Here is a 115343-nt window from a genome sequence, read left to right as displayed (position 1 = left end):
GACATACCCGGCTGTCACATCCAAAAATGCGGCAGCATCTGCAACCGTGTGCGCTAAAGCTCCATTCACCGCAAATCCACCGAGCGCCTCACCGATCGGAGCCATCGAAATTCGACCCCGTGAAGGCTTGAGTCCTACCAATCCACAACATGCCGCCGGGCCTCGCACTGAGCCACCCCCATCGCTGCCCTGAGCGATCGCACAAAGCCCCGCCGCAACTGCCGCAGACGACCCACCGCTTGAGCCACCCGGCGTATACTCCAAATTCCAAGGATTGCGAGCGGGGGGAAATCCGGGTGCTTCAGTGTAAGGAAAGGAAGCAAGCTGAGAAGTCGCAGTCTTACCTAGAATGATGAATCCTGCTTGTTTGAGCCTGGTGACGACCAGATCGTCCTGCATTGCAATCTGGTTCCGCGCAACTTTCAAGCCATACGAACACGGAACTCCCTCGACTGGATTGAGATCCTTAATGCCGATCGGCACTCCGAAAAAAGGCGGTAACTCTGGCTCTGACAGGCGCTCAGCTTTGGATCGAGCATCGGCGATCGCGCCTTCTGCGGTCACGGTGTAGAAACTGCCCAACTGGGGATCAAGCTGTGCGATGCGATCGAGGTAAAGCTGCGTGAGTTCAACTGGAGAGATCTCTTTTGTCCGAATCAGACGCGCTTGTTCGAGCGCTGATGTAAAAGCTAAATCTACAGGATTCATAAATGTGTCCCTAGAGGCAGAGTATTTTTTAGATGATGTAACAAATACTTATACGAAAGTTATGTTCTGACACGATCGCCCCCAATTTTTCTCGAACGATCAATCAGACATTAGGTGACATCATAGTCGAGATAGGTTTTGTATGCCCCGACGCAGGTTATGGATTGTACGAGGTCAGCAGTGGATTTAGCGCCAATTACACCTTCTCCTACCCACATTATCGAATCCCCTGAGCCAATTACAGGCAGTGAGCCTGTGTTTTCGCTTGCGGCTCAGCCCGAATCGAAGTTCTCCAAAGCCGAAATCCGAACGAGCCTCCGCGCTTCGACGATCGATGGCGTGTTTGCGACCATTTTTTCCAACATTGCAGGCGGCGTTCTGTTAAGTAACTTTCTGGTGGAACTTCACGCCAGTCCGGTTGAAATTGGACTCTCAGCCTCGATTCCAATGATGGCGAACTTGATTCAGCCGATCGGGGCAATTCTAGGCGATCGCGCTCGCAGCCGCCACCATTACTGTCTCGCCATCTATACACCATCGCGCCTGATTTGGCTGCTGTTGCTTGTCGCGATCGCCGCCTTCCACTGGGGCAAAATTACTGAGGATGCAATGGTGCTGTGGACGCTGGCAATTCTCACGGTTACGCACTTTCTGGGAGCGCTGGGCGGTGCTGCTTGGGTGTCTTGGCTGGCGGCGTTAGTGCCAAAGAAGCTGCGCGGACGGTATTTCAGTATTCGGAATAGCGCTGCGAATTTAACCTGCTTGCTCTGTGTACCGCTAGCAGGGTTTGTGGTGTCACGGTTTGGCGGAGGTTCGATCGTTGGTTATGGCATCGTTCTGCTAATTGGGATCGTGGCGGGATTAATCAGTCTCGGATTTCAGTGGTTTATGAAAGACGTGAATCCACAAGAGCAGCAGAAAGCCTTACCTACATCCACAGAAACGCCGATCGCGTCTGTGCTGCAAGACTCCAACTTCGTGCGATTTCTGATTTACTTCAGCGCCTGGATGTTTGCGGTCAATCTGAGTGCGCCGTTTTTCAACCTGTACCTGCTTGATAACTTGGGGCTAGATGTCAGTTGGGTGACGATCTATAGCAGTCTTTCTTCAGCAGCAAACTTATTAATGCTGATCGTCTGGGGTAAACTTGCCGATCGTGTGGGAAATCGATTTTTGCTGCTGACCGTTGGTGTTTTGGTAGCGTTGACCCCGATCTTCTGGCTGGGGACGGGAACCGATGCGTTATCGCTCTGGGTGTGGCTGCCGCTGCTGCACATCCTCGGCGGGGGCACTTGGGCAGCGATCGACCTCTGCAACAACAATATTCAACTGGGCATTGCCCCGGTTCGGAATCAATCGACTTATTTTGCACTCGCAGCCGCGATCGCTGGAGTGAGTGGTGCTTTGGGAACGACCGCAGGCGGATTTCTGGCTCAGTTGGTGCAGTATGGGGGGCTGCCTGGACTGTTTGCGTTATCTGCGGTTGTCAGGTTTGCGGCACTGATTCCGCTGATTTGGGTGCATGAAGCGGGGAGCCAATCGGTACGCCAAGTGCTGAAATCGCTGTTTACGACCAAAGGAGAAATCGACCTTCAACTGCCTCAAGAACAATGAGCGACTAAAGGGGCATGATTTGTCGCTCTGTTAGTCCTGAGACACTACCACATCAAGGATTCAAGCCGTTTATGGTATGGGATAACCTGATCTGCCGATGTCAATAAAGACCGTCTGAAAGCGTCTGAAAACGTCCCTCTAAATCTAGAATTGGTACGAAATTGGTACGAGGGTTTACGGAATGCCTAATAAGTCCCCTAAAGGCAGCGTTGCGATCGGTGAGGTAGACGGTAGGTTTCGCCTCAGATGGCAGTCTTTTGACGAAATGAAGCGACCTAAGCGCTTCACCCTTCCGTGTGGAGCCGTGAACGGAGTAAACCGATCCGCAGCCGAGAGACTTGCTAGACAGATCGAGCTTGATATCGCCAGCGGGAACTTTGACCCATCACTAAGGAAGTACAAGCACGGCTACGGGAGCGATTCGTCGTTAAGCGTTGATGCGCTAATGGAGAGATACATCAAGACTATTTCCCCAGAGAAGACAAGTTCTGTGGATCGGTACAAAACTCTACGGAATCATCTTCTGAAGTTCCAAGGAAAATTAAGCGTTGATGGCTGCACCGAGAAAAAAGCGGTCGCGTTCATGGGATACCTGCAAGACTGCGGACAGGGCGGTGAAACAGTAAATATGAATCTCACCTGTATCCGCGCCGTCTGGAACTGGGCGATCAAGAAAGGGCTTGCGAAGTCTAATCCTTGGCTCGATCTTAGGGTTGACGTAGACCCTAGAGAATCTGCTAAGCCCTTTACCCTTGAGGAAATCCACCGGATTTTAGAGGCGTTTGAGGATAGCCATTACCGAGACTTCGTGACCTTTCTAATGGGTGTGGGTTGCCGCATCGGTGAAGCTGTAGCACTTGATTGGGCATCGGTGAGTGAAGATTGCTCCGAAGTCTGGATCGCTAAGTCCTTCGATTTACGGTCTCACAAGATAAAAACTACTAAGACAAACGAAGCGCGTAGCGTCCCCCTCAGTCCTAAGATTCAGTCACTGCTACTCAGATTAAAGGAAACAGCGTCGTCTAGTTTTGTGTTCCCTTCTCCAAAAGGAAAGCGCATAGATCGGAATAACTTTAGGCGATCCTATTGGAAACCTACCCTAGAGCGTCTAGAGATTGAGTACAGATCTCCCTATCACACGCGACACACAAGATGGAGTCATGAGATCTCTACGGGTAATCTCGACATCGCAACCGCAGCCAAATATGCAGGCAACCGACCCCGGACGATGCTCGATCGATATCTGGGTTCTACAAAGCGCCCCCGATTATCAGACCTGTGAAAAGGTAGGCGTATGTTTTCGTCGTAACTTGTGGTTACTATGGTAACTTGGGGTCAAAACGCCCGCTGTTTAAGGATTTCAGAAGTTACCATGTTTCGTAACTGATTGGAACCGAGATAGTAGCTGGTAACTTCTTTTGCCGTATTCAAAAAACCTAAATCCTTGCTACGACTGACGGTCACCCCCAACAAAAGAAGTTACCGAGATCGGTAACTCGGTAACTTCTTGAATAGTGGCTTGGTAACTAGACTGCCTTTCGACCGAATAGAAGTTTTCTCTTCAGCGCGATCACCTGCTCATGTGCCTGTGGATCGTCTTGAAACCGGATTGCAGCATCCATCATCTCAGCGTCAAATCTTCGTAACCGACCGGAGCCACCGTAATGAATCCCTGACCTCAGATGCCCGTTTTTGATCCATCTCTCGATTGTGGACTCCGAAACATTGGCGCGATCGCAAGTCTCGGCTAGAGTTAACCACGTATGAGTCATGCGAACGCCTCCATCGGTCGGAGCGCTTCAAGGTTGTAGATCGTGAGAAGCTTGCTCGGTTTCTCGTCTGTTTCCTCGCGCTCGACTTTCCAAAAGCTCTGCTCTCCTGGAATCGACCTCACGATTGCGATGTCCCACTGCTGACCATCCATTACTAGGACGGCATCGTTTACACTTGGGCTCCATTCTTCTGGTAACGGAGGTCTAAAAGCCTTATCAGGTGTCGATTCCTGCGCTTCCTGAGTTGTTTGCTGCTCTTCCTGAACCTGCTGATCCTCTCCTGGTTTCGGTTCAATCTCGGTTTTTTCGTCCAACTGCGCTAAAACTAGCTCCATTGGAATCATTACGCAGTTCCGAGGAGTGGTTTTCCTTGGTTCCCTTGGGGGCGTACCAGCGGCTTGTTCTTCGGTCGGTCTTCGGTTGAATTCCGCGATCGCTCGAAGATACTCTCTACATTCGAGTTCTGTCGGTACAAACTTTTGCTTTTCGTTTGTACGTCCGCCAGCCGCTAGGATCAGCGCGTTTAGAGACTGCCGTGAATAGTTGGGCGTGTACCGTTGCTCAAACTTTCGCCACACCGAAGCGAGGTCGATCGCTAGGTAGTGCCCCCCTCCCCGTGGTGAAACGTCAACGCAGTTCCAGCGCCCCGCATCTCCCTCAGAAATCATTAGAGACATTTTCTCGATAAAGTCTTCCAGGGAGTCTTTTGTCGATTCGTACCCTGCCATTTGAGTGGCGATATTATCCACGCAGAAGCCTTTGTAATCAAACTCGTAACGGGCTTTCTCTAGAAATTTCTCCGTGAAAAAGATGTTGAGCGCTAGGGCTTCGATCAACCTAGAGTCTACCGACTCCATAAGCGGTCTAAGTTCCTCGCAGATCTCGCGAAATGCTGCGTGATCGTACCGAATTGACGCTAATTGAGAGAATCCGCCTGAAGCATTCTCGTAAGCGTCTTTCAACTCTCTCTCTACCGACTTATTCAGGGTTCCTTTTGGGAATTCAGTCATAAGCAGCCGAGAAATCAGCGCTTTCGCTCCGTCTCCGATTGCCACGTTTGAGGTATACAGAGCGCAGGTGTGGGGCGTTTGGTCATTCCCCCGCACAAATCGACCGAAACCGTTGTAAGCGTCCCAGAGGAGTTTCTCTAGCTGTTCTCTTGCGTCCTGTTGTTTGCGACCTGGTTTAATCGGATCGTCTACGAGAAAAGGCAGGCATCCGAGAGACTTAAAGCGCTCGTACAACATTGAAACTGTAAAGTTACTGACGGTGAAATGGTGCATCCCAGCCAGTGAAACCGCGATCGTGGCAGAGAATGTTTTACCCGCTCCCTTCTCACCAAAAACCCACGATTGCGGAAAATGGTTTAGGTGTCTCATTATGTCGTCTCTGTGGAGAATCGCTGTAACCTGTCCGAGATCTTTCAGGACGCGACCGACCCCTTCCTTACCAAAGAACCCCTCTACCGCTAAAACAAGCCGATTTAGGGCATCAGGATCTTGCTCCTTGATTTCAGGTGATGGGATCTGCTCCTCCTGACCAAGCCGATCGTTAAAAACAATTAGCGTTTCTTTCTCTTCTGTAAGGGTTCCATCTGCCTTAAATTGACAGTTCTTGAACACCCAAGTACCGCAATCCTGTTTACCTACCCGATCAGCTAATCTATAGGTTTTGCCCCCGTCTCGACGGTAGATCGCCTCACGGTTTTGGAGAAGTTCTTGAACCTCTTCGTTTTTCAGTGTGGATGTTAAGTTTTGCCCGTAGCCACGCTTTAGCGCAAGTATGAAGTCTTTCGCTGTAGTCGTGTCTGCGGACTGAACGTAGACATCTTTCGAGTTCAGCTTAGTGCCCTCGATCCGTTGAACTCTTAGGATCATTCCGCCGCCGTCCGTCCCTTGGAGTACCCGATTCACCTCGAAATCAAAGTCAGCCTTTGCCACAAAGACCTCGAACACTTGCCACTCAATATTCTTCTCGTTTACCCGCAACCCTACGTGATTGACGCTTTTGGACTCCTTAGCGCGAGTCATCATCCGATCTACTTCAAACTCGGCTGACGGGTCGATCTGGTAGGTCTTCCAGTAACCGATCTGAAAATCAACAGTGTCGAGACACTTCCAAAGATCTTGCTCGTAGCTCTTTCCTCCCTCGCCTGCCTTCTCTGCCGATCTTGCTTCAGCGACTCGCTTTTGAGCCTTGCGGGTTGTTTGAGAGGGGAACTTAAAGCCGTTCATCTTGGCAACGTGGAACACAGTCCCTAGAGTAGCCTCACGTCCTGAGTGCCCCCGTTGAACGCTCTCGATCAACTTTGGAACATCCCATCCAGACTTAGGAACGGTCGGACTCCACTCGTTAACCAAGATCTCCGCATCCACAGCACCAAGCCCATGCACCAAACCAGCGAGGATCGAAAAGCACTCAGGATATCTCCCGTCACCAGGGGAAGTCTTCGCACGGATAGACTTCAGCGCCTCGCGTAGCAGTTCAAAGTTGTCTGATGCGTTCTCTGGGTGACTCTGACGGCTAGATTGAGCGCTCTCGTACTCTCGCTTAGCCTGTGACTCTTGATCCGCTCTCCACTCCTTAGCCTGCTGAAGAAAGTCTTCGGGGAGTCGAGCCGATTCGTTGATGTGGAAGGGTTCGCGATCCTTTGCTCCGAAGAAGAAGCGACTCGCATCTTTGCAGGCTTTATCAGCCGCCTTCACCATCTCGCTTAGAAATTCGTTAGCGAGTCTAATGTCTTCCCATCCGATCAGCGCTTGGTCTAACCTGAACACTAACCGGAACTTGTGAAGCTCTGGCGTTGAACTACTGCTCTCAATTGCGAGTCCGCAGAACTGCCCGATAAAAGGATGATCAAGCGCTTCGTCGATATTCATCCCGCCGTCAATGTCGAGTCCGAGTACCTCAGCAAACTTTGCGTTGAACTGCTGCCTTCTTGACCCGTCGTTCAGTAGCGCAGGCATCCAGGGATGACCCTTACTGATGTGTGCTGCGAGGTCTTGCATTGATCCGGTGACTTCTCGGAACGCGCCCGGATAACTTAAGTTCTGCGGCTCGCACTTACCGATAACATCGAAGTTTGCACCATAAGTAAAAGTGCTTACGGACTCCTGAAACGGCGTAGTAGTAGCGGTTTCGGTTTCCTGTTTGACAGATCGATCTTGAGAAAGTACCATAGTTTTATACGGACTTAGCCGCGTAGAAGGTGGACTTTGGACGTGAAAAAGAAATTAAAAGGCGGGAGTCGCAAGCTCTCGTCTTTTTGCTATCTAGACATCAAAACAACGCTTCAGAAAGTCGATGCTAGAGTCTTGCTGTACGAACTGTTGAGATCGAGGATCGGACTTAGGGAGCCATTTGACGTGCCTATCGCAGTTCAAACAGCGTAACTCTGCTGCGTGTTGCGCCCTTCCCTTGAGTACCCGTAGATTAGCGCTACCGCAATGAGAGCAATGGTTTACCGGGGGTTTAGAAGGGGATTGATCTCTGTACTTGCGGGGTTGCCCATCTAGCCGCCAGTAGATCTTAAACGGGGGCGTACTGCCTGTTGCATCCGCCTTGCTGATGGTTAAACCCAGATTGTCATCTCCGATGTCGATCACGCCGTGTCGGTTGATGAGCTTCGCCAGATCTGGTAGCCATTGCGGGTGTACGTCCCACAACTGAAGACAGACATCAAGGCTTCCTGAGATACCCGAACCTTCGCCATGTCGCCAGTAGGTGGCTTGATATTCCTGATTGATCGTGTCGTGTTGTGTCATAATTACCTCTACAAATGTTTGATGCGCCCCGATTTTCTCTAGTTAGAGGTCGGGGTTTTCGCTTGGGAGTTGAGCCAGAACTCAACCGCTTCAATGACGATCGCGTTGCGGGTAGTCCCAAGCTCATCCTTGGCTCGGTTCAGTTGATCGAGCAACGGTCTCGAAAATCTAACGGTTGCTCCTGGTAGTAGGTGTCGATCCATTTGATTGCCTCGCTTGTGGATTCCACTTCTAAAACGTTCTCTGCCTGAAATCGGTCTATCCCTTGGTCTTTCTGTATCAAGGGATACCCTTTATAGCTTATCTATCGGATTATCTTATGAATCACTAGACTCTGTGCGGAAAAGTTTAATGATTGCTTAGGATTTTGTTACAATTAACCGCTTATTTGCGATCGCTCGGATTAACGCAGAAAGACTCTCATACTCAAACTGATCCGCAATCTGCCTAAGATTATTCTTCTGTCCCAGGGACAGCTTTAGGTCAAGCCGTGAGTCGTATCTAAGCATTTCCGTACTTCCTCCGTGCCAACATCAAGGATTCTGCCACCCTTAGAAAAAACAATCCACCTTTTCTTTTAGAAAGTTTCCGACATGCAAGCAATCCCTAGAGATTGTTCTCTAGGGATTGCTTGGATTAGTCCGCTTCTTCGTCGAGCAGGCTTACAGCTTGCTCCGATTCCCCTTTCGCATCTATTGGTGGATCTGCTTCGATCTGCTCCGGTACTGAATGCTGGAGTGATTGCCCTCCAAAGCTAAGAACTCCAGCATTCACCGAAGATAGAATCCACTCGATAAAGTCAGCATCGGAACCCTCAAAGCTTGGAAACTTACGCCGCGCAGCTTCTACGATCGACTGTCTAATGTATGGTCTGATTTTTGCCTCAGCAGGCTTACGAGAAACAGAGGGAGCCATCCTATGCAGCCTCCTGATTTAGCTTGCTGTACTGCTTCATGCCATACGAATGCAGCCCTTTAGCATTTGCCATTAGCGGATCGTCCAAGATGGTGTAACCCTTGTTTGTTAAGTAGTCAGCAACTAGCTTAATCCGGCAGGCTCCCCCAGTCGCAAACTTGCCATCAACTTTAGCGAGGTGATGACCCATCATTTGATCTACTTGAGCCATCCGCCCATTGAGCCAGCGATAAACCTCATTCCGTAGTGCAACGGTTAGATCTACTTGACCGCAAGCGCCCTTAAGGATGTGTACCGGGGAAGCTTCGATGATTGCTTTCGACTTGTCATAAGTTAGTACTGCACCAGTGCCGATCGCCTTCGAGACTGCCTCGCACTTTGCAAACTCACTGATCAGCATCCTTGTGCCCTCTCGCTTAATCAAGTAGGGAGGGCAGTCTTTTGGAGCCTTAAGTCCATCAAAGACTGAAGCGATCACAGTGTCGCAACCGATATCCAAAAGGTGATTGCTGCGAGAGTTTACCTTAGCTTGCAGGATTGCCCCTACTCCCTCATTCACGACCGACAACACAACAATATCAATCTCTTTTGTAGTTTTACCTTGAGTGAAGCTATGGCAACCCGTAAGAGCATTTCCGATCATTCCACCTAGAGCCGCTTTGTTGTGAACGGATGCCACTACATAAAGCTGATCTCCATCCTTCAACACATCCCACATGGCAGAGATCAGCAAGGGGAGAATTAACTTAGGCTTTCCCAGATCATCATTCATCGTCCGCAGTTCATTACAGCCGCCCGATGAAGCAACCCACGATCTACCCTTCCACTCGTTGCTACCGGCTACGCAACTGATCGCGTCGTCGTCGTCAGCATCAACCTCAGATAGTACAGATCGATGCTGTACTTCAAATGTTTTCGCCTTACCATCAACCGAGTAAACGATCTTTTCGTTCTCGTTGCCGCAGTCCAACCCGACGATCAGCTTGCGTCGTTGCGTTGTCCCTAGATCAGCCATCTTTCTGCTCCTTTGTTTAGTTAGCCCGTTATTAGCCCGATAATAGCCTCTTATAAGACCGTTCTTAGTCCGTTTTCAGCCTAAAACTATATTAACCCGTTTCCAGCCCGTTTTCAACCTATCTTTATCCTATTTATCAGCACGTGCTTAAGGACATTAGACCATCCTTAAGCCCACTTACCCTAGATTCACCTAATACTAACTAGGGGTATTCTTGGGGTATTTCCTAGCAGGAATTAGAGAGATTTGTAGAGAGGTAAAATTCTAGGGGTAGTTAGGGTAAATCTTAGGGTAAATCTTGGGGTAACGCTAGGGTAAGCCTTACCCCGTTTACCCTAAGCACCCCACCCCGCTTACCCTAGCTACCCTAAATACTCTTAACCATCCATTTGTTATTAGAAGAAAGCTCTATCAGACGCTTCGACTTTGCCACTTGGATGAGCGTATTTAGGGTAGCTTTGTCTCGATTCACCCCGTTATTTTTGGCGAATGAATCTTTAACTTGGTCGTAGGTTAGCTCTGTACCTTGCCGATTCTTCAGCCACACGACAAATTTCTTTAGGTCTCCCTGCGATTCGTGACTCAGCGAGTTGATGAAAGTATCGAATGGGTTTGGCTCATCCTCAGTAGAAGCTTGCCAACTTTTCTCAAGTCGCTCCCTGATTTCTGTCGTACCTTTCTTTAGGTCTGGTAGCTCTCCAACGGGTAGCCAGTCAGAACCAATGAAGCAAATACGATCACCACTTGGCACAACAGATGGATCAGCAATCTCGAAGTTTGCTTTAATCTGCCGGAACAGTTCCCAATCAAAACCGATCGATTGCCCGTTCCATGTAACCGTTTTCTCTGGATGCGCTGACACATAGCAGAGCTTTAGTTTCTTGACGGCTTTAGCGTCTTGAGTCAATGAGCCTGCTACAAACTCAGGTGCGATAGTCCAGATGGCTTGCTGTCGTTTCTTGCCGCTACTGGAGAGCGTTGTAATCTTGTCAGCAATCAGCGTTAGAAGTGGCTTAAGCAGTTCCCCATGCTGATTAGATGTACTGCCGAGATAAGCAATCTCATCAACAATTAGAATCGCGTTCTGGGTGCTATAGAAGCGCTTGACTAAAGCGATCGCGTCTTTGATTACGTCCTTAGCCTCGAAAGTATCCAGGCTCGATAAGTCCCCCCGAATCGACTCAGCAGCGTGGCTCCAGTAGTAAGAATCCTCATCGCCAAAGCTTGCCAGATTGAAATGGAAGATTTTGCAGGATAGATGATCGTGAATTTCTTTAGAAGCAACCGCAGCCAGATAGCTTTTACCCGTCCGTTGCGCTCCAAAGAATGCTCTCGATTGATAGGGATCAGCCACGATACAGGAGAGCGCGGTAGGTCGCGCCGATGGCTGTACTGCTTGTTCTGGAACATCCACCGGCGTTGGTCGATCCTCAACTAGTGAGATCGCTTTAGTAGGTTGATCGATAGATTGAGGCATTGGCACCCATCCATCTGGAACAGTTTCGGCTTCAGTCCCGTTCACGTCTTTGTAGATCTCTCTAGCCATATCCGCCGCATCTGTCCCGGCAAAGTGGAAAGACTCAAACACCTTCATTGCTGCGTATCCTGCTAAAGCGATCGCAATCACGGGACTAATCGGAGCAGTTGTAATCGCAGCTATTCCGAGTGCAGCCGCCTTGATCGTCGGGGTAATGCCTTGATCCGGTTCTGAGTCTACAATCCGGGTGTTGCCGATTGTCCAGATGACGTGGTGTTCTGAGTGCTTCGAGAGTTGGGACATGGGTAGGGACTCCGTGAGAAGGACAATAGAAAAGCCGATCGATGGCAGTCGATCGGCAAAGTAACTTAACCCCGTACAGCGCGGAAGATTCTCCACACGGCAAGGACGAACCGGATTAGAATCTCGACAGCGCAGATACTCGCAACCATTAAGCCGAACTGGACATAGAGAATTTTGTCCAAGTCCCACAAAGGCATATCCTTCATAAAAACCGACCATCCGCCCTCGTAGGGAGCGAAGTACGCAAGGTTTACGACAAGTTCGATCAGGTATGCGATGGCGCTAAACTTGCCGATTTCCTTAAATACATTCAGCAGCCATTCCGAGATTTTCTTCTGGTACTTCGCAATCTGGGGGTTGTCGCTGTCTGGTTCTTTTTGAGCCTTCAACCAATCCACGATCGCCGCATAGATTGGGGGAACTGCCAGAAGTGTCGGAGCAATTTGTACTGCATTCACGATCGCCCAGAGTCCAGCACCTAACGCATTGATCAGAATCCACCGCAGGAACGCAAAGACAAGACCCAAGAAGGGAACAGCAATCAAGGCGTTATAAAGTCTCGTTGCTGCAATCTCAGAACCAATCGCGTGACCTACCTCGATCCAAGGGGAAGCGCTGAAGAAGGCTAAAACACCAGCAATGGCATAGAAGCTGTATTCTGCAAGTTTGAGTAACGCTCGATTGCTACGCTTGGGAGCCGCAGATTTGTAAGTCTGATGACCCTGGGAACTTCCGTTCGATTGTTGGCTTGCGCCTTGAGTCTTCATCTTAAGTAGCTCCTAAATTCTTGTAGTTTGCTTGGTTCGATTCTGCGGATTTCGTTAAGCCAGCCGCCCTCAGAGACGATCGCTGTATCGCCAAACTGGTTACAAACAATCACCCCGGCTGGCATCGGCTGAACTCCATTGATCGGATTCTTGTTCTTGTCAAAGCGAGGAATTTTAGGATTGCTTGGGAACGTCTGTGCATCCCAAACCCTTGCTCCTTCTTGGAATCTGGCGGGTCGATTGTTTCGTGTCAGCACAACCAGAATGCAGCCTGACTTAGCGCGATCTAAAGCGGTCTTAGAGTCGGCTTGTGCTTTAGTGAGTCGCGTTTCCTCGCTCGTCTGCGCTGCTTGCGCTTCCGCCTTAGCGGTTGATCTCTCGTTCATCTCCGCCTGAAACTTCAGGATTCTGCTGTTATCGACAATGCAACCGAGAGCGATCGCAAGTCCCAATAGAGAGCGGGTAACGACTTTCTTGGTGACGATGTTCATTATGCGTAAACCTTCCCTTTGAGTTGAGCCGTTAGCGCTGCAATCATGCTCAAAGCATCGTCCGGGCTGATGTGATTCTCTGGATCAGCCAAAATCGCAACATAGAGATAGAAATGCTCGGTAACGGTCATTTGTATCTCACACATCGCTTCCGGGAGTCCATAATCCTCGTCGTCGTTAGCCAGCCAAGCCGCGAGAATTGCAATCAGTCCCAACTTGTCGCCGCTCGCCATCTTTTCCAGACGATCGCCGCAAGACTCAGTAAGCTTCATTGCGGGGGAGTTGAAGCCAATTCCGTGGTATCCAAGTGCTGTACTTGCCATAATTAAAAAATCCTCAAATGATTTTGACGTTGTTGGGGGATAGAGCCACCCAGGGGTCAGAGCTTGGGCGGCTTCAGCTTCTATCGCTTAGCGCTGAAGTCTTTGATTGTTGGGCGATCATCTGGGAGTGTCTCTTGAACCGACTTAGCGATACTGATCACGCCTGGCAACGCATAACCAATAATCGTTACGGTTAGCGCGAGAATCACGGCTTGGACTGTTGCGGGGGTCTTCATACGATTTCTCCTGTTATGGGTGAGTTGTAAGCGTTGCATCGGTTCCGCTCGATCTGTGTGGGTTGGACTGCCTCAAGTTGGTCAAGACTGATCCAATTGCTGAACCCTCCGAGTCGCATCCACCCGTCCTGAATCTCTAGAACTTGAGTGCGGCTGAATTTCTCTAGGTGACTGGGGCACTCGCGCCAGTGAACAAACGATCCGGGCTTAAGCATTGATTAATTCCTTTAGTTTGGATTTGAGAACTATCTGTGCTTGTCTCGCGTAACCGTCACAGGCTGCATTAACTAGCAGTTTTCGAGCATCAGCATTGCCCGCGATCGCAAGATCTAGCAGTTGCTTAGGACGTGAGCCGCCGTAGCTTGCGAACATCAGTAAAGAGCGCTTTAGGAGATCTCGCGTAAGTCCCTGTCGCCGCATTTTGAAGGGGATTTCTTTCTCCCCGATGATGATCGCGACATAGTTCTCAAAAATCGATTTCATGGCATTTGCTCCGTTGGTTGCTTGGGTGTTCATTTGTTGGCTTTCCTGTAGGGGTGGGTTAACCAAGTCGATCTGAGTAATTCTTGAGGGAGCCTAGAACGGCAGAAGATCAGCAAAGTGACAGGGCTTACGCTCCGGTGAAACGTAGCAGTTATCCCACTCAGCACGCGCCCGAAGTTTGCAGAGTCCGCGATCGTATTCCCGACATTGCGAGCAAGTAGGCTGAGGTGCTTTTGTTTGGAGATCCGGTTGTACTATCATTGGGGAACATCCTTTATACGTATGTCTTTTGAGCCGTCCCGATGTTTATCAGGCAGTAGGGGCGGTTTTTGTATTTCTGGAGAGAATCCAGAGGATCGCCATCGGTAAGTGATGGTCAATCTCTGAAATCTTTTGTAGTGCCCTTCTGGAGTCCCCTAGTCGGTCTCCTTCCCAGATAGCGGCGTATGCGGTTTTGTTGGTTCTGTGTTCCCTTATGGGTTCCGGTGTCTCTGGCAGGCTCATCGCCGCCCCCTGTTTCCGGGGTGTCTTAGGGTTGTCTCTCCCCTCGCTTGTTACTACTATAACCCAAACATACAGATATCATGTACATGATATGTATGAAATTTACCTATGGTTTTGCTGATATCCATAGATTTATCATATACATATCATGTACATGATAAACAGAAAAACAGTGTAGGATTTTAGAAATAGCGTTTAATGTTTATTGGAGACTGGTTTTATGGTTGCGAGTGTGGGACGTAAGAAGAAAGACGCGGATCGTGTTAACTACAATATTTCTCGATCTATCCGTACGGCAGTCCTAAAGGAAGCCGACAAACTCGGATGGAACGAGATTGATACGATCGAGGATCTACTGCGGTACGGGTTAGCAGCAAAAGCAATGCTGAAAAGCGGGGACATCAATTACGCGGAATTTGTTAGGCGTATGGACACGATTATGAGTGAAGCTCAAGAGGACACTGAAGCATGAACAGTGAAGACACCGCATACCTGCTTGAATTATCGGAACATATCGGAAGTAACGCTTTGGATCTTGCGAGGAACGCTCTTGATTACAACGGAGACGACCGGGAAAGAGCTATCAAGGCGTTAAGAGCTTTGCTGAAAAAATACGTGGATGCATCCCTGGCAAGATCTGATCTGATCAAATTCCTCAATTGCAGTTCAAAAGGCGAAATCCCTGCTTTTACAGACGACACACCAGATATGGCAGCACACCTATCAACCATGCTTGAAGAACACAATGGTAATGTTTCTGCCGTTCGAGAGGAGATTGAGCGCCAAATGAAGATGCTTGATACTGGAGCCAAAGATCTCATGGGGGCTATCTCATGGATCAGGACACAAATGCCAGATATAGACGAGGAAGACCCGTCGGACTGGGAAGCAATGCAAAACCAAGAGGAAAACGAAGCATGAAAACCTTGAGCACCGCACAAAGTTTCATCGTTGACCTTGCGATCGCTTCCCAAACTTTTCTCAAGGAATGCGCGCAAGCCCACCGATGCACAATTGATGAACTAGACGAGCAAATGATCCGAGACTTCGCAACATCACTGAAGCGAAAAAAGTAAACTTTTTACCCGTAGAGGTAAATAACAAAATCCCTAGAGTGAGTGCTTATGCTCATCCTAGGGATTTTGCTATATGGAGATAGATGTCCGGATCGTTTTGATCTGATGAAGCAAGCGATCATTTCCCTGAGATACCAGCCACAAAGCAGATAGGCTGTGTAAGCATTGAGAGTTTAGATATGGCAAAAGAGTATAAAAACTTACAGTTTCCCAATAACGCGAAAGGGCAAGCCGATAAGTTGCAAGCACTACAAACTCATGGTGCTGAAGGATGGAGGGTTGCAAGCGAAACGATTACACAAGGAAAGTTTAATGGAGGGAACGCTTGTTGCCTTGCTTGCTTGTGCTTACCGCTTGCATTCCTTGCAGGTTCTACAGAGGGTACTATCAACGTAACCTTAGAACGAGGTGACTGATAGAAACCCACAGAAAAGCTAAGGCGGTTGCTCCAGTTGTAAAGCCAGTAAACAATCTGAGCATATTGTTTGACTCTCGCCATCCTATAAGTTGTGTTGCCCCATCTAAAACTAGAGCCGTACAAGAAACGATGAAGATTTTCGACGCATAATCATTCACTAGCAATAGCAAAGGAGATACTACATATCCAGAGACAAGCCCGGTACACCTAGCACAAACATGGAACTGCCGATTTCTTACAAAGAAAGATCGGGAACTCAGTCTATGACAATGAACAAACTTGTACAAGAATGTATTATCAACAAATAGCTTGATTAGGATCTCTTCATAAAGGCGTTTTAGACGAGGCTTCAATTTGCGATTCATGAAAATAGAAACATCACTTAGTCAGGATGTTCGTGATGCTAGCATACTCAGTTTAGAAGGGTTATTTTTAGATTGTCTCACGGTCTTAATCTGAGTCTTAGATCCCGTACTACATCGCTGGACTAAATTTGGATTAATCAGCGTTTGTAGCACGAGTAGTATGACGGCTACAGCCCTAGTAAATCCGTGAGACTGAGATTCTAATTTAATCCAATAGAAAAACGCCTAGAACAACTGTGTAGAGCAAGTTTTAGACGTTTTTGATCTGTTTGAACTTCTGTGGAATCGGCAGAAGTTCCGGATAAAGTCTAAGCGTAGCGATGAAGATCTTGTGAATCCGTAGCTTTTCTCCAGATGTACTCAACAGCACATGATTAATATTCGTGTGTTTTGAGTAGCGGAAAGGCAGCATGAGACGGACGATAGCAGCATCTTTAGGTTTAGCGATCGCGCTTTGGGGAAGTTCTACGAGGGCAGAGGAGACACGAGTAATTGATAATACGCCATCGGCTCCAAGTATTTGCCAGATTACTCCCAACGAAAACCTCTCTTATGGAAAACCCGTCCGCATTGTTAATGATCGTGGTGGTCTAGAGAATGTCGTTTTCGATCGAGACTACACAGACGAGTTTTCCGGTATGTTCTCAGGAAAGGCTACAGATAAGCTTTATTTTTCGAGTTGGTTTTCGGAAGGTCTTCTCTTCTCTGTTTATTGGAAGCCTCAAGGGTCTGATCGATGGACTTTGACAGGACAGCCAGTTGCGAAATTTTTCATCAAGATCAATGGACAGTCTTATGAACTCACTGAGATAGACGTGAATCGCTTCTGTGTATATGGACGAGAGAATCTTAGTTGGGGGGCTGGCGCTGGTGCTTCACCGACTCCCATAGCGCTAAAACTGTCGGATGAGGCGAAGACGGAACTCAAGAGCCTTCAACAGGCTGGCAAGGTTTCGATCGTTTACCAACAGGAGCAGGGGAATAAGACCCGTGAAACTGAAGTCCCCATCGGGAACGGGACGATCAACGCTTGGAAGCAATTAGAGATTGTCTCTCCTAAAAGCACTTCAGAAAAATCGAAAGGGAACCCAATGGAAGCCAAAATCAGACGATATCAGGAGGGGTGGAAGCTATACGGATCAGACACCCAAGGATGGGTCGAGCGGGTCAACACCAGTAAGGATAAGTACGATGGCTTCTATTCTGCGCATCCTAATGTCAACTGTCGGACTCATCCATCGTTACGCGCTCCGATTGCCTATGTCGTCCCTAAAACCTATACCTTGCTGCCTTGGTACGCTGGAAGAGTCAACCCTAGAAATCCTAATGATTTTTGGCTTGCAGTTTCACCGGGAGTTAATCAAATCTGCTGGATGCACCGGTCTGTTATTGGCGGGGGAGATTAACGTTACTGTTATTGTGGTTCAAGCGTTTGATCGGTCGGTCGCACTTTTCTCGCGCTATTCTAAATTCGATGACGATCAGGCAACTCATAATGGCAACCAAGATTGGATCGTTTTTGGCAAGAATCGTGAATAAGCAAACGGTTGAGGTCACAAAAACGGGTGCTGAGTCAGCGAAAGCAGTTTTGGAGTTGGCGAAGACGATGAAGGAGAAGTCGGCAGATGTCGCACTGCTGAGGCCTTATGTGGGACAGATGTCTTCGCTGTTGGATCTGTTGAATTCACCTTTAGCGCGGATTGTGAAAGATGCGATTCCGTTTGCTCCGATCGCGGTGACGTTGCTGAATCTAGTCTGCGAAGCGACCAAGAAAGACCCGACGCTGGAGGAGTGCGTTGTGTTGTTAGTGCAAGCAGCGTATTTAGAGAGCTTAAAAGTACAGCTTGCGGGTGATCAAACTCTGTTATCCAGAATTGGGGAAAAGCAGGTTTCAGCATTGGTGAGTCAACGGGTTCGGGGATTAGCTGAAAGAGAGATTAGCGATCGAGATGCACGACGAGCGATCGTGAGTTTTCAGGAGTCGGACTTGGCAGGTGCATTGAATCAAGTTCTGCAAGTGCGGCTTGAAGATGCGGGTCTTGCAATTAATGAAGCGGCATTATTGTGCGATCGTGTGTCTCGGACAGTCCCTCGGATTTTGGGTGAAGAACTTGCGAAAGCAGCCGATCAACTCAAGCCTTTGGCAGAACTCTATCGATTGGGTGGACAAGCGGTTTTAGAGCGAATTCAGAGCTTAGAAGATTACTTAGCCAGAGAAATCGCATCGAAGCCGGAAGAGAAGGTGTTTGATGAGGAGCGTCTGACGTTTCAGGATCTGTATGTTCGATTAAAAGTGCAATTGCTGGATCAAGATGGAAAAGAGATCAAGAATTTTCCACCTATCGATTTAGAAACTTGGGCGCAACAGCAATTGCTTGATCCGAGAGAGCAGGGGCGAGTGTTGTTTATTCAAGGGGAAGCGGGACGGGGCAAAAGTGTGTTTTGCCGGATGTTTAGCGATCGAGTGCGACGAAAGTTGTATCCGAGTTATATGCCGATCGTGATTCGGCTGCGACATTTGAGGGCTTTAGAGAACAATCTGACGCAGACCTTAGAGAATTATCTGGAAACTTGGGATTTTGTTACGAGTGATTCGAGCTGGTTGACCGATCGCAATACTCGGTTTTTGTTTTTGTTGGATGGGTTTGATGAATTGTTGCTCGAAGGACGTGCTGGCGGAGGACTGAAAGAGTTTTTGCAGCAGGTTGAGGACTTTCAGCGCAATTCACACCATCGGTTTGTGATTACTGGGCGACCGCTTTCTTTGCAAGGGATCGATCGCTTGATTACACAGACGAAGAGTTTGGCGCGGGTTGCGATTCAACCGATGGATGATTCGATTCGGCAGCGATGGATCAGTCAGTGGGCGCAACAGTTTGGTAGCGAGGAAGCGCATCAATTTTCTCAGTTTCTTGAAGGCTGTCCGGAAGAAGTGAACGATGATTTGGCGCGGGAACCGTTGTTGCTGTACTTGCTGGCGAGGTTGCATCGAGAACAGCGCTTAGATGCTGGAATGTTGCAGACCGAGAAAAAGATTGATGCTAAGGTGCTGATTTATGATGAAGCGGTGAAATGGGTGCTGGATAAACAGCGCGAGAATGAGAATTTTAGGCTGACGGGATTGGAACCTGAAGAGTTGCGACGATTTCTGACTGAGGCGGCTTTGTGTGTGGTGCAGGCGGGAAATGAGTATGCACCGCTGAGAATGCTAGAGGAGCGCTGTATCAAAGATGCGAATAACCCGATCGCAAAATTGATGCAAAAAGCGAGACAAGAAACCGCAACCGATGAAGCAAAAGCGCTCAATAGTCTTTTAACTGCGTTTTACATTAAGCCTGCATCAGGGGATAAGGGTGGATCGATTGAGTTTACACATAAGAGTTTTGGTGAGTTTTTGTGTGCAGAACGGTTGAGAGATGCGATCGTGCGGTGGACAGCACCCGGCATTAAACCTGATCCGTTTTATGTTGGAAATGATCCACTATATCAAGAGATTTATGATTTGCTCGGTTCGCCTGTTCTGAGTGTAGAGATTGTGGAATTTTTGATGGCTTTACTGAGCGGAAGTGGTGATGAGTTTAAGCCCGAAGAACTATTCGAGCGGTTAAATACATTCTATGAGCTTTGGTGTGAGGGAACATTTATTGATGCACTTCCAGGTAAGAACTTACCGCAGGAAAAGATGCGCCTGCTTCGAGAACAGCTACCGGATCAAGAGAAACCGCTGGGAATTCGGCAGGTTGATGTTTATGCAGGACTGAATGTAATGATTCTGCTATTGGAGTTGCACCGCTATGCTCAGGTGAGAGATGACCTGAAAGAGAAGATTGTGTTTTATCCGAGTGGGCAGATTGCGGAGGGAGAGGACTATATGCACCGCTTGCTGAAGATTATCAGCTATGGCGATTGTGTAGCATTGAGAGAATTTCGCTCGATCGTGGGTGCTTTTCTCTCCAGCGCCAACCTCGACAGCGCCAACCTCTCCAGCGCCAACCTCGACAGCGCCAACCTCTCCAGCGCCAACCTCGACAGCGCCAACCTCGACAGCGCCAACCTCTCCAGCGCCAACCTCTCCAGCGCCAACCTCTCCAGCGCCAACCTCTCCAGCGCCGACCTCTTCAGCGCCAATCTCTCCAGCGCCAATCTCTCCAGCGCCAACCTCTCCAGCGCCGACCTCTTCAGCGCCTACCTCTCCAGCGCCTACCTCTCCAGCGCCTACCTCTCCAGAGCCAACCTCGACAGCGCCTACCTCTCCAGCGCCGACCTCGACAGCGCCAACCTCGACAGCGCCGACCTCTCCAGCGCCGACCTCTTCAGCGCCAACCTCTCCAGAGCCAACCTCTCCAGCGCCAACCTCTCCAGCGCCAACCTCGACAGCGCCGACCTCTTCAGCGCCAACCTCTCCAGAGCCAATCTCTCCAGCGCCAACCTCTCCAGAGCCAACCTCTCCGGTATCACTTGGAATGAAGGGACAAACTGGGAAGGAGTGCAAGGTTTAGACACAGCGAGAAACGTGCCGATCGCACTAAAACAGCAGCTAGGTCTAAAGTGATGGTGAATAACGGGAGAAATACGATCTTGATTCTTAAGGATGAAATGAGTAGAACGGATACGGACTGAATTGATGGCAGACAGATTTGATACCAAATTGAAAAACGAAGTGGCAGATGCAACGCTGAACCGTTGTCTTTGGCGCAATCGCAATCCAGCCTCGATCAAACCACATTGCATCGCGCAGAAGTTCAAAATCTGCTTGTTATTCAAACTCGTAAGTATATAAACACTTGAGCATGAGACAGACCTTATGAATAGTCTCAAGACAAATCCCAAGTAGATCTTACGGTCTTACTTGGGATTGTTCTGGTGCAAAATATGAGGACGGGAGAGGGTTATTACAGTCGCAGAAGTTCAAGTAATTCTTCAGTCTGTCGCGCTAGGGCTTCACCTGGGAATTCTGGGTGATTCTTCCAAGTCTCAACGATTAGCAGGACGCGCTTGTGGTTTTTCTAGTGGGATTACTGGGTGAGGGCAAGAACGATCGCCGCATCTTGTCGCTTTTGTTTTGCGGCTTGGGAGCGCTCTAACTTCTGCGCGACTTCTATTAGACCTTCCGCGATGGATTTCTTAAGCTGTTCCTGAAACTGATCTGTAAGCTCCATTAGTCAACCTCCGCACATCGCAACTCTTCCCGCTTCGGACAGCTATAGAAATTATCGATTTGCTCCTGTGGTCGGAAGCTAGAGATCTGCGCTTCTGGGATCGCGATGTATCGCCCTTCCTTGAAGATAAATACGGTGCATTGAGTCAGATCGAGAAAAGTTCCATCGTTCAGAGCATACCGATTGAGAACTTTCTCATCGGGTACGCCTTCTCGGAGGTTCGGAACGGTTGCCTTAAGTCTTGCCATTTTAGATTTTCCTCTGATCAATTAACAATTGGGTATGAGATGCCTTTCTGATGTGCGGATTGGATCAGGCGGTTCTCCATTTGGCACTTCAAGACGTAAAGCTTGAAACCTTGCCGTAGGATATCCGCCTCACTTTGCGAGGTTTGACGACAAACGGACTTTAGGAGGTTGCGATCGCTTGGGGGAAATCTAACCGTCAGGATTTCCGAGAGGCGCGATAGTTCCGACTTTGGGGTACTCATGGGCAAAATCGAGGGCGACACTTCTACGGTGTATGCGAATCGCTTACGACGATTAGGACTTCCCTTGAATCGGTCTACTGGGATTCCAGCCGAAACCCTAACCGAAATGAATGCCAGAATCAGCGATGCCGAGATCAGTAGGGATTTTTTCCAAGGATGGTCGGAGAAGTCTAGGGGTGATCCTGGGGTGTTAGTGGGCATCCTACAGAATTTGCAGCATCAAACTTAATTTGGTTGTACACAACATACTGATCAAGACTTCTTTGGAAGCCGTTCACGCGATAGGCAAGTTCCCCAATCTTCTGAGCATCCCCGCCATACTCAGCAAGTTCAGAGCAAGCATTTTGATATGCTGCATTGATTGAGCGATCTCGATCAACAAACCGATTAGTCCACGCACCTATTACCTCTTCTGCATATTCTGTAGAATGCCCTCCCCTCTTGCGTACATTGATTTGAGACTGAAACGCATCGATAAAAGCCTGTCCTTTGTTCTCCGATTGAGAAGTTACCGAAGCCTGTTCTATGGAGTGATCTGGAGCAACAACACTCTTAACGATCGCCACCGGGGAATAATAAAGCGACAGCGCGAGCAAACATCGAAACAGCTTTCCTTTACCCGTCTTTGCTCCAAGTGCCCAAATAGCGGGAAGTGCCAACACAGCTAAAACGGTCTTGATCTTGCCTTTCATCAATGTTTCTCCATTGCCTTGATCCTGTCTGCGCTTTGGGTCTTCGCAGAAGGAGGTATGAGCATATTCCTGGATATCGAGGATTACCCCGCACTAGGAGAGGGATCTTTGGGCTTTCTTGTTTCAGTGCGACACTCCGGACACTAAAGCTTTATGGGATGCCAGTGAGAAATCGATAGCAGGCTTGGAACTATAGAGAATCCCGACGCTCCGACAGAAATCCCCAAGCTACTTACGCAAGCATCAACAGCAGGACGATCCAAGCCTCGATCGGCATTGGGGAGATCGCAGGATCGGAACTCAGCATCAAATCTAGGGGCGTTTCTTCCATTAGAGGATTCTTAAGGGATGGATTTAGGATGCCCCTTTTGACTCTACATCGCTGAAATCATGGAAAGGATCTAATGTTCGTAGTTGCGTGAGAGAGGTAAGTTACCATCTACTTACCATTAGTTACTGTTCATCTCAAAAAGTAGTAACTTCTGAAACCCAATAGCAGTAAGGAATCTTATAGCCTAGTTACTAGAGTTACTATTAGTTACTACTTTTACAAGAAATATATAACTCTAGTAACTAGGCTCACTCATTGGTACGATATCGGTATCCTCGCTATTGAGAACGCCTAAAACTTCTGCTGTGTATGCTTTTTACCCTTGTGCCCTGCTCAAGAACAATGAGAGTGCTGGGTCGAATGGTCTTCCATCAAATTTGCTTGCAGCCTCAAACAGTTGCGACCATTCACCTGTAGCTGATATTCCACTCGATCCATCAGCCGATTTAGAATCAGCCAGCCATAGCCATGCTCCTGCATCGCTTCGGGCGAGGGTGCAAGATAAGTCGAGAGGTCATACCCCTGTCCGTGATCCCAAATCTCGATCGCCAAATCCCGCCCCTTCAACTCCAAACGCAAAATCACAGGTAGATCAGGTCGGTTGTGGTGTGCGTGTCTCACAACGTTCGAGTAGGCTTCAACGAGCGCCAACCGAAGCCGACTCGACTGGCGCGACCAATCTACCTGATTGCCAATCTCAGCTTCCAAGGTATCGAGCAGCCACCGCTCAACCACCCCTAAAAACTTTAAGTCGCTTGGAACATGAAGCTCAGTTCGCATGGTCACAAAACCTCCAGGGAGAGAATCGTTTGGTCGTCTTCTTGAATTGAGTTGTGAGCTTGAACTTGGGCTAGAAGCTGCTTGAGATCCAGGCGCTCTCCGGCTTGTTGGAGTAACTTCCAAAGTCCGGTTTGGCACAGCATTGCACCGGCTGACGCGATCAAGGAGCTCGATGGATCGTCCGATCGGATTGTGGCTTCGGTAATGCCGTCACTGGTAAGCAACAGTACTTCGCCACTCGTTAGCGTTAACTGTCCTGCGGCGGCTTTCCAGTCTGGCAAAATTCCCAGAGGGACACCTCGCACTTTGAGATAAGTTGGGTCGCAATTGGATGCGATCGTCCGCTTTGACCAAACCACGGGGTAGATATGTCCCGCATTGGCGTAGACAAGCTGATGAGTACCAGGCGTGTATCTGGCTAAAACCATTGTGATAAAACAATTTGTTCCCATTAAATCTTCTGAAAGAATACTATTTAGGTTTCGCATTACTTGATCAGGATCAGGGGGGGGTTCCTGAGACAGTTCTCGCCGCAGCACTGAAATGGCGCTTGCCATAAATAGAGCAGCAGGAACGCCTTTGCCAGAAACATCGCCCACGGCTAACCACAGGTCGCCTTGGGGATGCTGATAGACCTCGAAAAAGTCGCCTCCTACCTCGCGGGCAGGGTGGCAACAGGCTTGCACTTTTAGCTTGTCTGAGCTTGGTAAGGTCTGCCGGAGTAGGTTCGTTTGAATCTGACGGGCAACGGCTAACTCGGCGCGAATTTGCTCAGCTTGCTGTTGGGTGCGGCGATAGAGCCGCGCTTGGGAAATCGCTAGGGCAGCTTGCTCTGCCACGACTTGAATCAGTTCGATGTCTTCGCTCGACCACATCGGTTTTGCGATCGCTCGGTGCAGCGACAAAATCGCTAGTAGTTCCTGCTGATAAGCTAGCGGTAAGACGAGATGGGGCGAATGCTCGTCTTCGAGCCGTACAGCTCGATCGCGAAAGACCTCTTGCACCAGTTTGGAGGCGCGATCGTCCTGGCAGGTGTCATAGGCAACATACTCAGTGCAGTAAATTGCCGAGTGCGATCGAAAGACATCGCCTTCAACCGGATGCAAAATACAGCAGGTTGCTTCAAACGTGATTCCGATCGTTTCGACGATCGTTTGCAGCATGTTTTGATAGTCAAGAGATTCGCGGATGGCGGTAGTGATGGCATTAAACGAAGATTCTCGACGGAGGGCGCGGCGCAGATCGGCAGTGCGCTGCTTGAGAACGCGGTAGGTTTCTGCGGCTTGCTCGACGACGACTTGCAGTTGCTGAGGCTTCCAGGGTTTGGTGATGTACTTGAACACTTTGCCCGAATTAATGGCATCAACGAGATCCTCTACATCGGTATATCCTGTCAGTACAATCCGGATCGTATCGGGGAAGCGATCGGCGGTACGACTGAGAAACTCAGTCCCCAGCATTTCGGGCATTCGCTGGTCTGAGATAATAATCGCGACTTCGCCCTGCTGGTCTAGAACTTTGAGCGCCTCGATCGCGCTTTTTGCCCGAATCACCTCGAAATTCCGTCGGAAGGTACGGTAAAGCAAGTCGAGATTATCTGGCTCATCGTCGACGATTAACAGCTTGAGCTTGGGGTTCAATTCCCGCCTCATGCAACTCCTCGGAATCCCGTGTAAAAGTCTTTAGGAAACGTACCCGGAAGCCCCAGAAAAACTAACAAAAGCTCAATCTATCCCTCTACCGTAATAAATTCCAGGCTTGAATGATGGTTTTGAGCGATCGTGGTAGTTTGTCTTGGGCGACATCGGCGTATTCGACGGTTCCCATCGGGCTACTCAGTCGCACCACAAAAAAGTCAGCCGCTCCGGCGGTGGCAGGATAGGTTTTGTGATTAAAGCTTTGAAACTGTTCGCGCTCTAGGAGTTGACGAAACTGCTGGACTTTCTCAGGCGAAACGCGCCAAGTACGAACAGGAGCATTTTTACCCCCTACGAAGGTGATCTTCTGCTGCATCCTACCATCTGTGAACAGCACGGTTTCATAATTCTGTCCGGCAAATCCCCCGGAAGACTGCGATCGAAAAATGACGTTGCGCGGCAGGGGACGATCGCCCGACTCTAGCCGTAGCGATTGTCCTTGAGCATCCGTGTGGTACACCCATTGTTGCTGTCTATGCGTGACTACAATTCGCCACCCTTCGACTAATTGCTGAGTACAAAACTCATCGGGGGCAGACAGTTCGAGACAGCCATCTTTCCAGGTTTGGCGCTGGGCTTCGGTAACGCGCAAATCTTTGGCTGGAATGCCGATGCGTCGAGCGAGGTCGCGCCGGACTCGCCAATTCAGCGACTTGGGGTAGGCATAATCAAGCAGTTCAGTGGTGGCGCGTATGGGGGCGGCGGAGGCTTGTAGCAGGGGGATGCCCGTCATCAACGACAGGGCGCTAATTAGGGCGATCGAGGAGATCAGCTTTAGGGGAGAGCGCATAAGAGAATAGAGTTTTTTATTCATGACGGAAGCGCATACTCGAAGGGTTCCAAGCTATCCCTGATCCTATCTCTGTTGTTTCTAGAGTGGGATCGTGACAGGGCTAGAATTTAGCTCCACCGAAACCTGATTAAACCGGCAATCAGGCGATCGTGCTATCAGAGGTAATACACGGGATCGAGGGATGACTTCGGAGCGACGATCGCAAAAAATTTGCAGTGTGAGTGATTAAGCCAGAAACTCTGTAATCGGGAGAGCAGGCAAGAAGTATTTTCTACGAATTTTATTTTCAATCCAGAATCGCTCTTATGACAGATTTGGGGATCTACCGTTGTGTAGACAATAATCAAAGTCCGGTACATTCGCGCCGCCGATCGTTGTCTGAGGATCGTCAGCATGAGATCTAGGCGGACAGAGGTTAAATTGACGATGACCCCCGAATTTTGCTCTGAGTTGTCTGCTCGAATTTTTCCGGGAAAAACCCAGATGGCGCAGTTAATGCGATCTCACAACTGGGCAGAAACTCCATTAGGTTCGATCGAGCAGTGGTCGTCAAATCTACGGACAGCAGTGAGTATTTGTTTAAACTCCCGCTTCCCGATGGTGATTTGGTGGGGCACAGAATTAATTTTGCTCTACAACGATGCTTGGCGAGCAGTGCTGGGAAATCGACACCCGAAAGCGTTGGGGAGTCCAGGAGAAGACATTTTTTCTGAGAATTGGCATATTGTTGGGCCGCAGTTATACAGCGTATTAGAGACGGGAATTGCAACCTGGGCAGATGATTTGCTCATCCCAATTTTGCGCTCCGACTATCTAGAAGAAGCTTACTATACCTACTCTTACAGCCCGATTCTGTCTGAAACAGGCGAGGTCGAAGGCGTGTTTACGGCGGTCGCGGAGACGACTGAGCGTGTAATCGGGGAACGCCGACTGGCAACACTGCGAGATTTAGCAGCACAAGCAGGAAAAGCAAGAACGATCGCTCAAGCTTGCCAAGCGACAATCGACACTTTGGGAAATAATCTAGCGGACATTCCCTTTGCTGCGATTTACACGATCGAGGCTGGGGGTGCCGTGCTACAAGCGCAGACGGAAACAGCCCCTCCGCTGCCGATCGATGCTCAGTCTGATTCGTTCTGGCAGCTAGACACGGTAATCAATCAGCGTCAGCCGCAATGGATTGAGAATTTAGCGGAACAATTTGAAGCGATTCCGGTGGGAGTGTTAGCCACTCCGCTTCAGCAGGCGATCGTTTTACCGCTGTGGGCATCGGGGCAAAAAGTTCTCAGCGGACTATTGGTGGTTGGAATTAATCCGGGGCGGCGATGCGATAACGATTACCGTAATTTCTTCCGCATGGCAGCGGGGCATATCGAAACTGCGATCGCCAATGCTGATGCTTATGAAATGGAACGAAAGCGAGTCGAAGCCCTAGCCGAACTTGATCGCGTCAAAACTGAGTTTTTCAGCAATGTATCACATGAATTTCGGACACCGCTGACATTAATGCTCAATCCGCTCGAAGAAGTTTTGGGGCTGGATTCACTAGAACATCGATCGCAGTTAGAAACCGTGCATCGAAATGGCTTAAGGCTATTAAAGCTGGTGAATACGCTGCTAGACTTCTCGCGGATTGAAGCGGGACGAATGCAGGCGACCTACCATCCGATCGAGCTATCGACCTTTACAGCCGAGTTAGCGAGTGTGTTTCGCACCACGATCGAGCGCGGCGGACTGCGGTTCATTGTCCAGTGTGAAGGCGAGGACCAGGTCTATGTCGATCGAGAAATGTGGGAGAAGATAGTGCTCAATCTGATCTCAAACGCATTTAAGTTTACGTTTGAGGGTGAGATTGAAGTGTTGCTGCGTCGCGTGGGTGAATCTATTGTATTCAGCGTTCGCGATACGGGTGTAGGAATTCCCCCAGAAGCATTGCCACAATTGTTTGAGCGATTTCATCGGGTGAGTGGAACGCAATCGCGCAGTTATGAAGGTTCAGGAATTGGACTGGCGCTAGTGAAAGAGTTAGTCGATCAGCATGGAGGGACGATCTCGGTAGCGAGTCAAGTGGGTATCGGGACAACCTTTACGGTGGAGATCCCATTGGGTTATGCTCATTTACCCAAAGAACAAGTTGAAGATCAACCTCCCCAATCCACCCCTGTTCGAGTCGATGCGTTTGTGCAGGAAGCATTGCGCTGGACTATCGAAACCGAGATTGAAGATGATGGCTTTGCGATTTCTGAATCTGAGGCTTCGAGTTGTTCCGTTCGCATTCTCGTTGTGGATGACAATGCGGATCTCAGAGACTATCTAAAAGGCTTACTGACTCAGTTTTATTCGGTTGAAACTGCGATCGATGGCAGAGACGCGCTCAATCGGATTCGCCGCTCTGCGCCTGATCTGATTCTGAGTGACGTGATGCTGCCGAACTTAGACGGCTTCGGACTGCTACGAGAATTGCGATCGCAACCGGAAACGCAGGATATTCCAATCATTCTGCTGTCGGCGCGGGCAGGTGAAGAAGCTCGCGTCGAAGGCTTGGGAGCCGGAGCTGATGATTATTTAGTTAAACCCTTTTCGGCGCGGGAACTGATGGCGCGAGTTGAATCAGCGCTGAGGCTGTCGCGCTTACGGCAAGAAACGACAGATCGCGAACGATCGCTGCGATCGCAAGCCGAAGTTGCTCAAGCTCAGGTTGAAACCATTTTGGGAAGCATTCGGGATGGGTTCATTGTGCTTGACCAGGATTGGCGCTATGTCTACAACAACCAAGCCTCACTGGATCTCGCTGGACTGACCCAAGACGCTTTTCTAGGTCGCTGTATCTGGGAGATGTTCCCCGATTTGGTGGGGAGTGAAATGTATCATTGCTATCACCAAGCGATGCGAGATCAGAAGGTCGCAGAGTTTGAGTTTTTCTACCCTAGCTGGAATTGCTGGTTTCAACACCGAGTTTATCCAACTCCCGCAGGCGTTTCAGCGTTTATTGCCGACATTACTGAGCAAAAGCAGACTGAAATCGCTCTCAGACAAAGCGAAGAACGACTAAAAGGGGCGCTCTCTGCGGGTCGAATGGTGGCATGGCATTGGGATGCTCAAACCGATGAAGCAGTGCAATCGAGTAATGCAACTGAGATTTTGGGCATTGCGCCTGTGGATCTAATTACCACAAGCCAAATGGCCCGATCGCTGATTCATCCTGAAGATTTGCCCAATCATCTCGCAGTTCTCAAGGCGGCTATCACTCAGGAGGACGGAAACTATGTGTCGCGCTTCCGGCTGATTCGCCCCGATAATCAGGAGATTCTTTGGGTTGAAGACCGTGGAACTGCCTGCGGCGATGCTTCCGGCGCATTAATCAGAATTAGCGGCATGGTGATGGATATCTCCGATCGCGTCCGACTCGAACAAGAGCGCGAACGCTACGCGCAGCAAAGCTACCGCATTCTGCTGAAAGAACAGCTTGCCCGCCAAGAGGCAGAACGCGCCAATCGGCTCAAAGATGAGTTTCTGGCGGTGTTGTCCCACGAGTTGCGAACGCCGCTGAATCCGATTTTGGGCTGGGTCAGCTTGCTGCGATCGGGCAAATGTAACCCGGATCAAACGCAGAAGGCGCTCGAAACCATCGAACGCAATGCCAAGCTGCAAACTCAACTGATTGGCGATTTGCTCGATGTTTCGCGGATTTTGCAAGGGAAGCTAAACCTGGCGCAAGAGGCGGTCGATTTAGCCGAAACCATTTCTGCTGCGATCGAAACTGTTCAACTCGCAGCGGATGCAAAATCCCTGAAAATTGAAACCAGGATTGAGGCTGTAAAACCTGTGATCGGCGATGGCGGACGACTCCAGCAAATTGTCTGGAACCTGCTATCAAATGCGGTGAAATTTACGCCTGCAAACGGCTCGATCGTCGTTTCGCTCACTGAGGCAGATGGCTTTGCCCGGCTTCAAGTCTGTGATACCGGAAGAGGGATTCAATCCAGCTTCCTGCCGTTTGTGTTTGACTATTTCCGCCAGCAAGATAGCTCTTCGACGCGATCGTTTGGGGGATTGGGATTGGGCTTGGCGATCGTGCGCTATTTGACGGAGCTACACGGCGGAATTGTCAGCGTCTACAGCGCCGGTGAAGGGCAAGGCGCAACGTTTACGGTGAAACTGCCAGTCGTCGATCGAGCGCTTGATCCAGCCCATCCAGCCCATCCAATTGAACTCTCGCTGCAAGGCTATCGCGTTCTCGTAGTGGACGACGATCGTGACTCTAACGCCTTAGCCACCTTTGTTCTACAAGCAGCAGGAGCCTCAGTTTTTAGCGCTTCCTCTGGCAAAGAAGCTTTACAACAACTCAGCAACCTTCAAATTGATCTGTTGGTGAGTGACATTGGGATGCCAGAAATAGACGGATATGAACTGCTGCGACAAATTCGGGCACGATCGATTGAAGTTCCGGCGATCGCGCTAACGGCGTATGCAGGTGGAGCCGACCAAAAATGTGCCGCTGATGCTGGATTTGCAGCCCACTTAGCAAAACCGATCGAGCCAGAACACTTATTAGCGATCGCCTCGACTTTGCTGAGAAAGACGGTTGAATCTGCGCCCCAATCGCTACAATCGAGAATGCTGTCTTAGTGTCAAACGGTATGGATACTGCCTCGCTCAAACGGGATGTCGAATTGCTCACGTCGCGCCTGGGTAAAACCCAGGACTATCTTTGACGTTCCTGCCCTGACCGCCAAAATTCAAGACCTAGAACAAGTCGCGTCTCAACCTGATTTTTGGGACGATCAAACCAATGCCCAAAGCACGCTACAAGAATTAAACGAATACAAATCGCACCTCGAACAGTTCGATCGCTGGAAATCAGATCTTGAAGATGCGGAAGCGACGATCGAACTTCTCGAACTTGAATCTGATCAATCTCTGCTCGAAGAAGCCGAAGCCAAGACCGATCAGCTAAAGCGCGATCTAGATCAGTGGGAACTCCAGCAGATGCTGTCTGGAACTTACGATACCAAGGGTGCAGTTCTAACGATCAATGCAGGTGCAGGTGGAACGGATGCTCAGGATTGGGCAGAAATGCTGCTGCGAATGTATACCCGCTGGGGCGAAGCGCATGGCTACAAAGTCCACCTGATGGAAATTTCCGAAGGTGACGAAGCCGGACTTAAATCCGCAACGCTTGAAATTGATGGGCGATATGCCTACGGCTATCTCAAGATGGAGAAAGGCACTCATCGCTTAGTGAGAATTTCCCCGTTTAACGCGAACGATAAACGGCAAACCAGCTTTGCTGGAGTGGAAGTGATGCCGATGATTGATTTGTCGGTGCAACTGGACATTCCGGAGAAAGACTTGGAAATCACTACGTCTCGCGCCGGCGGTAAAGGGGGGCAAAACGTCAACAAAGTGGAAACGGCGGTGCGAATTGTGCATAAACCGACGGGTTTAGCAGTGCGCTGTACTGAGGAGCGATCGCAGCTTCAAAACAAAGAAAAAGCCCTGGCTATTCTTAAAGCCAAGTTGTTAATTATTGCCGAGGAACAACGCGCCAAAGAAATTGCTGAAATCAGGGGCGATATGGTCGAGGCAGCTTGGGGAATGCAGATTCGCAACTATGTGTTCCATCCGTATCAGATGGTGAAAGATCTGCGAACCAATGTAGAAACAACTGCGGTACAAGATGTGATGAACGGAGAAATTGATCCATTCATTGAAGCTTGTTTACGGCAGGAGAATCAATTAGTCGAGGCGTAGTTGCTCTGCTAGATGCAATTCACTGTTAGGCAGACGACGATCGCATCTAGCAGACAGCCTGTATCTTGTTAAGATCGATGCCTTGAGAAGTGACTGCTTTGATGTGCAATTCATCCAAGCTTTTTAACACGAAATCAGATGCGCTCTGATTGTATTCCTTCTTGAACGATCGAACCTTCAACAATGAGGTCAAGATTATGCCATTTGTATTAATTAGAGGAACGTTTGATCCGACCAGTGGCGAGCCTGATGGCGACTCGGTTCGGTTTCAGGCAGAGGACGATACATTGTTTGACAAGCTAGAGGGGAGAGTCGAATTCAAGGGTGGCGGGCAAGTTCAGCTTCGATACGAGGCAATTGATGCCCTCGAAAAAGCGGCGATTCGACCCTTCTCTTCAGACGCAACGAAACAGAATATCAAGTTACTCGGCGGCGATAAATCTGGATTGCCCGGATATATTCTATCTAGAAATGCGGATGGCAATGGACGACCTGTTTGTTTTGTCTTTACGGGCGATCCGCCAGATTGGGACAACGACGGCAGAGGGAATGAACTTGACGCAGACTTGCTGCGTCAAAGTGTCAATTATCGATTGCTCCAAGAGGGTCATGTCTACCCGATGTTTTATGACACGCTTTATAAGGAGTTGCGCGATGAGATGGTAGCTGCAACTCAGAAGGCACGAGCCGCAAAGCGAGGACTCTGGTCTGCCGATCGCTCAACCGAGGGATTTCAAGTTGATGTTCCGCCTAACCTTGCAGAATTGCCTCCGATCTTTCCTAAACTGTGGCGGCGGTTGCAGTCGTTTTATCGACGTCCATCTAATCGCGAAAAAGGACTTGATGTGTTTATGCGAGAGTTATCGAGAGGAAAAGATCGGCTTTTTACCATTCCTGATCAGCGATCGGTCAAGTTTTCGACTGTATTAAAAGTAAGCGGCAACAAGATCACAATGCGCTACAAACCCGAAGAGATGGTGTTTGAGTCAGATGTTCGCTTAGAACGCTTGGCTACGAGCGTTGCGATGTCTTCTCCCTTTGCATGACTTCCGTCGGATTAATTCTAGGTACTAGCTTGAAAGCTTCTGGATAACGCGCACTACCTCAAAACAGCAGACAGCAACCGATGCCAGTAAGGATAGTTGCTGTCTGCTGTTTTTTTAGATATCGAGTTTAGATATCGAGGTCAGTTAGATTCATCTTCGATCCGTAGGTTTCGATGAACTCACGACGAGGAGCCACACGATCGCCCATCAGCACCGTAAAGATGCGATCGGCTTCAGCGGCATCTTCGATTTCAACGCGCTTCAGCGTGCGAGTTTCGGGATTCATCGTGGTATCCCAAAGCTGTTGCGGCATCATTTCACCCAACCCTTTGAAGCGCTGAATGTGATAGCTGGCATTGTCAGGGAAGCTCGACAAGCGTTCTTGTAGATCGCGCTCACTATAGCAGTAGTAATGATTGCGTCCGCGCTCGACTTTGTACAACGGAGGACAAGCGATGTAGACATAACCTTGATCCACCATCATGCGCTGATAACGATAGAAGAAAGTCAGCAACAAAGTTCTAATGTGCGCTCCGTCCACGTCCGCGTCAGTCATGATGATGATGCGGTGATAACGCAACTGCGAGACATCAAATTCCTCGCCTTTGATTCCCAAACCTAATGCGGTGATCAGGGCTTGAATCTCAGTATTCTTGTAGATCTTGGCATCGTCGGTTTTCTCGATGTTGAGAATCTTACCGCGTAAAGGCAAGATTGCTTGGAACCGTCGATCGCGTCCTTGCTTGGCGCTTCCACCCGCAGAATCCCCTTCTACGATGTAGATTTCTGACTCACTCGGATCGCGTGTGGCACAATCTGCTAGCTTTCCGGGCAGCGTGGAAGACTCTAGTACCGACTTACGGCGTACCATTTCTCGTGCATGACGCGCCGCTTCTGCCGCTTTGAACGCCTGCACCGCTTTTTCGATGATGGCATCGCACACACCCGGACGAAATTCGAGATACTCGGTTAGCACCTCACCGACCAGAGAATCGACAATTCCGCGAACTTCAGTATTGCCTAACTTTGTCTTAGTTTGTCCCTCGAATTCTGGGTCGGGAACTTTTACCGAAATCACAGCCGTTAAGCCTTCTCGGATGTTCTCGCCTGCAAGGTTGGATTCGTTTTCTTTGATCTTGTTGCGTTTGCGGGCGATCGAATTTAGCGTTCGCGTTAGAACTGCTTTTAATCCCTCTAGGTGCGTTCCACCGTCCACAGTGCGGATATTGTTTGCAAATCCGATAATGTTATCGGTATAAGCATCTACACACCATTGCAGTGCTACTTCAACTTGAATGTTGCTGCGTTCACCTTGAACGAAGATCACTTCTTCATGAAGCGGTTGCTTCTCGCGGTTCATGTAGCTCACGTATTCCCGAATCCCACCTTCGTAGAAGTAAGTTTCTTCACGTTCGGAATCGGGACGACGATCGCTAAATGTAATCTTGACTCCGCCATTCAAGTACGCCAATTCTCGCAAGCGTCCAGAAAGCGTGGTGTAATCAAACTTCGTTGTCTCAGTAAAGATTGTGGCATCCGGCAAAAATGTCACGGATGTTCCTGTTCGGGATTGGGGATATGGTTCCACCTTCATCTCACCGACTGCGGCACCCCGCTCGAATCGCTGGAGGTGAACTTTCTTATCGCGCCAGACGGTGACTTCGACCCATTCTGAAAGCGCGTTCACGACAGAAACGCCGACCCCATGTAGACCGCCAGAAACCTTGTAGCCGCCGCCGCCAAACTTACCGCCAGCGTGTAAAATTGTCAGCACAGTTTCCAGACCGGACTTGCCAGTTTTGGCAACGATTCCAGTTGGGATGCCGCGTCCGTCGTCAGTGACGCTGACGGAGCCATCGGCATTGATGGAGATGTCGATCGTTTTGCAATAGCCCGCGAGTGCTTCATCGACCGAGTTGTCAACAACCTCGTAAACAAGGTGATGCAATCCACGAGGGCCAGTGCTGCCGATATACATACCGGGACGTTTCCGCACGGCTTCAAGACCTTCGAGGACTTGGATCTGTTGGGCATCGTAGTTTGTCGTCATAGGAAGCGTTCTTTAGGGCGAGGTGTAGCAGAAGTGCGGGATAAAATCAAGCTGAAGAGCAAACTGAACTTGAGAAGGCAAATTCTTCCAAAATTATAGCACAAAAGCCTTATAAGCGGTTTGAGCGCGATTTCAGGCGAATTTTGAAAGTGGGATGGATCGGTCTATTTTGACTCAAAATTTTCAGAATGAATCAAGAATATTTAACAATACGCCTGTACTTATTATAATTGCTGGAGCCACGGCAACGGGGAAATCAGGAGTCGCGATCGAACTTGCCGAACGCTTAGAGTCGATCGTCCTCAGCGCAGATTCGCGGCAAGTGTACCGAGAGTTTACCATTGGAACGGCAAAACCGACGCTGCAAGAGCAAAATCGAGTGCCTCATTATTTGATCGATATTTGCGATCCGACTGAGACGCTTACGGTTGCCGATTACCAGATGCAGGCGCGGGAGATTTTGAATTGGGGTGGCATTCAATTTCTAGTCGGCGGAACGGGTCTATATATTAAAGCGATCGCACGCGGCATGAGAATTCCCAGAGTTGCGCCGCAACCAGAATTACGATCGCAGCTTGAGCAGTTAGGGCAGAAAACGCTGTATGCGATGTTGCAGCAAGTGGATGAGATCGCGGCAAGTCGAATTCATGCCAATGATCAGGTGCGGACGTTGAGAGCGTTGGAAGTCTTTTATGTCACGGGTCGCCCGATTTCTGAGCAGCAGGGGGAAGAGCCGCCGAAGTTTCCGATTTTGCAGATTGGATTGGAGAGCGATCGATTGGAGCAACGGATCGCGAAACGCACCGGACAGATGATTGAAATGGGATTTGTCACCGAAGTCGAAACGTTGTGTAAAAAATATGGTGAAGCGTTGCCGCTGTTAAATACTTTGGGTTATGCAGAGATGCGGCAGTATTTACGGGGTGAGATTTCGCTTGGTGAAGCAGAGCGGTTAACGGTGCTGCATACGCGGCAGTTTGCAAAGCGGCAGCGAACTTGGTTTCGGGCAGTGCCGGAGATTGAATGGTTTGACTCGGATGCGGGGGATTTGGTTGATCGTATCTGGGCGCGAATTCAAGCGTTTTGTGCAGCGCTGTGAGATTGGGAGCAAAAGAACTCTACTGTTTGAAGCGTTGGAGAGTGCGATCGTGCAGAATGAAACGATCGGGGGGCGCGATCGCGCTTTTCAATTAGGATCTTTTGAGCGTAGCGGTAGCCGCAGTTTGACGCTGTGGGCGCTTGCGGTCTGATTTTCTGGTGTAGCCGATGGCTTCGATTTCATTTGCATCTGCGCCATATTGAGCTAGGACTGATTTCTTCATGCTGAGAACTGCATTGTGAAATTCCCATTCAAGCTTCTGGGCAGCATCACTGGCGCTCCGGTATAAGGCTTTTGCCTGAATTTCGGCTTCTTGTGCTAGTCGCATCTTTTCTTCGAGATCACATAGCGTTGAAATTTTCGCTTCGGGGCGAAGTGCAATGTAATCTTTAAAGCCTTTGGCTCCTTGAAGGGCTTTTACGTCGTCTTGAATCACAGCATCTCGTAGACGCTTACTCGTATCGACATTTGCCATTCGTTTTCTCCTTTTTTAGTGTGGTTGGAATAGCAGCTTTAATATTCCCGATAAAGCGAAAATTGGTACAGGAACTCGAATTCCCATCTTTGTTTTAGAGAAATAAACCTGGTTTTAGAGAAATCAATTTTGGAGTCAAGCAATCAATCTAGGAATCAAGAAATCAATCTTTGTTTTAGAGAAATAAACCTGGTTTTAGAGAAATCAATTTTGGAGTTGAAAAATCAATTTTGGAATTGAGAAATTAAGTTGGGAGAGCAGGAACACGATCGCGTTTAGAAGTGCGAGTTGAATAGAAGGATTTGCGGTAAAACAGTCAAGCATCACCCTCGAACTTGCCGAAAAAGAAAAGCGCGGCGAAAAAATCGCTGGCGCTCGGGCAATCGATCGCAGTCCTGCCAAAACCTGAAATGCGATCGCGCTAGGTTAAGGAAAATATCGGTAAATGTCGCTGCGATGCAATACACGCGCAAACGTCACTGTTTCCCCATCAAAAAATAAGCCGATGCGATAATCTCCGACACGAATCCGAAACGATCGTCAGATCCTTTGAGTCTGCTCAGATTACTATTTCATCAAAACTTTCAAGATTCGGAATCTGCTCCAACACCAGAGAATCGATCGCCTCAAACACAGGACTACTTCTAAGCGCCTTCAAATCCTTCAGAAACTTAGGCAAGTATTCAACCTTCACTCTGCTGCCATTTCCCTGCGTGCTTCCTCTAAACTTAAGGGAATTTCCTGCTGTGCTTCTATCATGGCGCGATACAATCCTTCGTCTTCTAGCACTTCAAGCAACTTTTGATAATCTGCAATATCGATCACTACCTTACGAATTTGCCCTTCTGCATCCGTGATAAATTCCTGAGCAAAGGGATAGTCTTTCGCTTGAATGCTCATTGAACGAGAAAGCCTTAGGGGTCAGTCCGATCTTAATCCCTCATCGCTTCTTTCTCACAATCTCGATCGTAATCTTCCCCCCAAAATCCGGTATCGGAGCCGCAGGTTTCGTCAACTTCACTTGCACTTGAGCGACTTGATCAAATTGCAAGACCGCTTGTGCAATTTCAGTGGCTAATTTCTCTAACAAATTGAATCGCGATGTTTTGATCAATCTCTGAGTCACTTCGATCGCATCGCAATAGTTTAAAGTATCCGTTAAACGATCGCTCTCTCCTGCCGTCGCCAAATCCAGCCAGAGCGTTAAATCCACCTCAAACCACTGCCCCAAAACCTGTTCTTCTGGAAGTGCGCCCGTATATCCATAGCCGCGAATTTGAGTTAAGTGAATACAATCCATCAGGGCTTAAAGTTATAACCTTTGCGAACGTAGTAGTTTTTAATCCAAACTCCGAAGCGCTTCACTGAAACAGTCATAGGTTCGGATGTTCGATCGAACTTCGAGAGTACCATCAATTCCGCCGGATACCAATCATCCGAAACAATCACCGCATCTTTACCCTGCAAAGGCTTCGAGTCGCGATACCAAAAATCAAACTGATCAATACGATCGCTCACTGCAATCACATTCCGATTGTTCAATTCATAAGCTAATGCTGATGCAGAACGGTAATCAGAGGTCATCAATAGTGGATTGCTCAGCGCTTGAGATTCAGACTGAACGATCGCTGCAACTTCTCGCCAACCAAACAACATTCGCGAATCTGGATCAACGTCTTTGCTAATCAACGCCGAAAGCGGTAACACCGTATAGTGAATGACTAGCAACGTTGAAATAATCAATCCATAGATGGCGTGAGCGTTTGGTTTCTTGAGTACAAACGGCAGCAAAGGAAATAGCAGTAAATAGGCTGTAATGTTCCAGTAATACAATGCTGCTGAGATTAGAGAAATGATTGTCAGTACGATCGATGAAATCGCAAATACCCAAAATGCAACGACCGGATAAATCGAATGAACAGGTAAGCGAGTTTTCAACAAGCGATAAAATCCAATCCAGCAAAAAGGCGAAATTACAAAAAACGAAACTAAAGTAAATCCAAGAAACGAACCAATCTTAATTCCAGGAACAACAGGGCTTACACTGCGCTGAACATAATATTGAAATGATTGGAAATCATTAGAAAAATTCCAAATCAAAATTGGAATCAGAGCAGTTAACGCGATCGCAATTGCAATATAAAGTCGTCGATCGCGAAACAGCGAACGCAATCGAGCATTGGTAATCAACGTCGCGAAAAAACCAACCGCAACAAACACCGCATTATATTTAGAAAGTATCGCCAACGAAAGCGCGATCGCGCTTCCATACAATCGCCAAGTTTCTCCGCGTTCATCTGCGAGATAGCGATCGAGAAATCGGATAAATAAGTATGCCGAAATTAACGAAAACGTAATCAGTAGATGATCGTGCCACGCAAACCCTAGAAATATAAAATAGAGCGGCGATGCCAATACAAACAGCACCACAGCTCGAATATCCAAATCTTTGTGGAGATACCGTACAATTAAATAGTAAGTGTAGAAGAAGGCAATGCTGCTGAACAGATTTGGCAACCTGAGCGTAAACGTCGATCGTCCAAAAATTGTTGCAAAAACGCCTTGTACCCAAGCTTCTAAAGGCGGATGATCATAATAAGACCAATCTAAATGCTGCCCCCACAGCCAATAATAAGCCTCATCTGGATTTGGAAACGCTGTAAACCAGAAGATAAGCCGCAGCAGCAGAAAAATCAGGAAGAAAAAAATCATTAGATAGCGAGTGAGGCAAACGCGCAATTTCATGATTATCGATGATTGCGCCCTCTAATTTGTGCCTAAACCCCCGCATTCAACTCCAGAGTTGCGAATATAGAGAGAAGTGAAGAGGTGAAAGAATGCAGCCAGTTGATTACACAACGCTGATGGCGATTTGTGCAGAACTACGATCGCAATGGCTCCCCGCCCGATTTGAGCAAGCCTATCAGCGCGATCGCTACACCGTTCTATTAGCCTTACGAACCCTAAAAAAACGCGGCTGGCTCACGTTGTCTTGGCATCCCCAAGCCGCCCGAATTCACTTCAGCGATCCGCCCCCACGCGATCCAGATACCTTCACCTTTAGTCAGCAGTTACGCCATCAGTTAGGCGGATTAGCACTCGTTGCGATCGAGCCTGTCTCACCCTGGGAAAGAGCGATTGATCTTCAGTTTGCCCATCGTCCGGGCGAGCCTGCCTTGTGGCATCTGTATCTCGAAGTCATGGGGCAATATAGCAACGCAATTTTAGTCAATCAAGACAACGCGATCGTCACCGCAGCGCATCAGGTCAGTTCTAATCAGTCAAGTGTGCGCCCAATTCAAACGGGTCAACCGTATGAACTTCCCCCCGCTCGACTCGATCCGGCTCCAAACTCAGCAGAAGCAATCGATCGATGGCGTTCGCGCATTAGTCTTGTTCCGGGCGCAATTCGCAAAAATCTAGTGAAGTCCTATCGCGGGTTAAGTTCTGCGCTCGTTCTATCGATGTTGCAAGCAGCAGACCTTGATCCAGATCGATCGACCGATACTCTCACAGGCCCAGAATGGCAACGCTTATTCGAGTGCTGGCAGTTTTGGTTAAAAGCGATCGACGCCGATCAATTCCATTCTGGCTTTACACCGCAGGGCTACACGGTGGTTTGGGGACACGATCAAATTGGCGTGCAGCAAATGATCGATCGCTATTACCGCGATCAACTCAACCAGCAGGAATTTACTCAACTTCGTCATCAAATCACCCAAAAGCTAAACAACGTTCTCGGTAAACTGCGCACGAAAGCGGCAGGGTTTGAAAGTCGATTAGATCGCTCCGATCGCGCCGACCAAGCCAAGCAGCAAGCCGATCTCCTGATGGCAAACCTGCACCAGTGGGAACCGGGAATGAAATTGATTGAGCTTGCTGATTTCGAGACAGAAGAGCCTGTCACCATTCCGCTCGATCCTGAGAAAAACGCTGTTCTCAACGCTCAAGCCCTTTACAAGCAGCACCAGAAATTAAAGCGAACTCGCGCCGCGATCGAACCCCTACTTGAAACCGTACAAGCAGAAATCTCTTATTTAGAAGAGATCGAAACCGCGATCGCCCAATTTGAAAAATACGAAACCCCAGACGACCTAAAAGGACTGGAAGAAATCCGCGATGAACTGGTTCAAGAAGGCTACCTTGAAGGCTCCGAATATCGTAAAGCTGTAGTCCAGCAAGACTCCGAAATCCAGCCGCACCGCTACACAACGCCTAGCGGGTTTGAACTGCTGATCGGACGCAACAACCGACAGAACGATCAGCTAACGTTCCGAACTGCCACTGAGTACGATTTGTGGTTCCATACTCAAGAAATTCCTGGTAGTCACGTTCTGTTGAGGTTGGAACCGGGAGCGATCGCCGACGAAAAAGATCTCCAGTTCACCGCAAATTTAGCCGCCTACTACAGTCGTGCCCGTCAAAGTGAGCAAGTTCCTGTCGTTTACACCGAGCCAAAAAACGTTTACAAACCCAAAGGCGCAAAGCCTGGAACCGTGATTTACAAACAAGAGCGGGTCATTTGGGGACAACCACAACAGGGTAGAGAAATTGTGGCGATCGCTCAACCCATCAGTTAATCTTTTGCTCAGCTAAATCTGCCATTAGTTAGAAATATGTCAGGAGGCCATAAAGATTCGTGACAAAAGATTTGTGTATGTTGTTACAATGTTCAACAGATAGGGATTATTACTCTATGAAACCCCTGCAAGTTTGGGAAACGCGCAGAAGGGTTTTCTCCAATGTGAAACGACAACAGGTTAATCCAAAGCCAGCTTTTAACGAAGTTGGCTTTTTTATTTATTTTTACTTGTACTGCTTAGTGCTGATTGTAGCGCATCCGACAAAGAAGAGAATTCTTCCTCTATAAAGGGACCGCATACCAGCCCTCAACTAAAATAACCCCGTAAATCGAGTTAATAATGCTACTTGCTGCTCCTGTTTAAGACGATCGTAAATAAGTAAAATGAGACTCATTCTCAATGTAGGATGAAAACAGTCCTTTCACTTAGTTTGTCTTCCACATGAGCAGGAACTCAAGTTGCTCCCGATCAGTTAAACTCCTCGCTGCCTTGCTGCTCCTGTCTGGAACTGCACTACTGGGTAGCTGTACTCAGTCCCCGTCATCACAAGTGAATGGAACCGTACAGCCCTCTCCCGCCGCAAACACAGAGAAAAAATTGCGCGTCATCGCAACGTTTCTGCCTGTTTACCTATTTACGAAAGCGGTCGTGGGAGATGCGGCTCAAGTAGATATCCTGATCCAGCCGGGAACCGAAATCCACGAGTATCAATCCACCCCTGCGGATGTCCAAGCTTTAGCCCAAGCCGATGTTGTAGTTAAAAACGGCTTGGGAGTCGAAGAATTTTTAGAAAGTACGATTAAAAGTGCACAAAATTCAAAGCTGAAAATCGTCGATGCCAGTCAAGGCATTCAATCGATCGACCAGCTCTCTCAAGTTGTTGAAACCGGAAAAGAACACAGTCACGCTCACGCTGCTGGCAATCCTCACGTTTGGCTTGATCCAGTTCTAGCAAAACAGCAAGTTGAAAATATTCGTGATGGACTAATTGCTGCTGATCCAGAAAACAAAGCCAAATATGAAGCAAACGCCACCGCTTATCTACAACAGTTGGCAGCTTTAAACGCTGAGTTTGAGCAACGCTTAGGCAAGTTTCGCGATCGCACCTTCATTACTTTTCACGATGCCTTTCCCTACCTAGCAAAGCGCTACGACTTAAGGCAAGTTGCCGTGGTGAAAATTCCCGAAGATCAACTGTCTCCGGCAGATGTCAAAGAAACGATCGATGCCGTAAAACAATTTCAAGCCAAAGCTCTATTCAGCGAACCCGGAGTCGATAACAAACTCCTCGATGGGCTTTCAAAAGATCTCAACCTCAAATTGCGCCCCCTTGATTCCCTCGAAGCTGGAGACACGAATCCTCAGCATTACTTCACCGCTATGCGATCGAATTTACAAACCTTAGAAGCCGCGTTCAAGTGATGAATTCCATTCTCAAAGTTGAAGGATTAACGGTGCTGCGGGGACGATACACCGCTCTAGAAAATGTCTCGTTTGAGATTCCGGCGGGTAGTTCTGCAGCGATCGTCGGTCCAAATGGCTCTGGAAAAAGTACCCTCGTTCAAGCCGTTCTGGATCTCATTCCCAAAGTGGCAGGCACGGTCGAGCTTTTCGGTCGTCCGATTCGCCGTCTTGGAAGCTTGCGATCGCAAATTGGTTATATGCCGCAGAATTTTATTTTCGATCGCAGCTTCCCGATCTCAGTGAGTGAACTTGTCGCACTTGGTCAGAGCGGTCGAACTCAAAAAGCAGGGATCGCTCAAGCATTACGACGAGTAAATGCGCTACATTTACGCGATCAAGCAATCGGAACCTTGAGCGGTGGTGAACTGAAGCGCGTTCTCCTGGCGTATTGTCTTGTCACACCGCGTAAGTTCTTGGTTTTGGACGAAGCCTTTGCAGAAGTAGATGTGCAAGGTGAAGCAGAATTTTTCAGCTTATTAAATGAACTCCAGCGCGAGGAGAATTGGACGGTCTTGCAGGTTTCGCACGACCTCGATATGGTAAATCGACATTGTGATTATGTTTTATGTCTTAATCGATCGCTGATTTGCACAGGTAAACCAGAGATTGCACTGTCCCGCGATAATTTGCTTCAAACTTATGGATCTGGTTTTAGCCGCTACCGACATCACCACTAATTTAGTCAGTCTGTTGCAGTATCCATTCATGCAGCGAGCGATCATTGCTGGAATCTTAATGGGATTGCTGTGTGGGTTTTTAGGCAGTTTTGTAGCGCTGCGTCAGTTGTCGTTTTTTTCTCATGCGGTTGGACATGCGGCGCTAGTAGGGACTGCGATCGGGGTTCTGATTCAAGTCGATCCAACCTGGACACTGCTTCCGTTCACGCTAATCTTTGGGGTAGCGGTACTTTATTTGATTGATCAAACTGATCTTTGGAGCGACAGCGTTCTTAATATTGTGCTGTCGGGCGCATTAGCGATCGGTGTAATTCTGACAACGTTTATTCAAGGGTATCGGGGAAATTTAATGAATCTTCTGTTCGGTGATATTCTTGCGGTCACTTGGACAGATATTTCGCTGACTGGGTTGCTATTAATCATCAGTGTCTCTATTCTGCTTGCGACATTGCGCCAACAAATTCTTCTCACCCTCAATCAAGCGGTTGCTAAGGTTCAAGGAGTCTCAATTCAGTTTCACCGTTACTTATTTGTGGTGCTTTTATCGTTAACGGTAGCAGTGGCAATTAAAGCGATCGGTATTCTTTTAGTGAATGCGTTTTTGGTCATTCCAGCCGCAACCGCCAAATTATTAAGTCATCAATTTAAGCCCTATTTAGGATGGTCTGTGGCGATCGGTGCATTGAGCAGCATCGCGGGCATGGTTGTTTCTGGCGCACTGAATTTTCCGTCAGGGCCAAGCATCGTTTTAGTTCAATTCTGCTTGTTTCTTGTTGTCTTCATAGCCGTAAAACTGTATGCCCGATTCGGTTCAGTCAATCTGAGAAATCAGCGGTCCTGAAACGGTAAAATTTGTGCGTGATATCAGAGAAGCTCTGCTGTGAAATTAAAGTATGCGCTGGTACATGAGTGGCTCACCCCAGAAGCAACGGGTGGATCAGAACTCGTGGTTCAAGAGATTTTGAAGTATATTGATGCCGATTTGTATGCGCTAATTGATTTTGAATCAGTGAACCCGAAAAGCTACTTATATCAACGGAAAATTGGCACAACGTTTTTACAAAATTTCCCTTTTGCGCGAAGTGGAGTACAGAAATATTTGCCATTTTTGCCGATCGCGATCGAACAACTCGACCTGCGGAATTACGACATCATTCTCTCTTCCTATCACGCAGTTGCTAAAGGTGTTCTTACTTCACCTCAACAACTCCACATCTGCTATTGTCATGCACCTATGCGATATGTATGGGATATGACGTTCGATTACCTCCGTGATAGTCGCGCAGGCCGTGGAATTTCTGGAATTCTGACTCGATACTTGCTGCATCAATTAAGACAATGGGATGTCATTTCATCGAATCGCGTTGATTATTTTATTGCCAATTCTCAGCACACCGCTCGTAGAATTTGGCGCTGTTATCGGCGATCAGCAGAAGTAATTTATCCGCCTGTGAATGTCGATCGCTTCTCATTTGCATCCCAAAAACAAGACTTCTACCTGACCGTTTCACGGCTTGTTGGCTATAAGAAAATATCGTTAATTGTTCAAGCATTCAATCAGTTGAATCTCCCCTTAGTTGTGATCGGCAGCGGCGCGGAACTGAAGCAAATTCGAAAAATTGCTAAGCCAAACATTCAGGTTTTAGGATGGCAACCGGATCACGTTGTCGAGCAGTATATGCAGCAAGCAAAGGCATTTATCTATGCCGCTTATGAAGATTTCGGTATCGCTCCAGTCGAAGCACAAGCCTGCGGAACCCCAGTTATCGCTTACGGTGCAGGTGGAACATCCGAAACTGTGAGAGACTTACGGACATCCGGTTCACAAGGCACTGGAATTCTATTCCCCGCGCAAACAGAAGCTGCGATCGTCGAAGCAGTTCACGCTTTCGAGCAACATCGATCTTTATTTCAGCCCGAAATTGCTCGATCCCATGCGCTCAAATTTCACCCGGAAGTGTTTCAAGAACGGTATCTTAATTTTATCGATCGAGCTTATCAAGACTTTCAAACCCGGCTGCAAATCCGACTCGATTCGCTAAAATCCTCCTGAACAGGGAGCAAAACTGACGTTAAACGAGTCGATGGCTTTATGATCAGGACTGTGTGTGGTGTGGAATAGTAAGGAGTAAGATGACTGCCGATAGCCAATTGATTTCCGGCAAGCGGATTCGGTCGATCTTCAAGCGTCGCAAACCTTTGATTTTCAAAAGCTGGGACGTGCTTGATAGCGATCTTGTCAAACGCCTTTTCGATATCGCGTTTTCGCTCTCCGTTCTCGTTCTTTTTTCTCCTGTGTATTTGATTTTGGCGTTACTGATCGCCCTGAGTTCTCCAGGCCCAGTTTTCTACGTTCAAGAACGAGTGGGGAAAAACTTCAAACGATTTGGCTGTATCAAGTTTAGAACGATGGTACGAAACGCCGACGAGATGCTGAGCGATCTAATCAGTACCTCGCCTCAAATGCGCCAAGAGTTTGAAACTAGCTTCAAGCTAAAGTACGATCCCCGCATTACCTGGATCGGTCGCTTTTTGCGAATTACTAGCTTAGATGAGTTTCCCCAATTTTGGAATGTTTTAGTTGGCGATATGAGCGTCGTTGGCCCACGTCCGCTTGTCGTTGAAGAACTCCCTAAATACGGAACCCATATCGAAACGGTGCTCACAATCCGTCCTGGAATCACAGGCTTATGGCAAGTGTCAGGGCGCAATGATATTCCCTATCCTCAGCGCATCCGCATTGATGTGTACTACGCCAGCTTCCGCAATTTCTGGCTAGATTTGTGGATTATCGTCAAAACGATCGGTGTCGTCATCTTCCCTAAAAACAACGGAGCTTATTAAATTCACACAGATATTTAGATTCAGTGAGTGATCCGGATGCTCACGATAGTCGTCGTAAGGGTTAGCAGTTTTGTCACATTTGTTTCGCGTTTCTTGCCCGATTGGCCAAGACACCGATTTCATGCGTGATAAAACGCTCAAGACTGCTGTAGGAGAAGAATTTTGCGGAGCAAATCCAGCAAATTTCCTGTAAATCCACGGTTTCTAATACACAGACGACTCTTTCGCGGTAATGTTGGGTGTTATTTGCGCTGAGCTTAGGGTTAACTAGGTACAGCTTGTTTCGGATGACCAAACTCCGGCTTTAATGAAACAACTCAGCACTAAAAAGTGTCCAACCGTCTGTTGTAAATTGCAGGTGAGGAAAGCAAAGAATGACGCAACGTAAACGCGCACTGTTAACGGGGATCACGGGTCAAGACGGCTCTTACTTAGGAGAACTGTTACTAGAACAAGGGTATGAGGTTCATGGCATCATTCGCCGAACCTCGACCTTCAATACCGATCGCATTGACCACATTTATGAAGACCCGCATGTCGAAGGTGCGCGGTTATTTCTACATTACGGCGATCTTACGGATGGGACGACGCTGCGTCGGATTCTCGAAGAAGTTCAGCCCGCAGAGATCTACAACTTAGGCGCTCAGTCTCATGTCCGCGTCAGCTTCGACGCGCCAGAATACACGGCCGATGCCGTTGGTATGGGGGCACTGCGAATTCTCGAAGCTGCTCGTGACTATCAGCAACGCACCGGCAACGAGATTCGCTATTATCAAGCGGGTTCTTCTGAAATGTATGGAAAGGTTCAAGCGGTGCCCCAAACCGAAGAAACCCCCTTCTATCCCCGCAGTCCCTACGCCTGCGCGAAGGTGTTCGCACACTGGCAGACTGTAAATTATCGCGAATCCTACAATATGTTCGCGTGCAACGGAATTCTGTTTAATCACGAATCTCCCCGTCGCGGAGAAACCTTTGTCACCCGCAAGATCACCCGTGCCATTGCTCGCATCGTTGCCGGACAGCAGAAGAAGCTTTACATGGGTAATCTCGATGCCAAGCGCGACTGGGGCTATGCCAAGGATTACGTCCGCGCAATGTGGCTGATGTTGCAGCAGGATCAGCCCGACGATTATGTCGTTGCAACTGGTGAAACGCATTCGGTACACGAGTTTCTCGATATTGCCTTTGGACGGGTAAATCTCGATTGGCAAGACTATGTGGAATTTGATGAGCGCTATCTCCGTCCCGCTGAGGTGGATCTGCTCATTGGCGATCCCGCAAAAGCTAAGGAGAAATTGGGATGGGAACCTTCGGTGACGTTTGAGGAGCTGGTGCACCTGATGGTCGATGCTGACCTACAAGCCTTGGGAATTAGCTCCGCTGAGAATGGGCACTCTAAGGTCGAGGATTACGCAACCATTCGTCAAAGCTTGATTGGGGTGTCCTTCTAGGAAAACTTACATAGAATTCAGCCATGACCTCAACAACTTTAAGTCTCGAAAATAAGCGCATTCTGGTGACAGGTGGAGCAGGATTTTTAGGTCGTCAGGTGGTACGTCAACTGTGTGAAGCAGGGGCAAATCCACAAAAAATTACCGTGCCGCGATCGCAAGATCTCGATCTCCGCAAGATGGAAAATTGCCAACGAGCAGTGGATCAGCAAGATGTTGTGATTCACTTAGCGGCACATGTTGGGGGCATCGGACTCAATCGTGAAAAACCTGCTGAGTTGTTCTACGACAACTTGATGATGGGAACGCAATTAATCCACGCTGCTTATGAAGCGGGCGTACAGAAGTTTGTCTGTGCGGGGACGATTTGCGCTTACCCTAAATTCACACCTGTTCCGTTCAAGGAAGACGACATCTGGAACGGATATCCGGAAGAAACGAATGCACCGTATGGCATTGCGAAGAAAGCGCTGTTAGTACAGCTTCAGTCTTATCGCCAACAATATGGATTTGACGGCATTTATCTGCTGCCTGTAAATCTGTACGGGCCTGGAGATAATTTTGATCCGCGTAGTTCTCACGTGATTCCGGCATTAGTGCGGAAGGTGCATGAGGCTCAGCAGCAAGGTTTAAGCCAGCTTCCCGTTTGGGGAGATGGCAGTCCGACCCGTGAGTTTCTCTATGTGGATGATGCAGCGCGGGGAATCGGGATCGCAACTCAAAAGTACAGCGATCCCGATCCGGTGAACTTGGGCACAGGTGAGGAGATCTCAATTCGTGACTTGATTACTTTACTTTGCGACCTGATGGAGTTCAAGGGCGAGATTGTCTGGGAAACTGATAAGCCGAATGGTCAGCCGCGTCGCTGCTTGGATACTGAGCGAGCAAAAGAGCGGTTTGGCTTTACTGCTGAAGTCAGTTTTGAGCAAGGGTTGAGAAATACGATCGAATGGTATCGCCAAAACGCGCAATAAGGTTGTTTCTTTAAGTTCTTTCTTCAATGTGTGAGGGGCGTTCTTCGGAATGCCCTTTTCTAGTTGGGTAGGCAGACGTTTGGAGCGCAAAGATTAGGAAACTTGATTGTTGCCATTTCTAATGTTGTTAAATTCAATTTCCGAATTACATGATTGTTTGTATCAGCAATAAATAAATGTGTTGCTGTTGCGCTAATTCCAGAAGGCTCATTGAGCGAATCTGCTGCGATCGTTTGACAAAATCCATTCGCGTCAATCTGCTTAATTTTGTGATTGTAAGTATCCGCAATCCAAAGATTTTCACTGAATTCAACGCCCAAACAATGCTGCAATCGTGCGGTTTCTCTAACCCCACCAATATCGCCGAAATCATACAAATCGCCACCCCCACAGATTGTTTTTACTTGATTTGTTTCTAGATTAATCGACCGAATTGAACTGGTTTCGCTATCCGCAATAAACAATTCTTTTTCATTTGTTGTAATCCCACTGGGTTGAGCAAATGCGGCTTCTTGAATTGCACCATCGAAACTTGCTTCGGCTCCAGTTCCCGCAAACGTTTCGATTTTATCGGCTTGCATTTCCCAGATTTGATGTGCGCCTGCCATGGCGATAAATAGATGATTGCCAATTTTTTCTAAATCCCAAGGTGAATTTAAATCAACTTCTAAAGCCTTCCCACCGCGGGGATAAATTACTCTGCTTTGGTTTCCGGTTCCTGCGATCGTGCTAACTGTTTTAGCCTTCAAGTCAACACAGCGGATCGTATGATTTCCTGTGTCAGCAACATAAAGTAATTGATTTGTGCGATCGAATGTCATTCCTTGCGGTGCTGAAAATTGAGCTTGATCGAATTCACCATCAAGTAGTCCTGAATTTCCACTTCCGATAATATGAAGAACCTCGCCTTCGATCGAACTCATTACAATTCGATGATGTCCGGTATCTGAGATAAATAAGCAATCATTAACCAAGACTTTACCGGGAAACGCAAGCGGAGAGATCGGAAATTCCTCAAGCGCAAACGAGATCGACTGAGGCTCGATCTCATTGTTTTCGATTAATTCCTGAATTATTTGATCTAGGAGATCGCGCCTTCCTTCACCTGCGATCGATTTCACAATATATCCTTTCGGATTGATCAAAACAAAAGTTGGATAAGCTCGAATTGCATAAGATTGCCAAACTTTGAAATCTTGATCAACTAAAACAGGATGCGTAATTTCGTATCGAAGAATTGCTTGCCGAATGTTTTCGATCGCGCCCTCATTCTCAAATTTTGCTGAATGAATTCCGAGAACAGTTAAGCGATCTTTATATCTCTGCTCCAAATATCTCAAATCCGGCAAGCTGTGAATGCAATTGATACAGCCATATGTCCAGAAATCCAGCAAAACAATGCGTCCCCGAAACTCTTTGAGAGACAGGGGACGATGAACATTGAGCCACGCTAAATCTTTCGGAAACTCTGGTGCGCGAACCATGAAACTCTGCTACTCAGCGCTCTCCGGAGATAGCGCAGGCTGTGGATTAACAGGAGGCTGAGAAATACGGGGTTTAAGTGGCATTCCCAATCGTCGTTCGAGTTCGGTTTGTGGCTCAAACTTAGAGGAGATTGCTTCAGGAGCGGATTCAACAGGCTCTTGAACGGCAGGCAGCTTTGCCTCTTGTACCGGAGTTCCGAGCGGTTCGGGTCTTCCCTCTGCTTCAGTAGGTTTTGTCTCTATCGGTGCTGCCATCTCTGGGGCAGATAGATCATCGGGAATCGGGGTGGGAGAAGGTAAGACAATCTCAGGTTTCGACTCAGACCGCTTAAATCGGTCAAAGAATCCGCCCTTCGGTGCTTCCTTCACCACTGGAGCGACTGGAGCAGGCTTGATTTCGATCTGTTCTGGTTCAGCAGGCTCCGTTTCCACAGTTTCAGCTTCCACAGGTTCAGCAGCTTCTGGCGCAGTCAGAGCATCAGGAACTGGAGTTGGAGACGGAAGCACGACTGTAGGCTTTGATTCTGAACGCTTGAAACGATCGAAGAATCCGCCCTTCGGCGCTTCCTTTACTTCTGGAGCAGGCTGAATTGGCTCTGGTGTTTTCTCCGCTTCTGGCTCTATGACTGGTGTTTCAGGTGTAGATACTTCAGGTTGCTCAATCTTTTCTGGCTCCGTTGTTACTTCAGGTTCAGGGCTTGGCGCAATAACAGGCGCATCCGGACGCTTAAAGCGATTAAAGAAGCCACCTTGAGGTTTTTCTGCCGGAGCTACAGGCGCGCCGATCTCAGGCGCTTCTGGTTCAGGTGCAGGACTTGCAGGAAGCTCAATTACTTTTTCTGGCTCAGGTGCGATCGCTTTTTCCGGTTCAGGCGATGGCTCTGCGCTAGGGACAACGCTCGGTTTCGGTTCTGATCGCTTAAAGCGATTAAAGAATCCCCCTTGCGGTTTTGGAGTTTCAACAGGTTTTGGAGCTTCTTCGATTGGTTGCGGCGTTTCTCTTACCTCTGGCGCGGTTGGAGCTTTTTCGACGGCTGGTGCAACCGGAACTGGAGTCGGTTCGGGCGCTGAGGGTGCAGCAGTCGGCTTGTAATTGGGATCAACGATCGACACCGCCTGATCAAACGGAATTTCACCTCGAACTAATCTCGACAGCGTATCTTGTCCGTTCGGCTCGTAATTAAATATTCGTGCGGCGTTGTTGTAAACGTTTTGAACCGGATTGCCCTTGTCGTCTACGTATTCAAGCTGCACCCAGTTTTTGCCCGGTTTGAAGCCTTTTAAGTAGATCGGTTGCCAGCGATCGAGCGTAAAACTATCGCCATTCACCGTCACTTTCACGCGCCAATCCGCAACCTCATCTTTACTATCCTCCTGCGCGACAATGTGTAACGGCGCATTCGTCAAATAGAAATCTAATAAAACAGGTTCTGCCCCGTAGGTTGCCTGTGGGCGGCTGTAAGTAAGTAGCGGCAGTTTTGGATCGGGACTATTGCTTGGCGTTTTTGTAAAGACATGAAACGTCGTCTGAGCATATGCCCCATCATTCTTAAAGCTTTCATGCCAAGGACGACCTGCAAACGCACGAATTGTGTGAGTTCCTGCTGCTAAATCCTTAAGAACAAGCGGCTGACTCACATCATAAACCGCTTGATACGGTTGATCGTCTAGAAACACGTGAAGATGCGGTCCTAAACCCAGCTTCGTGTCCTTATGTAAGGGCAGATCTTTAACATTAAATTTGACAGAAACAGTATTGTCGTCTACCACCTCGTTTGGGCGTGGAGAAATGATCGACACCTGTGGCTGATACTTGTCCAGCAAGGGCTTTAATTGCTGAATGACTTCTGGCGGCGATGCTTCTGAAATCCTCCCTGCCAATTTTGCCGAACCTTTCGGAGCTGCCAAACTCGGCGCAACTCCACCCAAATTGAGCAGCATTGCTAATACTAATGAGACTGAAAGAGTTCTAGCCGTCCCGCGCCAGCGCATGATCCCAAACACCAGGTATCTCTCCTAATCAAACACGCCTCAGCCAACAGCTTAAAGGTTTTCGGTCACTGCCGTATAACCCGATCGCTGTTCCTACGGCACTATAGCGGAAAATTTAGACACAGAGGCGACGATCGCAATAAATCCCCGCACTTTGACAGACAATATTGATTTGTATTGGATTGGAGTAAGCGGTGATGATTAATCCTGTTCCGATTTCGACACTCTTTATTGGACTCAATGGATTGATTGCCTTTGTGCTGTCTTACATTGTCGTCATGGAAAGAACAAGCACAAGAGTCTGGCATGGAGAAACGCGATCGGATGTCTTGAATCAGCCGAACTATCTTGAAAATCCTGGAAGATGGGTGGCATTTGTCGAAGCGTACACTCAAAAATCAGTTGCAACAAAGAACAAAGATGACGGTCTTCTACAGCGCAAGGTGAGAGCCTATGGAAACTTTGTCGAGTATGTGCCGTTAGCATTGCTGTTCATCCTGACGCTTGAACTCATGAACGCATACGTTGGGTTACTTTGGCTGCTAGGAGGTTCACTTACTATCGGTCGAATCGCTCACGCCTGGGGCTTGATCAAAACTTACGGGCCGTCACCGGGTCGTGCGATCGGCTTTTTCCTGACTTGGCTTACCTATCTCGTCGGTGCTGGTGCTTGTGTCTATTACGGCGTTGTCGAAGTCTTCTAGTAGAACTAAGGCATAAAAATGTGGAGAGCAACGGCTCGATCTCCCACCGCCTCAGACTTCTGCAACGTTTTATTAATAAGAAGAGCAGAAAATATCAATCATGCTCGATTGATTTGATTACAAATTCCAATCCTGTAGCAATGTAAAGTTACGCGACAATCTCTTGACTTTTTATTCCCTGACAAACGCCGAGACTCAAGCACTGTCAAGAAAATCTCAACTTTGAATTATTGTTAATTACGTTCGGAAACGTTTTCATGAAAGCCCTATAATGACCCATTGAGAACCCACGAAGGCACAGATCCCGAACCACGGGAACTTCTGGAACCTCAAACCAAGCTCAGCCCTGCATTTAACGCGACAACGCAACTAGGTCTTATCAACCTCAGTCATTCCGCAGCAAGAGCTTAACAGAAGGGTTTGAGACCAGATGCCGGATAGGGATACTCGTTCCTTGTCTAGAGAGAGGAGAGTCTCAATGACAATTAGCCCACCGGAGCGCGAGGCGAAGGCACGGGTGGTCGTTGATAAAGATCCCGTACCTACTTCATTTGAAAGATGGGGACAGCCGGGACACTTCGATCGCACCCTAGCTAAAGGACCCAAAACCACCACTTGGATTTGGAACCTTCACGCTAACGCTCACGATTTCGATAGCCATACAAGCGACTTAGAAGACGTTTCTCGTAAAATTTTTAGCGCACACTTCGGTCACTTAGCCGTTGTGTTCATTTGGTTGAGTGGAATGTACTTCCACGGCGCTAAGTTTTCAAACTACGAAGCATGGCTCGCCAACCCGACTGGAGTTAAACCCAGTGCTCAGGTTGTGTGGGACATCTTTGGTCAAGAAATTCTTAACGCGGATGTCGGCGGCGGCTTCCACGGAATTCAAATCACCTCTGGATTCTTCCAGTTGTGGCGCGCGGCTGGCTTCACCAACACCTTCCAGCTTTATGTCACCGCGATCGGCGGTCTGGTCATGGCTGGTTTGATGTTGTTTGCAGGTTGGTTCCACTACCACAAGCGCGCACCCAAACTGGAATGGTTCCAGAATGTGGAGTCGATGCTGAACCACCACTTGTCGGGTCTGTTCGGACTCGGTTCGCTCGCATGGGCTGGTCACCAGATCCACGTTGCGTTGCCGATTAACGAACTCCTCGATCGCGGAGTTCCTGCGGACAAGATCCCTCTGCCTCATGAGTTCATCCTGAACACCCAATTGATGGCAGACATCTACCCCAGCTTTGCTAAAGGTCTAATTCCTTTCTTTACCCTCAACTGGGGCGAGTACGCAGACTTCCTCACCTTCAAAGGTGGACTGAATCCGGTTACAGGCGGACTCTGGCTGACGGATAGCGCACATCACCACTTGGCGATCGCTGTGTTGTTCCTGATTGCTGGACACCAGTACCGCACGAACTGGGGTATCGGTCACAGCATCAAGGAAATCCTTGAGGCACACAAAGGCCCGTTTACTGGAGAAGGTCACAAGGGTCTTTATGAGAACCTGACGACCTCCTGGCACGCACAACTGGCGATTAACCTGGCAATGGTTGGCTCCTTGAGCATCATCGTTGCACAGCATATGTATGCGATGCCGCCTTACCCCTACCTCGCAACTGACTACGCAACGCAGTTGTCGATCTTCACGCATCATATGTGGATCGGTGGATTCTTCATCGTTGGCGGTGCGGCTCACGCGGCAATCTTCATGGTGCGCGACTACGATCCAGTTGTGAACCAAAACAACAACCTCGATCGCGTTCTGCGTCACCGGGATGCCATCATTTCCCACTTGAACTGGGTTTGTATCTTCCTCGGCTTCCATAGCTTCGGTCTGTACGTTCACAACGACACGATGCGTGCTTTGGGTCGTCCGCAAGATATGTTCTCGGATACCGCAATTCAACTCCAACCTGTGTTTGCGCAGTGGATTCAAAACCTCCACACGCTGGCTCCGGGTGGAACCGCTCCCAACGCTTTGGCTCCTGCTAGCTATGCGTTTGGTGGTGGAACAATCGCGGTCGGTGGCAAAGTTGCCATGATGCCGATCGCACTGGGTACGGCGGACTTCATGGTTCACCATATCCACGCCTTCACGATTCACGTCACGGTATTGATCCTCTTGAAGGGCGTACTGTTTGCACGTAGCTCACGCTTGATTCCTGATAAAGCCAACCTTGGTTTCCGCTTCCCGTGCGATGGCCCGGGTCGTGGCGGTACCTGCCAAGTGTCTGGTTGGGATCACGTGTTCCTCGGTCTGTTCTGGATGTACAACTCCCTGTCGATCGCAATCTTCCACTTCTCGTGGAAAATGCAATCCGATGTCTGGGGTACAGTTGCGCCGGATGGAACAGTTGATCACGTAACGGGCGGTAACTTCGCTCAAAGTGCAATCACGATTAATGGCTGGTTGCGCGACTTCCTGTGGGCACAAGCGGCGCAAGTAATTGGATCTTACGGTTCAGCACTGTCGGCTTATGGACTTCTATTCTTGGGCGCTCACTTTGTTTGGGCATTCAGCTTGATGTTCCTGTTCAGCGGACGTGGTTACTGGCAAGAACTGATCGAGTCGATCGTTTGGGCACACAACAAACTCAAAGTTGCACCCTCTATCCAACCGCGTGCATTGAGTATTATTCAAGGACGGGCTGTGGGCGTTGCTCACTACCTCTTAGGCGGAATTGTCACCACATGGGCATTCTTCCTAGCTCGGTCAATTTCCATCGGATGACGATGAGCGAGGATTAACAAACAGCTATGGCAACTAAGTTCCCAAAATTTAGTCAAGACCTTGCCCAAGATCCTACAACTCGTCGGATTTGGTACGGAATCGCTACTGCTCACGACTTTGAAAGCCACGACGGAATGACAGAAGAAAAGCTTTACCAAAAGCTTTTTGCAACTCACTTCGGACATCTGGCAATCATCTTCCTCTGGGCATCTGGCAGTCTCTTTCACGTTGCTTGGCAAGGCAACTTCCCTCAGTGGATTAAAGATCCTCTGAATGTCCGCCCGATCGCTCACGCGATTTGGGATCCTCAATTCGGTAAACCCGCAGTCGAAGCGTTCACGCAAGGCGGCGCGAACTATCCGGTTGATATTTCCTACTCTGGTCTGTACCACTGGTGGTACACGATCGGTATGAGAACCAACGGTGATCTATACCAAGGTTCGATCTTCTTGCTGATTCTGTCCGCAGTTCTCCTGTTCGCAGGTTGGCTGCATCTCCAGCCGAAGTTCCGTCCGAGTTTGGCTTGGTTCAAAAACGCTGAATCGCGTCTGAACCACCACTTGGCGGGTCTGTTTGGAGTTAGCTCCTTAGCTTGGGCAGGTCACTTGATTCACGTTGCAATTCCCGAATCTCGCGGTCAGCACGTGGGCTGGAACAACTTCTTGTCCACGATGCCGCACCCCGCAGGTCTTGCACCGTTCTTCACAGGCAACTGGAGCGTGTACGCAGAAAATCCTGATACTGCGAACCACATTTTCGGAACGGCTCAAGGTTCGGGTTCTGCAATCCTGACTTTCCTTGGTGGATTCCATCCGCAAACAGAATCGCTGTGGTTGACCGACATGGCTCATCACCACCTCGCGATCGCGGTGCTTTTCATCGTGGCGGGTCATATGTACCGCACTAACTTCGGTATCGGTCACAGCATCAGAGACATCTTGAACGCGCACATCCCCCCTGCCGGTGGACTGGGCGAAGGTCACAGAGGGCTGTATGACACCGTGAACAACTCCTTGCACTTCCAATTGGGTCTTGCCCTGGGTGCTTTGGGTACGGTGACTTCCCTGGTGGCACAGCATATGTACTCGATGCCGCCGTATGCCTTCATGTCGAAGGACTTCACCACACAAGCCGCGCTGTACACCCATCACCAGTACATTGCAGGCTTCCTGATGGTTGGAGCTTTCGCACACGGCGCAATCTTCTGGGTTCGTGACTACGATCCAGACCAAAACAAGAACAACGTGCTTGCACGGATTCTTGGTCACAAAGAAGCGATCATCTCGCACCTGAGCTGGGTATCGCTGTTCCTCGGCTTCCACACCTTGGGGCTTTATGTCCACAACGATGTCGTGGTTGCTTTCGGAACGCCTGAGAAGCAAATCCTGATCGAGCCTGTGTTTGCTCAGTTCATCCAAGCTTCCCACGGTAAGGCACTGTATGGTTTCAATACCTTACTGTCGAACGCGGACAGCATCGCTTCTAACACTGGCGCAGCTTACCTGCCCGGTTGGTTGGATGGAATCAATAGCGGCGTGAACTCGCTGTTCTTGACAATCGGCCCTGGTGACTTCTTGGTTCACCACGCGATCGCACTCGGTCTGCACACCACCACCTTAATCTTGGTTAAGGGCGCGTTGGATGCTCGTGGATCGAAGCTGATGCCCGACAAGAAAGACTTTGGCTACGCATTCCCTTGCGATGGCCCCGGTCGTGGCGGTACCTGCGATATCTCCGCATGGGACTCCTTCTATCTAGCAATGTTCTGGATGTTGAACACTATCGGTTGGGTAACGTTCTACTGGCACTGGAAGCATCTTGCAATCTGGTCTGGTAACGTAGCTCAGTTCAACGAAAGTTCGACCTATCTGATGGGTTGGCTGCGTGACTACCTGTGGCAGTATTCAGCTCCACTAATCAACGGTTACAACCCGTATGGCATGAATAACCTGGCAGTTTGGGCTTGGATGTTCCTCTTGGGACACCTGGTTTGGGCGACCGGATTCATGTTCTTGATCTCATGGCGTGGTTACTGGCAAGAATTGATCGAGACCTTGGTGTGGGCACATGAGCGCACTCCGTTGGCAAACTTGATTCGATTCAAGGATAAGCCAGTTGCTCTGTCGATCGTTCAAGGTCGGTTAGTTGGTCTGGTTCACTTCACGGCAGGTTACGTGCTGACGTATGCAGCTTTCGTGATTGCAGCGACCGCAGGTAAGTTCGGTTGATCGAACTGTTCTTTTAGGTAAATAAAGAAATCCCTCACCTTCGGGTGGGGGATTTTTGATTATGGTTAAAATCGCGTATCTTACCTGCTTACAATTCATCTTCTACAATGAAAGTAAGCAATAGTGAAATCACGATCAATGAGTTCTGAGCAACAGTTATTAGAAAAATGGCGGAAATCGCGATCGCGTTATTCTTATCAAGTGCGATCAACTGATTAGTATTTTCGATTGCTCAAGCTCGGTTGGTCGGTCTGGCTCACTTCACGGCAGGTCATGTGCTGACGTAAGCAGCCGATTACCGCGACTGCTAGTAAAATCAGTTAATCTAGCTGAATGCAATAGCATAGATAAGAAGTTCACCAGCAGGTAAGGAATTTTTGTCTAGAACTTAGCTTATTTTCTCAGCTCACAGCTGGGAATAATGCAAAGAAGTTAGCCTGTATCTAGAGTTTCAAATGGGTGAACGTGTAAGAAAGGTTATCTTATTTATTCTGCCTTTTCTTCTGTGTAGCATTGTTTTTTATTTCTGCTCAGCCAATGGCTCTTTTGGCGATAATTGTAACTTTATAACAGTGCAAGGCGTGAATTTAAGGCTGGTGAAGCATCATCATACAGTCGGCTTCATAGATTACCATTGGTCTTGCGATTCTCGATTACTCAGGCTCTCTCCAATTATGCAATTTCCTATGTTATTGGTTGAAGGTAAGGGTTCTGGAGATTGTGAAAGTAGCTCTGAGCAATCGTTTCAGCAAGAAGGACAGCAAATTTTGATAGCAGGCGATTTTTACAGTTCTGACGGAGGCAACAGTTTTACAAAAACTAGGGATTTTGCTAGGAAGCTGCTTAAAGTTGAAACAGGCTTCTGCATGAATTTTTTCCTACAGAAAAGCGCTTTAAGGGCTGAGCTACCCAAAGGATGTGCAAGAAAGGATTATTTTCCTGAAGCTGTATTCACCAGTTTCGATGGTGGAAAGACATGGAAGAGTGAGCGACCACCCTTCCCTCCACGCTAATGACTTATTTAATAGCGGAAACAACCCTCATAGTTTTCTTTCATCGCCGCGACATTTGACGAATCGCAAGGATCTTACCTCAGTTGCTCGAAACATTAGTTCAGGCGGTGAGCTAACGAAGCGTCTGCTTTCTCATAGAATTTTTAAGCTTTGTGGGTCGATTCAAGCTCATACTAGAATATGTGAACTAAGTGGGGCAAAAGGTTTATGTCAGCGATCGTGAATTTCCAAGTTCTCTAAGCTCACACATCGCAGCGGATTGCATCGAATGGAACAACTTCTCCAGCATTAGCCTCTTGCTTCTATGGCTTCACGCAACTCTTCTTCAAACTCGGAAGTACTCAGTAGCCCCTCTGTTGCCTCATTTTCCTCACGCTTGTAAGTAGGCAAAAAATCATTAGCAACGCGCAACCGAATCAGGCGATAGCTGATCTCTTTGCTTGAGAGAGTAAATCAAGATTTTCTGCACCTAAGTCATAAATTGCCGTTGTAATCGCGTTTCTAGAACTATTGTGTACTAGGCTTAGAGGTGTCGATTTCGCAAACTCCTACCAGTGATCGCGAAACAATTCCCTACACATCAAGATTACTGAGTTCAGCAACCAAGGCATAGAACCAATCGGAAACACATTCTCCCATAGCTCGCGTTTGTCGAGGTGTAAGCGGGGCGATTCACAATTCAATCGGCTGCAATCATCACAGGCTCTTGATAAAGCGGAACAGTAAAGGTAACGGTTGATCCCAGCCCCTCACCCATACTGTAGAAGTTCACAACACCGCCCATCGCCTCAACTAGCTTCTGAGAAATCGCTAATCCTAGCCCAGTGCCGCCGTATTGTCGGGTTAGCGATCCATCTACTTGGCTAAACGACTGAAAAAGTTTGTCCTGCTTATCGAGCGACACACCAATTCCAGTATCTGCAACTCGGACTTTCACCAATCCAGGTAGTTCCTGATCTTGAACAACAACCCGCTTTTTAATCACTTCTGCGCTGATCGTTATGCCACCTTCATTGGTGAACTTGATCGCATTGCCCATCAGATTCAGTAGTACCTGAAGTAATCGCTGATAATTCCCAAACAGTACAATCTCATCATGAGTTTGAGGCTTCTGCACCTCAAAGCTGAGATTTTTTTGGCGGATCTGAGTGCGAGTCATGTTCTCAACTTGATCTAGCAACTCTTGCAAACTCACCGGACTGCACTCAATCTGCATTTTTCCGGCTTCGATTTTGGCGATGTCTAAAACGTCGTTGATGACATTAAACAGGTGAATTGCTGATCGATGCGCTTCTTCAATAAATTCCCGCTGCTCTTGGGGATCTTCTGCCATCCCGTCGAGAATGAGCTTCAAAAAGCCGATCATCCCGTTCAGCGGCGTTCTCAGTTCATGCGACGTATTCGCCAAAAACTCACTTTTGCGCCGAGATGCTTCTTCAGCTTGGTGTCGCGCTTCCTCTAATTCGCGGTGCTTCTGCATCAAACTATCGTTCGCTCGTTGAAGCTCGATCAGCAAAGCCGCGTGAGCGATCGAAGTTCCGACTTGATCCGCCAATTCCTGAACAAACTCTAACTCTGCCTGCGTCCAAACGCGATCGCGATCGCACTGATCAAGAATAATCACCCCGTTCGGCTGCTCCTGATAGTGCGTTGCCACCAACAGTCGCGTTTGTGGAACATCGGCTTCTGGAGCAGGATTCACCTCTTCGGGAACCTGCCGCACGGCTCGAATCGGCTTTAAAGTCGCCAAAGCTTTCTGAAGCAGCGGATCGTCTTGAAGCTGAAACACCGTACCTTTCAGCGAACTCAGACAATCTTGGCGAAATTCCGCTACAGCTTCAATCGCCGATCGCTTCGGATCATACGGACAAATAATGCAGCGGCTGACATCAAGCGCTGCTCCTAACCCGTCTACTGTCGCCTGCCAAATGGTTGGAAGCTCCAAATTCTGACGGGCATTCCATACAATCTGAGTTAAAAGCTGCTGGTAGCGATCGAGATTTGTTTCTCGCGAGACTTCTACCGCCTGTAAGGGCGACTGCGCTTCATCCAGGTCATTCACCTGCTCTCCGGTGACGACGACTAGCGCTGCTGTCCCATTAGGTAGAATCACTGGGCTCATCACCAGATCAAACAGAATTGTCTGATCGCCCCACTCAAACAAGCAGCGAAATTGCTCCGGCTTTTGAGAAGTCAGTACCCGCTTTAATCGCTCCAAATACGGCGCACAAGAAACCGGCGCAAATCTTGCGCCCATCGGCTTACCAATCCACTGTTTTGCCTCAGCCTCACTCACTTCACGCCAGTGAAACGCCAGCAGCACTCCTGCTGCATCTTGCGTCATCATCAGCTCTGCGATATCAGCGATCGCAATCGAATCAGAAGATACAGACGAGTCAATCGAGTCAGACAAAGAGCTAGAAAGATTCACGGAAGTGACCATTTGACCGGGGGAAAAAAGCAGACATCAAGCAACCGTGCCTAGATTACAGCACCTAATCGTTCCACTCGCCCCTCGGAGGAAGAGGCGGGTTTCTCGGCAAGGTGCGGGCATTATCCTCATCGCGGTAAAGTTCACTTCTCAGCCATTGCCGCAATGCCACTTCAACCACCTTGCTCGGATCGTTCGTCAGATGTTGGATTTGCTCCAACAAATCAGAATCAATCTGAATCGCAAGCTCGGTTTTGTATCGATCGGGCGTTTGAAGTTTAGGATCGTTCATAGTGTCGGTCAACCTTCAGCATGAAGGTCAGTGGCTAAATCTGAAAAGGAATCGGATCGAGAGTTAAAATTCACCTGCGCTTTGAGAAATCCTGCCTGTAAACTATGGATGTACCGTTTTTGCATCGATTCACCAAAGTTTTAACATTTTTTCACAGGTGAGTTTAAGCAAGCTGAAATTCGTTCTGCCCCAAACCGGGACATTTCTTCTTCTTAGCGTCTCAAACTCTCGAACTCCGTGAAGAAAGGTTTAAAATATCTTAAGCGTTCTGATTCAGAAATCTATCCTCATCAAGAGTCAGATTTCTGAGAATGCCTGTCCTACAGTGCCGCCAATCCCCCTGAAGTTTATGACTGACGTACCCGTCAACCGCATCCGAAATTTTTCCATCATTGCTCACATTGATCATGGCAAATCCACGCTTGCCGACCGTTTACTTCAAGAAACGGGAACCGTAACTGCGCGGGACATGAAAGAACAGTTCCTCGACAATATGGATCTGGAGCGGGAGCGCGGGATCACTATTAAGCTCCAAGCGGCTCGAATGGATTACACCGCAAAAGACGGGCAGCAATACGTACTAAATTTAATCGATACCCCTGGACACGTCGATTTTTCCTACGAAGTATCGCGATCGCTCGCGGCGTGTGAAGGCGCGTTGCTAGTTGTCGATGCCTCTCAAGGTGTAGAAGCACAAACGCTTGCCAACGTTTATCTGGCACTCGAACACGATCTCGAAATTATTCCAGTCCTGAACAAAATTGATTTGCCGGGTGCAGAACCCGATCGCGTCAAGCAAGAAATCGAAGAGGTGATTGGTCTCGATTGCTCTGAAGCGATTATGGCATCGGCAAAAGAAGGAATTGGTGTCCCGGATATTTTAGAAGCGATCGTTAAACGAGTCCCGCCGCCCAAAGACACGACCAAAGAACCGTTACGAGCGCTAATTTTCGATAGTTACTACGACGCTTATCGCGGCGTGATTGTCTACTTCCGGGTGATGGATGGGCAGGTGAAGCGGGGCGATAAAGTCTACCTGATGGCATCCGGCAAGGAATACCAAGTCGATGAACTTGGCGTTCTCTCTCCCACTCAAGTCCAAGTCGAATCCCTACACGCTGGCGAAGTGGGATACTTTGCTGCTTCGATTAAAGCCGTAGAGGATGCACGAGTGGGAGACACGATTACGCTATCTGCCAAAAAAGCTCCCGAACCCTTACCAGGCTACATTGAGGCGAAACCGATGGTCTTCTGCGGCATGTTCCCGACTGATGCCGACCAATTCCCGGAACTGCGCGAAGCCCTCGATAGATTAAAGCTCAATGATGCTGCCCTCAATTTCGAGCCGGAAACCTCGAGCGCGATGGGATTCGGGTTCCGCTGTGGCTTTTTGGGCTTGCTACACATGGAAATTGTGCAAGAACGGCTAGAGCGCGAATACAATCTTGACCTGATTATTACCGCCCCTTCGGTGGTTTATCGAGTTACAACCATAAAAGGTGAGATTCTGCTGATTGATAACCCTGGTAAGCTGCCTTCTCCCACAGAGCGCGAAAAAATCGAAGAACCCTATGTTCAAGTCGATATCATCACGCCCGAAACCTATGTTGGGACATTGATGGAACTCTGCCAAAATCGCCGTGGTGTCTTCAAGGATATGAAGTATCTCACGCCCGGACGCACCACGCTGATTTATGAACTACCACTGGCAGAAGTTGTCACCGATTTCTTTGATCAGATGAAGTCGCGATCGCGCGGTTACGCCAGCATGGAGTATCAACTGATCGGCTACCGCGAAAATGCTCTGGTGAAGCTAGACATTTTAATTAACGGTGATCCCGTCGATTCACTTGCCACGATCGTTCACCGCGATAAAGCCTACGGAGTCGGGCGCGCGCTCACTGAAAAGCTACGCGAATTGATCCCCCGTCATCAGTTTAAAATTCCGATTCAAGCCGCGATCGGCAGCAAAGTCATTGCAAGCGAACATATTCCCGCTCTGCGGAAAGATGTCCTCGCGAAATGCTACGGTGGTGACATCTCCCGAAAGAAAAAACTGCTGCAAAAGCAAGCAAAAGGTAAAAAACGCATGAAGGCGATCGGAACCGTCGATGTGCCCCAAGAAGCGTTCATGGCGGTTTTACGGTTGTCAAACGAACAGAGCTAAACGTTTCAGCATAATAATTTCGGGTTGCCCCTACGCAAAAATAGGGGCAATTTTTGTTTTAGCGGTTGAAGATTCGATGAACTCTATCTAATAAAGCGTGCTATCCCGGAAGTTTCTGTTATCTTTCTGGGAAAAGCCAGGCCGTAGCTCATCCCTTTCCAGGCCGGATTGCTGTCGTGCTGCCTGTTAATTTGATGGGTACACTTCTGGCAAACGGGGATTTGCTCAACTCATCTCTTGAGTAACAGCTACTCCTACCCTTGCTCGTTTGCAATCTACGCGAATTTTGGACTTATGCGAATTCTTGTTACTGGTGGTGCGGGCTTTATTGGCTCCCACTTGATCGATCGTCTAATGAATACAGGGCATGAAGTTCTCTGTCTCGACAACTTCTACACCGGACACAAACGCAATATTCAACACTGGCTAGGAAATTCCAACTTTGAACTAATTCGCCACGACATTACAGAACCCATTCGGCTTGAAGTCGATCAGATTTATCACCTTGCCTGTCCTGCATCGCCTGTACACTACCAGTACAATCCCGTCAAAACAGTCAAAATCAACGTGATGGGAACGCTGAACATGCTCGGTTTAGCCAAACGAATCAAAGCCAGATTCCTTCTTGCCTCGACCTCCGAAGTATATGGCGATCCCGAAGTACATCCCCAGTCTGAAGAATATCGGGGCAATGTCAACCCGATCGGAATCCGCAGTTGCTATGACGAAGGCAAACGAGTCGCTGAAACCCTTGCGTTTGACTATCACCGCCAGAACGATGTCGATATTCGCGTTGCTCGCATTTTTAACACCTACGGCCCGCGAATGCTCGAAAACGATGGTCGCGTGGTCAGCAACTTTGTCGTGCAAGCGCTCAAAGGTCATCCCCTAACGGTATACGGTGATGGTTCTCAAACGCGGAGTTTCTGCTATGTTTCTGACTTGGTTGACGGTCTTTATCGCTTGATGAACGGCGATTTTATTGGCCCAGTCAACTTAGGAAATCCCGGAGAATACACCATTCTGCAACTGGCTCAAGCCGTGCAAGAAATGGTCAACCCTGATGCAGCTTTGAAATTTGAACCCTTACCCCAAGACGATCCCCGCCGTCGCAAGCCCGACATCACTCGTGCTCAAACGCATCTCGGCTGGCAACCCACGATCCCGCTGAAGGAAGGACTAGAGCGCACGATCGCTGATTTTCGCAGCCGGATGGAAGTGCCTGAAGCCCCGCTAGAGTCAACTCGGACAGCGGTGCAAGCATCGTGACGCATTAAAAAGGGCGTTGCATGTGGGAATGCTAAACGAAAGGAAGAATATCGAGTTCGGTTACAAGTTGTTTGATTGAGGAGTTTAAGACTATGCGTGTCTGCGTTATCGGAACGGGTTACGTTGGTTTGGTCACGGGTGCTTGCCTCTCTCACATTGGTCATCATGTGATTTGCGTCGATAATAACGAGGCAAAGGTGAAGCTGATGCAGGCTGGACAATCGCCGATTTTTGAGCCGGGTTTGTCTGAAATTATGCAGTCTTCGATTCAAGCGGGACGACTGGAGTTCACCACCGACCTAGCTGCTGGGGTCGAGCACGGTCAAATTCTGTTTATCGCGGTTGGCACGCCTGCGCTGCCGACTGGGGAAAGTGATACACGCTATGTCGAAGCCGTGGCGCGGGGCATCGGTGCCAACTTGAAAGGTGGATACAAAGTGATTGTGAATAAATCAACCGTTCCTATTGGATCTGGCGACTGGGTGAGAATGCTCGTTCTCGATGGAATTGCAGAGCGTCAACGCGCTGAAGCACAGCCTGTTCTCGCTGGAGTCGGTGGCAGTGAAGAAATTCCGACAAAGGCTTTGACGATCGATTACGACTTTGATGTCGTCAGCAATCCCGAGTTTCTGCGCGAAGGCTCTGCTGTGTTCGATACGTTCAACCCTGATCGCATCGTCGTTGGCAGCAACAATAGCGATCGCCCGATCAAACTGATGCAGGAACTCTATACCCCGATCGTTGAGCGTCAGTTTGCCGAAGATAAGTCTGCACCTCCAGTTCCAGTATTGGTCACTGATCTAAGTTCGGCAGAGATGATCAAATATGCCGCGAACGCATTTTTGGCAACGAAGATCAGCTTTGTCAACGAAGTCGCAAACATCTGCGATCGCGTGGGTGCTGATGTAATGCAAGTGGCAAAAGGGATCGGTCTTGATTCCCGGATTGGCGGCAAGTTTCTGCAAGCGGGTCTTGGCTGGGGTGGTTCCTGCTTCCCGAAAGATGTCTCGGCTTTGATCCACACGGCGGACGATTACGGCTACGAAACGCAATTGCTTAAAGCAGCCGTCAGCGTCAATGAGCGTCAGCGCCTGATTGTGGTTGAAAAACTTCAGCAAGCGCTCAAGATTCTCAAAGGAAAAACGATCGGGCTTTTAGGCTTGACGTTCAAACCGGATACCGATGATTTACGGGATGCGCCAGCGCTGAATGTAATCGAGAACTTGACTCGTCTAGGCGCGAAAGTAAAAGCTTACGATCCCATCATTTCCCAAAGCGGAATGCGCGATGGTATTTCAGATGTGATTGTTGAAACTGATGCAGAACGCTTAGCAGATGGCTGCGATGCGCTGGTATTGGTAACGGAATGGTCGCAGTTCCTCACCCTCGACTACATCAAGATGGCGAAGTTGATGAACGCTCCTATCTTGATTGATGGCCGGAACTTCCTCAACCAACCTGTGTTAGAAGAAGCAGGCTTCCGCTATATCGGCATCGGTCGTTAATCTCACTCACAAAAGAATCTGAAAAGAGACGCAATTCACAGCGTCTCTTTTTTTGACCCTAAATGGAAAGCGATCGCAGAATCCGCTCTAAATCTGCGGTTAATCGTTTTGCTCCCTGCTTCGGATGCTCCAACACATATTCAGCTACAGGAATCGGATTACAAACGTGAATTTTGACGGCAGTGCGCCAAGGAACGAGAGGTTTGCTGTATTGAATTGAAATTGGCACAATCTGAACGTTTAATCCAGGTTGACTTGCTTCTGCTTGCAGCGCTAATCGTGCCAGCCCAGGCTTCAGATCTGCCGCTTGACGATAGATATTTCCTTCAGGGAAAATTACTAATGCTTCACGCTGCTGTAGCAGTTCAATGCTGTGACGCAGCGCCGCGATCGTCGGATGTCGTGTATTGATTGGAAATCCACCCAACCGTCGAATAAACCAACCTTGAATTCCTTTAATCTCGTCTGCCGTCACCATAAATCGCAGCACTCGACCCGTGATATCTTGACCCACTGCACAAGGTACGAGCAACGCATCCCACCGCGATCTATGGGTTGCAGCAATAATGACCGGACCCCTAGTAGGGAAATGCTCTCGACCCGTGACTTCGATCTGTTGAAAATAGACGGGCAGAACCAGATAACGCCCTAGTGGATAAACAATTGAAGCCAGCCAAGGTAAACAACGCGATCGTACAGATTGCGAAAGAAGATTAGAGTTCTCCACAAGGGAATGGGCAGAGGAAGGTTTTTCTTTTAGCGATTCGGAAAACTCAGACGAAGGAGTCGGGGCACAGGGGTGAGTAGCGCCATCGTTTTTTCGAGTTTTTGGCGATAGCATGAAGTCGATCAGAAGCATGGAGTTAAAGACGCGAGCCTTTAGCGTGGGTAGATGGTATGTCATTTACGGTAGTGGGTTTTGCGATCGCACGTCTCCCTCAAGGGACAGTTCTAGGGGTGGCTAATCCTTATGCCTTTTAGCTCGACACGATTCCTTGGGGACAGCTCTAAGATTTAATTTGAATTTAGAGGTTGACATTCCTGGTTCTGTCCGTTACATTAGTGAATGTCGATTGCAAACGCAAATCTGACACCAGTGCCTGCCCCCATCGTCTAGAGGCCTAGGACACCTCCCTTTCACGGAGGCGACAGGGATTCGAATTCCCTTGGGGGTATTGTAAAAGCAAGAAATGGGAAAGGATAAATCGTTCTTTCCCATTTCTTATGCAGAATTTCTTTAAACTTAGAGAAAATAAGAGTACCACCTGAACGTTGAGCGCGTGAGCGGCTACCTCAGCCATGACCTGCGGCCTCATCGTCTGATGACACTTTCACAAACGAAAACCAAACTGGTACACCCTTACACCAAGTAGAAGATTTCTGCCTGATTGTATGAGACGTTTGTGAAAGAACTCGCCTGAACTGCTACATTGAAGTTTCAAGAAGAGCGATGACAAAACACTACCGGAATGCAACCCACAGACCCCAGCAAATTTACAGATAAAGCCTGGGAAGCGATCGTACAGGCACAAGATGTCGTGCGGCGCTATCGACACCAGAACTTAGAAGTTGAACATTTAATTATTAGCCTGCTAGAGCAAGAGAATGGCTTAGCAGCAAAAATTTTAAGCAAAGCGGGCATCGAAGCGAATCGTTTCTGGCAGCAGGTGGACGAATTTACCCGCCGTCAGCCGAAAGTTGGCAGCGCAGAACAACTTTATTTAGGACGATATCTCGATACGATGCTCGATCGTGCTGAAGCAAATCGCACCTCGATGCAGGATGACTTTATTTCGATCGAGCACCTGATCCAAGCCTTTGCCAACGACCCGCGCCTTGGAGTGAAGTTATTTCGCAGCTTTAATGTCGATACGGCTCGGCTTGATACTGCAATTCGAGACATTCGCGGTAGTCAAAAAGTCATGGATCAAGCACCAGAATCGCGTTACTCAGCTCTCGAAAAATTCGGTTTAGACTTAACAGAACGTGCCAAAGCAGGCAAGATTGATCCGGTGATCGGGCGAGATGGCGAAATTCGTCGGGTGGTTCAGGTGCTTTCACGTCGCACCAAAAACAATCCGGTCTTAATCGGAGAACCTGGGGTTGGAAAAACCGCGATCGCTGAAGGACTCGCTCAGCGGATCGTCAACGGTGATGTTCCTGAATCCTTGAAGAACCGCAAGCTCATCTCCCTCGATATGGGATCGCTAATTGCAGGGGCAAAATATCGCGGGGAATTCGAGGATCGACTGAGAGCAGTTCTGAAAGAAGTGATCGAATCCGATGGACAAATCGTTTTATTCATTGACGAACTGCATACCGTTGTAGGGGCAGGTGCAGCGGGTCAAGGCAACATGGATGCTGGAAACCTGCTGAAACCGATGCTGGCGCGGGGAGAGCTACGGTGTATTGGGGCAACGACGCTCGACGAGTACCGTAAGTACATCGAGAAAGATGCAGCACTCGAACGCCGATTTCAGCAGGTCGTAATCGATCAGCCCTCGGTTGAAGACACGATCTCGATTCTGCGTGGGCTAAAAGAGCGCTACGAGGTTCACCACGGGGTCAATATTACCGATTCCGCTTTGGTTGCTGCTGCCACGTTATCAAGTCGCTATATCAGCGATCGCTTCTTGCCCGATAAAGCGATCGACCTTGTGGACGAAGCCGCTGCCAAGCTCAGGATGGAGATTACCTCCAAACCGACGGAGCTAGAACAGATTGAGCGCCGCTTGCGGCAGCTTGAAATGGAAAAGCTTTCGATCAAGAGCGAAGATAAACTCACGGGATTAACCGGACTCAGCCGCAATTCCAAAGATCGACTCGAACGGCTTGAACAAGAAATCGCAGAGCTTCAGCCGAAAAAAGATGCCCTCGATTCCCAGTGGCAAAACGAAAAGCAAATTCTCGAAACGATCAAATTGCTCAAGATGGAAGAAGACCAGCTTCGAGTCCAAATCGAGCAAGCTGAACGTGCTTATGATCTCAATACAGCCGCGCAGTTGAAATACGGACGACTTGAAGCCTTGCAGCACGATCGCGAGAAACAGGAAGCGCAACTGATGGAACTGCAAGCAGGCGGAACGGCTCTCCTGCGTGAACAAGTCACCGAAGCGGATATTGCTGAAATCGTGGCGCGTTGGACAGGAATTCCAGTGACGCGCTTGCTCGAATCCGAACGTCAGAAACTCTTAAATCTGGAGAAACATCTGCACGAACGGGTGATCGGACAGCACGACGCAGTCGAAGCAGTGGCGGCGGCAATTCGTCGGGCACGATCGGGCATGAAAGACCCGAACCGTCCGATCGGATCGTTTCTCTTCATGGGGCCAACCGGAGTCGGTAAAACGGAGCTCGCACGAGCATTGGCGCAATTTTTGTTTGATTCTGATGATGCGATCGTGCGTCTTGATATGTCGGAATACATGGAGAAGCACTCGGTTTCCCGTTTAGTCGGCGCACCTCCTGGATATGTGGGGTATGACGAAGGCGGACAGCTCTCTGAGTCGATTCGCCGTAAACCTTATTCTGTGGTGCTGCTCGATGAAGTGGAGAAAGCGCATCCGGATGTGTTTAACATTCTGCTACAAGTGCTCGATGACGGGCGGATTACCGATTCTCAAGGTCGAACGGTTGATTTCCGTAACACGGTCATTGTGATGACGAGCAATATTGGTAGCGAACATATTCTCGATGTTGCAGGCGATGATGCGCGTTATGAGGAAATGCAGAAACGAGTGATGACCGCACTCCGCAAGCATTTCCGTCCTGAATTTCTCAATCGGATTGACGATACGATTCTGTTCCATGCGTTGAACCGTGCGGAACTTGGCGAGATCGTTGGACTCCAGATCCAGCGAATTCAGGCGTTGCTAAGCGATCAGAAGATCATGCTGGAACTCTCGCCTGCTGCACAGAAATATGTGGCAGATGTGGGCTATGACCCAACGTATGGAGCGCGTCCGTTGAAGCGGGCGATTCAGCGAGAACTACAAAATCCGATTGCCACCAAATTGCTGGAAAACGCTTTTGGGGAAGGCGATACAATCTCGATCGATTTAGTCGATGGCAAACTCAAATTCAGCAAAAAGGAAATGGTTGCCAATCCTCAGCCTGTAGTGGCAACTACTCCGGTCGCGGTAGCGGAAAATTAGGATTACTGGGTGAGATCGAGTAGTGCGCTCGTTCCCGTCATACGGAATCGTCGGGAACGAGCGGATCACTCTTGAGTTTGTAGAACAGTCCGACTCGAACACGTTCCGTGTGCCGAAGGCAACGTTAGATGGCTAATATCTAGCTTAGTGACAATTCCTTCCGGATTGAGAAGTTGCTCAGTTATGAGCAGCGACCAAACTCAATACTTCACTATCATTGAATCTTTGGCAAGATGAGACCTCTACAGGTCGCGATCGCTCGGTAAATTTCAGTCTTCAGCAGGCTCACTCTAGCCGTTTAACTTGATCCATCAGAATGACAAACTGTTTCACACTATTTCCGTGCCCACCGTGTAACCATAATCGAGTTCGAGGAAAACAACCTTCCGGTGCTTTTCTTGAGAAATCGAACCGCTCATCTGGCACATACTGCCTCTTATCATCGCTGTACCAGCCGACTGAGCTTACAAATTGACTCCATGCTTGCGATTCAGTCACTGGTGCTTCTACCTTGGCAAATGGGTTGAAGCGTGGTTTCTTCTTTGGCTCCAGAATCTTCTGCCATAACTGCCGCTGAATCTTCAGTCCAAATTTTCCACCACTATACCCTACCCAGAGCCGATCAATGCTATCAAGTAACTCTGAAGCAAGCTCTCTAATTTTTGGAGCTGTTAAACGATTGCCTTGATTATCTTTTAGAACGATTTTCTTAGTTTGCTCATCCGCCTCTTTCCATTTTTGTGCTGACAACAGACTCTCTAGCTTGTCTAAATCACTACTGTTTTGAGCTTCAAGCTGAGTTAGCGGAGTTAGTCTGGATATATTAACCTCTTCTAGTGATGAGCCTTCTTCAAAATCTAGTCTATTTCCAGTGATTCCCCAAATCAATTGCCCCATAGGATGGGGACGCGTTTGACGAAAATCTATGTGATGGAAACTTTTCAAAAAGAGGGGAACTTTTTCAATCAGTTCATCGGGGCAGTTTGGCAGAACAACTATTCCCATACGCAATTCACGCCTAGCAAACTCTTGAAGAAACCCTTGCATCTCTATGTCTTGCCAAGGACCCATACCAGATTGACCCAGAAATATAGCGGCGGCCTTAATTCTAGGCATAACTTCCTCAAGTTGCTTTTGCCAGGGACGAAAAGGCTCAAAATCATACCTATCGAGAAAGGCGTAAATCTGCTTTGCTCTGAGTTGGTCACGAATCTGTTCTACCTGAGATTTTTCCTCACTGTTATGGCAAAGAAAAACATCAAACTGCGAGTAATCCATGGTCGATGCAACAAATAATACCTCAGCAGAAAGTATAGCAGCATTCAAATTTTCCCAGTTCAATCTAAACCTCTACTCCAGCCACCTTTGCTAGTGCCTGAGCATACACTTCCAACTCAGCCCTCAACTGACTCAATTCCTGTCGCAACTTTGGCTCCTCAGTCCACTGCTGCTCATGCTCTTTGGGACTCATTTTTTCTGGACGCTGCACCTCCCAAACTTGCAACATTGGATGCCATTTTGTCAAAAACGGACGTAAGCCTTGGTTCAGAACAGCTATCGCTAATCCACCAACGGATTCCCGTGAAGCTCCCACCTTTGGACCTGCTTCCCTCAAAATTTCCCGCGTCGTTCCAAATAGTGTATACAACGAGTTCAGTACCTCTCCCACCAAGCCTGCATCGCTGGCTAATTCCTGTACCGCTACCCGTGTCATCAACTCCACGTAGAGCGCCCAAGCTGCTCGGCTTTGGGTTAAATCCGCTTCCCATTCGGCAGATCCCAACCCAAAAGGTAAACTTACCGTTACTTTCTTCAGCTTTGCCGAATCACCCTTACTCATATTCTTTTTTCTTTTCACTATCGTTAGTTTTAGAAGCAGAATCAATTATACGAAATCAGACTGTTTCTCTTCTATCGGTGTATTCATAGATACGTAACGCTTGCTAAATAGCACTTTGCGGAATTGGGGTAGATCGAGAAATCAGACAGAACGCATATGCATATATAGATAGAAACCTAAATAACGCAGGGTAACAACACGATGGATCCGACTGTATAAAAGTTATCTGCTTCATTTCGGTATTATCTGCGGCGGCTCATCTTAGCTGTTAGCTTCTTCCCAAAAAGCTTCTCTTGCAATGCGCCGATCGCTATCCCTATTCACTCCTGAACCCTTGCTCTACCCGCCCAACTTCGCCTTGACGATCGCTTGCACCTTCTTCCCGTCCGCCTTGCCTTTCAATTGCTGCATTGCGACACCCATCACTTTACCCATATCTTTCGCTGAAGCCGCTCCGACCTGAGCGATGATTTGAGCGATCGCACTTTCAACTTCTTCATCAGACATTTGTGCGGGCAAAAACGTCTCGATAATCGCCAATTCTGCTGCTTCCTTGTCGGCTAAATCCTGACGCTTGGCGTTGGTGTACTGCTCGATCGAATCCCTGCGCTGCTTAGCAACCTGAAACAAGGCTTCAATCTCTTGCGCTTCAGTTAGCTCATGCTGTCCAGATGGACGCACACTCACTTCCTTCTCTAGCAGCACCTTTTTGATGCTCCGCAGCGTCTCTAACCGCACTTTATCCTGAGACTTCATCGCGGCTTTGATCTTCTCGGTAATGCGGTCTTTTAGGCTCATAGCATCGTTCCTCGCGTCCTTGAATTTCCCAGCATAGCTTAGCCTCATGCAAACCATTCCGTTCAGATTAGTTTTTTGTAACAGGGGCAACAAATTGCACAGAAGGTCAACGATCGATAACATTAGGAAATGGATTGCGAAGCGCGAATAAATTTGGCAAAATAGGTTGCATTAAATACCGTTCGACTGAACTCTGCTTGGAAGTCATCTGTGCTCCTCATCTCACCTGTCCACATAGCGATCGTACCGATCGCGCGTCTGTGTGCTGCTTGTGGTTCAGTCTTAACAAATATTTCGCAAGCCTATTTGCCATTTACGAATACTTTAGATCCGCGAAACCAGGGACAATGAAAGAAAGTCCCAGTGTTAATATTGCGTTGAATGCGTTCGAGGACTTGACGTGATCCGTTCTGCAACATTATCTCCTCCGTCTGCTCTGCCCTCAATTCCTGACAATAACCGTCTGCGCCTCTTGTCCGGTACGGCAAACGTACCCCTTTCCAAAGAGATCGCACGGTACTTGGGCATGGATTTGAGCCCGATGGTGCAAAAGCACTTTGCCGATGGCGAGCTATATGTCCAAATCCAAGAGTCGATTCGGGGCTGCGATGTTTATTTGATTCAGCCGACCTGTCGCCCCGTGAACGACAATTTGATGGAATTGTTGATCATGATTGATGCTTGTCGGCGAGCATCAGCGCGGCAAGTCACTGCTGTTCTCCCCTATTACGGGTATGCAAGAGCCGATCGTAAAACGGCTGGACGAGAATCCATCACTGCCAAGCTTGCCGCTAACCTGATTACGCAGGCGGGAGCGAATCGCATTCTAGCGATGGACTTACACGCGGCTCAGATCCAAGGCTACTTTGACATTCCGATGGATCACGTTTACGGCTCTCCGACGCTGGTTGATTACATCGCTAGCAAACAGCTAGAGGATTTAGTCGTTGTTTCTCCAGATGTCGGGGGAGTCGCTAGAGCGAGAGCTTTGGCAAAACGCCTAGACGATGCGCCCCTTGCCATCATTGATAAACGGCGACAAGCTCACAACATTGCGGAAGTAATGAATGTGATTGGAGATGTCAAAGGCAAAACGGCGGTTCTCGTTGATGACATGATCGATACGGCAGGGACGATTCTTGAAGGCGCGAAGATTCTTCGACAAGAGGGAGCACGTCAAGTCTATGCTTGTGCGACTCATGCGGTCTTTTCACCTCCCGCGATCGAACGACTATCAAGCGGTCTACTGGAAGAAGTGATCGTAACAAATACCATTCCGGTTGCAGAAGAACATCGCTTTCCACAGCTAAAAATCCTCTCCGTCGCCAGTGTGATCGGTGAAACGATCTGGCGAATCCATGAGGATAATTCAGTCAGTAGCCTATTCCGCTAAGTTCTGAACTTATTGCACCCGCCGATCAAGCACGATCGGTGGGTTTGTTCTTTAAACTAAAAAGGGACAGACCGATCGATCTGCCCACAAAGGAAATGTCTCACAAGGATGAAAATTATCAGTTCGCGGCTGATGAGTTTCTCTACACGGTCTCAGTTCTCAATTCCTGAATTCCCATGAAAAGTTTTGCCACTCTAATCACCGCCTGCATTATCGCACTCTGGATCGGCGCGATCGCCCTCGTCGCGATTCAAAATGCTGCTCCGATCGCCCTCAAGTTTCTCGCGTTTCAAACGATCGAATTACCCTTTGGTCTCGTGATTGCCTTTAGTGTAATCTTGGGTATCTTGGGAGCCGCAATCTTGCAGCCCCTACTCGGATCCCCTCAGAGCAACGATGATATCTAGAGCGCGTAAACCTGCCCATCAATCAACAATCGCGTAATCCCCTTCGCTTGTAGGTAGGGTGCAGCTTTCTGTAAAACCCGGCTATCTGGAATCTTGATCACTCGCTGGGTACGAATGTTAGAGAATCGTTTCGCAACTCGATGATTATCAAACACAGGTAAGGTTCTTGCTTCGACTTCTCCCGACGGAATTTGACCTAGTTCCGCGAACTCACTGAGCGGACGCGCTACTAACTCCGCAGCTCGATCGACCACGAGATAACAAGTCCGAGGAATTGCGGCTTCTGCAATTGGAAGTACCCGAATGAATTCTGCTGCACTCAGTTGAATCGACGGCAGGATTGCAGGCTCGTCATCATCTTCGTCTTCGAGGTCTTCATCTAGATTATCGAGATCGTCGAGGTCTTCATCATCGTCCTCGTCGTCCGCCATACTATCTACGGTTGGGCTAAGATCGATCGCTTCGATCTGAGTGAGTTCAGGCGCTTCCTCAGCAGGCGTAGAAGTCGAGGCTTCATCAGTATTAGCTCGTCGTACTCGGCGCGGCGGTGCAGGCTTTGAGGCTGCTTCACTAGGTTCGACCGCTTCTGGCTCTAGCGGAATTGGTGCTTCTGGTTCGAGTAAGCTACCTTGAACTGGAGGTGGCTCGGCTACTGTTGTCGATCGCGCTCCGCCCCTTGAGGCTTGGACATTCTCAGGCGCTTGGCAAGGCGTAAGAGCGGCTAGCGTTGTCGATCGCGCTCCGCCCCTTGAAGCACTGCGCTTTTGCTGAATCAGACTGTCATACTCTTCTGCTGACAAACTGCTTTTCAAAATGCGGCTAATTGTCGTATTACTGACACCGTATCGCTCTGCGAGAGTTAAAGTTGTTTCTCCCGATTGGCGATACAGTTCAATAATTTGGCTTTTATCAGAATCAGACAGTCTGCTCATGAGAAACTCAGCGCGGGGCGGCAATTACTCATCTATTCTATGCTGAGCGTGATCGAATGCGGGGGGCAGGATAAATCTTCATGCTCGTCTGCGTGAACTCCCGCGCCGCGATCGGCTCAAATCGTATTCCAGTGCAGCTCCGATGCCAAACAGAACACCACTAAAGACCCAAAAGATTTCAATGATCCCGCCACTTTGGTAGTTCTCAAGACGGCTGGTAGCATATTTAAACCACATATCCGCAATATAGAGCGAAAATGCTGCTGCTGCAATCATGCGCCAGGACTGCGAGAATCGACCGCCCCAGAATGCTAGTAGCAGCGTCGTCGCAATAATCAAAATAAATACGTCCGCCAGCACATAGAAATAGTCCAAAAATGGCTTGAGCGGCGCGAGGGTACTTTCGATCGTCATCACCCATTCTGGAACATCTTGCTGTTTCTCCTCGACGGGCGGCTTCTGCCCCATCGCAGCAGGTTTCGGAGTCAGGAGCGGTGAGGGCTTAGCAACAGCCGAGGGTTTAATCGTCGGTGAGGCAGTTGCTCTTGGGGTCGGCTTAGCAGGTGTAGTTTGAGCAATGGCAGGTTCATTAAAGAACAACAGCGTTGAAGTCTTGGGGCTAGGAGTTAAGGTCAGCCAAGTGGCAAAGGCAATGCTGACGGCTGCAATGCCCCCCACGGTAAACCACTGCCAGAGATCGAGGTTCAGGCGGCGATCGGAGAACGCCATGATCATGCCCCACCCTAAAAATAGATAGGTGGGAATATAAAAGAAATCTCCGGGCGACACATCGGCTTCGCGCTCCATGTACGTTTCCCAGAAGGTAAACAAGATTGTACCAATGCCATAACAGAGCATTCCTAGCCCAATGCTCAACCAAACCCGTCGCCCACTGACAATTTGTGGACTGCTCCAGTTTCTAAAACACAGCAACGCCGCACTGAAATACGCCACAACTTCAAACGCTGAAGCTCCGTAAGAATACCAGTCCGGGCGGGCTTGTCCAGGATCAGGAATGCTGAACAATAAGAAAAACAATAACGCGAACACTGCCAATAGAATTTCTGCAAACACGATCGCTTGGACAGAAATCGATTTCGACTGAGATTTACTAGCTGAACTGCTCATAGGTCATCTTCAACAAGGGACAAAAGTTAAGACCAGAGTTTTCCGGTCGGGGAATGGTTGAGCCATTCGAGGAAACGGGTGCGTTCGCCTTGCGGCAAATCTTGCAGCGCATCCAAAACGCGATCGGCGAACGCGGACTTGCCAAAATACGCTTTGCCAAGGCGATAGAGTTCTTGTAGCAAAACGTTTAAAAGATTTTCTTGCCAGGCTGGGGTCTGCAAACTGTTGAGGGGATTAATTGTGAGAAGTTGCTTCACAGCGGCAGGTGAATCCGTCTGAGGAAATCGCCATTGCTGAAAGATGCTGATTAAATCTCGCTCAAAGGAAGCGGCTTGCTTTGTGCCCATCAAATCCTCAACGTCGATGTACATCGCTTGCAGCATCAATAAGCAAGCTTGCGTAAATACTGCGGTAACGGTTCCTCCACCGTTTGGGACTGCTGCATCCTGGCTGAGCTGCTCTAGCCGCACCTTCCCCCATACGCTGCATCGCTCTGGTTCTTCCAGCAGGACACAGGCTTTGCCCTGATTGTCGGTCAGATCGCGCCAAAACGATCGTGCTTCCTCTTCTTGCCCAGAGCCAAAGACTTGAATCAGTCGAAAGCTTTGTCCTTGATAGGACAGGATTGGCACTTTTTGATCGCGTTTAGGGTGCTGAATGCTGCTGATCTCAACATCCTGCCGTTTCAGAATGAACATAAAGCGGCTCAGGGTAGAGGGTAGGGGGCGTAGCGATGTTCGCTATGATGCCTGTGGTGTTGAAATTCAACGTCACAGGGATTCTCCATTTTGGGTCATCTATTCTTTTGAATTCCCCAATTTGATGCTGTACTTTACACATGCTTGATAAAAATCAAAGAAGTACCAAGCCTAAATCGCAAAAGCAGTTAAATTTCGGTTACTCTAGATTTGCCGCGCACCGCTATATTAGTAAATGACTGTTTTGGATCCTTAGCTCAGTGGATAGAGCAACCGCCTTCTAAGCGGTCGGTCATTGGTTCGAGTCCAATAGGATCCGCTTCCTACTTCATCGCTAATAGAAGGCGCAACTTCGACTTCCGTAAAGTTGCAATGGGAATTTTGCGGATTGGGTGGACTGATGCGTCAAAGTTTCATATAAGTTCATAAGATAAATCTCAGCGATCGCAGAATTGAGGGCGATCGCGCTTCAGTTCACCCACACAAGGAAGTCACGCATGAGTGCAGCACTGGTTGAATGGATTACCAGCACGATGAATTCCCTCGGCTATTTGGGAATTGGGTTTCTGATGTTTATGGAAAATCTGTTTCCGCCGATTCCCTCGGAGTTAATCATGCCGCTGGCTGGGTTTACTGTGTCGCAGGGCAAAATGAACTTTCAGTATGCGGTGCTGGCAGGTGTGGTGGGAACGATTTTAGGAACGCTGCTCTGGTATTATGTTGGGCTTTGGGTGGGTGAGAAGCGAGTTAGTGAGCTCGCCGATCGCTACGGTAAGTGGATCGGGGTGACTGGTAACGATATTGATAAGGTCAACCGCTGGTTTTATCGGCATGGAACGAAAGCCGTCTTAATCGGGCGACTGGTTCCAGGAATTCGGACGCTGATTTCGCTGCCTGCGGGGTTGAGCGGAATGCGATTGATGCCTTTTTTGGTGTACTCGACGATCGGCACCACAATTTGGACGTTTGCTCTGACTTATGCGGGGTACGCGCTGGGAGCGAATTATGAACTGGTAGACGAATATCTTGCCCCTGTTTCTAAGATTATTCTAGGAATTTTGGTTGTCGCATTCATCGTCTGGCTGATGCAGCGACGTAAGCGATCGATTTAATATCGCTGGCTTTCTTGCTTCGGCTCCTGTTTTGAATTTGCCCATTTTGACAATGGGCTGCTTTGTTTCTGGCGTGTTGGATGATAGGGTGAGCTATTGGACGGGGAACAGATTGGGGCGAAAACTCTTCCAGGAAGAAGACTTCTGGCTGTTCCACAAACCGATTATTTTGGTTTCGTTTTCGCCTTCTGTTGTTGACATCTATCAGAAACATAAATCCAATCAACCTTGAAACAGCGTTCTAACTACTGGCAGCTTTTAGCTTACATTCGCCCTCAATGGCGCACGATCGTTTATGCCTTGATTTGCTCGGTCGTGTTTGCAGTGACTTGGCCCGTTTTGGCATTTATGTCTGAAAAGATGTCTCGGTTTGTCAGTGAGGGGCGACTGACTGCGATCGCAGAGACAGCCGGATACGTAATTTTGATTTGGGGCGGACAGAAATTAGCGCAATACGGACAGGAAACGCTGATTGCCAAAGCGGCACTGTCGATCGCGATGGAATTGAGAAATCACACGTTTGCTCATTTGCAACGGTTAAGTCTGGCGTATTTTGAATCGGTTCAGACTGGGGATCTCTCGTACCGCCTGACTGAGGATGTCGATCGCGTCGGCGAAGTGATTCAAAAGCTGTTTAGTCAGTTCATGCCGAATGCCTTGAAGCTGGTGGTGACGCTGGGCACAATGCTGTATTTCAATTGGCAACTGACCTTTGCGACGTTAGTTGTTGCTCCGCTGCTGGCTTCGCTCACAGCTTGGTTTGGCGAGAAGATGCGAAAGCTGTCCTATCGGAGTCAAAGCCGGATTTCGGATTTGTCGGCACTGCTGATCGAGATGCTCAGCGGAGTGCGGTTGGTTAGAGCATTTGCAGCAGAAGATTATGCGATCGAGCAGTTCCGCCGTGCCTCTGAACGCAATCGTCAAGCGAGATACGCAACAGAAAGGCTGAGAGCCATTCAGTACCCGGTACAGGGATTTTTAGATGCGCTGGGCATTTTGGCGCTCTTGCTAGTGGGAAGCTGGCAGATTTCGCAGGGCAATCTGACTGGAAGTGAGTTTGTCGCCTTTGTTGTTGCAGTTGCGATGTTGTTTGAGCCGATCGCAACGGTGACGCTGAACTACAACGAATTCAAGCAAGCCGAAGCTTCGGTCGATCGCGTGTTTGAACTGCTGCACATTCGACCGTCGATCGCGGAACGTGCCGATACTCAAGAGCTATCCCCCGTCACAGGCAGAATTGAATTTCAAAACGTTAGCTTTGCTTATCGACCCGATCGACCAGTATTGCAAGATTTAAATCTGCGTGTTCTCCCTGGAGAGATGGTTGCATTAGTAGGCGCATCTGGTGCGGGAAAAACAACCCTGGTGAATCTGATTCCCCGCTTTTACGATCCGCAACAGGGTGATATTTGGATTGATGGCACAAATATCCGCGATGCGTCGCTCAAGAGCCTGCGCCATCAGATCGGAATTGTGCCTCAGGAAACGATCTTGTTTACAGGCACGATCGCGCAAAACATCGCTTTTGGACAACTCGATTTCGATCTTGAAGCCGTGAAAGCGGCGGCGAAGATTGCCAACGCGGATCAATTTATCAGTCAATTTCCCGACGGCTACCAGACTTGGGTGGGTGAACGCGGAGTCAATTTATCCGGCGGACAGCGGCAAAGGTTAGCGATCGCCCGGGCTGTTCTGCTCAATCCGAGAATTTTGATCTTGGATGAAGCGACTTCTGCACTCGATTCAGAATCAGAAGCCTTGGTGCAAGAAGCGCTGGAGCGAATTATGCAGGGTCGGACAGTGTTTATTATTGCTCACCGATTGGCAACAGTTCGACGGGTTGATCGTATTCTCGTAATGGAAAAAGGGCGTGTGGTGGAAGCTGGAACGCACAAAGAACTGATTGCAGAAGGCGGACGCTATGCGCGATTTTACGCCCAGCAATTTAGTTAGCTCCACTAGCTCTATTTCAGGAAGTCATCCAATTTTGTTGATTCCAAATTACGGGTGAAAAATTCGCCTGCTTCGATTTCTGAATTGATCAATAGAATAGGGTGTCAAACTTTATGACAAGCGCTGTGCAGAAGCTCCAACCGCAATTACTTCATCAACTTTCCAAAACTGCGTTCTCAGCAAAAACTGCAAAGTTTCTGTTTATCGCGGTTCTGACTTTTGCGGTCGCGCTCACCAGTTTCCCCGCCCAATCCGCACAGCAAATAGCGATCGCCTACTCCGCCTCCTCGAATCGACCCGATCAAATTCGCAATCCATTATTTACTAATCCGGGCTGGCAACCCTAAATCATTAAGCGTTCGAGGGCATGAGCATCAGGAATACACAAAATATCGCGATCGCGCACAATCAAGCCCTTCTTCTCTAGCTTGCTCAACACTCGCGTTACCGTTTCCCGCGCCAATCCGCTCAAACTACTTAACTCCCGATGCGGCAAATTCGGAATTTCTGTGCCGTTCTGTCCTCGCTTCCCTTGCCCATCTGCCAAAAACAGCAGAATATCCGCCACTCGCGACATACTATCTGATTCACGCAATCTTAATCGGCGATTCACCTGCCGCAATCGTCGCGCCATCAACTGAGCTAATCGAATGCCCGCCTCTGGCTCAGAATTGAGCAACTGCACGAAATCTTGAGCCGGCATATTCCCGATGACGGTCGGGGCTAACGTAATCACATCTGTCGATCGCGGCACCTCATCGAGCGGAGCCATCTCCCCAAACAATTCGCCCTTGCCCAAAATATTCAGCGTCACTTCTTTGCCATCGAGGTTGTAAGTGCGAATCTTCACCCAGCCGCTCAGAATGAAGTAGACCGAACTTCCCCAGTCATTCTCTAGCAAAATGACTTGGTTAGCAGGATGATTTCGCAGCGCGACATGAGAAAGCGATTTCTCGATCGCGCTATCTGGCAATCCTTGAAAGAATGGCGCGAGGCGAATCGATGCGTTAATCGTATTGATCGAAGTGTCGCGGAGAGTATAACGGTCTTCCATGGAGAGTCTAACCACAGTGGGGCATGAAAACGAGCGCAGAGTGATTCCTTGAATCGAGAGATGAGCTTAGAATGCCCACCCGCCTTAGAAACTGCACAGCTTTGTCCAGATAGACTGCGAACATTTTAGATGCTTTACTAGATTTGGCGTAGATTTCCGTCCGCGAAAAATGGCAACTCAGCCTGTGAAATGATCCTGATGACTGCATGAAGCTTTGTTTCGTGAAGTAGATCGATCGCAGAATTCCCTGTGACACTGGCAAAAGATGACTCGGTTCGGGCATTCTAATCTCAGCCATTACGATCAACCCGCCACGTTCCGTAGTGCCGAATTTTAGTCAAGGATTTTTGTTGTGACTGCTAACCCAGATCAGATTCAGCGCCTTCTTGCCCAGGTTCAAGAGGTTCTCGCTCAGGCAAATTCCCGTTTACCTTGGGGAACAGCGGCACAAGTTGCTCGTCAGCGCCAAGTGCTAGAGCAAGTTCGTGCCTATTTACAAGACGCTCTGTTTCAACTGAGTCAATACACGCCGGATCAAGCCGAAAACCAAGCTCAAGCTGCGGTGCAAACGGTGATCGAGGAGATGAATGCGCTGCGATCGACGCTCCTGCATCCACTTCATGCTGAAGTGTCTGGATTAATGCAGCAACGTAATACCCTATTGCGCGAAATTCGCCAGCTTGAGGCGCATCAAGAATTCTTACAGTCAAGTCTCGCCGCATCCCAAGTGACTGAAAACTTACCTGCGGGGAAACTTCAAGCGGTTTCTGATCAGATGTTGAGTACGCTAGATGCTTCGCTGCACGTCGTGTTTGAATCGCTACAAAAAGACATTCAGGCGTATCACAGTTCTCTAGCTCAGGGACTCGATAAGCTACATCGCTTGGGACAGGAAAGCGAAGTGATGTTCTCAGGGATCGTCGATCGATTGACTACTCAGATAGGACAAACTGCGCTGGTGCAAAGTTCACCTGAGCAGAATCAAATCAGGCTCTCAATGCCCTATGCTGGCAGCGAATTACCGCCCGATCTACCTGTGAGAGTACGGCGCGAACTGGCTACTGAGTCGTGCAGCATCGATTCGATCGCGCTTCTGACAGAACTCATTGATCAACTCAGTGAGCGTCCTGTTACAGTTCAAGTCCTACCCCCTCGAAGTGGATTTAAGAGCGGTCAGGAAGCCCTAACTGAGTTGAAATCGTTGTTTGAGGGGGATGCACCCCAGGTCGAACCGGCGATAGAGCCAAATGGCTATCGCAATCTAGATCGTGAGACGGCGTTCGATCGACTGCGAACGATGCCGGCTTCATCGGAAGAGCCTATGATTTTTTCACTTGATGGTGTGGAAAATCTATTCGATGATGATGCCAGTCATCAAGAAGCCGGACGCAATCCGGACTAAAGCTAGAGTTCTCTATCAAAACTTTACAGAATTGCAGGGCGTTCAAAGGTTGAGCAAATATCGCTAAAACCTTGAAAGGAGCACCTGTTTCCCGGTGCACACTAGCCATGCCCACCTCCGTGAAATAATCTAACCCTTTGGACATCGTTTCATTGAAGCGTGGGTACACCGATTACTCAGATTGGCTACTCCTGTGATTACGTATACTAATTCTCTGATTCGCTCCGCTACTTGTCGCCATGCTCAAGATCCCACACCTTCAATCTCAGAAGCTTACTTTCCTCATGTCTCTACAAACAGTAGGATCAAGCGCACGATCGATATCCTAGGTGCTTTAGTGGGATTACTGATTACGGGCTTCGTTTTGCTCCCGATCGCGATCTCCATCCAAATTGATAATCCTGGTCGAATCTTTTACAGCCAAGTTCGCTGCGGGATCGGAGGTCGCCCGTTTCGCATCTGGAAGTTTCGCTCAATGGTGACTAACGCCGATCTCTTGCAGCATCTGGTTCAAAACGAGGCGATGGGCAATATTTTCAAGAGCAAAGACGATCCAAGAGTAACGCGGGTCGGTCGATTCCTCCGTCGCACCAGCTTAGATGAGTTGCCGCAGTTTTGGAATGTGTTGCGCGGCGAAATGAGTTTAGTCGGAACTCGTCCACCCACGTTGGATGAAGTCAAACGCTATGAATTGCACCATTGGAAGCGCCTAGCCGTAAAGCCAGGAATTACCGGAGAATGGCAGGTCAATGGTCGATCGAAGATCAAAGATTTTGAAGACGTTGTGGCGATGGATTTGGAGTATCAGCGGAAATGGTCGGTGATGTATGACCTGAAGCTGATTGTGAGAACGATCGCCGTCGTGCTGAATAAACATGGGGCTTGCTGAAGGCTGTACAAGTCGATATCTTCTTGATTGATCATTGGGAGAGTCCTTTTAGGATTGTCCCAATTTTTCTATGCTGGAGATAGTTCTAATTGGTGCGACTTGATGAATTTACCGACCTGGATTACCGTTTCTCGGCTGCTTGGAGTGCCGATTTTGCTTTATGGCTTGCAGTTCCCCACGGCTGAGACACGCTGGATTATGGTTGGTGTTTTTCTCGTTGCCGCCAGCACAGATTGGTTGGATGGCTATTTGGCGCGAAAGCTCAACCAGATTACAGATCTCGGCAAATTCCTTGATCCGCTGGTCGATAAATTACTGGTTTTAGCGCCATTGATTTCGCTTGTAGAACTACAGCAAATTCCAGCGTGGAGTGTATTTATGATTTTGGCGCGGGAATTGACGATCGCAGGCTGGCGCGTTGACCCGAATTTACAAAAATCACTACAGGGCGCAAATTTCTGGGGCAAGCTTAAGACCGTGAGCCAAATTGCAGCGATCGCACTCCTAATCGCACCATTCTCTCAATCCTGGCAGCCTGCAATTCTCAGTTTGTTTTGGATTTCAGTTGCCTTAACCTGGATCTCAGGTCTGATTTATTTATTTCCTCAGAAAATCGCCTAGCTAGGAGTTCCTTCCGATTCCTCGATCTTTTGTCCTAATTTTGGCTCTGTGCCTGCGATTAATCGTTGAATATTCGATCGGTGCCGCCAAATGACATAAGCTCCGCCCGCGATCGCGAACATCACATACGGCAACGGTTGAGCAAATAGCAGCATAAAAGCAATGACCGAAACCGCGCCGGAGATTGAGCTAATCGAAACAATTCGCGTCATTGCCAAACTCAGCGCAAATACACCCAACGTTGCCACTCCCACCATCCAATTCATCGCCAGCAGGATTCCTAAACTGGTGGCGACTGATTTTCCACCTGTGAATCCGAGCCAAATCGATTTACTGTGTCCGAGCAGTGCTGCCAGTCCTGCCAGCGTCACCATCGCAGGCTGCCAAAAGCTGAAGTCTAGTCCTACAATTTTCGAGAAATACAGCCACCCAGGAAGATGCACAAAGGCGTAATTCACCACCGCGATCGCCAGTGCACCCTTACCGATATCAATCAGGAGAACGACGAGCGCGGGAATTTTGCCGATCGTGCGTAAAACATTCGTTGCTCCCGTCGAGCCTGAGCCGACTTCTCGAATATCGATGCCCTTGAGCAACCGACCTGCCAAATATCCAGTGGGAATTGAACCGAGCAGGTAAGCAACGACTAGAAGCAGTGCGTTATTGATAAACCAAGGCAGCATATTAGTAATACGATTGTTGCTGAATCATTTGTTGTGGACTGGGCGCAAACGCAAGCAGCAGAGGAAATTGAAGCAAAGCAAGGTTGATACTTTCTTCGCTTTCATCTACCACAATCAGCGGCAGTAATCCATCTTTGTCGCATCGCTCTGCTCTCAGCGCTAACTGCTCTGGAGCTTCAAATAATGCAATTCCACGATCGCTGCCAAAGTCACTGCGTGTCACACCCAAACAGTCCTGCAATCCTCGCCGCCATTCTCCTAAGCGCTCCGGCGAATTTGCCAGAATCAGCACTCTTAGGCGATCGCGATAAAGATTGTACAGAATCGAAGTTGCTGCTGAGGCGATCAGAATATTTTGCAGGCGTGACCCCATTGTCCGCACTGCACCACGTCCGCCTTGTTTGAAAAACCAATTAGAAACGCGCTCTGCGTGGACTGGCTCAAAGGTGCGGCGCAGCTTCCAAACTGGGCCGTAGTAATCGGGCTGATTGCGGAACTGATCGAGAATGCTGCGAATTTTCTGGGCTTCTTCAAACGCCGACTCCCCGAAATTGGGGCTTGGAGTTGCTTGGAGTTTCGTTGGTTCTGGGGTGGCAACAGGCGGCATTTCGGCTTGAAATGTGGGTAATTCTAATTGTTCTGCGGCGATCGCGAGATCTTGAAGACTGCCAACAAGGTAATCTTTGAAGCTTTGAACGCGAATCGCAATCTCTTGAGACGCGCCTGCAAAGCTGGATTTCATCTCATTGCGGATGCGTTCTTGCCGACGTTCTAGCTGCTCGATCGACAGTTGCAGCGTTTGTCTGCGCTGCTCTAATTCCGACAAGTTCTGCTGAACGACTCGCCCTAACGCATTTTGCATCTCCGACACTTGCGCTTGCAAATCATCGCGAGTTGCAACCAAACCCTCAATTTCTTGCTGGAGGGCTTGTTCTTGCTGAGTGAGATCAGCAAGCCGCTGTTCAGACGGCTGCTGTTCAGTAGGCTGCTGTAGATTTGGCAACTTTAACTCTGGTAACACTGCACCTGTTTCATTCGGTGCAGCTTCATCGGAAATGGGCAACTCATCAGAATTCATACGCAACACTCAAATCATTACGCCGCAGCACTAGACCTTGGGGGAACGCTGCTCAAGGCACATTCGTAACATTTTAGGATCAAAGATGATCGGGAGAAAGTGAATACTTTTCACCTCTCTAAAGTAGAAGAGAATGGGCGCAGGCGACCAAAAGATTTCCCAGTTCTGCCAGTCGCGATAGGGGAATTGCCGAATAAGGGTTTCACCCCGATAAATGTCTAAGTCAGTCGGTGTGAAGCGTAGCCGCAAAGTCACGCTCTGAATCAGCAGGAATGCCCCAAATAGCGCGATCGTGCCTGCAACCCAGGCTTGCACCCACAGGAGTGGAATCGCCGCCGCAATCAGAACGATCGGAATTGCATAGCTCGGAGCGAGTTCAACGGTTTGGTCAGATCCAATCAAGTTGGCATCGGTCATAGCGAATTCCTCGCACGTTAGGGACAGTTCTTATTTTAGATCGCTGCGATTCTTCAGACGGTCGCGGTACGATCGCTCTATCATCTCAATTCAAAGGGTATTTGTATGTTTTTGACTGAACTTTCACCACTTGTGCAAGAACTGACTCAGCAACCCGCTGCCTTTTTGGGGGGGGTATTTTCTGGGCTATTGCGCCTGAGCCTAAATGAAGAACCCGTGAGAACTTGGCTGACTCAGCAAACAGGAACCACGGTCTATGCCACAAGCCAGACCACAAATCCGCATAACGGTAACGGTAACGCACCGAAATCTATCTCGATTGACTGAGTTTCATCGTCCGGTTCAACGCTGTAATTCAAGAGTAAAGGAGCAGTTCTGTTTTGATCTGCTCCTTTGTTTTAACCGTTCACCAGATAAGTTACAACGATTGAAAAACAATTGAGCTTGCTAACGATAACTTATTAAAACCATTAAGGCTTTTAGACAGTTTTTCAAGGTTTCATTAAATACCAAAAAAGGAGGAAACAAAGTCTACAAAATGACAGAGAAGAATTCAGGAACAGTTTAAACCTTTCGTGTAGAATTGATCTGTAAGGGGCACGTAATCTGTAGTTTCAGCACAGACTTACTGCCAGTTTTTTTACTCTCTCTAATAAACGTTTTCATCCAAAGATAGTCGGAGTTCTTGTATGAAAGTCTCGAAATTATTCTCGCTTCAAGTGTATTTATACTCAGGAATGCTAAGTCTTACGATCGCAGGTACTGTTCATGCCGCGCCGACGGCACCCGCGCAGAAAGAACAGTCGTCCGCTGCTGGACAATCCTCTAGGGGTGCTTCAAAAACATACCAAAGCCAACTGGGATTTCGGTTTAACTTTACAGCTCCATACGTTGTAGACAAGACTCAGGAAGGGAAAGGAACGATCGTCCTTAGAGATCCTTCATTAAACACTCAAGCTGTTGGTAGCGATCAACCTGCGCCGGTTGATAGTAATGTGCAATCTCAATCTTCTCCGGGAGATAAGATTACGATTTCAAGATTTGACAATCCGCAGCGTCTTTCTGCGCGTCAATGGGCAGAACAAAACAAAACACTATCGTTTTTTGACCAGCAACAAAGCGATTACCGAAGTTACAATTTTGCGGGCAAACCTGCTGTTTCCTACTCTTGGTGTACAACCAATACTTGTGGAGATAGCATTATTGTTCCAAGCCGGGATGGGCGTACAATTTTCGTTTTGAGAGCATTGTATGACTATCCAGGCGATGCCGTCCGATGGGACTTTCAGCGAATGGCTGGAAGATTTCAGCTAACCCAATAGTTTCCTTACAGTAGTCTTTCTAGAACAGCCTGAAACGCGATCGTGTTTCAGGCTGTCTTGTTGAATAGAGTTTGGGAACTTCAGCAAAAAAATTAAGTCACTACAAGAGAACGCCGCCCAAAAGGGTTCGATGTAGCTTTTGCACTACTATATACACACGATCGAGGTTGATTACCATGTCGCGAGTTGACTTGGCAGAAATTCGGAATTTAGTCGTTCGAGGAACGTTATTGTCGCTAGGGGCAATGATGGTAGCGGGTAGTGCGGTGGTGGCACAAACTACCCCACCCCAGGGAGATGTGGTAATTGATACGGTGCCCGATCGCGGTGGATCAACCTCTCAACCGGGTGGGACAACGATTCCATCCCCGACTGCGGCGGGCACTCGGTTTGCCTGCCAAGTGAACAACGGACAAAACACAGTGATGTATTTTCCGGAGAGTCAACCGAGCCGAGCATATGCTTGGGCTGTTCCGAGTACATTGGGCGGGGGCTGGAGTTCCGATCGTCGCTGTAATGAAATCGCGCGCCGTTTAGAGTCGTATCGACCGGATGGCTTGGTGGAGATGAAGACCGGATTTGAGAACGGCTACAACACGATTTGCGTTACGACCGATCGCGTTCCGTCTTGCCGGATTGTATTGACGGTTCCACCCGGACAAGATGCGGTAACAACGCGCGATCGCGTGTTCCAAAACCTCTCGGTTGCAGATAGCGGTCAGCAAACTCAGGGTGTTCTCACGTATGGAGGGGGTCGCTCTAATATTCTCAATCAGCTTGGTCAGATTATTGGAATTCGTCGATCGACCGCTGCAACGAACGGGAATATCAACTTGAAGCCGTTCTTGTCGCCTAGAGATGGTGGAACGGGTGAGCGACTGGTCGGAGGTGTCCAGGTGCGATCCACTCGTCCGGGACAGGCTGTACCTCGGATTTTCCGCCGGTAGTAGGAGTGAGAGGCGGAGTGATTAGCTGTCAGAGTTTATTCGACCTTGATAAAGCCCCGCTTTTTGCAAAACCGCCTGCTCAGGTGAATAACATTTCACCATATCAAGCATCGAGTAGCAAAGCAGAAGATTCCTCAGAGTACGATCGCCTGTGTATTAGAGCGCTTCGGGTTAATTGTATAACGCAATCAACCCGAAGCGCTTTGAGAGTGTAGGAATTGTCGTAGTGCCTCCAGTATTTCGGCGATCTGGGATAGGAGCGTTGGTGCTTGGGTGAGGTCGTTGCTTGATGCCTGTTGTTCTAGGGCTGAGGTGATTGCCTGCATCTCATAAAGCCCAACATTTGCACTAGAGCCTTTGAGCTGATGAGCCAATCGGGAGATTAATGCTGCATCTTGAGTTTCTAGCGCAGTGCTGGCAGAACTTAAGTGCTGCTGAGAGTCATTCCAAAAGATTTGGAGTAATTCGCGCTCAAACTCTTTACTGCCGTCTGCGACTTGATGGAGATGATCCCAGTCGATCGCTAAATCCATGGGTTGTTCTACCGTTTGCTGTTCTAATAGCTCACCCCAATAAGTCAGTTTCTCACTGAGCATTTCCTTTGAGATGGGTTTACTGAGATAATCATCCATACCTGCGGCTAAGCAGCGCTCTCGATCCTCTAACATAGCATTTGCGGTGAGGGCAATGATGATACTTTGGTGCTCTACCTGTTGCTTTCGGATCACTCGCGTTGCCTCGTAGCCATCTAAAATAGGCATCTGACAGTCCATAAACACTAAGTTGTATGGAATTTGGCTCAGCATTTCGATCGCTTCTTTACCGTTAGCGGCAACATCTGCTGTATAGCCTAAGTGCTTCAGTTGATTCAGAGTGACTTTCTGATTCACGATGTTATCTTCAACCAGCAGAATTTTAAGCCTGGAGTTCGTCAGGGTCGGCAGAGTGCGAGGCGGAGGCAGTGTTGCTGGCTTCACAAGCTGAGCTGGAGACATCGTATTGATGATGCAATCGAGCAGTCGAGCCTGTTTGACGGGCTTGATCAAGTACGCAGAAAATCCAAGCTCTGCCATGTCTTTTGCGCCTCCCCAGCGATGCACTGAGGTCATCATGATTAGCTTCGTGCAAGCTAAAGTGCGATCGGATTTAATCAGTAACCCCAGCGTCTCACCATCGATGTCGGGCATTTGCATATCGAGAATTGCCAAATCGTAGGGCGCACTTGATCGAGCGCGAGTCCGCATTTTTTGCAGCGCGATCGAGGCATTTTCCGCTTCATCGACTTCAATTTCCCAAGCTGAGAGTTGATAGCGCACGATTGTGCGATTTGTTTCGTTATCGTCTACCACGAGCAACTTCAACTGGGTGAGATCCGGAGTAGGAATGGGGGTCGCTTGTGCGGCGGGTTGCTCCGTTTGCTTCTTAAAGGTGAGTGTGAACCAAAATCTTGATCCAACCTTTGATTTGCTTTCAACGCCGATCGCTCCGCCCATCAATTCCACAAGCTGACGCGAGATCGCTAAGCCTAATCCGGTGCCACCACAGCGCCGCGTCATAGACGCATCGACTTGAGCAAACGGCTGAAACAGACGTTTCTGAGCCAATTCGGGAATGCCGATCCCGGTATCAGTGACGGAAAACGCGATCGTCGCAGTCGTCTCGGTTTGCGACTCCAACGCTGCTTTGATCACGACTTCGCCTTGCTGCGTGAATTTAATCGCATTCCCCACTAAATTCGTCAGAATTTGCCGCAATCGACCGACATCGCCTCGTAGTCCGATCGGAATCTCGTGAGAAATGATTGTGCCAATCTCCAGCCCTTCCGCAAATGCGGCGGGAGCAAACAAATCAGCCACTTCTTCGACACAAGCTGCCAGATTAAAATCGAGCGTTTCTAGCTCCATTTCCCGCGCTTCGAGCTTGGAAAAGTCAAGAATTTGATTAATTAACGTCAGTAGGTTGTCGCCACTTGTGCGAATCGTTTCGACAAAATCGCGCTGAGTTGCGTTCAGTTCGGTATCGAGCAGCAATCCGGTCATACCCAGCACCGCATTCATTGGGGTGCGAATTTCGTGACTCATTGTGGCGAGAAAGGTACTCTTCATCTGCGAAGCGCGTTCCGCTTCCGCTCGTGCTTGCTCTAGGGCTAGGTTCTGCTCTGATAAGGTCGATCGCTGTTGGCGCTCTTGGTCGAGCAAACGAGCCTGCATGAGCGCGATTGCCACTTGATCCGCCAGTTGAGCGAGAAATTCCACTTCAAACGCTTGCCAAGGGCGTGGCTGATCACACTGATGCGCGATCAGCAGCCCCCAGAGAATCGGCTCTGCTTCCTCGTCTCGATGCTGCAGAATCGGCACGACTAAATTGGCTTTGACTTCAAACCGTCGCAATAATCGCTTATGGCAGGGAGTCAACGACGCGATATCAATGTCGTCGATCATTGTGGTGGCTCCCTGCTGATAGTATCGCCATGTGCCTTCTTTGAAGCAGGTATCTTCAATATGTTCGCCCAAGGCTGATACCCAGCCGTCTTTTACCGACTCCACTTCAACGACCCCATTCCACTGTGGATCAAAGCGGTAAATAATCACGCGATCGGCTTGCAAAAACTGCCGCACTTCCGCAACGGTAGTTTCAAGAATCTCATTGAGTTGCAGCGATCGACGAATTCGCAGAGTAATGGCTGCGAGAAGCTGCGATCGGGCGCTTTGTCGATTGGATTCTTCTTCGGCTTGTTTTCGCTCGATAAATTGTCCGACTTGCGACGCGATCGCCACCATCATCGTTGTCATGATTTCTTCATCGGGAGGTTGCACCTGCTGACTAAACAGGACAATCACGCCGATCGTGCCATCGCGGCTGAGAATTGGACAGCCGATAGCTGCATGAAGCCCGGCTTTTACGGCTAAGTGCGATCGCAAAAATAATCTATCCTGCGCGACATCGCTCATCCACAGGGGTTTGCCGCCGCTCCAAACTCGCCCCGGCAACCCATACCCGGGTGCAAATACCCACGATTTTGAGGCGTTTGCAAACTCACTGGACTGTCTTCCTAATCGGCTCCAATGCGCGGTACAACGAATCCCATTGGTTGCTTGATCGGCAATCCACAGTTCGCCAAAATCCCAGCCAATATGTTCACAAATCGTTTGTAGAAGGTGAGGAGTGGCATTGTTGAGGGTGGCAGATTCGGCTAAGACTCGCGTAACGGCGTGTTGAAGCTGTAGCTGCATTTCAGTTTTGCGAGTTTGAGCGGCAGACAGCTCTAGCCGCCGAATTTGACGACGCTGTTCTAATAGAGCGATTGCTTGCTGTGAGAGCGATCGCAGCGCTGCGCTCTGAGAGGGATCTAGACGTTGTGGAGTATAATCCATCACGCACAGCGTTCCGATTGCCTGACCGTCTAGAGTAATCAATGGAACTCCGGCATAGAACCGAATTGGAGATATTTCCGCGCCAGCAGGATGAAGAATCGGACGTTCTAGCTCCGGCGCATCTACCAGAACTAGAACGTCTGATTGCTCCAGCGTGTAGGAACACGGGGACTGTTGGCGTGGAATTTCAGCAACGCCAACTCCAATTTTTGCTTTAAAGACCTGTCGATCGGCATCCATAAAACTAAGCAGCGCGATCGGAGTGCGGCAGAGATAAGCCGCTAACTCAGCTAAGCGATCGAATGCCGCTTCAGGGAGCGTGTCAAGAATGTCATACCCATACAGTGCGGTTAACCTTGCCGCTTCTTGTTCCGGTGATGCCATCATAGGTCTTTATTAGGAATAACAAGGCATTCCTTTTAATGTATGCAGGGCTGAACTATAGGTTAGATCTGCTTCAGTGTATCGATCTTCCGTATTGAATGAACCGTCCGCTGCTGTATCCGGAGCAGCGAAAACAGTGTCCTTCAGTCCCGCAATAGCCAAGTCATGACTCCTAAAAATAGCAGCCAAAATGCCCATTGGGGAACCTGAAGATACGTCAATACTTCTGAGGGAAGTAGAACAAGCCGCACAGTCAGTAATCCAAGAAATAGTAGCACAGTCAAGATTCCGATTAACATGGCAGCAATTCCTACTAAATTAATCGATGTGAATAAATTATCAGCAGCTTCAAAGGTTCAGAAATAAAGTGTAAACAGTCGTGCCACCTTAAAACGCCTTTCATCCTACAATAAAAATTTAAGTTAGTGAAAGATAAATTTTGCAATAGTAAAAACTTAATACCGTAAGGAGTCTGAAAATGGTTCGATACATACAAAAAATAGCAATATGGGGAATAGGTATCTCCATGGCGATCGCGTCGCTACAATTTGCCTCTCGCACGATCGCGCAACCCGATACCTTCAGATCCTTAACGCTAAATAACCAAACGACTTCTGGCGTAATGATGGGATCGACTGGGGGAACGACTTCGCTGCCTGCGGTTGTGAGTAATCGCGATCGTCAGGGTCAAGCTTGCATCGGCTTTGGTGATTCGACTCCAAATCACACGCTGGTCTTGGAACGCCCTTTTTCTTCCCTAACGATTCGCGTCGATAGTGGTGGAGGAGACACAACGCTGTTAATCTCAGGGCCAGGTGGAGTCCGTTGTGCGGATGCTGGAGAATCCGGCAGAGATGTGCGATTACAACAAAGTGACTGGCAGCCTGGAAGTTATCGCGTTTGGATCGGAACGGTAACACCTCGCACGAATCGGGATTATCGCCTTATCGTGCGAGGAAATTAGCGGCTCTTGAACTTGGCTGAGTTGAAGATTGCCGCAGCCTTGCAGATCGGCTCTCAAACTGCTTAAGATGCGATCGCAGCAGAAGTTCGGACTTTAAGGGACTCACAGACGATCGTATCAGTCAGAATCGCGCTCACGGTCGCTCCAGAATGAATTTCTAAATGCGCGGTGTGGGGTGCTTCAAATAAGAGTCGTTCCCCTGGAAAGACTACGCGCTCAAAATACCAGTTCTCAATATCGGCAATCCGAGCAACTTGAATGTGGCGAGTTGTATTGACATAGCAGCAAAGGTCAAGCGTAGGATTTGCCTGAAATGAAGGAAAAGCCATTTTTTTAGTATCGGAGTTAAACTCCGGCGATCGTAACAGCGTTTGATTGATTAAAAGATCTAACTTTAAGTAGATTCAGTTCCCCAATTAGGCAGAGACGCGATCAACCCCGTGGAAACACTTAAGATTCTGACTGCTTTTCATCTCAAGTGCATTTAAACCGGAGAAAGGTTGTAAAGGTTTCATGAAATAGACCGCAGTAAGCTTAAGGATTGTGTTTGAATCTCAAGCTGGAACTTGTCGTAGTATCTGGAGCAGTGCAATCTAGAGAGAGTTGAGAAAGATTCGTATTCAGACGGTTGACTTCTGGAAATAATTTTCTAGCAGAGTCAGAACTGCAACTCTAAAGTCTTCGATTAAGATTTAGATTTACAGTTCTAGCCCGCCCAGTGTAAATTTTGCACTCAAGCGATATCGCTTGGAATATGAGTTACCGCATCTGCCTGTCCTTGCCAATATTCATGAATCAGCGCTTCTAGCTCCGATCGCTGGACTTCGGTTCCAATCGTCGCATCTCCAGGGGTTTCAAAAAAAATTGTGCTGTAATCTTTATCCATTGCCAGCATTTGAAACAGGATATGTATCACCGGAACAGGTAAAGCGATTAAATTTGGATCTGTTAAATCATAAGGACTCGAAGAAACGTCCTTGAGGCTGGGGAACGCATAAATTACGTTTTTCTCAGGTTCATCTTGGGCACGATGATTGAGGGTCAGCATCACCCAGTTTTGATCGAGTGTCTGCACCACGTAGTATTGGAGATGTCGCAACCGCTGCGCGATCGCGCGCAAAACGGGCGCGATTGATTCAATTAACTGAGGAGTAGAGCCGTCTTGGGGGGCTTCGTTAACCAGCATCTGAAGCTGTTGATCTAGATTCATATCGTGCCATCCGCAAATAATCAGGGATTTCTACCACCATTGTGATCTAGGCATCACAAAAAAGTTCCATCAAACCAATGAGAGTAAGCCATTGATTTGCACGACACTAGAAACCGTGGGGGAAATCTGCCAGAGCGTGGATGCGATCTTTCAGCTATTGCTTAACGAACTGAAACAAGCCACCACTGCATCTGAGCGAAACTGCCGGGAAGTTGCCGATCGACTGACCCAGGAAGTTGTCCGAATCTGTTCCGAAAGTAAGCGCATTCAAGCATCGGGAGAAGTCCAAACCTGGGCAACTGCGCTCGCCAAGCACCGACTTCAGCAATGTCTGGGATATTATCGCCTCGGTTCGCGTCGCGCTCGTGCGGAGTTGCACAGCAATTTGAGCGCTGTAATCTATCGATACATTACACCGCCGCAGATCCAATCGAGCTATCAGGCTCGACTGGTGCTGATCGAGGATTTTCTGCAAGGCTTTTACATGGAAGCGCTGAATGCGTTTCGCCGTGAGTCTCAGTTAGGCGCGACGTACACACCGCGATCGCCGCTCGAACTTTCGGAGTACATGGCATTTACCGAGCGCTACGGGAAACGACGCATCCCGCTACCTGGACATCGCAATCAGCAGCTCATTATCCTAAGAGCGCAAACCTTCTCACAGCAGCAACCTGCTGAAACCCTGGTCGATCTCGAACAAGCAGCAGAAGGTTCGATGTCGGAATCGGAAAACCCGTGGAGTTTGGCATCGATTCAGCAGGTGCGCGAACAAATGGTCGCCCAGGAACCAGAACTGGCAGAAGATACGCTCCGCCAATCTGTGATTAAAGAACTCGTCGCCTATCTCGAAGAACGCAAACAAACCGACTGTATTGACTACTTCACGCTGCGACTGCAAGATCTACCCGCCAATGAAATTGAAACGATTCTGGGCTTAACACCTCGTCAGCGGGATTACTTACAGCAGCGCTTCAAATACCATCTGATTCGATTCTCGTTCTCACATCACTGGGAGCTTGTGCATCAGTGGTTAGAGGCAGACTTAGAGCGCAATCTCGGACTCTCGAATCGTCAGTGGCAGACGTTGCACCAACGCGCTACGGCTTCTCAAGTTAAACTGTTGGAACTGAAGCAGCAAAAGCTACCGGAAGCGACGATCGCTCAGCGCCTCGGTTGCACAGTGAATCAGGTTCAGAAACAATGGTTTAAACTGCTTGAGCAAGCTTGGGAAATTCGTAATGACCAAGATTCCGGAGCAACCTCATCGGCTGATGAATAGGGTGTTATCACAATGGATCACGATTTAGCGACACGAACGCAAGTTCTTCTTAAACTGTTACACAATTTCGGTCTGGTCGATCGTTGCGATCTCCAGTTGGATGTGTTAGGACGATCGTTAGACTGTGATTCAGACCGTGATTTAAGTTGTGGGGCTAGTTCCTCCCCACAGCGCTCCTCACACGAGGACTTATTACACCAACCGGGAGAGATACCTGCTGTGCAAGATCGTTTTCATGCACTGCTAAAACGTCGCCTTCTGCTTGAGGCTCAGAAAAATCCGCCGCTTTTTCCTTGGGAGAAAGAAGAAGTCGATTATGACACTGAGCCAGCGAGTTACGAAGCGCAACCTGCTTTAGCCGCTGCATCTGTTTGGTTACATCAAATTCGTCATATTAATTTACCGATTCCTATGCCTGAAGTCGTGATGACCGAGCTTCTGGCAAAGTGTCAGTCGGTATTGTTTTCGTCGCTGCGAGAAGGCGCAAAACTGGTTCGAGCAGTGGATACGCTGTTCCCAGGTCAGGCTCAACTGCTGAATAATGTTGCAGGTTACGTCATGGTCTCACCGGCTCGGTCAAAGGTCGCCAAGTTGCAAGACCTCGCAACTGAACTAGGCGAAGCGTTGCCGGAGTCGTATGACAGCGCGATCGAGACGCAGCAAATGGCGCTGTCGCTACTTGCCGCACGGGAAATTCTCAGCACCCTAACGCTGACGGTATCCGAGCAGCAACCGCAGCTAGAGCGCGAATGGCTCACCGAACTGGGAGCGTTTACGCTCAAGATTCGATATGTGATAGAGCAACTACAGATCGAAGCAGTGCTTCCTTGCGGTGGCAGTTTGCTGTTTCAGGGCGAAGACTCCCGATCAACTAGTGATCGCAACGATGCGGGTCAGCTGAGTCTGGAGATTCGAGAGTTTAGCGTCAGTCGCGTTTATCCGTTAGAAGTTCGCTTGGGTGAGCAAGATTCACTCACGTTTGCGATCGGCATTCAGAAATAGCAATTTGAGGCTGAGGTTAAAGGGTGGAGGCGAACTGCTTTCACCCTTTATTTTTTGACTATCTGTACTTTCCCAATCCCAGAAATTGGAGAATCTTGAATCCAAGCTGAATCGCAGCGGACTTCTTTGGTTTCTTGATGTACGGATTCTTCACAGACTGGGAAAAATCATAGTCGTCTTTCATAATAGGAAAGCTTGTAGACTCAAGGGTAAAAGCGAGAATGTTGAAGCGAACATAACGTGAAGCGAAGTTAGCGCACTTATGCAATGGGTTCAAAATCACAATCGTTATGAATCAAAAGTAAATCATTTCACATCAGCAGCGGATACGGTAATGATGTGAGATCGATAAAGGCATCATATTGCCAATAGTAGTTAATAGCAGATTCAAGCTCAGCATCCGAATACTTACGACGCTGCGCCGCAAGATTGTAGCAGATATCCTCAAGCTGGTCTTTATAAAAAAACTCACGCACCTGCTCACGAGTGCAGTAAGCATCAATTTCTTCATCAAGGTAATCATCTAATACAACTTGGCGGCAGACTAAATCTAGACTGATACGAGTAGTGTCATACGGTATCATGAGCCAGTTATCTCGTGGTAAAGCATTGAGGTTGTGCACAATTTCACGCAGCGTGCTTGGGATCGCAGCTTCTTCAACTTGGAGCATTTTGAGACTCACTCAGTAAAATAGCAAGAGCAGCGAGGAATTTAGCAATGAGCGTTGTTGTCCCTGACGAAATTTTAACTGCAATTTGCATGACTGAGGCTGAAATGCGTCAGGAAATCGCTGTGATGCTGTTTCAGCGAGAGAAGCTTACCTTGCTCAAGCCAGTCGATTTGCTGGTATGCGCTGCATTGCGTTTCAACACCTGCTTGCCAGTCGTCAAATTCCAGTGCATTACGGCGTAGAGAATTTTGAACAGAACATTCAGACTCTACAAGAGATGGGTAGATTGTGTTAATGTGCTTAATCTCGATCGACTTCCTGTAAAGCCTTAAAATAGTCGATTGCTGCCACAATTCGACTCTCATAATGACAAGCAAATTCTTCAAACCACTGCCCTTCACTTGAATCCGGGTCGAGACTCTTTAACCATTCTTCAGCCCGAATCGCTAGAGCTTGACGACGCTGTTGCTTTAGTTGTTCGAGACGTTCTTGTTTCTGTTGGGCTTGCTGTTGTAATCGAAGCGCCTCTTGCCTAAGCGTTTCCTGGTGTTCCTGCTTCAATTGATCAAACAAAGGGTCTGGACTTGGAGCAGTTGAAGGATGAGGCGCTTGCGGTTGGGCATCAATCTGTTTCAGCAGACTATCGATCGGCAACCGATCAGGTTTAACCTCTGAAGCAGATTGAGATTCAGAAGATTCGTTATTTAAACTCTTGAGCAATTTGTCGATCGAGTCCATTGGCATTAATCGTAATTAATCGGCGATCGCGTTAATCAGAACTTCAGCAAGGCTCAGATCTGCCATATCGTCCATTGTAATCGTGTCGCAGATGTCAAATTTAGCACCCACGTCTTTGATTTGATCATCAAGCGCTGTGAGAAACTGCTTTGCGCCTGAATCGCTTCCAATCTGTAAAAAGGTGATGGCGAGTTCTTCATCACTCTCCATCTGCTCCGTTGAACGAATAATTGCCTCGATTACGGCACGGCGATCATCGGGTGCGCCATCTGTCACAACTAGAATGGTTTCGCCTGCCTTGGTTTTTCCTGTTGCTTTGCGATGAAAATAATTTTGAGCGGCATCCCATAATACTGATGCCAAATTTGTTGAACCGATCGGATCGTTTTCCATGAAAATCTGCTCGACTTTGCTCGAAGTCACATCGTCATAGCGTTTGAAGCGACTAGAGAAGAGATAAACAGTGATGCCATCGGGATCAAACTGTTCACACTTACGAGCAAGGGCAAGCGCTGATTCTTGAACCGCTTCCCAACGGCTTCGACCCCCGCTTTGGTCAGTTGCAGACATACTTCCACTTTTGTCGAGGATTAAGGTGTAATCTCGATTCTTAAGGGAATCAAAACCTGACATAAGCTTTCTCCGATGGACTTCGCTCTTAGGTTTCCCAAATTTTCATGACCAGATTTCAACTAAAAGAGCCCGGAAGTTCCCTTCCAGGCTCTAATGCTTTTTAAGCTGAAACTTACTTAATCAATCCCAACAGTTCAGGCTGAGAAGCCGAGATTTGAGGAGCTGCTAAACCAGGCATTGCAATTTGCTGTGCTATGACTGGAACTGCATTTCGAGCATTCTGTGCGACTTGAACGGTTTTGACATCGTAGGTTTGAGTGATTAGCTTCGGATAGAGACCGATCGCGACGATCGGTAGCACCAGGGAAGCTGTAATGAACAGTTCTCTAGGATTCGCATCTAAGAAAACTTCTTTTTCAACCGCTTTGCCTTCTTTGCCGTAGAACATTTCACGCAGCATCGAGAGCAAGTAGATCGGAGTCACAATTAAACCGACCGCAGAGAGCAAGACGATGACGATTTTGAAAGTCGAGGTGTAAGCGTCGCTTGTGGTGAAGCCAAGGAAGATTGCCAACTCACCCACAAATCCGCTCATGCCAGGGAGTGCCAGCGATGCCATCGAGCAAATTGTGAACAGAGCAAAGGTCGATGGCATTTTCTTCGCTAAGCCGCCCATGTCGTCCATATTCAGGGTGTGAGTGCGATCGTAGGTCACACCTGCCAAGAAGAAAAGCGCTGCTGCAATCAAACCGTGAGACACCATTTGTAACACCGCACCACTCATTCCTAACTCGGTAAAGGATGCGATACCCAGCAGCACAAACCCCATGTGCGAGATCGAAGAGTAAGCCATCCGGCGCTTCAGGTTGCGCTGAGCAAAGGAAGCTAATGCACCGTAGATGATGTTAACAATTCCGAGAATTGCAAGAACCGGAGCGAAGTAAACATGAGCATGAGGCAGCATTTCCATGTTCATGCGAATCAACGCATAACCACCCATTTTCAGCAGGACACCAGCCAGAATCATCGAAACCGGAGCAGAAGCTTCACCGTGAGCATCCGGCAACCAGGTATGCAGCGGGAAGATGGGAAGCTTGACTCCGAAAGCGATCAAGAACCCTGCATAAGTGAGTAATTCAAAGGTCAGGGAGTAGTCTTTTAGTCCTAACTCCTGCATATTGAAGGTGAAGTTGTCACCGTAGAACGCCATCGCCAACGCCGACACCAGAATAAAAATAGAGGCAAGTGCAGTGTAGAGAATAAATTTGGTGGCAGCGTAAAGGCGTTTCGGTCCGCCCCAAATGGCAATGAGAATGTACACCGGAACCAGTTCAACTTCCCACAATAGGAAAAACTGAATCATGTCTTGGGCACAGAACACACCAATCTGAGCGCTGTACATGACTAATAGTAAGAAGTAGAACAGGCGAGGCTTGTTCGTGACTTTCCAGCCTGCCAGCATGGATAGTGTGGTCACCAATGCGGCGAGAACAACCAACGGCATTGAAATTCCATCAACTGCTAGTGACCAGTTAATTCCAAGTTGAGGAATCCAGGAGTAGCTTTCAGTCAGTTGGAAGTCGGGGTTTTGGAAGTCGTAGTGTTTCCAGAACGCATAAATTGAGAGAACGAGATCCGCTAAACCGACTCCTAATCCATACCAACGAACTGTTTTACCCTGTTTGTCGGGAATGAGTGGAATCAGAAGCGAGGCTGCGAGGGGAAGGGCAATTAGAGTGGTTAACCAAGGGAAAGAAGTAACCATGACATCAGTGACCAGGTGTGTAGAGAGCAGGGGGTCGGTGTAAAGCACCAGTGACTCAATCCGCTAAGAAGCCCAATCAGACAATAAAGAAGGAAGATAGCGATCGAACTTTGGGCGGCGGGAGTCGTGGCGGCGGGTAATGTCTCTAGAGCGAGGCGGCGGTCACAATTCCCACAAGATACTTGGCGGATCAAGTGTTTTGCGTGGAGGAAAACCCAATGAGGATTTGTACCTACTGCACTAATCTTACTCCAGTTTGTTAAGCAAAATGAACTTAACCAACAGAATGTGGAGGATTTTGGATTGGACTATCAGAGGGTAGGACATAGAATTCCTTTATCCACAGAAGTTTTTGGTGATGACACTGCGAATCTTCTCTATGAATCAGCGCAAGTACGGATTGAAGTGTCCGCAATCATCAGAACTTTACAATGTTTAACATTATAGTAAGGCTGGATCAATTGTGACAAAAATTTAATATTTGCCCCTAACGATTGATAGGTGAGCGTTTGAGCACTTTTGATAGGGAAATCTGTGGGTTTACGTTTACGATCCCTTCGTCGCTTTCCCAGACACAAAACCCTCAAAGGCTTTCCTCAGATAACCGATTTGACCGTAGCTGTAGACTAGATTTTCAAAGCGTTGAGCTGGATCAGTGGCAAACTTGAGCGATTTATAAAGCCCGCGAACTAATCGTTCTCCGCCGCGCCGAAACTGTCCGGCTCCAGCTTCCCCCGCAATTTGCTCCCGGTAGCATTCACTAATGCCCTGCCACCAACCGCGATCGAGAAACCACTTTCTTCTTACCCGTTCTGGAGCGACATGATGGGCGACGCAGGCAGCAGGGAGATAGGTGACTTCCCATCTGGTTTGCAGCGCTAGATGGGTCATGTGAAGTTCTTCATTAGAGAGAAGATTTTTACCAACGCGCCCTAGGTTGGGGTCGAATCCGCCGATCTGATCGAGGAACGCCTTACGAATCGAGTAGTTTAAGCCGCGTGGAGTGAGTCCGGGACGATCGATTTGAACGATCGCATCGCCCAAATCGTATGCGCCTAAATTGCCAGCGAGTCCGTCAGACAGCCATTTTGGGGACGTGATCCCGTCTGTCCAAATCAGAGTAACCTTGCCGCCCGCGATCGCGAGTCTCGGATTTTCCTGATAGGCAGCGTAAATTGTCCTGAGCCAGTGCGGAGATGCGATCGCATCGTCATCCAAATAGGTCAAAATTTCGCTCTTCGCACTGTTTGCACCGGTGTTTCGAGCGACCGATAAACCAATTTCTGGCTCGTAAATGTAGCGGAGTCTTGGATCAGCGAGTCGTGCTTCAACGACTTCACGAGTACGATCGCTTGAGGCATTATCGACAACAATAATTTCAAAGGCGGTGAAGTCTTGAGCCAGAAGGCTATCGATCGCGAGACCTAAATAGCGATCGCGGTTGTGAGTGCAAATAATGGCGGAGACGAGCGGTTGCGGCACTTTCATAACAGGGCTTGAATCAAAACAAGCTCAGAGTACCCGCATCGTCTACTCTTTCATCTTGCCGTGCAGAGCAACTAACGATTCTGCAAGTCCACTAAGGCGCTGTTCGAGGTGCTGTTTGCGCTCGAGCAGCTGTCGGAGTTTGTGATAGCGAGCGATCGCTAAGCTTAAGCTGGGAATTTGCTCTGCTGGGCAGGGATATGACCAGCGCTGTCCGTCGGCGTTGATTCCGCAGAGGCGATATCCTGCTTTGGGGGCATCTTTTGTGCCGGGAATCGGTGCGGCGCAAATCTCTTCGATATAAGACATGAGACGATCGACTTCAGCATGGCGCAGAGTTGAAAGATCTCCTAACGGCTGTCCGGAGTGAGATTCGAGCCAGCCATCGACGATCGGTCCTTCCAGATAGAGATCCTGAATTTGACGCAGGGTTTGGTTTAACTCGATGTGCCAGCGATCGACGATCGCCTGCATGTCAACCAGTAAACTGGAGGCAAGCGAAGGATTGGCACTATTGCGATGAGTGGTAAAGTTTGGAGCTTTGAGTTTTGGGAGGTTAAGCGGTTTCGGCTCGATCAGGGGTTCGACGATCGGTGGAGCGGAAATTTCTGGCTCGATCGCTTTTGGAGGCTTAGTATGTAGCGAAAACGAAACCGATCTCGCCTGTGCTGCGGGTTCTGGATACGGAGCAGTAGATAAAGTGGGAACTTTTTTATTCAGTTGAAGCAGGGTTTCTTCAATCCGTCGCAGATCTTTCTTCATCGCTGCCGAAGTTTTCTTGATTCAAGGTAAAGGCTATTGTAGCGGCGAATTCGCTTTCAGAGTAGATTCTAAAGTTTTTTTATGGCGAAACTGATTTTAGTGACCGGAGCGGCTCGATCAGGCAAAAGCGAATGGGCAGAAAAACTTGCAGCCGATTCAGGAAAACCTGTCATTTATATTGCAACCGCTCAAGAAAATCTAGAGGATTTAGAATGGCAGGCCCGGATCGAAAAACATCGATCGCGGCGTCCTGAAATTTGGCAAACGCGATCGATTCCCGTGAAATTAAGCTCAGCGATCGTTGACTCTTCGGCTTCAGATTGCCTGCTCATTGACTCGCTTGGAACGTGGCTGGCAAACGTGCTAGATCAAACCGAAGCCGAATGGCAAGAAACCCTAGACACTCTTTTTCAGAGCTTCGATCGCACTGAAAGCCTGATTATTTTTGTTGCAGAAGAAACAGGATGGGGAATCGTTCCGGCCTATCCAATCGGGCGATTATTTCGGGATCGCTTGGGAAATCTGGTGCGGGAACTGGGCGCGATCGCAGATACCGTTTATCTCGTGGCTGGCGGTCACATCTTGAATCTGAGCCAGCTTGGAACACCGTTAAAAAGTAACCCCTAAAAATAGTTAGGTTTGCTGCGTTTGAGCATGACTTTCAATTACATTATGTCCCAGCAACCGCTCCAAACTTCTTATACAAACGCTCAGATGGATCGGGTAGAATCTCAATCAAATTATTAATACTTCAACAACTTCAATCCTTACTTAAACAAGCGTCATTCTCCTGCGTGATTTTTGGCTTCTGCTCCTGCACCAATGAAACCTATGGAATCTTTCGACCCTCAGAATCAGCCTGCGATCGATTCTGCTGAAACGCCTGATCCCCAACCCTCACCAAAGAATCGCAAGCTTTGGATTAGCTTATTTTGCATGGGTCTTTTAACCGCGGGCGGGTTTGGCTTCTGGCGCATTCTAAATCCGGAAGGAGAAAAACCTGCTGTTGCACAATCTCAAGGACAACCCCCAAGAGCCGTTGAAACCACTCGTCTTGGCACTGGAGCACCAACCCGAACGGTACAGCTTTTAGGGCAGGTCGAAGCCTCTAACCAATCGACCATTCGTGCTCAGACGGGTGGAATTGTAAAGGAGATTTTTGTGCAGCCCGGTGATCAGGTTACGGCAGGCATGGAGGTCGCAATTCTGGATGATTCAGACCAGCAGTTAGGCATCGCTCAAGCTCAAGCAAAATTGGCACAAGAACGCAGCAATTTAGCGCGATTGCAGGCAGGAACGCGATCGGAGGTGATTGTTCAACGTCAAGCAGCAGTCAATTCAGCAAAAGCAAGAGAACGAGAAGCACAAGACAACCTCAAGCGAACTTTGGCACTGGTCAGAGAAGGAGCCATTTCGCAGCGATTGTTAGTCGAAGCGCGATCGCAAGTCGATCAGGCAACGGGACAAAGACTTGCAGCACAAGCGAGTTTAGCGGAAGCGAAAGCAGGTCCAATTCGTGAAGAAATTGAGGCGCAACAGGCAACAGTCGCAGCAGCTCAAGCAACGGTAAATCAGGCAAAACTGGCACAAAGACGGACTCAAATTGTCGCCACCGCATCTGGGGTAGTGCAGACGCGCCATGTCAGTCGTGGAGATTTAGTCCAGGGTTCCGGGCAGATTGTGACGCTGGTTTCAGGGGGGGGAATCGACGTTTTCCTGGAGTTGCCGGAAGAGTTGGGCGGAAAAGTGACACCGGGAATGCCGATCGCGCTTACCACCCGTGCTTTACCCCAGTGGAAACAGCAAACCGCAATTACTGCCGTGGTTCCTTCCGCTGATGCGACTTCTAGAAGACAGCGCGTTCGAGTCCAAATCTCCAATCCGCCCAAGGGATTATTGCCGGGAATGGCGATCGCAGGTGCATTGACGCTGCCCACCACGCAAGACAGCTTTGTCGTATCACGCGATGCGCTCACGCGGCGACGCAATCAATGGGTTGTGTTTACGATCACCGACAACAAAGCCAAACCGATTCCGGTTGAACTGGTAACTGATATGGGTAAACAGGTCGCGATTTTTAGTCCAGAGCTGCGATCGGGACAAGAAATTGTGATTCGAGGCGGCGATGGCTTGAATGAGGATGCCCCCGTGAAAATTGTGGGAGGCGCATCGTGAAGTTGATTGAAACTGCGGTTCGCTGGCGACATGGAACGTTTGTGCTGTTCTGTCTGCTAGCAATCTTTGGTGTGTTTTCGCTCTTTCGATTGCCGCTAGAGTTACAACCCGGTGGAGATCGTCCAGAAATTACAATCAATACTGGATATCCGGGAGCTGCACCCGCGGAAGTTGAAGATTTGATCACGCGCCCGATCGAAGAGCAGATGGAAGAAGTGCTGGGCGTAAAAGAAATCAGCAGTGCATCCCGTCCAGGGCGCAGTTCGATCACGCTCACTTTTGAAGAAGGTGCGAGCGTCGAGAATCGGCTGGTCGATGTGCTGAATCGGTTGCAGCAGGTTGCCAGTCTGCCACCGGAAGCGCTCGAATCCAACGTGGAGTTAGTCGGGGGCAATAGCTCTCCGATGATGTGGATTCCGTTTGATACCCAGCCCGGATTTGAACCGGATCCCGATCGCTACCGCGATTTAGCAGAAGAGATTGTTTTACCGAGATTGCGGCGGGTTCAAGGAGTCGGACAGTTCATCGTTTCCGGCGGGCGGCAGCGAGAAGTTGAGGTTCGAGTTGATCCGAAAGCCCTAGCTGATCGAAATTTGACGATCGGCGATGTTGTGCGAGTGCTGCGGGAAAATAACCGTGATATTCGGGGCGGCCCCTTAGAGTTAGGGCGGCGAGAATATCGGGTGAGAACTCTGAGCCGATCACAAGATATTGAACAGATTGCGGGCTTTGTGCTGCGGCGGGATGCTGGAGGAACGGTCTACATTCGTGATGTTGCCAAGGTAGAAATGGGGCGCAAGATTCGCGATAGTGCGCTGTTGTTTAACGATAAACCTGCGGTCGCAGTTGGCATTATTCGGCAAGTCGGGGCAAACGTTCCTGAAATCTCCCAAGGAGTCAGACAGGCGATTGCCGAACTCCAAGTCCAGTTTGATCAGCAAAAAGAAGGCATTCGCTTTGTTTATAACTACGACGAGAACGAATACGTTAGCCAAGCGGTTAACTTTGTGCAAGAAAATCTGATCACTGGAGCGGTACTTGCGACGATCGTATTAGTATTATTTCTCGGTTCAATGCGAACCGTTGCCGTGATCGCAATTACGATTCCGATTGCCTCTGTGATGATTTTCATCGTGATGTCTTGGCTGGGTCGATCGCTGAATATTATTAGTCTGGCTGGAATTGCATTTTCCGTTGGTATGGTCGTGGATAACTCGATCGTCGTGATTGAAAACATCTTTACGCATATGCAGCGTGGAGAAAGTGCATTTCGAGCCGCAATCACAGCAACCCAAGAGGTTTGGGGCGCGATGCTTGGCTCGACGCTAACCAACGTCGTTGTGTTTATTCCGCTGTTAATGGTAACGGGTGAAGCAGGACAGCTTTATGCGGATATGGCGATTACCATGTCTTGCTCCGCCATCTTCTCTTTGTTTGCTGCGATCACGCTTGTTCCAATGCTATCTGGATTGTTTCTAAAAGAATCAGAGGCAATGCAGATGTTTGAAGGCGGGGAATATCGGGGGGGCAACTGGTTTGAGCGCTCAGTTGCCAAAACATCTGCCGCCTTTCGACAGATCCAAGGAAAGTTTGAGCATTTCCTAGCCAGAACTGTTCGCTGGTCGATCGGTCGTCACCACATGAAGCGGCGATTGCTTGTTTTAACAATTCCAGTTTCTCTATTGTTTGCGAGTTTCTTTTTGTTGCCCCCTGCCGACTATCTCCCAGAAGGCAATCGCAACCAGATTCAGTGGCGCGTTGAGCCGCTAGCGGGAACAAGTATTGCAGAGGCGATCGAGCAGTCCAAACCTGTGCGAGAATTTGTCCGCGCTCAGCCCGAAGTTGATCGCGTCATGTTTATCGATCGCCCAGGCGCATTGAGAGCGATCTCAGCAATTCTAAAACCTGAGTTTGCCACAACGCGCGGGCTGGCAGAAATGGTGAACCGCTTCCGGGCAGCGAGTAACAATTTCGCGGGCTATCGATTCATGGTTCCGATCCGTCCCTCGATTTTCCGCGATCCGGGCAAAGAATTTGAAGTCGATATCGTGGGCACCGATTTGAACCAGATCGGACAAATCGATCGCGAGATTTCAGGCAAGCTACGCGCTATCAATGGAATTCGCAATGTGCGATCGAACTTTGTTGTTGGTGCAGGCGAATTGCAAGTGATTCCTAATCGAGAACGGCTGGCAGAAGTTGGACTCTCGGAATCTGAGATTGGTTCGATGGTGGAAACGGCGCTCGGTGGCAGGCTGGCTTCTAAGTTCATCGATGGTAAAGAAGAACTCGATGTCTCGGTAGAACTGCAAAATATCTTCGTTCAAACCCCAGAGCAGTTGCGGCAATTGCCCCTATTTGCAAGGGGTAAACGCATTCAGCTTGGAGATGTGGCTGACGTTAGAGAAGCGACTGGAGCCGACGTGATTAATCACACCGATTTAGAGCGCTCGGTGACGTTAACGGCTTCTTTGGCAGACACGGCTCCTTTGAGCGCGATCGTCGATCAAGTTAAGCGCGAGATTCTCGCTCCAGCACAGGCAAATCTCCCCGCAGGCTACCGCTTAGCATTAGCGGGAACGGCTGACCAACTGGCAACAACAGTGTCCCAATTAACAGCCGCATTCGCGTTTGCCGTCGTGATTACTTATCTATTGCTAGTTGCGTTGTATCGATCGTTTCTCTATCCTGTCGTGATCATGGCAACGGTTCCAATGGGCATGAGTGGTGCTCTGTTGAGTTTGGTTCTCGTCAATCAAATTCCTGGAATGTCAGTTCCATTAGATATGATCACCGCTTTGGGATTCGTGATTCTAACTGGAATTGTGGTGAATAACGCGATTTTGCTGGTCGATCGCGCCTTGCAGCTTCAACAGGAGGGAGAAGATTACGATTCCTCGCTGTTAAGTGCGACCAAGGATCGACTGAGAGCCATTTTCATGTCGGCGGGAACGAGCGTTTTGGGAATGCTGCCGCTTGCAGTGTTACCCGGTCAAGGTTCAGAGCTTTACCAAGGTTTAGGGATTGTTCTCACTGGCGGATTAACTTTCTCGACTGTGTTAACTCCAACGGTAGTGCCAGCGTTAATGGGGCTACTGCGCGACTTTTCGAGAAAGTGATCGACTCCGATTCCAGCCAGTGAAATTGCAAGTATCAAGAAAATCGGCACAACGGAGCATTAAAAAGTTTTTGGGAAAAATAGGGCTTTTATGGTTCTAAAATTTGTCGTTTAAATCTGACTGCAAATGTGCTAATATTGGCGATACCGCTCAAATCGGCGGAAAACAAATCGGGGCGTAGCGCAGCTTGGTAGCGCACTACTTTGGGGTAGTAGGGGTCGTGGGTTCAAATCCCGCCGCTCCGATTAGATGAGAGCCAGTCAATGACTGGCTCTTGTCGTTTCTGGGAATTTGAATATCAGTGGTATACACACTGATATCTTTATTCGTTCTGGTACGCTTTAATGCGGTTTCCAAGGGGGTAGTGGTATAAGATTCGGTATACTAATTAATCCACCAATTGAGCCTTATACCACGAATGGCGAGAGGCAAGGTTGAAGTCAAGATTGAAGAGATGCGCGGAAATTTGCGCCTGCGTTGGACGCATGAGCGGAAGCGGTACTGTTTAAGCTTGGGTCTCAGAGATAACGCCACAAATCGTGCTCAGGCGCAAATGAGAGCGTCTGTGATCGAACGCGATATCGAGTATGGAATGTTTGATCCAACGCTGTTCAAATACCGCTCGGAGAAGCATGGCAACACGCCAATCAAGGTGTATGAATTGTTTGAACGACACATTGAATACAAGCGCGGAAAAATCGCAAACCAAACGTTAGACAAGTATCACGGGGTACTTAGCAACCTTAAGACTTACTTCCGAGAGCGCTATGCCGGGAATTTGACGGAATCCGACTGCGAGAAGTTTAAATCTTGGCTGTCAGAGAAACCTGCGCCGATTACGCTCAAGCAATAGTTAAGCGCAATCAAAACCGCTTGGGAGTGGGCGATCTCTCGGAAGATGGTTAGCGAGAATCCCTGGATCGAGGTCGTTAAACAAGTTCCACGCGGCAAGGTTAAAAAACCTCAACCTTTTACAGCTCAGGAAGTGCAGCGCATCATCCAGCATTTCAGAAGGTACTGTCAACTTAACCGTTCAAAGGCTTGCTTATTGAAAAATTGCCTAATTTTCAATAAGCAAGCCTTTGAACGGTTAAGTTGACAGTACCGTTCCGGGTGTCGGTGGGTTAGTGACAGAGGTGGCAACGTTTTTGCAATCATGGCAGGCTATCACCGGGCAACCCTACCGAAGGGTGATGGAAATGCGAATCCATCAACTAACCCAGGTTCAACCAGTAGCAACGGCAAAGGGGCATCTCAGGCTCGCCACTGAGGACGATCGCCCGTTACTACTGGGCTGGTTTAAAGCCTTTATTGCTGAGATCGGTGAAGTGGTGGTGAGTGAAACGCCTGAAAGGATGGTAGAGAGTGGGTTGAAACGCCAAAGTGTGCATCTTTGGGACGACGGTACTCCCGTTTCCTGGGCAAGTGGTAGTCAATCTTTACCGACGGCGGCTCGTATTGGTCCTGTTTATACACCACTGGAGTATCGCCGTAAAGGATATGCAACCGCTTGTGTCGCCACGTTGAGTCAGAAATTATTAGATCAGGGATGCGATCGCTGCTTTCTGTTTACAGATTTAGCCAATCCAACATCCAACCATATTTACAAACAAATTGGATACCACCCCGTCTGTGACTGGCACGACTATTCATTCATTTTCGAGGAGCAACCATGACCATTTACGATACTGTCAACTTAACCGGGAGTAGTTAAAATTAAGCACGGTTATCCCTCTCCAGTTTACGCAGCATCTTTCACACTAGTGATTTCCCACCAATCCTCTAAGCGATGGCGCATCTCGTTTTGCACTCAGGTCATGTTGCTTGCGATGAAAGTGGGATCGAATCAGGTCAGCAGTAGAGACGGTACTGTCAACTTAACCGTTCAAAGGCTTGCTTATTGAAAATTGCCTAATTCTCAAAGGCTGAACAGCTCATTTCTTCGTGGCTCATTCTCAATAATTAGAGAATTAGAGCGAAATCTAGTTGAGTTGACAGTACCGCTAGAACTGTAATCCGTTAGGAATACTACATCCATGCAAGTTCTGTAACATAGTTTCGTTCTCACACTGGACTAATCCCCTGCTTATGCATCCTGCCGAAGCACTCTGGGCACGCCACACCCATCGGATGGCTACCCGATCGACGTCCTACCTGTACCGGAGCCAATTAACGGACTCGCGTTTTTTCCTGGCGGATACGGACTGTGGGGTATGAAGCAGAGGTGCCCGCTGCCCGCCTTTCCGGTGGGCGGCATCATGGTGCTCGGTCAGGGCTTCCACTCAGAGTCCGGTTACGCTGAGTCGCGGCGGCTCGGGGGAGAACGCTTCACGCTACCCACATGGAGCAACCTCCTGAAGCTGTTCGAGTCCGTCGGGGTAGTGCCAGAGCACTACTTTTTCACAAATCTCTATATGGGACTCCGTGCGGGAACTGCCACAACAGGCGTATTCCCAGGCGCAAACGACGCGAAATTTGTATCGCATTGCCAGGCGTTTCTCTTCGAACAGCTCCGAGTCCAACGTCCGGCGTTGCTCCTCACACTCGGTGTTCTCCCACCCGTGATTGGAGTCCTCTCGCCGGAGCTAGAAGTTATCTATTGATACTTACTATCAACGCACCGTGAGGCTACGGGAGCATGTGCGTTGAGGGTTTTAGCAGGACGATTCAATGTCGAATCAGCATTAAACTGCAAGAAACATGAAAATTTCTAACATTCCAAAGTTGAAGAGTCATTAGCGAGAATAAGATTACAAATAGGCATTCCGTTGATAGAAACCACCCTGAAAAATAGTAGGAGGTCGGAGCTATGGATGAGCGTCATCGATACTTGCGAATCGCCCTTATTATTATTGGAATTGCTTTTCTCCTGATCTATCCGTTGATGAAGATCTGGTCATCAGGCTGGGCATGGCAACCGGGTCAATACGAATACGAACAGATGATCATCGGCATTTATGCAACGCTCGGTGTCTTTTTGCTATGGGCTGCTCGAAAGCCAGAAGCGCATCTCAGTTTAATCTGGTTCACCGTCTGGTCAAGTGTGGTGCATGGGTTGATTATGGCGGTACACGCAGGGATTGACCCTACAGAACGTGGACACCTACTTGGCGATGTTCCAGCATTGTTCTTGGTAGCAGTTGTTCTTGGTTTTCTAGCGCCGCGTGAAGTGGTGCCAGTGCATGAACCAGTGCATGAATGAGTGCAATATAACAATTTAAATGCAGCGGACGGTCGAAAGTTGCTGCTGTAGAATTCCAGGGCGTTTGCTGCCGCTGGTTTGAGCCGTTAGCGGCTCGTTTTCTCCATACTTGTGTACTGTTTCAATCACGTAGGGGTCTCCATAATGGCCATATGACTCAACGCGTTCGTAGAGTAGCCATTCTCATCATTGGCATCATTCACGGTGGCATGCCCTGGCTATTTGGCAAATCTGTTTTCTCGTCAAAGAGTCAACAGGTGCAGAATTTGGAAACAGCATTCGCGATGATTGAGCAATACCGTATTACCGATTATCGGAATCAGGATTGGTGCAAGAACATAGCCTACGCTGGTGGTCAATTCTCCGACACAGCGCATCCGGCAACCTGTAATCTCTTTGCAGGTCCGGCACCATCCTTTACGCCCCCCGCGACAGCAATTTCCAATTCTATTACCCAGGTGCTGCATCAATCAGGTGTTCGTATTGCGTTTTTTGACGCGGACTTCAACGCAGCGGGTCGTATTCGCTCTGCTCGATTCGATATTAACTGCTTCCTGTGCGGCCGCCTTCGCTATGAATATCAACCGAACTATGGCGCCGTGCCAGAGGATATTCCCTATGAAATGTGGTTTACGCCTATCAATCACAACTGGTATAAAGTCAACGGAGATTGGAATTAATGGTACACACAACCACAAGTCGCGTGCATTGATGTGTATCAACAAGAGCGTCGGTTAGCATAATATGCTGCTGTGCTGCTGCGATCGCTCCTACGCAGAGCAAAATGTGTGTGGCATGGGTGCCACACTGGTGCATAGACAATAATTTACCTTGAAATAGTGCTCAAAGAGTGTGAGGCAGAAAGCGTAAACGTTTTTGGGTGCTGTGTGGTTGCTAAAACTGCAACCACAACCATTTAGCAACCGTTTCTATTTACGGTAGCAATAGGTTCAAGTCGTATTCTTTGGCAGATCGGTTATCGAAGGATGTGTGGTGATGCAGGTTCAACGATTCATATGTGGGGCAATTGGGTTATCGGTTGCGATCGCTAGCAGTAGCCATGCCCACTTCCCGCCCTTGTCCTCGTTTTCCGTTGTTGGACGCCCAGCGATCGCGTCATCGCAGCCAACCATTGTGTTTGAGCAGATACGATTACCTCGTTCCGTTGCAAATACCGTGAGACGCACCCTTCAGCAAGACTCTCAAAACCGCATCGATAACGTTCGCACTATTGCATCTCCCATTCAAAATGTGTCAGAAGAGATGCGATCGCACATTGACATGGTCAGCCTCTCTAATACACTGACCAATGCGGTTATACAGGATGCCCAAGAACGGTTCAACACCCCTGAACTGATGCTTGAAATGGCTTCAGATTCACCAACCAATATCGGTATCCAGCTTGAATCGATTGAATCAGTTATCTGGAACGAATGTAGGGGTAATTCTGGACCCTCCCGCTCGATGCGTGGCCTCTGTCCTGACATTGATGTATTTGGGTGGCGAGTGGTTGTTGCAGGAAGGGCTCTCTCTGAGCCGCTCCGCCTGGTTTACTATATCCCGCAGGGGGCTGAAGTCGGTTTCTGGACACCCCAACCGGACGGGTTGCAAAGTTTATCAGAAGCCGTACAACGGCGAATTCTTACCCAAGTCGCAGAGGATGCTGGAATTTCCACCTCCAGTTTGCACCTGTTCTGGGCAGAGGCTCGCTTCTTTGATCGCTCTTTGAATACTCGTGAAGGTGCCCTCAGTTGTAGCATGGATATTCGTCCAGGCTGGGCGGTGCAAATCATGGTCGATCAGGCAATCTCCGGCACGTCGACACAGCAACCTCTGTGGGTCTACCACACCAATATCACGGGCACTGATGTCCGTCGGGTTAGCCAGGGTCAGTGGATGCCACCTCCGTGATGGTGCCAACCATGCCATAGCTATAGGCACATACAGCCGTTGCCAGAACTAAACAGCGGCAAAGGGTGAAGCGCAATCGCACCTTCAACCGATCGTTAATCCCGCCGCTCTGCCAGAAATTCCCAAGCCACTAGCCCAAACATTAACGCCAGAATGAGCCATGCCTTGCTCGGCATGGGGAAATCGATCAACAGGCAAGGATTAGCCAGTTTTAGCCAGATGTTAGCCTACTATTACGCAGTTTTTGAGGTGGCTAACCCACTCATAACCCTTGTTCTGTCTGTATTTCTACTTCTTTAACCTGAATCTCCAACGAAAGCGCACCTCCGGGCAGGGTGCCTTCGTTGGAAACTCACGTTAAACTATTGCTGTTGCAGACCGCTTGTCTAAATTTAACTTTACAAAAGTTTTATTAGCGTCTTGATGACAAGGTTTGATCGGCGGACACAGATTTCTCTTTAACATTGCGCTCTGACGCTAACATTGTTTTAACTTGTTTCAGTAACTCGTCTTGTTCTTGTCGTAAAGCTTCTAATCGATCAAGCACTTCCATCAATCGTTGAGAAGAATCAGGCTTAACGAATCGACGCGGCAAAAGCAGCCGTTTGAATCCAGTAAACGGTAATTTTAGAATCGGTGAAATCAACTGAACAGTTGCATCCACCAGCGCCGTTAACAAACTAAATGCGAGCCAAAGGACAAGAATCGCAATGCCCATGCTCCAAAGTGGATGCAACAGAATCCAGGCAAAAATGGGATGTACATCGATCCAAGCTTGCACAGAATTTTGGACATTCGCGGTAAGAGTATCGCTTAAGCTTCCGGCTTTGTGAAGAGGAAGAGTAGCCGTTTCTTTCATTTTTTCTCCTACCCTTGAAAGGGTTCCTTCAATTTGCTGCATCCTTTCAGAAATTCCAGTTGGAGTAAGCGGATTCATCGTGTTCTCCCTCAATACGACCTATTCTTAGCGTGCTCTAGATCGAAAAAAATTGCACCACGATCAAAACGATTGAGCAAAATGCAGCACAGAACAAATGCTGGGACCTGTGGCTGGCTTTCCAAAGATTTCCATCAGAAGAGCCATTCAATCACGTTGATCCAGATGTCTAGAACACGACTCAATTCTCTAAAGTATTCAGCGCGATCGCACCCCCCCAACCTAAGATCATCTTCCCGGATCACGCCGCTCTGCCAGAAATCCCCAGGCTACTAGCCCAAGCCTGAGCGCCAGAGTGACCCATGCCTCGATCGTGCCCATGACGACCGCGGGTGCAGAGTTCCCAGAATGAGTGCGATCGTACTTGAACGGGCTGCCGTCTTGAGGGTTGGGTCGGTTTTCTGTTTGCCACGGTAGCTGTGCTCTAATGGTCTGAACTTTCTCAGTACCGCATGCTCGGAAGGAATACAAGGTCGAACACCTCGCCTAAACCAATTCCCAATCCAGCGATAACAGCAAGATAAATCCATATCTGCCGCTGCTCAAAACCCGCAG

The 115343-nt window shown here is 48.7% G+C and carries 101 protein-coding genes, 3 tRNA genes and 2 pseudogenes (1 of these 106 running past the window's edge); 54 read left to right on the top strand and 52 right to left on the bottom strand.

All coding sequences use genetic code 11. The annotated features are described in order from the left end of the window. Positions 1 to 708, bottom strand: partial view of an amidase gene (locus tag NC980_RS11245; protein ID WP_190376273.1) — the 5' portion only. The gene continues 693 nt to the left of window position 1, outside the view; the window shows 708 of its 1401 coding nt (coding positions 1-708); its start codon is at positions 706 to 708; its stop codon lies off the left edge, out of view. A gap of 159 nt (positions 709 to 867) precedes the next feature. Here NC980_RS11245 and NC980_RS11240 point away from each other — a divergent pair, with 159 nt between their 5' ends. Together NC980_RS11240 and NC980_RS11235 are read left to right on the top strand one after the other, a co-directional pair. Beyond that, positions 868 to 2322: an MFS transporter gene (locus tag NC980_RS11240; protein ID WP_190376272.1), complete on the top strand. Its 1455-nt coding sequence runs from the start codon at positions 868 to 870 to the stop codon at positions 2320 to 2322. A 181-nt stretch (positions 2323 to 2503) separates the two neighbouring features. Continuing rightward, positions 2504 to 3604, top strand: coding sequence for a site-specific integrase (locus NC980_RS11235; protein WP_190376271.1), 1101 nt, complete (start codon positions 2504 to 2506; stop codon positions 3602 to 3604). Positions 3605 to 3848: 244 nt separating this feature from the next. On the opposite strand, the gene NC980_RS11230 is transcribed toward NC980_RS11235, so the two are convergent. The 12 genes from NC980_RS11230 to NC980_RS11175 all read right to left on the bottom strand — a co-directional run bounded on the left by NC980_RS11230 (position 3849) and on the right by NC980_RS11175 (position 13901). Continuing rightward, complete coding sequence (locus NC980_RS11230) at positions 3849 to 4094, bottom strand: helix-turn-helix domain-containing protein (RefSeq protein ID WP_190376270.1); 246 nt, start codon at positions 4092 to 4094, stop codon at positions 3849 to 3851. Next, a complete protein-coding gene (locus NC980_RS11225; protein WP_190376269.1) occupies positions 4091 to 7273 on the bottom strand; it encodes a hypothetical protein in 3183 nt (1060 codons plus the stop codon). The genes NC980_RS11230 and NC980_RS11225 overlap by 4 nt, the downstream gene beginning before the upstream one ends. A gap of 93 nt (positions 7274 to 7366) precedes the next feature. Further along, complete coding sequence (locus NC980_RS11220) at positions 7367 to 7858, bottom strand: hypothetical protein (protein WP_190376268.1); 492 nt, start codon at positions 7856 to 7858, stop codon at positions 7367 to 7369. 38 nt (positions 7859 to 7896) lie between these two features. Beyond that, positions 7897 to 8061 carry a hypothetical protein gene (locus NC980_RS11215; protein WP_190376267.1) on the bottom strand — a complete coding sequence of 55 codons (165 nt, stop codon included), beginning with the start codon at positions 8059 to 8061 and terminating at the stop codon, positions 7897 to 7899. Between the two features lie 433 nt (positions 8062 to 8494). Next, entirely contained in the window at positions 8495 to 8773 is a 279-nt protein-coding gene (locus NC980_RS11210; RefSeq protein ID WP_190376265.1) for a hypothetical protein, read from the bottom strand. Position 8774: 1 nt separating this feature from the next. Next, the gene (locus NC980_RS11205) at positions 8775 to 9788 is read right to left on the bottom strand and encodes a hypothetical protein (protein ID WP_190376264.1); all 1014 of its coding nucleotides are present in this window, start codon (positions 9786 to 9788) and stop codon (positions 8775 to 8777) included. Positions 9789 to 10155: 367 nt separating this feature from the next. After that, positions 10156 to 11568, bottom strand: a complete 1413-nt coding sequence (locus tag NC980_RS11200; protein WP_190376263.1) for a hypothetical protein — start codon at positions 11566 to 11568, stop codon at positions 10156 to 10158. Positions 11569 to 11633: 65 nt separating this feature from the next. Then, the gene (locus tag NC980_RS11195; RefSeq protein ID WP_190376262.1) at positions 11634 to 12335 is read right to left on the bottom strand and encodes a hypothetical protein; all 702 of its coding nucleotides are present in this window, start codon (positions 12333 to 12335) and stop codon (positions 11634 to 11636) included. Then, positions 12332 to 12826 carry a hypothetical protein gene (locus tag NC980_RS11190; protein ID WP_190376261.1) on the bottom strand — a complete coding sequence of 165 codons (495 nt, stop codon included), beginning with the start codon at positions 12824 to 12826 and terminating at the stop codon, positions 12332 to 12334. Before NC980_RS11190 ends, NC980_RS11195 begins: the two co-directional genes overlap by 4 nt. Further along, entirely contained in the window at positions 12826 to 13149 is a 324-nt protein-coding gene (locus NC980_RS11185) for a hypothetical protein (protein WP_190376260.1), read from the bottom strand. The genes NC980_RS11190 and NC980_RS11185 overlap by 1 nt, the downstream gene beginning before the upstream one ends. A gap of 80 nt (positions 13150 to 13229) precedes the next feature. Continuing rightward, entirely contained in the window at positions 13230 to 13385 is a 156-nt protein-coding gene (locus tag NC980_RS11180) for a hypothetical protein (protein WP_190376259.1), read from the bottom strand. 207 nt (positions 13386 to 13592) lie between these two features. After that, positions 13593 to 13901 carry a hypothetical protein gene (locus NC980_RS11175; protein ID WP_190376257.1) on the bottom strand — a complete coding sequence of 103 codons (309 nt, stop codon included), beginning with the start codon at positions 13899 to 13901 and terminating at the stop codon, positions 13593 to 13595. A gap of 691 nt (positions 13902 to 14592) precedes the next feature. On the opposite strand from NC980_RS11175, the gene NC980_RS11170 reads away from it, so the two are divergent. From NC980_RS11170 to NC980_RS11150, 5 genes are all read left to right on the top strand, one after another. Then, complete coding sequence (locus NC980_RS11170; protein ID WP_190376256.1) at positions 14593 to 14844, top strand: hypothetical protein; 252 nt, start codon at positions 14593 to 14595, stop codon at positions 14842 to 14844. Beyond that, complete coding sequence (locus NC980_RS11165; RefSeq protein WP_190376255.1) at positions 14841 to 15293, top strand: hypothetical protein; 453 nt, start codon at positions 14841 to 14843, stop codon at positions 15291 to 15293. Before NC980_RS11170 ends, NC980_RS11165 begins: the two co-directional genes overlap by 4 nt. Positions 15294 to 15627: 334 nt before the next feature. Continuing rightward, positions 15628 to 15864 carry a hypothetical protein gene (locus NC980_RS11160; RefSeq protein ID WP_190376381.1) on the top strand — a complete coding sequence of 79 codons (237 nt, stop codon included), beginning with the start codon at positions 15628 to 15630 and terminating at the stop codon, positions 15862 to 15864. Between the two features lie 777 nt (positions 15865 to 16641). Further along, positions 16642 to 17637, top strand: coding sequence for a hypothetical protein (locus tag NC980_RS11155; protein WP_190376253.1), 996 nt, complete (start codon positions 16642 to 16644; stop codon positions 17635 to 17637). 89 nt (positions 17638 to 17726) lie between these two features. Beyond that, positions 17727 to 20783 (top strand): pentapeptide repeat-containing protein, encoded by a 3057-nt coding sequence (locus NC980_RS11150; protein ID WP_190376252.1) that lies wholly within the window; start codon positions 17727 to 17729, stop codon positions 20781 to 20783. Between the two features lie 463 nt (positions 20784 to 21246). On the opposite strand, the gene NC980_RS11145 is transcribed toward NC980_RS11150, so the two are convergent. The 7 genes from NC980_RS11145 to NC980_RS11115 form a co-directional block, all read right to left on the bottom strand. Continuing rightward, positions 21247 to 21390: a hypothetical protein gene (locus NC980_RS11145; RefSeq protein ID WP_190376251.1), complete on the bottom strand. Its 144-nt coding sequence runs from the start codon at positions 21388 to 21390 to the stop codon at positions 21247 to 21249. After that, the gene (locus NC980_RS11140; RefSeq protein WP_190376250.1) at positions 21390 to 21638 is read right to left on the bottom strand and encodes a hypothetical protein; all 249 of its coding nucleotides are present in this window, start codon (positions 21636 to 21638) and stop codon (positions 21390 to 21392) included. Before NC980_RS11140 ends, NC980_RS11145 begins: the two co-directional genes overlap by 1 nt. 17 nt (positions 21639 to 21655) lie before the next feature. Then, a complete protein-coding gene (locus NC980_RS11135) occupies positions 21656 to 22081 on the bottom strand; it encodes a hypothetical protein (protein WP_190376249.1) in 426 nt (141 codons plus the stop codon). Next, a complete protein-coding gene (locus NC980_RS11130; protein ID WP_190376248.1) occupies positions 22051 to 22572 on the bottom strand; it encodes a hypothetical protein in 522 nt (173 codons plus the stop codon). Before NC980_RS11130 ends, NC980_RS11135 begins: the two co-directional genes overlap by 31 nt. Positions 22573 to 23236: 664 nt before the next feature. Continuing rightward, entirely contained in the window at positions 23237 to 23683 is a 447-nt protein-coding gene (locus NC980_RS11125; RefSeq protein ID WP_190376247.1) for an anti-sigma regulatory factor, read from the bottom strand. Between the two features lie 2 nt (positions 23684 to 23685). After that, a complete protein-coding gene (locus NC980_RS11120; protein ID WP_190376246.1) occupies positions 23686 to 25335 on the bottom strand; it encodes a SpoIIE family protein phosphatase in 1650 nt (549 codons plus the stop codon). Between the two features lie 85 nt (positions 25336 to 25420). Continuing rightward, positions 25421 to 26194 carry a hypothetical protein gene (locus NC980_RS11115; protein ID WP_190376245.1) on the bottom strand — a complete coding sequence of 258 codons (774 nt, stop codon included), beginning with the start codon at positions 26192 to 26194 and terminating at the stop codon, positions 25421 to 25423. Between the two features lie 372 nt (positions 26195 to 26566). Between NC980_RS11115 and NC980_RS11110 the strand changes: the two genes are divergently transcribed. The 3 genes from NC980_RS11110 (at position 26567) to NC980_RS11100 (ending at position 32973) form a co-directional block, all read left to right on the top strand. Then, on the top strand, positions 26567 to 30802 hold the full coding sequence (locus NC980_RS11110; protein ID WP_348253923.1) for an ATP-binding protein: 4236 nt from the start codon (positions 26567 to 26569) through the stop codon (positions 30800 to 30802). An 11-nt stretch (positions 30803 to 30813) separates the two neighbouring features. Then, positions 30814 to 31927 (top strand): peptide chain release factor 2 gene (gene prfB / locus NC980_RS11105; RefSeq protein ID WP_190376243.1). Its coding sequence is split into 2 segments (ribosomal slippage): positions 30814 to 30885 and positions 30887 to 31927, totalling 1113 coding nucleotides; the frame shifts between segments, so codons are not numbered across the junction. A 197-nt stretch (positions 31928 to 32124) separates the two neighbouring features. Continuing rightward, entirely contained in the window at positions 32125 to 32973 is an 849-nt protein-coding gene (locus tag NC980_RS11100; protein ID WP_190376242.1) for a thermonuclease family protein, read from the top strand. Between the two features lie 127 nt (positions 32974 to 33100). On the opposite strand, the gene gyrB is transcribed toward NC980_RS11100, so the two are convergent. Beyond that, positions 33101 to 35023 (bottom strand): DNA topoisomerase (ATP-hydrolyzing) subunit B, encoded by a 1923-nt coding sequence (gene gyrB, locus NC980_RS11095; RefSeq protein WP_190376241.1) that lies wholly within the window; start codon positions 35021 to 35023, stop codon positions 33101 to 33103. 154 nt (positions 35024 to 35177) lie between these two features. Here gyrB and miaA point away from each other — a divergent pair, with 154 nt between their 5' ends. After that, a complete protein-coding gene (miaA, locus tag NC980_RS11090; protein ID WP_190376240.1) occupies positions 35178 to 36122 on the top strand; it encodes a tRNA (adenosine(37)-N6)-dimethylallyltransferase MiaA in 945 nt (314 codons plus the stop codon). 91 nt (positions 36123 to 36213) lie between these two features. On the opposite strand, the gene NC980_RS11085 is transcribed toward miaA, so the two are convergent. The 4 genes from NC980_RS11085 to NC980_RS11070 form a co-directional block, all read right to left on the bottom strand. Then, positions 36214 to 36597, bottom strand: coding sequence for a hypothetical protein (locus NC980_RS11085; protein WP_190376239.1), 384 nt, complete (start codon positions 36595 to 36597; stop codon positions 36214 to 36216). Positions 36598 to 37287: 690 nt separating this feature from the next. Next, on the bottom strand, positions 37288 to 37491 hold the full coding sequence (locus NC980_RS11080; RefSeq protein WP_190376371.1) for a hypothetical protein: 204 nt from the start codon (positions 37489 to 37491) through the stop codon (positions 37288 to 37290). A gap of 46 nt (positions 37492 to 37537) precedes the next feature. After that, complete coding sequence (gene folB / locus NC980_RS11075) at positions 37538 to 37897, bottom strand: dihydroneopterin aldolase (RefSeq protein ID WP_190376238.1); 360 nt, start codon at positions 37895 to 37897, stop codon at positions 37538 to 37540. Beyond that, entirely contained in the window at positions 37897 to 39342 is a 1446-nt protein-coding gene (locus NC980_RS11070) for a glycosyltransferase family 39 protein (RefSeq protein WP_242026721.1), read from the bottom strand. Before NC980_RS11070 ends, folB begins: the two co-directional genes overlap by 1 nt. Before the next feature lie 92 nt (positions 39343 to 39434). Between NC980_RS11070 and NC980_RS11065 the strand changes: the two genes are divergently transcribed. The 8 genes from NC980_RS11065 (at position 39435) to NC980_RS11030 (ending at position 48590) form a co-directional block, all read left to right on the top strand. Continuing rightward, on the top strand, positions 39435 to 41177 hold the full coding sequence (locus NC980_RS11065; RefSeq protein WP_190376237.1) for an NFACT RNA binding domain-containing protein: 1743 nt from the start codon (positions 39435 to 39437) through the stop codon (positions 41175 to 41177). Between the two features lie 444 nt (positions 41178 to 41621). After that, on the top strand, positions 41622 to 42602 hold the full coding sequence (locus NC980_RS11060; RefSeq protein ID WP_190376236.1) for a zinc ABC transporter substrate-binding protein: 981 nt from the start codon (positions 41622 to 41624) through the stop codon (positions 42600 to 42602). Then, the gene (locus tag NC980_RS11055; protein WP_190376235.1) at positions 42602 to 43321 is read left to right on the top strand and encodes a metal ABC transporter ATP-binding protein; all 720 of its coding nucleotides are present in this window, start codon (positions 42602 to 42604) and stop codon (positions 43319 to 43321) included. The genes NC980_RS11060 and NC980_RS11055 overlap by 1 nt, the downstream gene beginning before the upstream one ends. Further along, a complete protein-coding gene (locus NC980_RS11050; RefSeq protein WP_190376234.1) occupies positions 43284 to 44162 on the top strand; it encodes a metal ABC transporter permease in 879 nt (292 codons plus the stop codon). The genes NC980_RS11055 and NC980_RS11050 overlap by 38 nt, the downstream gene beginning before the upstream one ends. Positions 44163 to 44201: 39 nt before the next feature. Further along, positions 44202 to 45374 carry a glycosyltransferase gene (locus NC980_RS11045; protein WP_190376233.1) on the top strand — a complete coding sequence of 391 codons (1173 nt, stop codon included), beginning with the start codon at positions 44202 to 44204 and terminating at the stop codon, positions 45372 to 45374. 80 nt (positions 45375 to 45454) lie between these two features. Next, positions 45455 to 46165, top strand: coding sequence for a sugar transferase (locus NC980_RS11040; protein WP_190376232.1), 711 nt, complete (start codon positions 45455 to 45457; stop codon positions 46163 to 46165). 374 nt (positions 46166 to 46539) lie between these two features. Continuing rightward, the gene (gene gmd / locus NC980_RS11035; RefSeq protein ID WP_190376231.1) at positions 46540 to 47616 is read left to right on the top strand and encodes a GDP-mannose 4,6-dehydratase; all 1077 of its coding nucleotides are present in this window, start codon (positions 46540 to 46542) and stop codon (positions 47614 to 47616) included. Positions 47617 to 47639: 23 nt separating this feature from the next. After that, positions 47640 to 48590 carry a GDP-L-fucose synthase gene (locus NC980_RS11030; RefSeq protein WP_190376230.1) on the top strand — a complete coding sequence of 317 codons (951 nt, stop codon included), beginning with the start codon at positions 47640 to 47642 and terminating at the stop codon, positions 48588 to 48590. A gap of 59 nt (positions 48591 to 48649) precedes the next feature. Here NC980_RS11030 and NC980_RS11025 read toward each other — a convergent pair whose 3' ends face one another. Together NC980_RS11025 and NC980_RS11020 are read right to left on the bottom strand one after the other, a co-directional pair. Next, complete coding sequence (locus NC980_RS11025; RefSeq protein ID WP_190376229.1) at positions 48650 to 50074, bottom strand: thioredoxin-like domain-containing protein; 1425 nt, start codon at positions 50072 to 50074, stop codon at positions 48650 to 48652. A gap of 9 nt (positions 50075 to 50083) precedes the next feature. Next, positions 50084 to 52078: a hypothetical protein gene (locus tag NC980_RS11020; RefSeq protein ID WP_190376228.1), complete on the bottom strand. Its 1995-nt coding sequence runs from the start codon at positions 52076 to 52078 to the stop codon at positions 50084 to 50086. A 182-nt stretch (positions 52079 to 52260) separates the two neighbouring features. Here NC980_RS11020 and NC980_RS11015 point away from each other — a divergent pair, with 182 nt between their 5' ends. The 4 genes from NC980_RS11015 (at position 52261) to NC980_RS11000 (ending at position 58745) form a co-directional block, all read left to right on the top strand. Next, positions 52261 to 52770, top strand: a complete 510-nt coding sequence (locus NC980_RS11015) for an MAPEG family protein (RefSeq protein WP_190376227.1) — start codon at positions 52261 to 52263, stop codon at positions 52768 to 52770. 478 nt (positions 52771 to 53248) lie between these two features. Beyond that, positions 53249 to 55504, top strand: a complete 2256-nt coding sequence (psaA, locus tag NC980_RS11010; protein ID WP_190376226.1) for a photosystem I core protein PsaA — start codon at positions 53249 to 53251, stop codon at positions 55502 to 55504. Positions 55505 to 55530: 26 nt separating this feature from the next. Beyond that, positions 55531 to 57732: a photosystem I core protein PsaB gene (gene psaB, locus NC980_RS11005; protein WP_190376225.1), complete on the top strand. Its 2202-nt coding sequence runs from the start codon at positions 55531 to 55533 to the stop codon at positions 57730 to 57732. A gap of 455 nt (positions 57733 to 58187) precedes the next feature. Next, the gene (locus NC980_RS11000; protein WP_190376224.1) at positions 58188 to 58745 is read left to right on the top strand and encodes a hypothetical protein; all 558 of its coding nucleotides are present in this window, start codon (positions 58188 to 58190) and stop codon (positions 58743 to 58745) included. A 679-nt stretch (positions 58746 to 59424) separates the two neighbouring features. Here the strand turns inward: NC980_RS11000 and NC980_RS10995 are convergent. Both NC980_RS10995 and NC980_RS10990 read right to left on the bottom strand, forming a co-directional pair. Continuing rightward, positions 59425 to 61158, bottom strand: coding sequence for an ATP-binding protein (locus NC980_RS10995; RefSeq protein ID WP_242026714.1), 1734 nt, complete (start codon positions 61156 to 61158; stop codon positions 59425 to 59427). An 82-nt stretch (positions 61159 to 61240) separates the two neighbouring features. Further along, complete coding sequence (locus NC980_RS10990; protein ID WP_190376222.1) at positions 61241 to 61468, bottom strand: type II toxin-antitoxin system CcdA family antitoxin; 228 nt, start codon at positions 61466 to 61468, stop codon at positions 61241 to 61243. Between the two features lie 349 nt (positions 61469 to 61817). On the opposite strand from NC980_RS10990, the gene lepA reads away from it, so the two are divergent. The 3 genes from lepA (at position 61818) to NC980_RS10975 (ending at position 66409) form a co-directional block, all read left to right on the top strand. Further along, positions 61818 to 63635: a translation elongation factor 4 gene (gene lepA / locus NC980_RS10985; protein ID WP_190376221.1), complete on the top strand. Its 1818-nt coding sequence runs from the start codon at positions 61818 to 61820 to the stop codon at positions 63633 to 63635. Between the two features lie 294 nt (positions 63636 to 63929). Next, positions 63930 to 64904, top strand: a complete 975-nt coding sequence (locus NC980_RS10980) for a UDP-glucuronic acid decarboxylase family protein (RefSeq protein ID WP_190376220.1) — start codon at positions 63930 to 63932, stop codon at positions 64902 to 64904. Positions 64905 to 64996: 92 nt separating this feature from the next. Continuing rightward, positions 64997 to 66409, top strand: a complete 1413-nt coding sequence (locus NC980_RS10975; RefSeq protein ID WP_190376219.1) for a UDP-glucose/GDP-mannose dehydrogenase family protein — start codon at positions 64997 to 64999, stop codon at positions 66407 to 66409. Between the two features lie 58 nt (positions 66410 to 66467). On the opposite strand, the gene NC980_RS10970 is transcribed toward NC980_RS10975, so the two are convergent. Beyond that, positions 66468 to 67250: a 1-acyl-sn-glycerol-3-phosphate acyltransferase gene (locus NC980_RS10970; RefSeq protein WP_242026733.1), complete on the bottom strand. Its 783-nt coding sequence runs from the start codon at positions 67248 to 67250 to the stop codon at positions 66468 to 66470. 261 nt (positions 67251 to 67511) lie between these two features. Between NC980_RS10970 and NC980_RS10965 the strand changes: the two genes are divergently transcribed. Together NC980_RS10965 and clpB are read left to right on the top strand one after the other, a co-directional pair. Continuing rightward, positions 67512 to 67584: transfer RNA gene (locus tag NC980_RS10965), tRNA-Glu, on the top strand. Between the two features lie 294 nt (positions 67585 to 67878). After that, positions 67879 to 70563: an ATP-dependent chaperone ClpB gene (gene clpB / locus NC980_RS10960; RefSeq protein ID WP_190376218.1), complete on the top strand. Its 2685-nt coding sequence runs from the start codon at positions 67879 to 67881 to the stop codon at positions 70561 to 70563. A gap of 285 nt (positions 70564 to 70848) precedes the next feature. Here the strand turns inward: clpB and NC980_RS10955 are convergent, their stop codons facing one another. The 3 genes from NC980_RS10955 to NC980_RS10945 form a co-directional block, all read right to left on the bottom strand. Continuing rightward, on the bottom strand, positions 70849 to 71904 hold the full coding sequence (locus NC980_RS10955; protein ID WP_190376217.1) for a GUN4 domain-containing protein: 1056 nt from the start codon (positions 71902 to 71904) through the stop codon (positions 70849 to 70851). A gap of 1 nt (position 71905) precedes the next feature. After that, the gene (locus NC980_RS10950) at positions 71906 to 72403 is read right to left on the bottom strand and encodes a hypothetical protein (RefSeq protein ID WP_190376216.1); all 498 of its coding nucleotides are present in this window, start codon (positions 72401 to 72403) and stop codon (positions 71906 to 71908) included. 339 nt (positions 72404 to 72742) lie between these two features. Next, on the bottom strand, positions 72743 to 73201 hold the full coding sequence (locus NC980_RS10945; RefSeq protein WP_190376215.1) for a GatB/YqeY domain-containing protein: 459 nt from the start codon (positions 73199 to 73201) through the stop codon (positions 72743 to 72745). Positions 73202 to 73601: 400 nt separating this feature from the next. On the opposite strand from NC980_RS10945, the gene NC980_RS10940 reads away from it, so the two are divergent. Next, complete coding sequence (locus tag NC980_RS10940; RefSeq protein WP_190376214.1) at positions 73602 to 74594, top strand: ribose-phosphate pyrophosphokinase; 993 nt, start codon at positions 73602 to 73604, stop codon at positions 74592 to 74594. Between the two features lie 176 nt (positions 74595 to 74770). Then, the gene (locus NC980_RS10935) at positions 74771 to 75001 is read left to right on the top strand and encodes a DUF1049 domain-containing protein (protein ID WP_190376213.1); all 231 of its coding nucleotides are present in this window, start codon (positions 74771 to 74773) and stop codon (positions 74999 to 75001) included. On the opposite strand, the gene NC980_RS10930 is transcribed toward NC980_RS10935, so the two are convergent. The 3 genes from NC980_RS10930 to NC980_RS10920 all read right to left on the bottom strand — a co-directional run bounded on the left by NC980_RS10930 (position 74998) and on the right by NC980_RS10920 (position 77759). Then, positions 74998 to 75933, bottom strand: a complete 936-nt coding sequence (locus NC980_RS10930; protein ID WP_190376212.1) for a transposase — start codon at positions 75931 to 75933, stop codon at positions 74998 to 75000. The two genes, NC980_RS10935 and NC980_RS10930, sit on opposite strands and share 4 nt — an antisense overlap. A 78-nt stretch (positions 75934 to 76011) precedes the next feature. Further along, complete coding sequence (locus tag NC980_RS10925; RefSeq protein WP_190376211.1) at positions 76012 to 77061, bottom strand: hypothetical protein; 1050 nt, start codon at positions 77059 to 77061, stop codon at positions 76012 to 76014. A gap of 26 nt (positions 77062 to 77087) precedes the next feature. Continuing rightward, on the bottom strand, positions 77088 to 77759 hold the full coding sequence (locus NC980_RS10920) for an Npun_F0813 family protein (protein ID WP_190376210.1): 672 nt from the start codon (positions 77757 to 77759) through the stop codon (positions 77088 to 77090). Positions 77760 to 78005: 246 nt separating this feature from the next. Between NC980_RS10920 and NC980_RS10915 the strand changes: the two genes are divergently transcribed. The 4 genes from NC980_RS10915 to NC980_RS10900 all read left to right on the top strand — a co-directional run bounded on the left by NC980_RS10915 (position 78006) and on the right by NC980_RS10900 (position 81171). Further along, positions 78006 to 78078 (top strand) — tRNA-Arg (locus NC980_RS10915). Positions 78079 to 78268: 190 nt separating this feature from the next. Further along, positions 78269 to 78871, top strand: a complete 603-nt coding sequence (locus NC980_RS10910) for a VTT domain-containing protein (protein ID WP_190376368.1) — start codon at positions 78269 to 78271, stop codon at positions 78869 to 78871. A 228-nt stretch (positions 78872 to 79099) separates the two neighbouring features. After that, on the top strand, positions 79100 to 80824 hold the full coding sequence (locus tag NC980_RS10905) for an ABC transporter ATP-binding protein (protein WP_190376209.1): 1725 nt from the start codon (positions 79100 to 79102) through the stop codon (positions 80822 to 80824). Positions 80825 to 80937: 113 nt separating this feature from the next. After that, the gene (locus NC980_RS10900) at positions 80938 to 81171 is read left to right on the top strand and encodes a hypothetical protein (protein WP_190376208.1); all 234 of its coding nucleotides are present in this window, start codon (positions 80938 to 80940) and stop codon (positions 81169 to 81171) included. Here the strand turns inward: NC980_RS10900 and NC980_RS10895 are convergent. Continuing rightward, positions 81168 to 81878 carry a Crp/Fnr family transcriptional regulator gene (locus tag NC980_RS10895; protein ID WP_190376207.1) on the bottom strand — a complete coding sequence of 237 codons (711 nt, stop codon included), beginning with the start codon at positions 81876 to 81878 and terminating at the stop codon, positions 81168 to 81170. The genes NC980_RS10900 and NC980_RS10895 overlap by 4 nt on opposite strands. A 352-nt stretch (positions 81879 to 82230) precedes the next feature. Between NC980_RS10895 and NC980_RS10890 the strand changes: the two genes are divergently transcribed. The 3 genes from NC980_RS10890 (at position 82231) to pgsA (ending at position 84790) form a co-directional block, all read left to right on the top strand. Beyond that, positions 82231 to 83280, top strand: coding sequence for a hypothetical protein (locus NC980_RS10890; RefSeq protein ID WP_190376206.1), 1050 nt, complete (start codon positions 82231 to 82233; stop codon positions 83278 to 83280). Positions 83281 to 83542: 262 nt separating this feature from the next. Further along, on the top strand, positions 83543 to 84169 hold the full coding sequence (locus tag NC980_RS10885) for a sugar transferase (protein WP_347272591.1): 627 nt from the start codon (positions 83543 to 83545) through the stop codon (positions 84167 to 84169). Positions 84170 to 84271: 102 nt separating this feature from the next. Continuing rightward, entirely contained in the window at positions 84272 to 84790 is a 519-nt protein-coding gene (pgsA, locus tag NC980_RS10880; RefSeq protein WP_190376205.1) for a CDP-diacylglycerol--glycerol-3-phosphate 3-phosphatidyltransferase, read from the top strand. Here the strand turns inward: pgsA and plsY are convergent. From plsY to NC980_RS10865, 3 genes are read right to left on the bottom strand one after another with little or no spacing between them, the layout of a single operon-like run. Further along, positions 84787 to 85473 (bottom strand): glycerol-3-phosphate 1-O-acyltransferase PlsY, encoded by a 687-nt coding sequence (plsY, locus tag NC980_RS10875; RefSeq protein WP_190376204.1) that lies wholly within the window; start codon positions 85471 to 85473, stop codon positions 84787 to 84789. The two genes, pgsA and plsY, sit on opposite strands and share 4 nt — an antisense overlap. A gap of 1 nt (position 85474) precedes the next feature. Next, positions 85475 to 86551 (bottom strand): DUF3086 domain-containing protein, encoded by a 1077-nt coding sequence (locus tag NC980_RS10870; protein WP_190376203.1) that lies wholly within the window; start codon positions 86549 to 86551, stop codon positions 85475 to 85477. A gap of 30 nt (positions 86552 to 86581) precedes the next feature. After that, complete coding sequence (locus tag NC980_RS10865; RefSeq protein WP_190376202.1) at positions 86582 to 86968, bottom strand: DUF3119 family protein; 387 nt, start codon at positions 86966 to 86968, stop codon at positions 86582 to 86584. 105 nt (positions 86969 to 87073) lie between these two features. Here NC980_RS10865 and NC980_RS10860 point away from each other — a divergent pair, with 105 nt between their 5' ends. The 3 genes from NC980_RS10860 (at position 87074) to NC980_RS10850 (ending at position 89237) form a co-directional block, all read left to right on the top strand. Continuing rightward, positions 87074 to 87295 (top strand): hypothetical protein, encoded by a 222-nt coding sequence (locus tag NC980_RS10860; protein WP_190376201.1) that lies wholly within the window; start codon positions 87074 to 87076, stop codon positions 87293 to 87295. Positions 87296 to 87657: 362 nt separating this feature from the next. After that, entirely contained in the window at positions 87658 to 88290 is a 633-nt protein-coding gene (locus NC980_RS10855; protein ID WP_190376200.1) for a hypothetical protein, read from the top strand. Between the two features lie 176 nt (positions 88291 to 88466). Next, positions 88467 to 89237: a COP23 domain-containing protein gene (locus tag NC980_RS10850; protein WP_242026712.1), complete on the top strand. Its 771-nt coding sequence runs from the start codon at positions 88467 to 88469 to the stop codon at positions 89235 to 89237. 188 nt (positions 89238 to 89425) lie between these two features. Here the strand turns inward: NC980_RS10850 and NC980_RS10845 are convergent, their stop codons facing one another. Together NC980_RS10845 and NC980_RS10840 are read right to left on the bottom strand one after the other, a co-directional pair. Then, entirely contained in the window at positions 89426 to 92998 is a 3573-nt protein-coding gene (locus NC980_RS10845) for a GAF domain-containing protein (RefSeq protein WP_190376199.1), read from the bottom strand. Between the two features lie 140 nt (positions 92999 to 93138). Further along, complete coding sequence (locus tag NC980_RS10840) at positions 93139 to 93294, bottom strand: hypothetical protein (RefSeq protein WP_190376198.1); 156 nt, start codon at positions 93292 to 93294, stop codon at positions 93139 to 93141. A 227-nt stretch (positions 93295 to 93521) separates the two neighbouring features. Here NC980_RS10840 and NC980_RS10835 point away from each other — a divergent pair, with 227 nt between their 5' ends. Next, positions 93522 to 93959 (top strand): hypothetical protein, encoded by a 438-nt coding sequence (locus NC980_RS10835; RefSeq protein WP_190376197.1) that lies wholly within the window; start codon positions 93522 to 93524, stop codon positions 93957 to 93959. 89 nt (positions 93960 to 94048) lie between these two features. On the opposite strand, the pseudogene NC980_RS10830 reads toward NC980_RS10835, so the two are convergent. Then, positions 94049 to 94288, bottom strand: a pseudogene (locus tag NC980_RS10830) (DUF1830 domain-containing protein); the annotation flags it as partial. A gap of 404 nt (positions 94289 to 94692) precedes the next feature. Next, on the bottom strand, positions 94693 to 95169 hold the full coding sequence (locus tag NC980_RS10825) for a hypothetical protein (protein ID WP_190376195.1): 477 nt from the start codon (positions 95167 to 95169) through the stop codon (positions 94693 to 94695). A gap of 115 nt (positions 95170 to 95284) precedes the next feature. Between NC980_RS10825 and hetZ the strand changes: the two genes are divergently transcribed. Together hetZ and NC980_RS10815 are read left to right on the top strand one after the other, a co-directional pair. Then, positions 95285 to 96448, top strand: a complete 1164-nt coding sequence (gene hetZ / locus NC980_RS10820) for a heterocyst differentiation protein HetZ (RefSeq protein ID WP_190376365.1) — start codon at positions 95285 to 95287, stop codon at positions 96446 to 96448. Between the two features lie 219 nt (positions 96449 to 96667). Then, positions 96668 to 97450 carry a PatU gene (locus NC980_RS10815; RefSeq protein WP_348253922.1) on the top strand — a complete coding sequence of 261 codons (783 nt, stop codon included), beginning with the start codon at positions 96668 to 96670 and terminating at the stop codon, positions 97448 to 97450. A 311-nt stretch (positions 97451 to 97761) separates the two neighbouring features. Here the strand turns inward: NC980_RS10815 and NC980_RS10810 are convergent, their stop codons facing one another. Continuing rightward, positions 97762 to 98121, bottom strand: a complete 360-nt coding sequence (locus NC980_RS10810) for a hypothetical protein (RefSeq protein WP_190376193.1) — start codon at positions 98119 to 98121, stop codon at positions 97762 to 97764. A gap of 47 nt (positions 98122 to 98168) precedes the next feature. On the opposite strand from NC980_RS10810, the pseudogene NC980_RS10805 reads away from it, so the two are divergent. Further along, a pseudogene (locus NC980_RS10805) lies at positions 98169 to 98416 on the top strand (UPF0175 family protein). Positions 98417 to 98421: 5 nt separating this feature from the next. On the opposite strand, the gene NC980_RS10800 reads toward NC980_RS10805, so the two are convergent. From NC980_RS10800 to NC980_RS10780, 5 genes are all read right to left on the bottom strand, one after another. Then, positions 98422 to 98859: a hypothetical protein gene (locus NC980_RS10800; protein WP_190376192.1), complete on the bottom strand. Its 438-nt coding sequence runs from the start codon at positions 98857 to 98859 to the stop codon at positions 98422 to 98424. 15 nt (positions 98860 to 98874) lie between these two features. Continuing rightward, positions 98875 to 99492: a VWA domain-containing protein gene (locus NC980_RS10795; protein WP_190376191.1), complete on the bottom strand. Its 618-nt coding sequence runs from the start codon at positions 99490 to 99492 to the stop codon at positions 98875 to 98877. 112 nt (positions 99493 to 99604) lie between these two features. Beyond that, positions 99605 to 101197 (bottom strand): NAD(P)H-quinone oxidoreductase subunit 4, encoded by a 1593-nt coding sequence (locus NC980_RS10790; protein ID WP_190376190.1) that lies wholly within the window; start codon positions 101195 to 101197, stop codon positions 99605 to 99607. Positions 101198 to 101743: 546 nt separating this feature from the next. Further along, on the bottom strand, positions 101744 to 102679 hold the full coding sequence (locus tag NC980_RS10785; RefSeq protein WP_190376364.1) for a glycosyltransferase: 936 nt from the start codon (positions 102677 to 102679) through the stop codon (positions 101744 to 101746). A 48-nt stretch (positions 102680 to 102727) separates the two neighbouring features. Beyond that, positions 102728 to 103444: a hypothetical protein gene (locus NC980_RS10780; protein WP_190376189.1), complete on the bottom strand. Its 717-nt coding sequence runs from the start codon at positions 103442 to 103444 to the stop codon at positions 102728 to 102730. Between the two features lie 81 nt (positions 103445 to 103525). On the opposite strand from NC980_RS10780, the gene cobU reads away from it, so the two are divergent. The 10 genes from cobU to NC980_RS10730 all read left to right on the top strand — a co-directional run bounded on the left by cobU (position 103526) and on the right by NC980_RS10730 (position 113851). Beyond that, positions 103526 to 104071 (top strand): bifunctional adenosylcobinamide kinase/adenosylcobinamide-phosphate guanylyltransferase, encoded by a 546-nt coding sequence (gene cobU, locus NC980_RS10775; protein WP_190376188.1) that lies wholly within the window; start codon positions 103526 to 103528, stop codon positions 104069 to 104071. A 204-nt stretch (positions 104072 to 104275) separates the two neighbouring features. Continuing rightward, entirely contained in the window at positions 104276 to 105619 is a 1344-nt protein-coding gene (locus tag NC980_RS10770; RefSeq protein WP_190376187.1) for an efflux RND transporter periplasmic adaptor subunit, read from the top strand. Further along, positions 105616 to 108738: an efflux RND transporter permease subunit gene (locus NC980_RS10765; RefSeq protein ID WP_190376186.1), complete on the top strand. Its 3123-nt coding sequence runs from the start codon at positions 105616 to 105618 to the stop codon at positions 108736 to 108738. Before NC980_RS10770 ends, NC980_RS10765 begins: the two co-directional genes overlap by 4 nt. Positions 108739 to 108909: 171 nt before the next feature. After that, positions 108910 to 108983: transfer RNA gene (locus NC980_RS10760), tRNA-Pro, on the top strand. 173 nt (positions 108984 to 109156) lie between these two features. Continuing rightward, positions 109157 to 109591 (top strand): DUF3596 domain-containing protein, encoded by a 435-nt coding sequence (locus tag NC980_RS10755; RefSeq protein ID WP_190376185.1) that lies wholly within the window; start codon positions 109157 to 109159, stop codon positions 109589 to 109591. 346 nt (positions 109592 to 109937) lie between these two features. Next, positions 109938 to 110414: a GNAT family N-acetyltransferase gene (locus tag NC980_RS10750; protein ID WP_199298450.1), complete on the top strand. Its 477-nt coding sequence runs from the start codon at positions 109938 to 109940 to the stop codon at positions 110412 to 110414. Positions 110415 to 111152: 738 nt separating this feature from the next. Beyond that, on the top strand, positions 111153 to 111341 hold the full coding sequence (locus NC980_RS10745; RefSeq protein ID WP_190376183.1) for a hypothetical protein: 189 nt from the start codon (positions 111153 to 111155) through the stop codon (positions 111339 to 111341). A 206-nt stretch (positions 111342 to 111547) separates the two neighbouring features. Then, complete coding sequence (locus NC980_RS10740; RefSeq protein WP_190376182.1) at positions 111548 to 111940, top strand: DUF6632 domain-containing protein; 393 nt, start codon at positions 111548 to 111550, stop codon at positions 111938 to 111940. A gap of 152 nt (positions 111941 to 112092) precedes the next feature. Further along, the gene (locus NC980_RS10735; protein WP_190376181.1) at positions 112093 to 112620 is read left to right on the top strand and encodes a hypothetical protein; all 528 of its coding nucleotides are present in this window, start codon (positions 112093 to 112095) and stop codon (positions 112618 to 112620) included. Between the two features lie 316 nt (positions 112621 to 112936). After that, a complete protein-coding gene (locus NC980_RS10730) occupies positions 112937 to 113851 on the top strand; it encodes a hypothetical protein (protein ID WP_190376180.1) in 915 nt (304 codons plus the stop codon). Between the two features lie 412 nt (positions 113852 to 114263). Here the strand turns inward: NC980_RS10730 and NC980_RS10725 are convergent, their stop codons facing one another. Continuing rightward, the gene (locus NC980_RS10725) at positions 114264 to 114710 is read right to left on the bottom strand and encodes a hypothetical protein (RefSeq protein ID WP_348253921.1); all 447 of its coding nucleotides are present in this window, start codon (positions 114708 to 114710) and stop codon (positions 114264 to 114266) included. Positions 114711 to 115029: 319 nt separating this feature from the next. Then, a complete protein-coding gene (locus NC980_RS10720) occupies positions 115030 to 115200 on the bottom strand; it encodes a hypothetical protein (protein WP_206753814.1) in 171 nt (56 codons plus the stop codon). Positions 115201 to 115343: the final 143 nt, after the last annotated feature.

The sequence above is a fragment of the Leptolyngbya sp. AS-A5 genome (assembly GCF_039962495.1).
In the GTDB taxonomy this organism is placed as follows: Bacteria; Cyanobacteriota; Cyanobacteriia; order Leptolyngbyales; family Leptolyngbyaceae; genus Leptolyngbya.
Note: the sequence above shows the minus strand (reverse complement) of the source record. Positions and strands in the feature narration are given on the sequence as shown.

Excerpts from the sequence above, each read along its gene's own strand:
- NC980_RS10750 (WP_199298450.1), top strand. The coding sequence starts at position 109,938 with ATGCGAATCCATCAACTAACCCAGGTTCAACCAGTAGCAACGGCAAAG.
- folB (WP_190376238.1), bottom strand. The coding sequence starts at position 37,897 with ATGGATTGTATTCACTTAACTCAAATTCGCGGCTATGGATATACGGGC.
- NC980_RS11155 (WP_190376253.1), top strand. The coding sequence starts at position 16,642 with ATGAGACGGACGATAGCAGCATCTTTAGGTTTAGCGATCGCGCTTTGG.
- NC980_RS11120 (WP_190376246.1), bottom strand. The coding sequence starts at position 25,335 with ATGAGGCGGGAATTGAACCCCAAGCTCAAGCTGTTAATCGTCGACGAT.
- NC980_RS10895 (WP_190376207.1), bottom strand. The coding sequence starts at position 81,878 with ATGGAAGACCGTTATACTCTCCGCGACACTTCGATCAATACGATTAAC.
- NC980_RS11205 (WP_190376264.1), bottom strand. The coding sequence starts at position 9,788 with ATGGCTGATCTAGGGACAACGCAACGACGCAAGCTGATCGTCGGGTTG.
- NC980_RS11140 (WP_190376250.1), bottom strand. The coding sequence starts at position 21,638 with ATGGCAAGACTTAAGGCAACCGTTCCGAACCTCCGAGAAGGCGTACCC.
- NC980_RS10975 (WP_190376219.1), top strand. The coding sequence starts at position 64,997 with ATGCGTGTCTGCGTTATCGGAACGGGTTACGTTGGTTTGGTCACGGGT.
- NC980_RS11100 (WP_190376242.1), top strand. The coding sequence starts at position 32,125 with ATGCCATTTGTATTAATTAGAGGAACGTTTGATCCGACCAGTGGCGAG.
- NC980_RS11125 (WP_190376247.1), bottom strand. The coding sequence starts at position 23,683 with ATGCGAACTGAGCTTCATGTTCCAAGCGACTTAAAGTTTTTAGGGGTG.
- NC980_RS10835 (WP_190376197.1), top strand. The coding sequence starts at position 93,522 with ATGGCGATCGCGTCGCTACAATTTGCCTCTCGCACGATCGCGCAACCC.
- NC980_RS11225 (WP_190376269.1), bottom strand. The coding sequence starts at position 7,273 with ATGGTACTTTCTCAAGATCGATCTGTCAAACAGGAAACCGAAACCGCT.
- NC980_RS11160 (WP_190376381.1), top strand. The coding sequence starts at position 15,628 with ATGGCAAAAGAGTATAAAAACTTACAGTTTCCCAATAACGCGAAAGGG.
- NC980_RS10930 (WP_190376212.1), bottom strand. The coding sequence starts at position 75,933 with ATGAGCAGACTGTCTGATTCTGATAAAAGCCAAATTATTGAACTGTAT.
- NC980_RS11185 (WP_190376260.1), bottom strand. The coding sequence starts at position 13,149 with ATGGCAAGTACAGCACTTGGATACCACGGAATTGGCTTCAACTCCCCC.
- NC980_RS10740 (WP_190376182.1), top strand. The coding sequence starts at position 111,548 with ATGGATGAGCGTCATCGATACTTGCGAATCGCCCTTATTATTATTGGA.
- NC980_RS10870 (WP_190376203.1), bottom strand. The coding sequence starts at position 86,551 with ATGAATTCTGATGAGTTGCCCATTTCCGATGAAGCTGCACCGAATGAA.
- NC980_RS11175 (WP_190376257.1), bottom strand. The coding sequence starts at position 13,901 with ATGAACACCCAAGCAACCAACGGAGCAAATGCCATGAAATCGATTTTT.
- NC980_RS10790 (WP_190376190.1), bottom strand. The coding sequence starts at position 101,197 with ATGGTTACTTCTTTCCCTTGGTTAACCACTCTAATTGCCCTTCCCCTC.
- pgsA (WP_190376205.1), top strand. The coding sequence starts at position 84,272 with ATGAATTTACCGACCTGGATTACCGTTTCTCGGCTGCTTGGAGTGCCG.
- NC980_RS10945 (WP_190376215.1), bottom strand. The coding sequence starts at position 73,201 with ATGAGCCTAAAAGACCGCATTACCGAGAAGATCAAAGCCGCGATGAAG.
- NC980_RS10840 (WP_190376198.1), bottom strand. The coding sequence starts at position 93,294 with ATGTTAATCGGAATCTTGACTGTGCTACTATTTCTTGGATTACTGACT.
- NC980_RS10725 (WP_348253921.1), bottom strand. The coding sequence starts at position 114,710 with ATGAAAGAAACGGCTACTCTTCCTCTTCACAAAGCCGGAAGCTTAAGC.
- NC980_RS11215 (WP_190376267.1), bottom strand. The coding sequence starts at position 8,061 with ATGGATCGACACCTACTACCAGGAGCAACCGTTAGATTTTCGAGACCG.
- NC980_RS10735 (WP_190376181.1), top strand. The coding sequence starts at position 112,093 with ATGACTCAACGCGTTCGTAGAGTAGCCATTCTCATCATTGGCATCATT.
- NC980_RS11065 (WP_190376237.1), top strand. The coding sequence starts at position 39,435 with ATGCAGCCAGTTGATTACACAACGCTGATGGCGATTTGTGCAGAACTA.
- NC980_RS10745 (WP_190376183.1), top strand. The coding sequence starts at position 111,153 with ATGGGACTCCGTGCGGGAACTGCCACAACAGGCGTATTCCCAGGCGCA.
- NC980_RS10770 (WP_190376187.1), top strand. The coding sequence starts at position 104,276 with ATGGAATCTTTCGACCCTCAGAATCAGCCTGCGATCGATTCTGCTGAA.
- NC980_RS10730 (WP_190376180.1), top strand. The coding sequence starts at position 112,937 with ATGCAGGTTCAACGATTCATATGTGGGGCAATTGGGTTATCGGTTGCG.
- NC980_RS11085 (WP_190376239.1), bottom strand. The coding sequence starts at position 36,597 with ATGGCAAATGTCGATACGAGTAAGCGTCTACGAGATGCTGTGATTCAA.
- NC980_RS10925 (WP_190376211.1), bottom strand. The coding sequence starts at position 77,061 with ATGAGCAGTTCAGCTAGTAAATCTCAGTCGAAATCGATTTCTGTCCAA.
- NC980_RS11165 (WP_190376255.1), top strand. The coding sequence starts at position 14,841 with ATGAACAGTGAAGACACCGCATACCTGCTTGAATTATCGGAACATATC.
- NC980_RS10935 (WP_190376213.1), top strand. The coding sequence starts at position 74,771 with ATGAAAAGTTTTGCCACTCTAATCACCGCCTGCATTATCGCACTCTGG.
- NC980_RS10825 (WP_190376195.1), bottom strand. The coding sequence starts at position 95,169 with ATGAATCTAGATCAACAGCTTCAGATGCTGGTTAACGAAGCCCCCCAA.
- NC980_RS10810 (WP_190376193.1), bottom strand. The coding sequence starts at position 98,121 with ATGCTCCAAGTTGAAGAAGCTGCGATCCCAAGCACGCTGCGTGAAATT.
- clpB (WP_190376218.1), top strand. The coding sequence starts at position 67,879 with ATGCAACCCACAGACCCCAGCAAATTTACAGATAAAGCCTGGGAAGCG.
- NC980_RS10950 (WP_190376216.1), bottom strand. The coding sequence starts at position 72,403 with ATGAGTAAGGGTGATTCGGCAAAGCTGAAGAAAGTAACGGTAAGTTTA.
- NC980_RS11235 (WP_190376271.1), top strand. The coding sequence starts at position 2,504 with ATGCCTAATAAGTCCCCTAAAGGCAGCGTTGCGATCGGTGAGGTAGAC.
- NC980_RS10920 (WP_190376210.1), bottom strand. The coding sequence starts at position 77,759 with ATGTTCATTCTGAAACGGCAGGATGTTGAGATCAGCAGCATTCAGCAC.
- NC980_RS10980 (WP_190376220.1), top strand. The coding sequence starts at position 63,930 with ATGCGAATTCTTGTTACTGGTGGTGCGGGCTTTATTGGCTCCCACTTG.
- NC980_RS11230 (WP_190376270.1), bottom strand. The coding sequence starts at position 4,094 with ATGACTCATACGTGGTTAACTCTAGCCGAGACTTGCGATCGCGCCAAT.
- NC980_RS11210 (WP_190376265.1), bottom strand. The coding sequence starts at position 8,773 with ATGGCTCCCTCTGTTTCTCGTAAGCCTGCTGAGGCAAAAATCAGACCA.
- miaA (WP_190376240.1), top strand. The coding sequence starts at position 35,178 with ATGGATCGGTCTATTTTGACTCAAAATTTTCAGAATGAATCAAGAATA.
- NC980_RS11195 (WP_190376262.1), bottom strand. The coding sequence starts at position 12,335 with ATGAAGACTCAAGGCGCAAGCCAACAATCGAACGGAAGTTCCCAGGGT.
- lepA (WP_190376221.1), top strand. The coding sequence starts at position 61,818 with ATGACTGACGTACCCGTCAACCGCATCCGAAATTTTTCCATCATTGCT.
- NC980_RS11115 (WP_190376245.1), bottom strand. The coding sequence starts at position 26,194 with ATGAATAAAAAACTCTATTCTCTTATGCGCTCTCCCCTAAAGCTGATC.
- NC980_RS11135 (WP_190376249.1), bottom strand. The coding sequence starts at position 22,081 with ATGCCCACTAACACCCCAGGATCACCCCTAGACTTCTCCGACCATCCT.
- NC980_RS10800 (WP_190376192.1), bottom strand. The coding sequence starts at position 98,859 with ATGGACTCGATCGACAAATTGCTCAAGAGTTTAAATAACGAATCTTCT.
- cobU (WP_190376188.1), top strand. The coding sequence starts at position 103,526 with ATGGCGAAACTGATTTTAGTGACCGGAGCGGCTCGATCAGGCAAAAGC.
- NC980_RS10780 (WP_190376189.1), bottom strand. The coding sequence starts at position 103,444 with ATGAAGAAAGATCTGCGACGGATTGAAGAAACCCTGCTTCAACTGAAT.
- NC980_RS11055 (WP_190376235.1), top strand. The coding sequence starts at position 42,602 with ATGAATTCCATTCTCAAAGTTGAAGGATTAACGGTGCTGCGGGGACGA.
- NC980_RS11200 (WP_190376263.1), bottom strand. The coding sequence starts at position 11,568 with ATGTCCCAACTCTCGAAGCACTCAGAACACCACGTCATCTGGACAATC.
- gmd (WP_190376231.1), top strand. The coding sequence starts at position 46,540 with ATGACGCAACGTAAACGCGCACTGTTAACGGGGATCACGGGTCAAGAC.
- NC980_RS11050 (WP_190376234.1), top strand. The coding sequence starts at position 43,284 with ATGGATCTGGTTTTAGCCGCTACCGACATCACCACTAATTTAGTCAGT.
- NC980_RS11240 (WP_190376272.1), top strand. The coding sequence starts at position 868 with ATGGATTGTACGAGGTCAGCAGTGGATTTAGCGCCAATTACACCTTCT.
- gyrB (WP_190376241.1), bottom strand. The coding sequence starts at position 35,023 with ATGACGACAAACTACGATGCCCAACAGATCCAAGTCCTCGAAGGTCTT.
- NC980_RS10900 (WP_190376208.1), top strand. The coding sequence starts at position 80,938 with ATGACAAGCGCTGTGCAGAAGCTCCAACCGCAATTACTTCATCAACTT.
- psaB (WP_190376225.1), top strand. The coding sequence starts at position 55,531 with ATGGCAACTAAGTTCCCAAAATTTAGTCAAGACCTTGCCCAAGATCCT.
- NC980_RS10990 (WP_190376222.1), bottom strand. The coding sequence starts at position 61,468 with ATGAACGATCCTAAACTTCAAACGCCCGATCGATACAAAACCGAGCTT.
- NC980_RS11030 (WP_190376230.1), top strand. The coding sequence starts at position 47,640 with ATGACCTCAACAACTTTAAGTCTCGAAAATAAGCGCATTCTGGTGACA.
- NC980_RS10755 (WP_190376185.1), top strand. The coding sequence starts at position 109,157 with ATGGCGAGAGGCAAGGTTGAAGTCAAGATTGAAGAGATGCGCGGAAAT.
- NC980_RS11130 (WP_190376248.1), bottom strand. The coding sequence starts at position 22,572 with ATGAAAGGCAAGATCAAGACCGTTTTAGCTGTGTTGGCACTTCCCGCT.
- plsY (WP_190376204.1), bottom strand. The coding sequence starts at position 85,473 with ATGCTGCCTTGGTTTATCAATAACGCACTGCTTCTAGTCGTTGCTTAC.
- NC980_RS10795 (WP_190376191.1), bottom strand. The coding sequence starts at position 99,492 with ATGTCAGGTTTTGATTCCCTTAAGAATCGAGATTACACCTTAATCCTC.
- NC980_RS10970 (WP_242026733.1), bottom strand. The coding sequence starts at position 67,250 with ATGCTATCGCCAAAAACTCGAAAAAACGATGGCGCTACTCACCCCTGT.
- NC980_RS10845 (WP_190376199.1), bottom strand. The coding sequence starts at position 92,998 with ATGATGGCATCACCGGAACAAGAAGCGGCAAGGTTAACCGCACTGTAT.
- NC980_RS11170 (WP_190376256.1), top strand. The coding sequence starts at position 14,593 with ATGGTTGCGAGTGTGGGACGTAAGAAGAAAGACGCGGATCGTGTTAAC.
- psaA (WP_190376226.1), top strand. The coding sequence starts at position 53,249 with ATGACAATTAGCCCACCGGAGCGCGAGGCGAAGGCACGGGTGGTCGTT.
- NC980_RS11040 (WP_190376232.1), top strand. The coding sequence starts at position 45,455 with ATGACTGCCGATAGCCAATTGATTTCCGGCAAGCGGATTCGGTCGATC.
- NC980_RS10850 (WP_242026712.1), top strand. The coding sequence starts at position 88,467 with ATGTCGCGAGTTGACTTGGCAGAAATTCGGAATTTAGTCGTTCGAGGA.
- NC980_RS11220 (WP_190376268.1), bottom strand. The coding sequence starts at position 7,858 with ATGACACAACACGACACGATCAATCAGGAATATCAAGCCACCTACTGG.
- NC980_RS11000 (WP_190376224.1), top strand. The coding sequence starts at position 58,188 with ATGGGTGAACGTGTAAGAAAGGTTATCTTATTTATTCTGCCTTTTCTT.
- NC980_RS11150 (WP_190376252.1), top strand. The coding sequence starts at position 17,727 with ATGGCAACCAAGATTGGATCGTTTTTGGCAAGAATCGTGAATAAGCAA.
- NC980_RS11025 (WP_190376229.1), bottom strand. The coding sequence starts at position 50,074 with ATGGTTCGCGCACCAGAGTTTCCGAAAGATTTAGCGTGGCTCAATGTT.
- NC980_RS10865 (WP_190376202.1), bottom strand. The coding sequence starts at position 86,968 with ATGACCGATGCCAACTTGATTGGATCTGACCAAACCGTTGAACTCGCT.
- NC980_RS11060 (WP_190376236.1), top strand. The coding sequence starts at position 41,622 with ATGAGCAGGAACTCAAGTTGCTCCCGATCAGTTAAACTCCTCGCTGCC.
- NC980_RS11110 (WP_348253923.1), top strand. The coding sequence starts at position 26,567 with ATGAGATCTAGGCGGACAGAGGTTAAATTGACGATGACCCCCGAATTT.
- NC980_RS11180 (WP_190376259.1), bottom strand. The coding sequence starts at position 13,385 with ATGAAGACCCCCGCAACAGTCCAAGCCGTGATTCTCGCGCTAACCGTA.
- NC980_RS10855 (WP_190376200.1), top strand. The coding sequence starts at position 87,658 with ATGAAAGTCTCGAAATTATTCTCGCTTCAAGTGTATTTATACTCAGGA.
- NC980_RS11145 (WP_190376251.1), bottom strand. The coding sequence starts at position 21,390 with ATGGAGCTTACAGATCAGTTTCAGGAACAGCTTAAGAAATCCATCGCG.
- NC980_RS11190 (WP_190376261.1), bottom strand. The coding sequence starts at position 12,826 with ATGAACATCGTCACCAAGAAAGTCGTTACCCGCTCTCTATTGGGACTT.
- NC980_RS10860 (WP_190376201.1), top strand. The coding sequence starts at position 87,074 with ATGTTTTTGACTGAACTTTCACCACTTGTGCAAGAACTGACTCAGCAA.
- NC980_RS11070 (WP_242026721.1), bottom strand. The coding sequence starts at position 39,342 with ATGAAATTGCGCGTTTGCCTCACTCGCTATCTAATGATTTTTTTCTTC.